Source organism: Streptomyces sp. NPDC057099 (assembly GCF_042671245.1).
Taxonomy (GTDB): Bacteria; Actinomycetota; Actinomycetes; order Streptomycetales; family Streptomycetaceae; genus Streptomyces; species Streptomyces purpurascens.
Genome location: NZ_JBHUTX010000002.1, coordinates 111,572 through 226,914, shown reverse-complemented (window position 1 = coordinate 226,914; position 115,343 = coordinate 111,572). Strand labels below are relative to the sequence as shown.

The following is a 115,343-nucleotide window of genomic DNA, read 5'->3' as shown; positions in this document are numbered from 1 at the left end:
CCGCCCGCTGAAGCGGACCCTCGGGGGTACTCGGCGACCCATGAGCGAGAACCAGCAGGTCAGCAGCTCGTACTGGCTCGATACGGCACCGGACGGCCACCACCCGGCCCTGACGGAGGACGTGGACGTCGACGTGGCGGTGATCGGCGCCGGGATCGCCGGACTGTGCACGGCGTGGGAGCTGACCCGGGCCGGGCGGAGTGTGGCGGTGCTGGAGGCCGGGCGGGTCGCGGCCGGGGTCACCGGGCACACCACCGCCAAGGTCACGGCCCTGCACACGCTCGTCTACGACAAGCTGCGGCGCACCCGTGGCCCCGAGGGCGCGCGGCTCTACGCCCGCTCCCAGTCCGAGGCGATCGAGCGCGCGGCCGGCATCGCCGGGGAACTGGGCATCGACTGCGAGTGGGAGACCCGGAGCGCCTACACGTACGCGCGCGACGCGGGCCGGGTGGACGAACTGCGTGCCGAGGCGCGGGCGGCAGCCGAGGCCGGGCTGCCCGCCTCGTTCGTGACGGAGACCGGGCTGCCCTTCCCGGTGGCGGGCGCGGTCCGGGTCACCGGGCAGGCCCAGTTCCATCCGCGCAAGTACCTGCTGGCGCTCGCCTCCGACCTGGTCGAACGCGGCGGGCACATCTACGAGGACACCGCCGTCCTCGGCATGGACGAGGGCGAGCCGTGCCGGCTGTCGACGACGACCGGGGCGACGGTCAGGGCCCGGGACGTCGTCGTCGCGACGCACTACCCGATCTTCGACCGGGCCCTGCTGTTCGCCCGGCTGTCGCCGCGCCGCGAGTTGGTCGTGGCCGGGACGATCCCCGCGGAGCGGGACCCCGACGGCATGTTCATCACGCCCGACGAGGGCATCCGCTCGGTGCGCACGGCACCGCACGGGGGCGACCGGCGGCTGCTCATCGTCACCGGCGAGCACTTCACACCGGGCACCGGCGATCCGCGGGCGCGCTTCGAACACCTCACCGCCTGGGCCGGGGAGCACTTCCCGGACCTGGACGTCACCCATCGCTGGGCCACGCAGGACACCGACCCCACCGACACCGTGCCGATGGTCGGCCCGCTGCACCCGGGCGCGCGGCACGCGTACGTGGCCACCGGTTTCGGCGGCTGGGGCATGAGCGGCGGCATGATGGCGGGCCGCCTGCTGACCGCGCAGATCACGGGCGAGGAGTGCGCGTGGAGCGGGCTGTACGATCCGCGGCGGCTGCGTCCGGCCGTGCGTGAGGCGCCGTCGTTCCTCAGGACGCAGGCGAAGGTCGCCGGGCATTTCGTGGGCGACCGGCTGCGGCCCGTGCCGCCCGTGGAGGCCCTGCCGCCGGGCGAGGGCGCCGTGGTCCGCGCCGACGGCCACCGCCTCGCGGTCTACCGGGACGACGACGGTTCCCTGCACGCCGTCTCCGCCCGCTGCACCCACCTGGGCTGCCTGGTCGCCTTCAACGGCGCCGAGCGTGCCTGGGAGTGCCCCTGCCACGGCTCCCGCTTCGACACGGACGGCAAGGTGATCCAGGGCCCGGCGACCAAGCCGCTGGAGCGGCGGGACATCTGACGGCCGGGTGACAGCCGAAGCCGCGGCGCATAAGAGGGCGATTCCATTCATATCTTCATACAGTGATCACCCTTTTCCGCCGTGTCACCGTCGCATGCGCCCTGTGCACGGCCCTCGCCGCCTGCGGCACCACCCACCCCCCGCGGGCGGACCCTCCACCGGTGCCGGCACCACCGCCGGGACCACCGACCCTCGCCCCCGGTCCGGCCGGCCTCACCCCCGTCTTCGAGCACGGCCCCCGCACCCGCGGCCGGACCGTCGCCCTGACCTTCGACGCCGACATGACCGCCGGGCAGGGGGCGCGGGCGGCGGCCGGTGAGCGGTTCGACCATCCGCGGCTGATCTCGACGCTGCGCGCGCTGAACGTCCGGGCCACCGTGTTCATGACCGGCCGGTGGGCCGAGGAGTACCCGGACCAGGCCCGCTCCATCGGCCGGGACCCGCTCTTCGAGGTCGCCAACCACTCCTACAGCCACTACGCCTACACCCAGGACTGCTACGGCCTGCCGACCGTGCCCGAGGAGCGGGAACGGTCGGACGTGGAGCGGGCGTACGCCGCGTTGCGGAAGGCCGGCGTACGGGATCCGATGCCGTACTTCCGCTTCCCCGGCGGCTGTTACGACCGCCCGGCCCTGAAGGCCCTGGCCCCGACCGGGGTGACCGCCGTGCAGTGGGACGTGGTCGGCGGCGACGCGTTCGAAACGGACCCGGACGTGGTCGCCCGGCAGGTGCTGGACGAGGTGCGGCCCGGGTCGGTGGTCGTCCTGCACTGCACCCGCAGCGCCGCCCCGGCGACCGAACGGGCCGTACGGACGATCGTGCCCGAGCTGCGCCGCAGGGGCTACCGGTTCGTCAAGGTATCCGAGCTGATCGGAGCCGTGGGCAGCCGTCCCTGACCGGCCTACGCTGGACGTATGAGCGAGGACGACTACTGCCTGATCGCCCCGGCCAGGCCACCCCGGGCGGACGGCCCGCCGTACGCCATGGGGGTCCCCCCGCTCGAGCGCAGTCGAGAGTGGGGGAGCGTGCTGTGCCGGAAGCCCACGGAGTACCCGGAGTCGTACAAGGGCATCACGCTCTGCCCGGTCTGCGAGTGGCAGGAGGCGCAGCGCACGGCCTGCTCGGGGTGATCTGCACGATCTTGCGGCTGGCACACTGGGCTTCGTGAGCGAAGACCCGACGCCCGTGAGCGACAGCCCCTTCCGATCCGAGCCCTCGGTGCGCGACGCGGCGCCGCAGTTCGTGCTGCCGCTGGTCGTGCGGATCGAGCGGGCGGACCCGCCGGTGCGTACGGACGCGCTGGAGACGGCCGCGCGGGCGGTGCTGACGATTCTGGGCGACGAGCGGTCGGCCGGGGACGGCGAGTGGGCGCAGGCCATGCGGGACTGGCAGGACGCCCGGATCCGCAAGGTGGTGCGGCGGGCGCGCGGCGCCGAGTGGCGGCGGGCCGAGGCGCTGCCCGGCATCACCGTCACCGGCAAGTCCGCCGAGGTGCGGGTCTTCCCGCCCGTCCCGCTGGACGGCTGGCCCAAGGACCTGGCCCGGCTCCAGGTCTCCGGCACCGACCTGGACGACCCGGAGCCGCCGGTGGACGCGGACCCGGCCGCCCCCGTCCTGTGGGTGAACCCGGACCTGGGCATGACGGCCGGCAAGGCCATGGCCCAGGCGGGCCACGCCGCCCAACTGGCCTGGTGGGAGCTGACCGACGAGGAGCGGGCCGCCTGGCACGACGCGGGCTTCCCGCTCGCCGTACGGACGGCCGCCCCGGCCCGCTGGCCGGAACTGACGAACAGCGGACTGCCGGTGGTCCGGGACGCGGGGTTCACGGAGATCGCCCCCGGCGAGACCTTCGCGGTGGAGGGGGTCGACCGTGTCCGTGCCCTCGCGCGCGGGGGACGGCCGTAGGACGGCGCGTCAGGTCGTGATGGTGGCGACGGCGTCGACGCCGTAGGTGCGCGCGTAGCCGTTCTCGGTGCCGACGAGGAGGTCGACGACCTCGAAATAGCGGTCCCAGAAGGGGGTTTCCCGCAGGGCGTCGACGAGGAGCTGGTAGGCGTGATGGTCGTCCGCCTCCCAGACCCAGACGTCGGTGACGCGCGCGGAGTAGAACTCCGTGTCGTAGAAGCGTGACCGGACGCCGGTGGTCTTGGCCTTGATCGCGGGGACGACCTCGGTGGCGAAGGCGTTCACTCGCTCCCGGGGGGTCATGGCGAGCCATTCGGGTGTGGTCTTGACGAGCATGAACGCCGTGACGGACGCGTGTGTCTCCTCGGTGGTCATGGTGGCTCCTTCGGGTCAGTTCCGGACGGCGGGCTCGAGGGTCTCGGCGCACCACCGCGCGAAGGTGGTGGGGGTCGCGGTGGCCGGGGTGCGGGTGACCCCGGCGTCGAGGCCGTCGTCCTTGGCCCGCTTCATGTCGGCGACGCCCTGGACGAACGCCTCGTCGAGGCCGTACCCGGCGAGGGTGGCCCGCAGGTCGTCGAGCGACTGGCGTTCGTAGCGGACGGGGCGGCCCAGCCGCTCGCTCATGACGCGGGCGAGATCGTCGGGAGAGACGTCCTCGGGGCCGAGCACCGGGACGCTGTCCGTGCCGGTCCAGGAGCGGTCCAGCAGCAGGCGGGCGGCGACGGCGGCGATGTCGGCGACCGCGACGAAGGGGGCCTTGCGGTCGGCGGCGACGGTATCGGTGAAGACGCCCTTCTCGCGGATCGCGTCGGCTTCCTCCAGGAGGTTCTCGAAGAACGACGGACTGGCCAGGGCCCGGTAGGCGACGCCGGTGCCCGCGATGAGGTCGTCCATGGCGAGGGAGGCGGTGACGAGTCCGGCGCGGTCGGCGACCGGGGTGCCGCGGCCGAGCGCGGAGACGCCGACGACGTGGCCGACGCGGTGGGCGGCGAGCGCCTTCGTGGCGGGGAGGGTGAAGCCGGAGTAGGCGTCGTGCGGGGGCAGCGAGGAGTCCGGGGGCACGAGCCAGAAGACGGCGTCCGCGCCCTCGAAGGCCCGGTCGACGACCTCGGCGTCGCCGTGCGAGCCGGTGATCACCTCGACGCGGTCGCGCACGGTGTCGGGAAGCCGGGCGGGGTCGCGTACGACCACGCGCAGTTCCTCGCCCCGGGCGGGGGCGGAGTCCAGGAGCAGCGGCAGCAGGTGGCGGCCGATGTTCCCGGTGGGAGCGGTGATGACGATCATGGAGAACCTCACGGATCGGGTGCCGGATCGGTGGTCCTCATCCTCCGGAGCCCAACACCGTTGCCACAATGGGAACTTCAGCAAGGGATCATTGCCCGGAATGGAATCACTCTGGTGAACAGCCCGGATCCGTCCATCGACGCGAATCTCGCCGTGGCACTGCACGCCCTGCTCACCGAGCAGAGCGTCACCCGCGCCGCCGCACGCCTGCACACCTCCCCCGCGGCCATGAGCCGCACCCTCGCCCGCCTGCGCCGCCTCCTCCAGGACCCCCTGCTGGTCCGGGCGGGGCAGGTCATGGTCCCCACTCCCCGTGCCCAGGCGCTGCGTGACGAGGCCGCGGCGGTGGTGCACCGCCTCGGGGCGCTGCTCGGCCCCGGCTCCGAGACCGACCCGGCCACGCTGCGCGGCACGTTCACCCTCCAGGCCTCCGACCTGGTCGCCGCGGCGCTGGCCCCCGGGCTGCTGGGCCTGGCCCGGGAGGAGGCACCGGGCATCTCGTTGCGGCTGCGGGCCGAGGAACTGGAGGCCGGGCCGGCCCTCCGCGACGGCCGGATCGACCTGGAGATCGGATCGATCGACCACGTCGATCCCGAGACCCGGGTCGAGGAACTGGTCACGCTGCGGATGGTCGCCGCGGTCCGGGACGGTCATCCCCTCACCCGCGAAACCCTGACCCCGGAACGGCTCGCCGCCGCCGAGCACGTCGTGGTCAGCCGCCGCGGCCGGTTCACCGGGCCCCTCGACACCGCCCTGGCCGAGCGGAACCTCCGCCGACGGGTCACCGCCGTCCTCCCCAGCCACCTGGCCGCGCTGCACCTCGCCGCCCGCAGCGACGTCGTCTGCCTCGTGCCCGCCGCACTCCCCGGCGCCCCGCTGTCACCCCTGACCGAGGCCGCCACCACGCTCGGCCTCGGCCTGCTCGACATCCCCGTGCCGCTGCCGCCCCTGGCCATCGGCATCGCCTGGCACCCCCGCCACGCCGCCGACGGCGCGCACCGCTGGCTCCGGGACGCGGTCCGCCGGACCCTTCGGCCGAGTCCCTGACGTCCCTGACGGAGCCGCGGTCGTCCACCCGTTCGGCGCAGCCGCGGGCGCGCCGGGCGTGGGTGGGTGCTCCAGTGGGGTTACCAGGCATCCGACCCAGGAGGCAGCCATGACCAGTGCCGCGCCCCCTCCCCCCGCTCCGCCCGCCCCCGACAGCGCGCCCGGCGACCGGGGCGGTGCCGACGACCCGTTGGCGGCCGGTGGCCTCACGCTCGGCGGCACCCTGATGGTCGTCTACGGGCTCTTCGCGGTGCTCCAGGGCATCGCCGCGATCGCGAACGACGAGGTGTACACGAGCTTCGGCGAGTACGTCTTCGCGTTCGACCTGACCGCGTGGGGCTGGATCCACCTGGTCGTCGGGGTGCTCGTGGTGGTGGCCGGGTTCGGTCTGTTCACCGGCGCCCTGTGGGCGCGGGTCGCCGGCGCGTGCGTGGTCGGGCTGGCGCTGATCGCGAACTTCATCTGGCTGCCGTACCAGCCGTTCTGGTCGATCATCATGATCGTGACCGGTCTGTTCGTCCTGTGGTCGGTGTTCAACTACCGCTCCTCCCGCCCGGCGTAGCCGCCGCCCCGGGTCAGGACGGCGGCGGACGCCGGTCGCGTGCGGCGACGACCGTGTGCAGATGGCGGGTCAGCGCGGTGGCCGCCGCCGTGAGGAAGACGAACGTGTACAGGATCTGGACGACCGCCACCATGCGGGCCTCCTGCCCGCTCGGGGTGATGTCGCCGTAGCCGACGGTCGCGAGCGTGACGACGGTGAAGTACAGCGCGTCGACCCGGGTGCGCAGGCCGGTGAACTGGCCCGGCTGCTGGGCGAGTGCGTAGTAGCCGGACGAGAAGACCAGCACGGCCAGGCACATCAGCAGCGAGATCACGAGGCCCGACCGGGTGTGCGGCTTCTCCAGCACGATGTCGCGTACCTGGCGCAGCAGCAGCGCGGCCACCAGTCCCAGGCACAGGACGAACAGCGGCCAGCCCAGCCAGGGGCGGTCGGCGGCGAGGCCCTCCAGCGGGAGCAGGAAGTAGGCCGTGCCCCCGGCCAGGACCAGGGCCCCGGAACCGGCCCACAGCCACCGGACCACGGCCGGATGCCCCGGGTCCCGTCCGGGCTTCCGCGCGGGGTGGTGCGCCTGCTCGCTGCCGTCGCGCATAGGTCCGGTCTACGACGCATCAGGGGGTGGCGCGAGCCTGGTGCCTCCGTCGGTGAACCTCAAATATTCCTCTGAAGGCGTCGGTGGCAGGGTTCGGGGCCGGGCGGCTGGGCCATACCCCCCTCACGTTCGAGGATCGGGCCGTGCGGAGGAGGGGGACGAATGGAGCGACTGGGGACGGGCATCGGGTGGCGACCGGAGATCGCGGACGCCGTGGAGCGCATGCCGGGGATCGACTGGGTCGAGGCCGTGGCCGAGAACGTCTGCCCCGGGCACCTGCCCGAGTCGCTGGAGCGGCTGCGCGAGCGTGGCGTCACCGTGGTGCCGCACGGCGTCTCGCTGGGCCTCGGGGGCGCGGACCGGCCCGACGCAGACCGGCTGGCCGCGCTGGCCGAGCGGGTGGAGGCGCTCGGCTCGCCGCTGGTCACCGAGCACATCGCGTTCGTACGGGCGGGCGGTGCGCTGACGGCTTCCCCCCGCCTGGAGGCGGGCCATCTGCTGCCCGTGCCCCGGACCCGGGACGCCCTCGACGTCCTCTGCGAGAACGTCCGTATCGCGCAGGAGTCGCTGCCGGTGCCGCTGGCCGTCGAGAACATCGCCGCGCTGATCTCCTGGCCGGGCGAGGAGATGACGGAGGGCCAGTTCCTGTACGAGCTGGCCGACCGTACGGGGGTCCGTCTCCTCATCGACGTGGCCAACCTGCACACCAACCACGTCAACCGCGGCGAGGACCCGGCCAAGGCCCTCGCCGAGCTGCCCCTGGAGGCCATCGCCTACGTCCATGTCGCGGGCGGCTTCGAACGCGACGGCGTCTGGCACGACAGCCACGCCCACCCCGTCCCCCGGCCGGTCCTCGACATCCTGACCGACCTCGCCTCCCGCGTCTCCCCTCCGGGCGTCCTCCTGGAACGCGACGAGAACTTCCCTGAGCCGGCGGAGCTGGAGCGCGAGCTGGGCTCGATCCGACGCGCCCTGGAGACGGGTGCGGTCGAACGCGTGAAGACACAGCTCCTGGAGGCGGGCAGCGCGGCCACGCGCCGGGCGGGGGCGGTCGGGCCCGGGAACGGCGACGCGATGCTCGGGGAAGAGGCCCGGGGCACCGAGGGCGAGCTGCTTGAGGGGATCGGCACCCGGCAACGGGGCGAAGAGCGCGGGGTGGCCGAAGGCGGCACACTCGCAGCTTCCGGTACCGGGCAGCCGGGCCAAGGGCCTCGGAACACCGAGGCGACCCTCACGGCTGCCGGTGCCGAGCAACCGGCCCGAGCGGCCCACGCCACCGCAGGCCGGACACCTGCGGGTGCCGCTGCCGCGCGGCCGGCAGAAGAGGGCCGGGCCTCCGAGGGGCGGATTGTCGTGGCCGCCGGTGACGGGGCGCGGGGCACAGAGACCGGGGCGGTCGGGGCGACACGGGGCGCCTTCGACCTGCCCCACCCCGGTGAGGGCCGGGCCGCTCGTCAGCGGCTGGGGCTCGCGCAGGCCGCGTTGCTGTCCGCGCTGGTCGCGGGGACGCCCGTGCCCGAGGGGTTCGACCGGGTGCGGGTCGGCGTACAGGCACGGGCGCTCGCCGCGAAGCGGGCGGACGTCGTGGGGAAGGTCGCGCCCGAACTGCCGGTGATCCTCGGAGAGGACTACCGCACCGCCTTCCTCGGCTACGCCCAGACCCACCCGATGACCGACGGCTACCGACGCGACGCCCTCACCTTCGCCGAGCACCTGCTGTCCGCCGGGCGGCCCGGGGACGCGCAGGCGCGGCGGGAACTACGGGAGTGGTGGCTGGAGCGGTCGGGACCGAGTCCGCGCTCCCGGCGCCCCGGCCACCGACTCGCTCGCGCCACACGCAGGGTCCTGCTGCGGCGCTGAGGGGAGCCAGGAGCCCCCTACTTCTTGAGCGACTTCTCCGGTACCGCATCGCCCGCCAGGGCGTCGCCCCGGCCGTAGTGGTGCGTCGTGAACATGTAGATCAGGCCGGTCCCCACCACCACGCCACCGCACAGCAGGACGATCCAGTTCTCCCACCAGGACTTCTCCGGGGAGCGGGCCCAGCAGATGTTGATGATGGCGAGGATGCCGTAGGCCAGCGCGGCGATGTTCACCGTGAGGCCCCAGCGGCCCAGGGTGAACTCCCCCGCCGGTTTCCAGCCCTTGAGCCGGGCGCGCAGCGCGGCCAGGACCACCATCTGGAACGAGCCGTAGATGCCGAGGATCGCGAACGAGACGATGTTGGTGAGGGCGTCCTCGGAGAGCAGTGAGGCGAAGGCGATGAGCAGCGGCACCGCCGCGGACACGAACAGCGCCCAGCTCGGCACCGCACGGGCGTGGACGAACCGCCGCAGCAGCCGGTGCCCGACGATCATCTCGTCACGGGCGTAGGAGTAGATGAGCCGCCCGGCCGCGGCCTGGAGGCTGATCGTGCAGGACAGGAAGGAGATCAGCACCACGGCCATCACCATCCGCGCCCCGGTCTCGCCCATGGCGTCGTACAGCACGTCCACCACCGGGTCGGCCTGCTCGCCCGAGATGATCGCGTTGAAGTCCGTGACCGACAGCAGCAGCGACATACAGGTGAACGTGGCCGCCGCGCCGCCGATGTAGATGGTGCGGCGCATCGCGCGGGGGATGACCCGGCCCGGGTGGGCGACCTCCTCGGCGGTGTCGCCGCACGCCTCGAAGCCGTAGTACTGGTAGAGGCCGATGATGCCGGCTGCCAGGAACGCCGGCAGGTAGGAGCCGTCTCCCTCGACGCCGTAGGTGTCGAAGATGACGCCGAGGCTCTGGTGGCGGTGGGTGGACAGCAGGTAGACGCCGACGACGAGGGCGCCGATGAGCTCGCCGGCGAAACCGATGAGCGCCGCCGTCGACAGTGCCTTGGTGCCCATGTAGTTGACGAGGATGGCGACGACGATGAGCACGGCGGTGCACAGCACGGTGGTGTGCACGGTGGCTCTGAAGCCGAAGAGGATGGCGATGTAGGGGCCGGCGCCGTACGCGACGGAGGTGATGGTCACCAGCAGCGCCCACATGTACACCCAGCCGGTCATCCACGCCCAGCGTGTGCCCCACAGCCGCCGGGCCCAGGGGTAGACACCGCCCGCGATCGGGTACTGGGCGACGACCTCCCCGAAGATCAGCGCGACGAGGAACTGGCCGCAGCCGGCGAACAGGAACGCCCAGATCATCGGCGGTCCGCCGTCGGCGATCGCGATGCCGAAGAGGGTGTAGGTGCCCACCACCGGGGAGAGGTAGGTGAAGCCGAGGGCGAAGTTGGCCCAGGGGCTCATGTCCTTGCGGAACTCCGAGCCGGGCTCCCCTCCCGGGGTGCCGGCGGCCGGTGCGGGAGGCGGTGCGGTGGTCACTGTCCGGCCCTCCGTTCCGCGGCCGGGGTGCGGCCGCTGATCAGGTCGGCGGCGCGTTCGGCGGTGAGCAGGACGGTCACCATGGGGTTGATCGTGGGCATCGTCGGGAACACCGACGCGTCGACGATCCGCACACCCTCGAAGCCGCGCAGTCTCAACTCGGGGTCGCAGACGGCCAGCGGATCGTCCGGGGCGCCCATGCGGCAGGTGCCCGCGGGGTGGTACACGGTGTGTGCCACGCGGCGGCCGTACTCCGACAGGTCGGCGTCGGAGACGACGTCCGGGCCGGGCGCGACCTCCCGGACGAGCCAGTCGCTCAGCGGTGCGGTGGCGGCGACCTCGCGGGCGATCTTCAGACCGTCCACGATGGTGCGCTCGTCGTGACCCTCCGGGTCGGTGAAGTACCGGAAGTCCAGGGCGGGATGCTCTGCGGGGTCGGCGCTGCGCAGCCACATGCGTCCGGTGGACCGGGCACGCGGCACGTTCGGCGTCATGCAGACGCCGTGCTGCGGCACGGGGTAGCCCAGGCGTTCGGTGTTGACGGTGAACGGCACCTGGTAGAAGTGGAACATCAGGTCGGGGCGGGGCCCGCTCTTGTCGCGGCGCAGGAACAGTCCGGCGTCGGAGTCCATCGCGGAGTTGGGCGGCAGCGGGCCGTCGGTCTCCCAGACGATCACGGACTCGGGGTGGTCGAGCAGGTTCTCGCCGACGCCGGGCAGGTCGGCCCGTACGTCGATGCCCAGCGCGCGCAGGTCGTCTGCCGGGCCGACGCCGGAGAGCATCAGCAGGCGGGGGGTGTCGACGGCTCCGGCGCACAGCAGGAGTTCGCGTTCGGCGCGCACGCTGGCGGGCTGCCCGTCGGCGCCGCGGACGGCGACCCGGGTCAGCCGCCCCGCGTCGTCGGTGAGCAGCCGGTGCGCCCAGGTCTCCAGGAGGAGCGTGAGGTTGGGCCGGTCCATGATCGGGTGGAGGTAGGCGACGGACGCGGAGGAGCGCAGATTGCCCTCCGGCTGGTAGGCCAGCGAGAAGAAGCCGGCGCCGTCGGCGAAGGGTTCGGCGTTGAAGTCGTCGACGACGGGAACGCCGAGGGCGCGGGTGGCCGCGGTGACGAAGTCCTTGGCGATGGGATTGCGGTCGGCCTCGGCCACCGGGACGATGTGGGTGCGCAGCCGGTCCCGGTAGGGGAGGATCGCCGCCGGGTCCCAGCCGCGACAGCCCCGGGCCACCCAGTCGTCGAGGTCCTGCGGCAGCGGCAGGAAGCTGATCAGCGTGTTGTGGGAGGAGCAGCCGCCGAGCACGCGGGCCCGTGAGTGCAGGATGTGGGAGTTGCCGCGCGGCTGTTCGACGGTGGTGTAGCCGTAGTCGTACTCCGAGTCGAGCAGGTTGATCCAGTTGCGCAGGCGCAGGATGCGCTCGTCGCCGACATCGCTGGGGCCGCCCTCGATGACGCAGACGCGGCAGTCGGGGTCCTCGCTCAGCCGGGCGGCGAGCACGCAGCCGGCGGTGCCGCCGCCGACGATGACGTAGTCGTAGGCGGACTCGGCGCCGTGCGCGGTGGTGGGGGCCATGCGGTGCCTTTCTTCGGTGGCCTTCGCGCCACGGGCGGGCGTGCGGCCGGTCTTCGGTGGTCGTGGCGCCACGGGCGGGCGCTGTGCTGCCGGAAGGTCAGCCCTTGAACCAGCCGGAGGGGGCGGGGGCGAGGTTCTGGTAGATGTGCTTGGCTTCCTGGTACTCGCGCAGCCCGGTGGGGCCGAGTTCGCGGCCCACGCCGGAGCGGCCGAAGCCGCCCCACTCGGCCTGCGGCACATAGGGGTGGAAGTCGTTGATCCAGACCGTGCCGTGCCGCAGCCGCTGCGCGACGCGCTGGGCGCGGCTCGCGTCGGAGGTCCACACGCCGCCGGCCAGGCCGTAGCGGGTGTCGTTGGCGAGTTCCACGGCCTCGTCCTCGGTGCGGAAGCGCTCGACGGTGACCACCGGGCCGAAGACCTCCTCCTGGACGATGCGCATGGACCGGTCGCAGTCGGCGAAGATCGTCGGCAGCAGGAAGAAGCCGCGGCTCAGGGCGGGGTCGTCGGGGCGGGTGCCGCCGGTGACGAGCCGGGCGCCCTCCTCCCGCCCGACGGCGATGTAGCCCTCGACCTTCTCGCGGTGCTCGGCGGAGCTGAGCGGGCCGCTCTCGGTGCCCTCCTCCAGGCCGCTGCCGAGCCGGATCGCCCGTGCGCGGTCGGCGTAGGCCTCGACGAACCGGTCGTGCAGGGAGTCCTCGACGAGCAGGCGCGAACCGGCCGAGCAGACCTGCCCGGAGTGCAGGAACGCGGCGTCGAGCGCGTAGTCCACGGCGGCGTCGAAGTCGGCGTCCGCGAAGACGATGTTGGGGTTCTTGCCGCCCAGTTCCAGGGCGATGTTCCGCGGCCCCTCGGCGGCGCTGGCCATGATGGACCGTCCGGTGTTGAGGCCGCCGGTGAAGGACACCAGGTCGACGTCGGGGTGGCTGGTCAGGGCCGCGCCGACGGTCGCCCCGGAGCCCAGCACCAGGTTGGCGACGCCGGGCGGGGCGCCGGCCTCCTCGATGAGCCGCACCATGTGGATCGTGGTGAGCGGTGTGACCTCGCTGGGCTTGAGGACGAAGGTGTTGCCCGCGGCGAGCGCCGGGGCCACCTTCCAGGAGGCCTGGAGCAGCGGGTAGTTCCAGGGGGCGATGAGCGCGCACACGCCGATCGGCTGGTAGACGACGCGGCTGAGCACGTCCGGGCCGACGTCCACGACCCGGCCGCCGTCCTTGCCCGCGAGTTCGGCGAAGTAGCGGAAGGCGTTGGCCACGTCCTCCACGTCGATGCGGGCCTCGGCCAGCGTCTTGCCGGTGTCGAGGGTCTCGGTGCGGGCGATGTCCTCCCGGTCGCGCAGCAGCAGGTCGTGGACGCGCAGCAGCAGGTCGGCGCGCTGGCGGGAGGGGGCGTTCGCCCAGTCCTCCTCGGCGAAGGCGCGCCGGGCGGCGCGTACGGCGCGGTCGACGTCACCGGCGTCGGCCTCGTCGACGGTGGTGACGACCGAGGCGTCGTAGGGGTTGACCACCTCCCGACGCCCACCGGCCGCGGCCTGTGTCCACTCGCCGTCGATGTACAGCTCACCCACCGCGGGGCCTCCTTCGCATCCGGCCGGTGCCGATCGGCTCGACGGTCAGCAACATGGCCCATCGGAGGGTCGGCGGCCACGGGGCACACCGCCGCGACGGCGTCCGGGCGGCCCAGAGGACCCGGGTGGGCTAGTCGCCTCCGGTCCGCGCGTGCGCGCCCGAGTGTGCCGGGACTAACACCCGGGTGGCCTCCGCCGAAGCCCCGAGGACGGTATGGACCCGTTTGCATGGATAGGCCCCTCGACGCACCTCCCCCGATCGCCCCGTCCCATCCCCGATGCAACCATTCGCCCCTGTACGGCGGTTGGCGTAGACCCCGCCGTACCATGGCGATTCCGCACCCGAAGCGCACTAGCGTGCGGTGCCGCACCAGGAGGCACCACCATGCGACCCCGACCCCCCGTCAAGGGCCGAGGCATCGTCAGCGGCACCGGGCTCATCGTCATGTGCCTCGCGGCGACGCTCACCGCGCTGGTCTTCTCGCTCTGGCCGTACGACGGCCGGCCGGAGACGGCGCCGGGCGCGCTGAGCGCGCAGACGCTACGGACGAGCTACGGTCCGCTGTCCGCCCTCGACCAGGAGTTCCTCGTCAAGGTCCGGCGGGCCGGGCTGTGGGAGCCGGCCGCGGGGCGGCAGGCGCGGGCGAAGGGGACCACCCCGGCCGTGCGGACGGCCGGCCGGCGTCTCGTCGAGGGGCACCGGTTCCTGGACGAGCGGGTCCGCGGTGCCGCCGCCCAGCTGAACGTCACCCTGCCGGACGCGCCCGGCGACCGGCAGAAGCAGTGGCTGGCCACCCTGGACGAGGCGCGGGGCGCGGAGTACGACCGGCGGTTCGCCACCGTCCTGCGGCTGTCCCAGGGGCAGGTGTTCCCGGTCGTCGCCCAGGTCCGCGCGAGCACCCGCAACTCCCTGGTGCGCGCCCTCGCCGACGACGCCACCACGACGGTCCTCGACCACATCAAGGCCCTGGAGGCGACGGGCGACGTCGACTACGACACCGTGGCCCGAGACATGGCCACCGGCGACACTCCCCTGACCCGACCCTCAGCCCCGACCTCGGCACCGGCCTCGGCCCCGCCCGAGTCGCTCCCGCCGCCCGCCTTCCGCCCGCCGCCGGGGCAGTGAAACGGAACGTCACATACCGACAACACTCCGTCCGGATCGTGAACGAGGCATGGTGCTTTCGGGACCGTGTCACATACAAACAACATATGCTCTGGGCTTTTTTCCTGCTGGCGGCCTGGGCCGTGGCGGGCACCGCGTGCACACGGCTGTGCCTGGCCGCCGTGCGCGCCGCGGCCGGTGACACGGACACCGGCCGGGTCCATGAACTGACCCTGTACGAGGCCGCGTTCCTCTCCGGCGGACCCCGGCGGGTCGCCGACGTGACCCTCGTCGCCATGGCGCGTCAGCGGCGTCTGCTGCTGGCCCACACGGGCTGGGCGACGGTCGTCGATCCGCGCGGGCGGGACGCGATGGAGCGGTCGGTGATAGGGGCCATCGGCCCCGAGGGCCAGTCCCGGATCGCACCGGTGCGGGCCACCGCAGCCGCGGCGGAGGCGGTGCGCGGGATCGCCGACGGGCTGGTGCGCGCGGGCCTGGCGGTGCCCGACAGTGCCCGCACGACGGTCGCGGCGGGGGTCCGGCAGGTGCGCGCGGCGGCGGTCGCCGTGCTCGGTCTCGGCGTCGCCGCGCTGCTGACGCCGCCCCCGCCGGACATGCCGCGCCATCTGGTCGCCCTGTGGTTCGCGCTGCCGCTCACCCTGACCCTGAGCTGCCTCGCCGTCGCACGGGTCGAGATCCACCCGTACTCGCGCTGGGCCTCCCCGGCGGGTCAGCGGCTGCTCGGCGCACTGGCCCGGAACGCGGACGACGCCGCCGACGACCGTACGTACCTCACCTCCGTGGCCGTACGCGGGGTCCGCGCGATCGGCGAACCGGAGCTGCGCGCCGCCTTCGCGCACCGCGAGGCACACGGCCGACAGGCCGGGGGCGCACGGGAGCATTGACGCCGACACCGGCGGACGGTGCTTGCCTTCCTCGAACGCCGCACCAAACATCCCTTTTGTCGCCACCGTGCATCGAAGGGATAAGCGATGAGAGCCGCCCTCCTCTACTCGGCAGCGGGGTCCTTGCTGTTGAGCGCCCTGACCGCGGCCCCGGACGTCGAGGGCCGGTCCGCGGCGCCCGAGTCGCAGGGCACCGCGGTGGCCGCCGCGCGCGCGAAGGCGGCCGGCATCCGGTTCGGGCCGTGCGACGACGCGCAGGACCTGCCGGGCGGCATGCGGTGCGGCACGGTGACCGTCCCGCTGGACTACGCCCGGCCGAACGGCCGGCAGATCCGACTCGCCGTCAGCCGGACCCGGGCCACGCAGAAGGACCCGCACAACAGCAAGCGCAAGGTCCCCCGGCAGGGCGCCCTGGTCTACAACCCCGGCGGGCCCGGTGCCACCGGCTTGTACTTCCCGATCGTCGGGCTGCTCCCCGAGTGGAAGCGGCTCGCGGCCGCCTACGACCTCATCGGTTACGCCCCGCGCGGTGTCGGCCGGTCCGCGCCGCTGTCCTGCCAGGACCCCGCGCGGTTCTTCAAGGCGCCCACACAGGCGCAGACGCACCCCTCGACGGCGTTCAAGAAGGAACGCATCGCGCAGGCCAAGGCGTACGCGCGCGGCTGCGCCGAACGGGCCGGCGACACACTGCGGCACTACCACTCGCTGAACAACGCCCGCGACCTGGACGTACTGCGCGCCGCGCTCGGCGAGACGCGGCTGACGTTCCTGGGCTCGTCGTACGGCACCTACCTCGGCGCCCTGTACGCGACGCTGTTCCCCGCGCACGTACGGCGGATGGTGTTCGACTCGGTGGTCGATCCCGACCCGGCGGAGATCTGGTACCGCAACAACCTCGCCCAGTCGGCGGCGTTCGAGGGCCGATGGCGGGACTTCCGGAGGTGGATCGCCCGGCACGACGGCGTGTACGGGCTGGGCGGGAGCGCGCGGGAGGTACAGCGCCGCTACGCGCGTGCGCACGCGCGGCTGACCGCCGAGCCGGCCGGCGGGAAGGTCGGGCCGGGGCAGTTGCAGGAAGCGTTCCTGCAGGCCGGATACTACGACGACCAGTGGCCGCTCCTGGCGCACGCGCTCTCGGCGTACCTCAAGGGCGATCCCAAGCCGCTGGTCGAGCAGGCGAGCCGGTATCCGGAGGCGGCCGCCGAGGCGGAGAACACCCACGCGGTGTATCTGGCCGTCGAGTGCAACGACGCCCCCTGGCCGACGGACTGGAGGGTGTGGGACCGGGACAACACCCGGCTCGCGCGGACGGCGCCGTTCGAGACCTGGGACAACGTGTGGACGAATCTGCCCTGCGCCTACTGGCGGGGGCCGCGGCAACGGCCGCTCGACGTCGGCACCGCGCCGGGCGAGCTGCCGCCGACGCTGATCCTGGCCGCCGAGCGGGACGCCGCCACGCCGTACGACGGCGCCCTGGAACTCCGCCGCCGTCTCGCGGGCTCGGTCCTGGTGACGGAGCGCAACGCGGGCGCGCACGGCCTGGCCGGCGGGCCGAACGCCTGCGTCAACGGCCACCTGGAGGCGTATCTGCTGGACGGCCGGCTGCCGGGGCGGCACGCGCAGTGCCAGCCGCACGCCGAACCCGAGCCGCGGTCGACGGCCCCGGAGAAGCCCGGGGCCGAGCGACGGCTCCGCTGATCAGGCCAGACCGGCGACCAGTTCGGCGACCTCCTTGCGGCGGCCCGTGTAGAAGGGGACCTCCTCGCGGACGTGCATACGGGCCTCGGAGGCACGCAGGTGACGCATGAGGTCGACGATGCGGTACAGCTCGTCGGCCTCGAAGGCGAGGAGCCACTCGTAGTCGCCGAGGGAGAACGAGGCGACGGTGTTGGCGCGCACGTCCGGGTAGCCGCGGGCCATCTTGCCGTGGTCGGCGAGCATGCGGCGGCGGTCCTCGTCGGGCAGCAGGTACCAGTCGTAGGAGCGCACGAACGGGTAGACGCTCACGTAATTGCGGGGCGTCTCGTCGGCGAGGAACGCCGGGATGTGCGAGCGGTTGAACTCGGCGGGGCGGTGCAGCGCCATGTTCGACCACACCGGCGTGAGCGCCCGGCCCAGCTTCGTGCGGCGGAAGAGGTTGTACGCCTCCTGCAGCGCGTCGCTGGTCTCCGCGTGCCACCAGATCATGACGTCGGCGTCGGCGCGCAGGCCCGAGACGTCGTACGTGCCGCGGATCGTCACGTCCTTCGCGGCGAGCTGGTCGAACAGCTCCTGGACCTCGTCGGCGTACCCGGCGCGGTCCTCGGGGAGCACGTCCTTCAGCTTGAAGACGGACCAGAGCGTGTAGCGGATGACCTCGTTGAGGTCCTTGGCCAGCTTGCCCTTGTTCGGGATCCTGCCGGTCTCGGGGGTGGAGGCGTCGTTGCTCATGTCCTCATTCTCCTGCTCCGCCGTGCAGGCTCTGCACCGGGTGGGCGGTGAGCTCCTCCACACCCCGCAGGTCACCCTGGATCTGGTCGACGGCGGCGTGGGCGCTCGCGATGCACGCCGGGATGCCGACGCCGTCGTACGGGGCGCCGCACACGGCGAGCCCGGGCAGTCCGGCGATGTGCTCGCGGACGCGGGCCACGCGCGCGTGGTGGCCGACCGGGTACTGGGGCAGGCCGTCGTCCCAGCGGGTGACGCGGGTGGCGACGGGTGTGGCGTCCAGGCCGGTCGCCGCCTTCAGGTCGTGCCGGGAGACGTCCACGAGCCCGGTGTCGTCGCGGTCGAGGATCTCCGTCTCGCCGTACCGCCCGACGGAGGTGCGCAGGACGAGCAGGTCGGGGTTCTCGTCGGCGATCCAGCCCCATTTGCGCGAGGCGAAGGTGGAGGCCTTGATGGTGCGTCCGTCGACGGGCGGCACCAGGAAGCCGCTGCCGTCGGGCAGGGCCGTCTCGGCACGGCGGTAGGCGAGGGTGACCAGGGCCATGGAGGCGTACTCGACGGCGCCGAGCTCGGCGGCGGCGCCGGGGCTCTCGGTGCGCAGGAGGCCGGCGGCGGCCGGGGCGGGGACGGCGACGACCACCGCGTCCGCGTGCCACACGCGCACCCCGGAGACGACCCGCCACCCGCCGTCCGCCGGGGTGCGGCGCAGCTCCGTCACCGGCGTCCCGGTCAGGATCTCGCCGCCGCGGGCCCGGACGGACTCGGCGACCGCGAGGGGCAGGGTGCCGACGCCGCCCTGGAGGCCCATGAACACCGGGCCGGTCTGCTGGGCTGCGGCGGCCTTCGCCTGGATCTCGCGGACGCCCTCCGTGAGGGAGGTGTGGCCCCGGGCGGCCTGGAAGAGCTGGGGGACGGCCGAGCGCATCGAGATGCGGTAGGCGTCGCCCGCGTACACGCCGCCCAGCAGGGGTTCCACCAGGCGGTCGACGACCTCGCGGCCCAGTCGCTCCGCCACGTACTCCCCGACGGCCACGTCGTCCCCGACCTCGGTGCGGGGCAGCTCGGCGTCGCGCCCGATGCGGGCGAGGCCTTCGTCGGACAGCAGGCCGGACAGGGCGGCGGCGGTGCCGGGGACGCCCATCACATGCCCCTTGGGCATCGGGCGCAGTGCGCCCCGGGTCCAGATCGAGGCCGTGGCGGTGGCCGGGGGCTGGAGGCGGTCGGTGAGGCCCACCTCGCGCGCGAGCGCCACCGCCTCGGGTCGGCGGGCCAGCATCGACTCGGCGCCGAGGTCCACGCGCGCGCCCGCGATCTCGCCGGGCAGCAGCTTGCCTCCGACCCGGTCGGAGGCCTCCAGCACCGTCACCCGCGCCCCGCGCTCCAGCAGCCGGTGCGCGGCGGCCAGGCCCGCGATACCCGCCCCGATGACGATGACCTGTCCCGTGCCCGCACGGGCTTGAACTTCGCGCATGTCTCCAGCCTCTCAGACCCCGCTGACAGTGCCGCCGTGCCCCGGTGTCCCGGACGAGTCCCGACCGTGACCGCATCGGAACCGTCCCGGGCCAAACGTCCGGCGCCGCCCGGGCGTCGAAGAAGCGTCAGCGGAATCGATCCCCGGGGGAATCCCACATGCGCACACGACGACCCGCACGCCACCCCGCCCCGACTCTGGCGGCGCTGCTGCTGGCCGCGGCACTCGCACTCACCGGATGCAGCGGTGCCGGCGACGACTCCGGCGGGAGCGCGGCCGCCGACAACGGCGCCGCCTCCCGGGCGCAGGACAAGGCCGGCGCGCAGGAGGCCGCCCCCGGCGGCGCCGGAAACGGAGCCCGGGCGACCGCCCCGCCGAAGCTCACCGAGAACCACATCATCCGCACGGCCTCGCTGACCGTGCGGGTCAAGGACGTCCCGAAGGCCCTGGACGAGGCCCGCACCGACGCCGAGAACGCGGGCGGCTATGTCGGCAACGAGACCACCACCCGGGACGGGGAGGGCCACGAGCGGACCCGGGTCGTGCTGCGCGTGCCCGTCGAGAAGTACGACGAGGTCCTCGCCGAGCTGGAGGGCGCCGGAAAGCTCCTCGAGCGCAGCGCCAAGGCCGAGGACGTCACCGACCAGGTCGTGGACGTGGAGAGCCGGATCAAGTCGCAGCGTGCCAGCGTGGCCCGGATCCGCGAGCTGATGGACCAGGCCACCAAGCTGAGCGACGTGGTGACCCTGGAGGGCGAGCTGAGCACCCGCCAGGCCGATCTGGAGGCGCTGCTCGCCCGGCAGACGTCCCTGAAGGACCGCACGAGCCTGGCCACCATCACCCTCTCGCTTTCCGAGACCCTGGTGAAGAAGAAGGAGGCGAAGGACGACGACCCGGGCTTCGTGGACGCGCTCGCGGGCGGCTGGAACGCGTTCGTGACGATGCTGCGCTGGCTCGCGGTGGCCCTGGGCGCGATCCTGCCGTTCGCCGCGGTGGCGGCCCTGATCACCCTGCTGTGGGTGCGTGTCGTACGCCCCCGCCTGCCGCGCCGCCCGCGGCCCGCGTCGCCCGCGACGAGCGCGCTGGGCCCGCTGCCGACGGCCCGCCCGGCCCCGGAGTCCGCGCGGCCGCGCACGCCCGGCGAGCAGGACTGAAATGCCCTGCTCCCGTAGCGTGTTCGCATGAGCATGAGCCGTACGCGGGGTACACGGGAGCGACTGGTCGTGATCGGCGGTGACGCCGCGGGGATGTCCGCGGCGTCACAGGCACGCCGGCTGAACAAGCCCGACGAGCTGGAGATCGTGGCGTTCGAGCGCGGCACCTTCACGTCGTACTCGGCGTGCGGCATCCCCTACTGGGTGGGCGGCGACGTCCCCGACCGGGACCGGCTCATCGCCCGCACCCCCGAGGAACACCGCGCGCGGGACATCGATCTGCGGCTGCGCACCGAGGTCACCGAGATCGACCCCGACGGGCAGCGGGTACGCGCGCGTGACCTCGGCTCCGGCGCCGAGTCCTGGACGTCGTACGACAAGCTCGTGATCGCGACCGGTGCCCGGCCGATCCGGCCCGGGCTGCCCGGGGTGGACGCGCCCGGGGTGCACGGGGTGCAGACGCTCGACGACGGCCAGGCGCTGCTGGACACGCTGGCACGCACGCGTGGCCGTCGCGCGGTGGTCGTGGGGGCCGGGTACATCGGCGTGGAGATGGCCGAGGCGCTCATCAACCGCGGTTACGAGGTGACGGTCGTCAACCGCGGCAGCGAGCCCATGTCGACCCTCGACCCCGACATGGGCCGCCTGGTGCACGAGGCCATGGAGGGCCTGGGCATCACGATGGTGAACGACGCCGAGGTCACCGGGGTCCTGACGGGTGACGACGGACGGGTACGCGCGGTGGCCACGGAGGACCGCGAGTTCCCGGCGGACGTCGTCGTGCTCGGCATCGGCGTACGCCCCGAGACGACGCTCGCGCGGGCGGCCGGACTCCCGCTCGGCACGCACCGGGGTCTGCTCACGGACCGCTCGATGCGGGTGCGCGGGTACGAGAACATCTGGGCCGGCGGCGACTGCGTCGAGGTCCTCGACCTGGTCTCCGGCCAGCAGCGGCACATCCCGCTCGGCACCCACGCCAACAAGCACGGCCAGGTCATCGGCACCAACGCGGGCGGCGGCTACGCCACCTTCCCCGGTGTGGTCGGCACGGCCGTCAGCAAGGTCTGCGACCTGGAGATCGCGCGCACGGGACTGCGCGAGAAGGACGCCCACCGTGTGGGCCTGCGCTTCGAGACGGTCACCATCGAGTCGACCAGCCGCGCCGGTTACTACCCGAACTCCTCCCCCATGACGGTCAAGATGCTCGCCGAACACCGCACGGGCCGCCTCCTCGGCGTCCAGATCGTGGGCAGGGAGGGCGCGGGCAAACGCGTCGACATCGCCGCGGTCGCCCTCACCGCGGGCATGACGGCCGAACAGATGACGACCCTCGACCTCGGCTACGCCCCACCCTTCTCCCCCGTCTGGGACCCGATCCTGGTAGCGGCCCGCAAGGCGGCGGCTAAGACGCGCGGTTCCTTGTAAGGGGGACCCCTACGCGGTCCCGGCCGTCCCGTTGATCCGATCGATCGCCTGCCGCGCCTGCTCCGCCGGCGGCCGGGACGGCAAGGACGAGACCGACGCCGAAGGAGCGACAGCCGGCGGCTGCTCCCCCGCCGGCTTCGCATGCGCGGCCGCCCGCGACGAACGCAGCCGATGGCTCACCGCCTCCTCCAGCGTCACGGGCCGCCGCATCTGGGACGCCAGCCGCCCGGCCTCCTGGCCGAGGCGGGCCACGTCCTCCCAGGGCAGCCGCACCACCAGCGTGAGCTCCGCCTCGCCGTCGGGCAGTGCGTGCATCGCGGGAGTAACTCGGTCGTTCATCGCCTGTTCCTCACGTCGGCCCCGCGACCCGCCTTCCCCGCGCCGCGGGCGGTTGCCGACACATACGCACGCCCCCGGGGCAGCGTTCACCGGGCTCAGCGATTCACGGGCAGCAGCAGGACGTAGCGAAGCTCCTGCCGGTACGCGGGAAGCAGCACCTGCGAGGTGACGGTGAGGGGCTCCGGACAGATGTGGGGCAGGCGCAGTTCGTAGCGGTGGCCGTGCCGATAGGCGAGCACCTTGGGGCTCCGGTCCCAGAGGTCGCGGCACACACGGTCGTCGAGGACGGCGTCGCGCAGGGCGCCGAGGTCGGTGTCGTCGGGGCGCGTCACCAGCGCGAAGCGCAGCAGCGCGAGGTACTGCGCGGCGTGCCGGGGCCAGTCCACGATCTGCTCGCGGGCCTCGGTCGTGGTCAGTGCCCAGCGCATCAGGTTGGCACCGGGCTCCAGGACCCAGGGGAACCAGCGGGCCATGGCCGCGTTGTGGTCGAGGAGGTTCCACGCCTGGTCGGTGAGGTAGGTGGGGAAGTCGGTCTGCGCCGAGGCGAGTTCGGCGAGGGCGTCGGTGACGTCGTCCGGGGCTGCGTTCCCGGCGTCCTCGGCCTGCTGCCCTCCGGCACCGCCGAGGGCGTGCCCGTACAGAGCCATGCGTTCGTCGGGGCCGAGCAGCAGGGCCCGGGAAAGGCGCTCGAGTATTTCTCCGGAAAGCGGGGCGTGCAGCCCGGTTTCGAGATTCCGATACCAGCGCTCACTGACGCCCATCCGGTCCGCAACTTCTTTTTGAGGTAACTGTCTTCCTCTGTTCATTTTGTTTCCCGCGTCGACGCGCCACGCGCGCAGCAGATCGGGCAGCGAGGAAACTGACTGGACATGACGTGACACCGCTCGGAAACACTCCCTCTGCGTATCGCCTGGGAAACCCACCGTAACAAGAGCAGGAGTGGCATGCGACGCGTCCGGCAAAAAGCTGCCGGTTGACGCATCTTGTCGACCGCTGACAGCATCGCCGACGTAGCCACTCACGCATTCCCCACGGAATGCATCCGAGTGTTATTCGGCCCATCAATCCATTCGCATTCCACACCCATGCGCGCGCGTTCGCGCAGCATTTTTCCCGCTATCCGAACGCAAGGAGTACGCATGACCGTCTCCACCGTCTCCACCGCCGAAACCGGCACGCTCACCGGCTCTCTCCTCCTCGGCGACAGCCACGGCCTGCACCGCGTGGCCGAGGACCTCGCCCGCGGCACGAGGGTGGCCCAGTCCTTACGGGACACCCTCGCCAACCGGGAACTGGCGCAGGCCCTTTCGTCGTGGAACTCCGCTCCGGAACATCCCGACGCGTTCGTCGCCTCCCTCTTCCCCGAGCCGCCGCCGGCGTCGAACGTCCCCTTCCTGCCGAAGGAACGGCTGCTGTCGCCGCGGGAGAAGAGCGCCGCCGCCGACGCCTTCGCACAGGTGCTGGAGAGCTGCGAGTTCACGAGCGGCCCCGCCGTCACGGCCTTCGAGGACGCCCTCGCCGACTACGCCGGGCTGTCCTGCGCCGTCGCGACCGGCAGCGGCACGGACGCGCTCGCCATCGCGCTGCGTGCCGTGGGCGTCGAGCCGGGCGACGAGGTGATCCTGCCGGCCAACAGCTTCGCCGCCACCGAGAACGCGGTGTTCGCCTGCGGTGCCGTACCCGTCCTCGCCGATGTGACCACGCCGGACGGCAACCTGGACCCCGAGTCGGTGGCGGAGCGGATCACCCCGCGCACCGTGGCACTGCTCCCCGTCCATCTGTACGGCAAGCTCGCCGACATGGCCGGACTGCGGGCCGTCGCCGACCGGCACGGGCTGCGGATCGTCGAGGACGCCTGCCAGGCGATCGGGGTGACCGGTGTCGGGCGGTACTCCGACGCGGCGGCCCTCAGCTTCAACCCGTACAAGAACGTCGGACTGTGCGGGAAGGCCGGTGCCGTGGTCACCGGCTCGGCCGCGATCGCCGAGCGGTGCCGGGTGCTCGGCTACCACGGCTTCGAGCCGGGCCGGAAGAACGTCAAGTGCGAGGCGTTCGGGCTCAACGCGCGCATCGACAACACCATGGCCGCGATCGGTCTGGCCCTGCTGCCCTGGACGAGTCTGCGCGGGCTGCGGCGTACGTATCTGGCCCGGCGCTACGTCGAGGCGCTGCGGCCGCTGGCCGAGGAGGGCGTGATCGAGACGCCCGCCTTCGCTCCCGACCACTCCTGGCATCTGTTCCCCGTCCTCGCGGCCGGCGGCGCGGCGGCCCGTGACACGCTGCTGGAGCGGCTGGCGCGGACGAGCCGGGTGGAAGCGGACGTCTACTACCCCGTCCTGACGCACCGGCAGGAGACCCCGGTGCGCGAGCGGTTCTTCGGGAAGGCGCACCTGCCGCGCACCGAGTGGCTGCACGACCGGGTGCTGCATCTGCCGCTGCACGCGGGGCTGTCCCTCGGCGAGCAGGACCGCGTGGTCGAGGCCCTGTACGCGGCGACGCGCCGGGCGGCGGCATGACCGACACCCTGCCGTTCGAGGCCGGCGGCGGCCCGGACCTCGGTCCGCCGCCTCATCTGCGCCTGCCGGACCCGGTGGGCTGGGCCGCGTTCTCCGACTTCGACGAGACCTACCTCGCCCATGCCGCGACCCCTGAACAACGCGCCCACCTCGCCGCGCTGGAGGAGTTCCTGCTGAGCGAGGCCGTCGAACACGGCCTGCTCTTCGGCTGGGTCACCGGCAGCTCGCCGGCCTCCGTACGGGAGAAGATGGCGCGCTGCGGCGCCCGCGTCCTGCCGCACTTCGTGGCCGGCTCGCTCGGTACCGAGCTGACGTTCTTCCCCGACGGCGTCGCCCGCCCCGACCCCGAGTGGGGGCAACTGCTGCGGGACAGCGGCTTCGACCGGGACCGGGTGCGGACGGCCGTGGAGCGTCTCGCCCGGTACGGGGTCGAGCTGTTCCCGCAGCACGACCCGCACACCGGGAACCCCACCGAGTTCCTGGTCAACTACTACTTCCGCTCCCTCGGCGACCCACGACGCGACGAGCAGAGCCTCGGCCTCGTGCGCGACTTCGCCCGCGAGCAGGGCCTCGGGCTCAACATCAGCCGCTGCAACCCCGCCACCGGGGACCCCGCCGACTGCTACGACGTCGACTTCATCCCGGCGGTGTGCGGCAAGCGCAACGTCGTCCGGCACCTGTGTGCCCGCTTCGGCGTCGCAGCGGAGCGGACCCTCGCGTTCGGCGACAGCGGCAACGACCTGGAGATGCTGGACGCCGTGCGCCACGGCTACCTCGTCGCCAACTGCACCCCCGAGGCCAGGAGCCGCTTCGCGCGGGTGTCGCCGCACCCGCACGCCCAGGCCCTCCTCACCGCCTTCCGTCTCCACCTCGGCCACTGAACCGCGCCTCCGGTCCGGTGATCCCGGGCCGGAGGACCGTCCCTGAAAGAGGCAGACCATGCAGACAGGAATCATCGGCGCCGGCGGCATCGCCCTCGCCCACCTGCGCGCCGCCGAGACCGTCCCCGGCGTCGTGGCGGCCGGCGTGTACGACGTGCTGCCCGAGAAGGCGGCGGAGCTGGCGGAGCGTTTCGGCTGCCCCGTCTTCTCCTCCACGACCGAGCTGTACCGGCATGTCGACGCGGTCGTCATCGCCTCGCCGAACCACACCCACGCCGACTACGCCGAGGAGGCCGTCCGGCACGGCAGGCACGTGCTGTGCGAGAAGCCGATGACGACGACGGTCGCGGAGGCCGAGCGCATCACCGCGCTGGCCGAGGAGAGCGGCCTGGTGTGCGCCATGGGCTTCAACTACCGCTATCTGGAGGCCATCGGCGAGATCAGGAACCTGGTGCGGAGCGGGGAGCTGGGCTCCATCCTCTTCGCGGAGGCCGGCTTCCGGCGCGGCAGCGCCCTGACCCGCTCCCGCTTCACCTGGCGGGACAGCGCGCTGGGCCGCTCCACCAGCGGCTCCCTGGGCGACCTGGGCGTGCATCTGGTGGACATGCTCGACCGGCTCTTCGACAGCCCGGTCGACAGCACGAGCTGCCGCACCAAGCTCCAGGTCAACGTGCCGCAGAAGGAGGGCCAGGACGTCCAGGTCGACGACTACGCCTTCGTCAGCGGCCGTCTGGAGAACGGCACCTTCTTCAACCTGGTCACCTCGAAGTCCTCGCTGCCGGAGGAGCTCGGCTTCTCGCTGAAGATCATCGGCGACCGCAAGGAGCTGTACTACCACTCCAAGGACGACACGACGTACTTCCTGAAGTCCCGTGTCACCTGGGAGCAGGGCACGTTCGCCCGCGAGGAGACGCTGGCCTCGCCGCCCGGCGAGGTGCCCGGGTGGAGCGACACGTTCCGGCACCAGCTGCGGGAGTGGCGCGACGCGGTCTCCGCACAGGACACCACCGGCGCGCGCAGTGCCGACAGCGCACTGGCCCGCTTCGGCGACGGGCTGCGCAGCCAGCGGGTGCTGGAGCGCCTGCTGGCGGGCGACGAGCAGGACGCGCTCGCCGCGGCGGTGCCCTCGTGACACCGCGCGACGCACAGGGCAGGGGCACCGGCATCGGCATCGCGGGGAAGAGGAACGTCTCTTGACCGGGACCTCGGCGCGGGCCGCGCCGCACGACACCGCTGTGGCGCGGCCCCTGTTCAGTCCGTTCGCCGTCGTCGCCTCGTGCGTGGGCTTCGCCCTGATCGGGGCCCTGCAGGCGCTGTACGGTCCGGCGATCCCCGCGTTCCGCGCGGAGTTCGGCCTGTCACCGGCCGCCGCCGGGCTGAGCCTGAGCGCTCACTTCGTCGGCGGCGTCGCCGGTGTGCTGCTGCTCAACCGGGTGCACGGGCGGCTGGGCAACAGAACCCTGCTGTCCGCCTCGTACGCGCTGATGGCACTCGGCGGGACCGGCTTCGCGCTGGCCTCCGCCTGGCCGTGGGCGCTGGCCTGCGCGCTGCTGACCGGGGTGGGCTTCGGCGGCATCGACTACGGACTCAACCAGCTGTTCTCGGTGGGGTTCGGCCGTCGCAGCCCGGCGATGCTCAACATCATCGGCGCGGCCTACGGTCTCGGTGCCGTGGGCGGTCCCGCGCTTCTGGGGCTGCTGGGCCCGGGCGAGTACCCGGCCGTCTTCGCCGGGTTCGCCGCGCTGTCCGCCGTACTGGTGCTGGCTCAGCGCGGCGTCCGCGAGGGCGGGGAGACGCCGGTCCCGACGGCGCCCGAAGAAGAGGACGAGAAGGGGACGCCCGGACTGCGGGCCTCGGCGGCCCTGGTCGTCACGGTCTTCATCGCGCTGTACGTCCTGATGGTGGCGGTGGAGACCGGGGTCGGCGGCTGGGAGCCGACGCATCTGGAGTCCGTCGGGCACGACGCGGCGACCGCGGCCACGGCGACCTCCGCCTTCTGGCTGATGGTGACCGTGGGACGGCTGCTGGTCGCACCGCTGACGCTGCGCTGGTCGGTGCAGACGATCATGGTGGTCAGCTCCGTCGGCATGGTCGCCTGCCTCCTGCTGGCCCTCGTCCCGGCGGCGGCCCCGTACGCGTACGCCGGTGTCGGCCTCTTCCACGCGCCGATCTTCCCCACGGGCCTGCCGTGGCTGTCCCGGGCGGTGCCGCGGGCGCGACGGGCGGGGGCCTATGTGATCGCCGCCTCGATGATCGGCGGGGTCGCGGCCGGGCCGGTGCTGGGCAAGGGCATCGAACTGGCCGGTGTCCAGGCCGTACCGCTGCTGCTGGCCCTGCCCGCGGCCGGGTGCCTGGCGGCCACCTGGTGGCTGATCCGGGCGACGCGGGAGGGCCCGTCGTCCTGAGGGCCCGTCAGCGGGCGCTGTGCGTGTGGACGTACTCCACGAGCCGCGTCAGCGCGTCCGGGTCGGTGGACGGCATGACGCCGTGGCCCAGGTTGAAGATGTGGCCCTCCAGGTCCGTCGCGCTGTCCAGGACCTCCCGGGTCTTCGCCTCGACGGCCTCCGTCGAGGCGAACAGCACGGTCGGGTCGAGGTTGCCCTGGAGCGCCTTGCCGGGGCCGACACGGCGGACGGCCTCGTCCAGCGGGACGCGCCAGTCGACGCCGACGACGTCCGCGCCGGCCTCGCCCATGAGGCCCAGCAGTTCGCCGGTGCCGACTCCGAAGTGGATGCGCGGGACGCCGTAGCCGGCCACGGCGTCGAAGACCTTCGCCGAGGCGGGGAGCACCGAACGCCGGTAGTCGACGGGGGCCAGGGCACCGGCCCAGGAGTCGAAGAGCTGGACCGCGGAGGCGCCCGCCTCGATCTGCACCTTCAGGAAGGCGGTCGTGATGTCCGCGAGACGGTCGAGCAGGTCGGCCCACAGCTCGGGGTCGCCGTACATCATCGCCTTGGCGTTCTCGTACGTGCGGGACGGGCCGCCCTCGACGAGATAGCTGGCGAGGGTGAACGGGGCGCCGGCGAAGCCGATGAGGGGCGTGGCGCCGAGCTCGCGCGTCAGCAGGCCGATGGCCTCGGTGACGTAGGAGACGTCCTCGGGGGTCAGGTCGCGCAGCTGCGCGAGGTCCGCGCGGGTGCGGATCGGGCGCTCGACGACCGGGCCGACGCCGGGCTTGATGTCGAGGTCGATACCGATGGCCTTGAGCGGCACCACGATGTCGCTGAAGTAGATCGCCGCGTCCACGTCGTGCCGGCGCACCGGCTGGAGCGTGATCTCGGTGACCAGCTCGGGCCGCATGCAGGACTCGAGCATCGGAATGCCCTCGCGCACCTTGCGGTACTCCGGCAGTGAGCGCCCGGCCTGCCGCATGAACCACACCGGGGTGTGCGGCACGGGCTCGCGCCGGCAGGCCTTGAGGAAGGCTGAGTCGTACGTGACGGACGGCTGCTGGGCCCGGGGGGCGTCGTTGGCACTCACGGGGCCAAGTTTCGCACGCCGTCAAGGAGCGCGATTCAGCCCCTGGAGAGGCGCGGGGTGTCTAGCCCGGCACCCGGGGCCCGGTCCCCGTAATCTTCCCGCATGGCTGCGGCTCAGGGACGACTGTCGGACGGCGCTGGCGGAATGGACGAAGCGAAGGACACCGAGAACGACCGGAGGGAGGCGGACACCGCCCCGCTGCCCTTCCGGTCCGCCGTCGACGCGCTCAGGACGGCGCGGCTGCGGCCCCAGATCGAGATCGAGCCGACGCGCCCGCCGCAGCGGCTCGCCCCCTACACCTACGCGCTGGAGGCGGCGGTCGTCGACGGCGACCAGGACCTGGCCGACGGCCGGCTGGTGCTGCTGCACGACCCGGCGGGCCACGAGGCCTGGCGGGGCACGTTCCGGCTGGTGACGCTGGTGCGCGCGGAGCTGGAGCCGGAGATGGCGGCGGACCCGCTGCTGCCGGAGGTGTGCTGGGACTGGCTGACCGGCGCGCTGCAGGCGCGCGGGCTGACGTGCGGGGAGCCGAGCGGAACCGTCACGCGCGCGAGTTCGCACTACTTCGGCGGTCTGTCCGCGCGCCCGGCCGCCTCGCAGATCGAGATCCGCGCGTCGTGGACGCCGCGCGAGGGTCTGGGCGGGGTTCCGGACACGGCCGGGCACCTGGCGGCCTGGTGCGATCTGCTCGCCCAGGTCGCGGGGCTGCCGCCGGCCGGGCCGGGCGACGCCTCGGTGGTGACCCTGCCGCAGCGGCGGGGACCCCAGTCCCGCTGACACCGGTCCCTCCTGATCGAACCCTGACCGCCCCGCACTGATCGACCTTGTGCGGGGCGGTCAACCATGTCCGGTCGACGATCACACTCGCGTCCCCCTCTTGGCCGAATCACTTTGTCGATACGGCCACTTTCGACCGTGTACCGACGCAGAGCGAAACCGTTCGACCTTCGAATGATCGACCGCGTGTCCGAATTGCACGGATTGTTATCACCGAATCGTGATCATTCTCTAAAGGCGGACGGGTTCGGTGCCGAAGACGACTGTGACCTTGAAAGCACGGTTCGTCCCGGCTTCATCCCCACGAGCCGGCCCCGTCCCGCACCCCAGGAGGCCTGGTGTCCGTTCTCCTCGAGCAGCCCGCAAGCCTGGTCGCCTACCGCCCGAACAAGCCGACCGCCATGGTGGTCGTGGCCGACCCGCGCGTCCGCTCCACCGTCACCCGCCACCTGTGGGCGCTCGGTGTGCGCGACGTCATCGAGGCCTCGTCCATCGCGGAGGCTCGTCCCCGCATCGGCAACCCCCGCGACATCTGCGTCGCCGACGTCCACCTGCCGGACGGCTCCGGCCTCACCCTGCTGTCGGAGACCCGCGCCGCGGGCTGGCCCAACGGCCTCGCCCTCTCCGCCGCCGACGACATCGCCGCCGTGCGCAACGCGCTCGCCGGCGGTGTGAAGGGCTACGTCGTCACCGGCACCCGCACCAACGTCGGGCTCCCCACCCGGCCGGGCGCCGCCCCCATCGGCGCCGCCGCCGCGCGTCTGCACCGCCGCCCCCCGGGTGCCCCGAGTCACCCGGGCGGCTACCGCGAACTGTCCGGCCGCGAGGTCGAGGTGCTGCGGCTGGTCGCGGAGGGCCAGTCGAACAAGGCGATCGGCGTCTCGATGGGCCTGTCCGCACTGACCGTCAAGAGCCACCTCGCCCGCATCGCCCGCAAGCTCGGCACGGGCGACCGCGCCGGCATGGTGGCGGTGGCGCTGCGGACCGGGATCATCCACTGATCCGTTCCGCCATGACCCTTTGTGATCATTCACTCACGTGAACGGGATCGGTAGCCGAATCCCCTTCACCTCACACGTGGCTCGCGAACCCCGTACTTCCCCGACGTGACTGGTTTGCGACCCTCGGGCGCCCGCCGACGGAACGTTCCGTCGGCGGGCGCTGTCCATACATGGATACCCTTGACATGTGACCGACGCCCACGACACCGCAGCAGACAGCTCACTGCGAACCACCGGAGGCGCCCCTCCGGACGACGGCGGATCTTCTGCTACGGAGGCGCCGACCCCCTTGCTGGAGCCGCGCGAGGGCATTCCGCCCGTGATCGCGGACGAGACCGCCCTGGCCCGGGTGATCGCCGCCTTCCAGGCGGGCACCGGCCCCGTCGCCGTCGACGCCGAGCGGGCGTCCGGCTACCGCTACGGCCAGCGCGCCTACCTGGTGCAGCTGCGCCGCGAGGGCGCCGGCTCGGCTCTGATCGACCCCGTGGCCTGCCCCGACCTGTCCGCCTTGGGCGAGGCCCTCTCCGGCGTCGAGTGGGTGCTGCACGCCGCCACCCAGGACCTGCCCTGCCTGCGCGAGATAGGCATGGTGCCGACGCGGCTGTTCGACACCGAGCTGGCCGGGCGGCTCGCCGGGTTCCCCCGGGTCGGCCTCGGCGCGATGGTCGAGGGCGTGCTCGGTTTCGTCCTGGAGAAGGGACACTCCGCGGTCGACTGGTCCACCCGGCCGCTGCCCGAGCCCTGGCTGCGGTACGCGGCGCTGGACGTCGAGCTGCTCGTCGACCTGCGCGACGCGCTGGAGAAGGAGCTGGACCGGCAGGGCAAGCTGGAGTGGGCCCGCCAGGAGTTCGACGCGATCGCCTCGGCCCCGCCGCCCGAGCCCCGCAAGGATCCCTGGCGGCGTACGTCCGGCATGCACAAGGTGCGCAGGCGGCGGCAGCTGGCCGTCGTACGGGAGCTGTGGCAGACCCGGGACCGGATCGCGCAGCGGCGGGACGTCTCGCCCGGCAAGGTGCTCGGGGACGCGGCCATCGTGGAGGCCGCGCTGGCACTTCCGGCCAACGTGCACGCGCTCGCCGCGCTGAACGGTTTCGGACACCGGACGGGCAAGCGGCAGCTGGAGCAGTGGCAGGCGGCCGTGGACCGGGCGAAGGCGATGACCGAGGCGCAGTTGCCGCAGCCGGGGCAGCCGGTCGCCGGGCCGCCGCCGCCGCGGGCCTGGGCCGACAAGGATCCTGTCGCCGCGGCGCGGTTGTCCGCGGCCCGGGCGGGGGTTTCGGCGCTGGCCGAGCAGATCAACATGCCGCAGGAGAATCTGATCACGCCGGACACGGTGCGGCGGGTGTGCTGGGAGCCGCCGGGTGTGGTGGACGCGGAGTCCGTGAGCGCGGCCCTCGATGGGTACGGGGCTCGGGCCTGGCAGGTGGAGCTGGTGACGCCGGTGCTGGTGGAGGCGCTGTCCGCGAAGGAGGCCTAGCCGCCGCCTCATCACTTGGTCGCTCCCCTGGTGAAGCCGTTGTAGATGAACCTCTGCAGCAGCAGGAAGACGATCAGTGTCGGGGCGATGACCAGGATCGCGCCTGCCGAGATGGTCTCCCAGTGGGCGCCGAAGGGGCCCTTGAAGCGGAACAGGGACGTCGATATCACGCCAAGATCTTCGGAGGGCATGTAGAGGAAGGGGATGTAGAAGTCGTTGTAGACGTTGATCCCCTTCACGATCACGACGGTCGCGATCGCCGGTTTCAGGAGCGGGAAGATGATCTTCCGGTAGATCGTGAAGGCGTTGGCCCCGTCGAGGCGGGCCGACTCGTCGAGCGAGACCGGGATCGATCGTACGAACTGCAGGAAGATGTAGATCGAGACGATGTCCGTGCCCATGTAGAGCGCGATCGGGGCCCAGAGGCTGTCGAACATGCCGACGCTGTTGACGATCTGGAAGGTGGCCACCTGGGTGGTCACCCCGGGGACCAGCGCGGCGACCAGGAACAGGGCCAGGACCAGCTTCCGGAATCGGAACCGGAAGCGGTCGATGGCGTACGCCGTCATCGAGCCGATCAGGATCGTGCCCCCGATGGCGACCACCAGGATGATCGCCGTGTTGGCGAACGCCGAGAGCATCCGGCCGTCCTGGAACGCCGTCACGTAGTTGGAGAAGTTGAGCGGGTCGTCGGGCAGCGTGAGCGCGCCACTGTCGTCCGCCATCTCCCCGGAGGTCTTGAGCGAGGTCAGGAAGACCACGGCCAGCGGCAGGAACACGACCAGGGTCGCGAGGACCAGGGACAGATACACGAGGGCCCGGGCCACCGTACGGCGCGTCATACGAGGTCCACCTTGTCGTCCGGGACGAGGCGCCGCTGCACCCAGGTCACCGCCAGGATGATCAGCAGCAGTACGACGGCCGCCGCCGAGGCGAGGCCCGTCTTGTTGAACTGGAAGGCCAGCTTCACGGTCTGGATCACGAAGGTCTCGGTGCCGGTCGCGCCGCCGGTCATGATGTACGGGATCTCGAAGACCGACAGCGAACCGGAGACGGACAGGATCACCGAGAGGCTCAGCACGGGCCGGATGCCGGGCGCGATGATGTGGCGGAACTGCTGCCAGCGGTTCGCCCCGTCGATCTCGGCCGCCTCGTACAGCTCCCCCGGGATGGACTGGATCGCCCCGAGGAAGAGGACGAAGTTCAGGCCCATGTAGCGCCAGACCGAGACGCCGGCGAGGGAGACGTTGGCCGAGGTGGGCGTACCGAGCCAGGCGCGGTCGCCGTCGTAGCCGACGAGGCCCAGGATCGCGTCCAGGGTGCCGCCGTCCTGGAAGAAGTACAGGAAGACGAAGCCGATCGCGACGCCGTTGATCAGGTACGGGAAGAAGAGCACGCCCTTGAAGAAGTTGCGGAAGCGGACGTTGAAGCTCAGGACGGTGGCGAAGTAGAGCGCGGCGGCGATCTGCACCACGGACGCGGCGAGGTAGTACCCGCTGACGAAGAACACCTCGAACAGCTCGGAGCGGGTGAAGAGTTCGGCGTAGTTCTCGGTGCCCGTGTAGTGCAGTTCGGGGCTGACGCCGTCCCAGTCGGTGAAGCTGTACGCGACCATGTTGACGATCGGCGCGTAGGTGAAGGTGATCAGCAGGACGAGCGGGGCGAGGAGGAACAGCCAGGGCGTCACGCCCCGCCACCGCCGGGTGGGCCGGGCCATCAGGACCCCAGGTTCCGCTGCGCCTCGGTCCACTTGTCGCCGAGTCCGGCGAGGAAGTCGTCCAGGCCGCCCTTGCGCGCACCGCGGGCGAGATCGACGAGGTCCTGACGGTAGTCGGGCTTGTAGATGCCGACCTCGGACTGGTTGTCGATGGACTTGACCTCGGCGCCCTTGGTGTCGTCGATGTCGAGGAGCTTCACGCCCGCCTCCTCGTAGGGCTTCAGGATGTCGGGCAGCGGGGCGTCCTTGAGGGGCGAGAGGGCGAGGTTGGCGTCCGCGTAGCCGGACTTGTCGGTGAACCAGTCGATCCAGGCGCGGGCGGCGGCCTTGTGGTCGGAGTGGACGTTGACGGCCTGCTGGTAGTCGGGGGACGTCACCGCGCAGAACGCGCCGTCCTTCTGGGCGGGGAAGGGCATGAAGCCGATGTCGGCCGGATCGGTACCGGCCTGCTTCGCGGCATCCTGCATCTGAACGACCGCCCAGGAGCCGAGCCACATCGTGGCGATCTCGCCCTTGGCCAGCTTGGGCTTGGAGGCTTCCCAGTTGGTCGTTGTCGGGTCCTTCTCGACGAGGCCCGACTTCACGATGTCGTGGAGCAGCGTGTCACCGACGCGCAGATCGGCGCCGTCGGCCCACGGGTCGCCCTCGGCGAGACGCGTGGTGGCGCCGGTGTCGCAGCCGACCGAGCCGTTGACGCTCGTCCACTGGGTCAGCGGCCACATGTCCTTGAAGTTGGTGTAGTACGGGACCGCCTCGGACTTGGCCTTGATCGCCTTGAGGTCGTCGAGGAACTCGGCCGGGGTGGTGGGCCAGTCGGTGACGCCGGCCGCGTTCCAGACCTTCTTGTTGTAGACGAAGCCGGGGACCACGCCGATCGGGCTCTGCCCGTAGACCTTGCCCTGGACGGTGGAGTAGTCGGTGAAGCGGTACTTCTTGCCCCGCTCCGCCCGGGTGCCCAGCGAGGCGAAGAACTTCGGGTAGTCCTTCTTCTCGATCACGGCCGGGATCATGAGGACGTCGCCGTAGTTCTCCGTGTTCATCCGGATCTTGACCTCGCCCTCGTAGTCGGTGAGGCCCTCGAACTCGACCTTCACCTTCGGGTAGGTCTTGCCGAACTCGGCGGCGTACTTCTTCATCGTCCCGTCCTGCACGAGGTCGGTCCGGTGGGTGAGGACGGTGATGGTCCCGGTCACCTTGGCGGGATCGTCGGGTGCCTCGGCATCCGCACCCTTGGAGGTGCCTCCGGTACCGGTGCAGCCCGAGGCGAGCAGGGCGGCGCCCACGGCGAGGGCGAGGACGGTACGGCGGTTCATGTGCATCAGCTCCGTTCGCGGAGAGGAACTCGGGACGGAAGAGCACGTGCGGTATGGCTGGTTCGGCACTCTGACAGCGCTTTCCTCAACCGGTAAAGTCCCATTCCCGCCAACGATGCGAAACCTGGACACGACTCTTCACTGGACCGGTTAAGGGAGTGCGCATGCTGGAGGCCACAGCGCTCGGCGACGGATGGATCCTGCGGCACGAGTCGGACGCGCTGCCGGCCTCCGTGCCGGGCTGTGTGCACACCGACCTGATGGCGGCCGGGGTGATCCCGGATCCGTTCCTGGGCCAGGGCGAGTCCGAGGTGGCGTGGGTGGGGCGCCGGGACTGGACGTACGAGCGGGAGCTGGAGGTCCCCGGCGCGCAGGAGCAGACCGACCTGGTCTTCGACGGGCTCGACACCGTCGCCGAGATCTCCCTGGACGGACGGCCGTTGGGCACGGTGCGGAACATGCACCGCTCGTACCGCTTCGATGTGACGGGGCTGTCCGGGCTGCTGTCCGTGCGGTTCGTCTCCGCCTACGCCGAGGCCGAGGCCGTGCGGGGACGGCTGGGCGAGCGGCCCGCCGCCTACGCCGAGCCCTACCAGTACGTGCGCAAGATGGCCTGCTCCTTCGGCTGGGACTGGGGGCCGACCCTGGTGACGGCCGGGATCTGGCGGCCGGTGCGCCTGGAGCGCTGGTCGACGGCCCGGATCGCCCGGGTGCGTCCGCTGGTCGGCGTCGAGGAGGGCGTGGGGGTCGTCGAGCTGGCCGTCGACGTCGAGCGGACCCGGGTGGAGGTGCCGCTGGCCGTGGAGGCGACGGTGGGCGGGGTACGGGCCCGCGCGGAGCTGGACGGGGCGCACGGGGTGGTGCGGCTGCGGGTGCCGGACGCGCAGCTGTGGTGGCCGCGCGGGTACGGCGAACAGCAGCTGTACGACGTTGAGTTGAGGTTGCTGAGCGAGGGCGGCGACCTGGACGTGTGGCGGCGACGGATCGGCTTCCGGACGGTGGAGCTGGACCAGCGGCCCGACGCGCACGGCACCGGGTTCACTCTCGTCGTCAACGGTGAGCGGCTCTTCGCGCGCGGCGTCAACTGGATCCCCGACGACGTCTTCCCGTCCCGCGTCACCCGAGAGCGCTACCGGGAGCGGCTGGAGCAGGCCGCCGGGGCGGGTGTGGACCTCGTACGGATCTGGGGCGGCGGGCTCTACGAGAGTGAGGACTTCTACGACGCCTGCGACGAACTCGGGCTGGTGGTCTGGCAGGATTTCCCGTTCGCGTGCGCGGCCTACCCGGAGGAGCAGCCGCTGCGGGGCGAGGTGGAGGCCGAGGCGCGGGAGAATGTCGTACGGCTGATGCCGCATCCGTCGCTGGTGCTGTGGAACGGCAACAACGAGAACCTGTGGGGCTTCAGGGACTGGGAGTGGGAGCCGAGGCTGGCCGGGGACTCCTGGGGCGAGGGCTACTACCTGGGTGTGCTGCCGCGTGTGGTGGCCGAGTTGGATCCGACCCGGCCGTACACGGCGGGCAGTCCCTGGTCGGGGTCCTGGCGGCACCATCCGAACGACCCGGCGCACGGCACGCACCACTCGTGGGAGGTGTGGAACCGGGAGGACTACGCCGACTACCGGCTGAGCGTGCCGCGGTTCGTCGCCGAGTTCGGCTGGCAGGCGCCGCCCGCGTACGCCACCCTGCGCCGGGCGCTGCCCGGGGAGGCGCTCGCGCCGGACTCCCCCGGCATGCTGCAGCACCAGAAGGCCGACGACGGCAACGGCAAGCTGGAACGCGGACTGGCCCGGCATTTCGCCGTACCGGACGGGGACTTCGACCGCTGGCACTACCTGACGCAGGTCAACCAGGCGCGTGCGGTCGCCGCCGGGATCGAGCACTGGCGCTCGCACTGGCCGGTGTGCGCGGGCACGGTCGTCTGGCAGCTCAACGACTGCTGGCCGGTGACCTCTTGGGCCGCGGTCGACGGGGACGGGCGCGAGAAGCCGCTGTACCACGAGCTGAAGCGGCTGTACGCGGACCGGTTGCTGACGCTCCGCGAGGAGGACGGCGCACTGGTGCTGGCCGCCGTGAACCAGGGCGCGGAGGACTGGACCGGGACCCTGACGCTGCGGCGGATGTCCGTCGAGGGCGAGATGCTGGGGCAGACGGATGTGGAGTTCGCGGCCGGGAGGCGAACCGTGGCCCGCATCGGTGTCCCGCCCGAGCTGACGCCCGCCGGGCCGAAGGAGTTCCTGGTCGCGGACGCGGATTCCGACGCTGACGGCCTGCGGGCGCTGCACTTCCCGATGCCGGACCGCGAAGTCCCTTATCCCGCACCGCGGTTCGAGGTCGCGCTCGCCCCGGGCGGCATCACCGTGACCGCCCGCACCCTGGTCCGGGACCTGCTCCTCCAGGCCGACCGGCTGGACCCGGAGGCCCGGGCCGACCGGGGGCTGGTCACGCTGCTGCCGGGCGAAGAGGTGACCATCGGGGTGCGCGGCTGGAAGACTCCGGACGCTCAGAGTGCTCGTTCGGCCCTGTACTGCGTGGAGCCCACCCGATGACGGCAACGCCGACCCCCCGCGTCACCATCAAGGACGTCGCCGCGCGTGCCGGTGTCTCCAAGGGTGCCGTGTCGCTCGCCTTCAACCACAAGCCGGGCCTGTCGGAGGCGACCCGGGACCGGATCTTCAGGGCGGCGCGGGAACTGGGCTGGGCCCCGAACCTCACCGCGCGGACGCTGGCCGGTTCACGCGTGGACGTGGTGGGTCTCGCGGTGTGCAGGCCGGCCCGGATGCTGGGGCTGGAGCCCTGGTACATGGACTTCGTCTCGGGCGTCGAGAGCGTACTGGCCGAGCACTCCTGCTCCCTGCTGCTGAGGCTCGTACGGAATATGGACGAGGAGATCGGGGTCCAGGAGGCGTGGTGGCGGGGGCGGCAGATCGGCGGGTCGATCCTCGTCGACTTCCGCGCCGACGACCCCCGGGTGGGCCTGGTGGAGCGGCTCGGGCTGCCGGTGGTCGCGGTCGGGCATCCCTCGCTGACCGGGGGCCTCACCTCGGTGTGGACGGACGACGCCACGGCCGTGAGGGAGGCTGTGCGGTATCTGGCCGCGCTCGGGCACCGGCGGATCGCCCGCGTCGGCGGGGCGGCGGCCCTCGGGCACACGGCCATCCGGACGGCGGCGTTCGACGAGGCGGCGGGGGCGCTGGCCGGGGCGCGGCAGGTCGCGACGGACTTCTCCGGCGACGCGGGGGCGCGGGCGACACGGTCCCTGCTGACCGCTTCGGCGCCGGACCGGCCGACCGCGATCGTGTACGACAACGACATCATGGCGGTGGCGGGGTTGTCGGTCGCGGCGGAGATGGGGCTGCGGGTGCCGGACGATGTGTCGCTGCTGGCGTGGGACGACTCGCAGCTGTGCCGGCTGACGCATCCGACGCTGTCCGCGATGAGTCATGACGTGCACGGGTTCGGGGCGGAGGTGGCCCGGACACTGTTCGGCGTGATCACCGGGGACGCGGCGGCCGGATCGCATCCCGTACCCACGCCGGTGCTGACGCCCCGGGGCTCCACGGCACCCCCGAAGGTGTGACCTTCACCGCTCCGCCTGTCAGGACTGTGCAGCTACGTTACCCATAAGTAGCATGGGCCTGAGCGCGCGCTCAGCGCATCTCGCAGCAGCAATGCAGTTCCGGACCCTGGAGGAGAGCCATCGTGCCTCGTACCGTCAGGGACGTCGTCTTCGTCGACGGCGTCCGCACCCCGTTCGGCAAGGCGGGACCGAAGGGCATCTACCACGAGACCCGTGCCGACGACCTCGTCGTGAAGGCGATCCGGGAGCTGCTGCGCCGCAACCCCGGTCTCGACCCGAAGAAGATCGACGAGGTCGCCATCGCCGCGACCACGCAGATCGGCGACCAGGGCCTGACCATCGGCCGTACGGCCGGGATCCTCGCCGGTCTCCCGCAGTCCGTCCCGGGCTACTCGATCGACCGCATGTGCGCCGGCGCCCTGACGGCCGTGACCGCGGTCGCCGGTTCCGTCGCCTTCGGCGCCTACGACGTCGCCATCGCCGGCGGTGTCGAGCACATGGGCCGCCACCCCATGGGCGAGGGCGTCGACCCGAACCCTCGGTTCGTGAGCGAGAAGCTGGTCGACGAGTCGGCCCTGTTCATGGGCATGACCGCGGAGAACCTGCACGACCGTTACCCGCAGATCACCAAGCAGCGCGCCGACGAGTACGCCGTGCGCTCCCAGGAGAAGGCCGCCAAGGCGTACGCCGACGGCAAGATCCAGGCCGACCTGGTGCCGATCTCCGTACGCCGTACCTCCCCCGAGGCCGGCGAGACGGGCTGGGGCCTGGTCACCGCCGACGAGCCGATGCGCCCGGGCACGACCCTGGAGAACCTCTCCGGCCTGAAGACCCCGTTCCGGGTGCACGGCCGGGTCACCGCCGGTAACGCGGCCGGTCTGAACGACGGCGCCACCGCCTCGGTCATCGCCTCCGAGGACTTCGCGCGGGAGCACGACCTCCCCGTCAAGATGCGCCTGGTCTCCTACTCCTTCGTGGGTGTCGAGCCGGAGGTCATGGGCTACGGCCCGATCCCGGCCACGGAGAAGGCGCTGGCCCAGGCGGGCCTGTCGATCTCCGACATCGGCCTGTTCGAGGTCAACGAGGCCTTCGCCGTCCAGGTCCTGGCCTTCCTCGACCACTACGGCATCGCCGACGACGACCCGCGCGTCAACCAGTACGGCGGCGCCATCGCCTTCGGCCACCCGCTGGCCTCCTCCGGCGTCCGTCTGATGACGCAGCTGGCCCGCCAGTTCGAGGAGCAGCCGCACGTCCGCTACGGCCTGACCACCATGTGCGTCGGCTTCGGCATGGGCGCGACGGTCATCTGGGAGAACCCGCACTTCGAGGGGGACAAGTGAGCACCACCGCCGAGCTTCTGAAGCAGGCTTCCGAGTTGTTCCCGGACGAGGTCGTCACGAGTGCGCACGTACGCCACTTCGACCTGCCGCTGGGTGCGGGCCGCTTCGCCCTGATCACCCTGGACAACGGCCACGACCACACCAAGCCGACCACCTTCGGCCCGGCCTCGCTGGCGAACCTGAACGCCGCGATCGACCAGGTCGAGAAGGAGGCGGCGGACGGCGAGATCGTCGGCGTCGGTATCACCGGCAAGCCGTTCATCTTCGCGGTCGGCGCCGACCTCAAGGGCGTGGAGATCCTCAAGGAGTACGAGCACGCGCTCGCCATCGGCAAGGGCGGCCACGAGGTCTTCAAGCGGCTGTCCGAGCTGGCCGTCCCGACCTTCGCGTACTACAACGGCGCCGCGATGGGCGGCGGTGTCGAGGTCGGTCTGCACTGCACCTACCGCACCGTCTCCGCGGCCCTCCCGGCGTTCTCGCTCCCCGAGGTCTTCCTCGGTCTGGTTCCCGGCTGGGGCGGCTGCGCCCTGCTGCCGAACCTGGTCGGCCCGGAGAAGGCCGTCTCGGTGATCATCGAGAACAGCCTCAACCAGAACAAGCAGCTCAAGGGCAAGCAGGTCTACGAGCTGGGGATCGCCGACGCCCTGTTCGAGGGCGCGGACTTCCTGGAGCAGTCGCTGATCTGGACCGCGACGGTCCTCAAGGGCGAGATCCGGATCGAGCGCCCGGCGATCGACCGCGGCGAGGCCTGGGACCAGGCCGTCGCCAAGGGCCGTTTCATCGCGGACTCCAAGGTGCACGGCGCCGCCCCGGCCGCCTACCGCGCCCTGGACATCATCGCCGCCGCCAAGAACGGCGACCTCCAGCAGGGCTACGACGCCGAGGACAAGGCGCTCGCCGACCTGATCATGGGCGGTGAACTGCGCTCCGGCATCTACGCCTTCAACCTGGTGCAGAAGCGCGGCAAGCGCCCGGCCGGTGCCCCGGACAAGAACCTGGCCCGCCCGGTCACCAAGGTCGGTGTCGTCGGCGCCGGCCTGATGGCCAGCCAGCTCGCGCTGCTGTTCCTGCGCCGCCTCGAGGTGCCGGTCGTCCTGACCGACATCGACCAGGAGCGCGTCGACAAGGGTGTGGGCTACGTCCACGCCGAGATCGACAAGCTGCTCGGCAAGGGCCGTGTCAACCAGGACAAGGCCAACCGCCTCAAGGCGCTGGTGTCCGGTGTGCTGGACAAGGCCGAGGGCTTCGCGGACGCGGACTTCATCATCGAGGCCGTGTTCGAGGAGATCGGCGTCAAGCAGCAGGTGTTCGCGGAGGTCGAGGCGGTCGCCCCGGCGCACGCGATCTTCGCGACCAACACCTCCTCGCTGTCGGTCTCCGAGATGGCGTCGAAGCTCAAGAACCCCGAGCGGGTCGTGGGCTTCCACTTCTTCAACCCGGTCGCGGTCCTCCCGCTGCTGGAGATCGTGCGCGGCGAGAAGACCGACGACGCCTCCCTGGCCACGGCGTTCGCCGTCGCCAAGAAGCTGAAGAAGACCGCGGTCCTCACCAAGGACGCCCCGGCGTTCGTCGTGAACCGCATCCTGACGCGCTTCATGGGCGAGATCCAGAACGTCATCGACGAGGGCACCCCCGTCGAGGTCGCCGAGAAGGCCGTCGAGCCGCTCGGTCTGCCGATGTCGCCGCTGGTCCTGCTGGAGCTGGTCGGCCCGGCGATCGGTCTGCACGTCTCGGAGACGCTCAACAGGGCGTTCCCGGAGCGCTTCACGGTCTCCCCGAACCTCGCGGCCGTCGTCAAGGCGGGCAAGCGCGGCTTCTACGTCTACGACTCCGGCAAGCCGGAGCTGGACCCCGAGGTCGCGGCGCTGCTGAAGCAGGGCGACTCCGTCCTGACCGAGGAGCAGGTCCGCGACCGCGTCCTGGACGCGGTGGCGCAGGAGATCGGCATCATGCTCGACGAGGGCGTCGTCGCCGAGGCCCAGGACATCGACCTGTGCCTCATCACGGGCGCCGGCTGGCCGTTCCACCTGGGCGGCATCACGCCGTACCTGGACCGCGAGGGCGTCTCCGAGCGGGTCAACGGCAAGAGGTTCCTCGCGCAGGGCGTGGCGAGCGTGCCCGCGTAACGCGTAACCCCTGAGGGGGGTGGGGCGTACGGTAACAATCCGTGCACCCGCCCCCCTTTTTGCATGCGCCCATAGATAGGATCCTCACACAATCCGACCATTGTTTACCTGACTCTGACGGTCTCCACCCCAGACCGCCGGGTGTCCTCGAAGGAGTCCTGCGTGGCGTCCCCTCGTCGCCGAACACCCCGACGCCGGGTTTGGCCCAAGATCAGACTCCTGCTCCTCGTGGCGGTCGTCGCCGCCGGCGGCACGGCCCTCTATCCCGTCTGGAAGGCGGCGAACCCGGATCCGCCCGAGCTGAAGGTCCGCTACCGGACCGACACCCCGGCGACCGCGACGGCCGCCAAGCCGTCGCTGGAGGTCTTCAACGACGCGGAGAAGCCAATGCCGTTGAGCGATGTGACGCTCCGGTACTGGTTCACCGCCGACGGCGGCGCCTCGTACGCCTTCAACTGCGTCAACGCCGTCTTCGGCTGCTCGAACGTCGCCGGACGGGTCGTCGCGATGGACAAGGCCACCGACACCGCCGACCACTACCTGGAGATCAGGTTCACGGACAGCGCGGGCAGCCTGAAGCCCGGCGCCAACAGCAAGGGCATCGACCTCCAGCTCTTCCGCACCGACCACAAGAAGCTGAAGCAGTCCGACGACCGCTCCTTCGACGCCGAGATGACGAGCTACAAGGAGGCGGAGAACGTCACCGCGTACAAGCGGGGCGTCCTCGTCTGGGGCGAGGAGCCGGACGGCACCAAGGCGAGCGACGAGAAGAAGGACTCGGCGAAGGCCACCGCGCCCGACCCGGTGCCCGCTCCCCCGGCCGGGGTGCTCTTCGACGACTTCACCTACCAGGGCCCCAAGGACCCGGCCCTGTTCAAGCACGGCTGGCTGGTCCGCACCAGCAAGGGCGGCCCCGGCGTCGAGAACACCTGGTCGGCCGACGGCGTCACCTTCCCCACCGCCAAGGGCTCGCTGGCCGACGGTCAGGTACTCAACCTGCGCGCCAGCACGGACGGCACCAAGGCCGGGACGAAGCAGGCGAGCCTCGGCACGGCCGCGAGCAAGTTCCGCGACGGCACCTACGCGGCCCGGATCCACTTCAGCGACGGGCCGACCGCCGGAGACGCCGGCGACCACGTCAACCAGACCTTCTACACCATCGGCGGCAAGGGCTCGAAGTACAGCGAGCTGGACAACGAGTACATGCCCAACGGCGGCTGGGGCCGGCCCGGCCCCAAGCTCGACACCGTCACCTGGTACGACCACAAGACGAACGACCGTGTCTACAAGACCACGAAGAAGAGCCTCGACGCCTGGCACACCATGCTGATCAGGGTGAAGGACGGCGTGGTCGCGTACTGGATGGACGGCGAGAAGCTCTTCCTCAGCAACGGGAAGTACGTCCCGCGCGCCGACATGTCGGTGAACTTCAACCACTGGTTCATCGACCTGCCGTTCAAGGGCGAGCGTGCGTGGGACATGAAGGTCGACTGGCTCTACTACAACGCGAACGACACCCTGTCGGTGAACGAAGTCCAGTCCGCGGTCGAGGGCTTCACCGACAAGGGAATGAACTACTTCGACACGGTTCGGGAGTCCCGGTGAGGAAAAGGCGGTCCAACGCCCACAGGCACGCTGCGGCGGAGGCGGAGAAGAAGCCGGTGGTGAGCCGGCGTTCCGCGCTGCTGATGGGCGGTACGGGAGGCGTCGCCATGGCCGGCGGCGGCGCGTGGCTGGGGAAGGTGGTGGCACAGCCCGCCGCCGCGCCGGCCGCCGAAGGCGCCATCGGAGGCCTCACCACGCCGCCGCTCTACGCCCCCTCCGGCCGCCGCCCCAAGTACCGCCGGGCGAGCTGGTCCCAGCAGTTCCAGGCCTCCCACGGCTGGACCCCCGGCGGCGCGGGCACCACGTCGGCCGAGGCGAACGACAAGTCGCAGTACGTACGGGGCACCCAGTCGGTCCGGGTCACCACCAACGGCACCGGCAAGCAGTCGTACGTCCGCAAGACCGGTCTGTCCGCGATGAGCCTGACCGGCAAGATGATCCGGCTCGTCTTCCGCGTCGACGACGTGACGAACCTGGCCAAGATGGTCTTCTACCTGGGCAGCGGCTCCCTCGCGAACCACTTCGCCTGGACGATCCACTCCCACTCCAAGACGGCGGCCAACTACGTCCAGTCCGGCGAGTGGGTGACGGTCCACCTCCAGTGGGCGGACGTCAACGCGGCGGCCGGCACGTACTCCATCGGCGCCGACGGCAAGCCGTCCACGAAGACCGGCTTCACCGACATGTCGTTCGCGGTGTACGACAACGCGGGCGGCCCGGTCACCTACCGGCTCCAGGCGATCGAGCTGATACCGGACACGGTCTCCGTCTTCCCCAAGGGCGTCGTCTCCATCACCTTCGACGACTCCCACAAGTCGATCCACGACCTGGCCCGGCCGGTCATGGACGGCTACGGCTTCCCCGGCACGGTCTACAACATCGCCGACGCCATCGGCACCGGCAGCTTCCTGACGCTGAACCAGATGAAGTCGATGCAGGACTTCTCCGGCTGGGAGATGGCGGGCCACTCGTACGCGAACGCCGTCCACACGGCCAGCTATCCCAAGCTCACCGCCGAGCAGGCCGACGACGACTTCCGCAAGCTGCGCGAGTGGCTGGTGTCCAACGGCTTCACCAGCGAGCACTTCGCCTATCCGCACGGCGCGTTCCAGAAGACGTCCGACGGCGTCCCCGTCGACCAGATCGCCGGCCGGCACTTCACCACGGCCCGGTCGATCATCTCCGAGACGATCGAGTCGTTCGCCCCGGCGATGCCGTACCGCCTCAAGGCGCTGACCGGCATCAACGACGGCAACGGCATCGGCGGTACGGCGCTGTCGAAGCTGACCGCGGCGGGCGGCCGGCTCGACCGGTGCGTGAACAGCGGTGACTGGCTGATCCTCTGTCTGCACAAGGTCACCGAGGGCCCGCCCGCGACCAGCACCGAGATCGGCAAGGCCGGTCTGGAGACCCTGATGAAGGCGATCGAGGACCGGGACATCCCGGTGCTGACGGTCGAGGAGGCGATGGCCTCGTACACCTGAGGCCCGGACAGGAGAGAGGGGCGGCCCCCCGGCCGCCCCTCTCTCCTGTCGGCTCCTACGGCCTACCAGCCGCCCTGGCCGTTCCCCTGCTGCCCTTGCTGCCCTTGCTGCTGCCAGGAGGGGTCCTGGTACGGATAGCCGCCCTGCTGCTGAGGGTGGCCCTGCCCCTGATACTGCTGGTAGGGGTCGGGGGACCCGTGCTGCCCCTCGTACGCGCCCTGCCACTGCTGCTGCCCGGCCGGTTCCGGCGTTCCCCAGCTCACCCGCTGCTGCGGGACGGCCGCGTGCTGCTCCTCGTGGTAGCCGGGGATCGGCTGCGGCTGGGCCGGGATCCCGCCGCTGGGGCGGGGCGTGGTGCGCAGGGCCACGCCCTCCAGCCGCATCAGCTGGAGCGTCTCGGTGACCTTCTTGTCGGAGTACGGGTCCTCTTCCTCGAAGATCTCCGTCACATCGGCCTCGTGGTCACCGGCCACGGACACCTCGACGCCGCCCTGGCGGGTGCCCCAGCTCCCCTTGTGCAGGGTGAACAGGGCGTAGAAGCGCAGCGGCGTCAGCAGGGTCAGCTGGATCACGCCGTAGAGCGGCGCGAGCAGGAACATGCCGAACCGCTTGATGAAGCCCATCCCCCGGCGCGGGAAGTCGAGGTAGCGCACATTGCGCAGATAGCCCATCAGCACCATGAAGATCAGGTAGTCGCCGATGTGGTGGACGAACTGCTGGGGCTTGATGATGGGCAGGATGACCATCGAGTAGAACATCGCCGAGCCGAAGACCAGCCACAGCGCGAGTTCCATACAGGTCAGCCAGAAGGCCGGCCGGTACTTCTTCTGGTGCCGGAAGGCCCACAGCGACTCGCGGAAGAAGGACTTGTTCCAGCGGACCTGCTGGCGCAGGAAGTGCGGCAGCTTCTCGGGGACGGCGGTGTAGCCGACGGCCGTCTCCTGGAAGACGACCTGGCCCTCCATCAGACAGTAGTTGGTCATCCGCCGGTCGTCGCCGAAGACGGCCGGCTTGCCCAGGAACTGCTGGTTGAGGAAGTCCGGCAGATACTTGCGCACCAGCGTGCCGCGGTACGCCGACAGGGCGCCGCAGCAGCACAGCACCGACTTCAGCCGGGAGTAGGCGGCCCGCTCGAAGAGGAACGAGTTGCCGTAGCGCAGGTCCTGGAGGCGGGTGAAGATGTTGCTGTCGTGGTTGAGCGCCAGCACCATGCCGGTGGAGGCCATGATCTTCTCGTCGGCCAGCGGCAGCAGCAGTTCGCGCACGGTGTCCCGGGACAGCACGGTGTCCGAGTCGACGCAGAGGAAGATGTCGGAGTACGGGGCGGCCTCGAAGCCCAGCGCCAGTGCCTCGCGCTTGCCCTTGTTCTCGGGCTGCACGCTGACGGTGTACTTGACGCCCCTGGCCTCGAACTCGCGGCGCATCTTCTTCGCGGCCCTGATGCCGGAGTCGGTGGCGCTGGCGTCGTCGATGATGTGGATCTCGTTCGGCAGGCGGCTCTGCGCGAGGAGGCTGCGCATGCCCTGCTCGAACATCACCGGGTCCTCGTTGTAGATCGGGATGACCGCGGTGACCCAGGCGTCCTCCAGGTACTCCAGCTCCTCCCGCCCGGCCTTGGCCGGACGGTAGAAGAGCGCGCCGAACATCTTCAGCGTCAGCAGGCCCATGGCACCCATGGAGTACAGGTGCAGGGAACCGGCGTCGAGCCGGGTGGCGATCAGCGCGGCCAGGCCCAGGAAGACGAAGTACGAGACCTTCAGGTGCCGCCGCTTCCGGTGCGCTCGACGCCCACCGGAGTCGACGGCCCCGGGTATGTACGTATCTTCGGAAGTCACAGCTTGACCACCCGCGGGTGGTCGGCGGATTTGCCCCGGGTGTCGAACAGCGCCCGGGCGCGGTCGGCGAGTTCGTCGAGGTCGATCTCGCGGTGCGGCTGGAGCAGGATGGTCAGGTCGGCGGTCTCGGCGGCGGCGAGGTAGTCACCGGCCCGCTCGACCGGCACCCCGCCGACGCGCCAGTCCTCGACCCGGGGGTCGAAGTAGACGAGCTCGGCACCGCGCGCGCGGAGGGTCTCCGCGACGGCCAGGGCGGGGCTCTCCCGCTGGTCGGAGATGTCCGGCTTGTAGGTCACGCCGAGCAGCAGCACCCGGGAGCCGCGCACGGCCTTGCCCTGGTCGTTGAGCAGATCGGCCGCGCGGTTGACGACGTGCACGGGCATCCGCTGGTTGATCTCCTGCGCCAGCTCCACGAACCGGAACGGGATGCCCAGCGAACGCACCTTGTACGAGAGGTAGTTGGGGTCGATCGGAATGCAGTGCCCGCCGACGCCCGGACCGGGGTAGAAGGGCGCGAACCCGAACGGCTTCGTGGACGCGCACCGGATCGCGTCCCAGAGGTCGACGCCGATCTCCCGGCAGAACATCGACATCTCGTTGACGAGCGCGATGTTGACGTGCCGGTAGGTGTTCTCCAGCAGCTTGGCCATCTCGGCCTCGCGGGTGCCCTTGGCCTCGACGACCCGGTTCACGAAACGCTCGTAGAGGGCACGGGCCGCCTTGGTGCAGTCGGCCGTGATGCCGCCGACGACCTTGGGCGTGTTCTCCAGCCCGAAGGAGGGATTCCCCGGGTCGATGCGCTCCGGGGAGAAGGCGAGATGGAAGTCGGCCCCGACGCGCAGTCCCCCGGCCTCCAGCCGCGGCCTGACGACCTCGTCGGTGGTCCCCGGGTAGGTCGTCGACTCCAGCACCACGAGCGTGCCGGCCCGCAGATGGGCGGCGATGTCGTCCACGGCGGCGTGCACCGCGCCGAGGTCGGGAGCACCGTGGTCGGTGAGCGGCGTCGGCACACACACCACGACGGCGGCGGCGTCCGCGATGACCTCGGCCGCGTCGGTGGCCTCGAAGCCCCGCTCCAGCATGGTGCGCACATCGGAGTCGGTGATGTCGTCCACATGCGAACAGCCGGCGTTCAGCCCGTCGACCACCCTGCGGCTGCGGTCGAGACCGACCACCTTCAGTCCCGCGGCGGCCGCGGACCTGGCCAACGGCAGCCCCACGTAACCGAGTCCGACAACGACAAGATCCACCGTGGAGGATCTGCTCACGACATCATTCCCCAACCCCGTTGCCACGGCCCCGGCCAGGCGCACAGCAACCGGCCCCCCGAGCAAAATCGAACAAGTGCGAAGAGGTTAACAAGACCTTCACTTTTTGACCACGTTCACCCGAGGTGCGCCTTGTCACGCACACATCCGTACAACCCTTGACACATCTGGTGTGTCTGGAGCGACGGGAGCCACAAAAGGAAGGGCCCTGCCGGGGTGTCAGACCTCCCGCCAGGCCTCCAGCGCGAGCCCGGGTTCGTCCTTGCGGCGGGTGAGACGCAGCGTCCCGGTCGAGGGCGAGAGGGAAGCCGCCACGACCTCGTCCTGCTCGTCGAGCGCCACCGCCACCACGGCGTCGGAGGGCAACTGGGGGCCGGACTCGGTCCACCAGGCACCGGCCGACTCCTGTTCGGTCGGATAGGCGGCGAAGGCGACCCGGCCGCTCGCCGACCGCTGGGCGAGCACGGTGCAGTCGTGCCCCTCGATGTCACAGCGCACGGCGGACACCGGCCCGGGCCCGGCGGAGGCGATGAGCGTCACCGGCTTCTCGCCCGGCCGCCAGGCGCAGACGTCGCCCGAGGTGTCCGTGAAGAAGAGGGTGGTGTGCTCGGCGGACGTGGCGAGCGCGCACAGCGTCCCCGGCCGGACGGGCACATCGACGCCCTCCGTCCGCACCGGCGTCCTGCCCGGCTCCTCCTGCCGCCAGTGCAGCACCCCGCCGGGCACCGAGGCGTACACCTCCACGAGCCCCGACTCCCCCGTCACGGCGGCCGGCTCGCCCTGCACGTCATGCCCTTCGAGGTTCTGCCAGGGACCCCAGCCGCCCTTCTCCTTCTGGTTGCGCAGGCTCACCCCTCCGCCCTGGTTGCGGACGAAGACATAGCCACGCCCCGCCGAGTCGACGGCGACGGCCGGCGAGCCCGTCCGGTCGCCCTTCTTGTCCGGGTGCCCGATCGAGACCCAGTCCAGGGGCGCGAGCCGGGGCCGGAAGTGCGTCGAATGCACGAGCCCCGACTCGCCGGGCACGGTGGGCCGCCAGGCGGCCAGATGGGTGTACCCGTCGGCACCCTGGCCGATCGCCGGGCCCGGGTGCAGCTTCTGGCCGCCGCCGACGGTGCGGGCAGCGTCCCAGGAGCCGGCGGGGCCGCGTTCCGCACGGCACAGGACGGCGTCGCCGGAGGGGAGATAGACGGTGAGGCGGCCGTCGCGGCCGCGGATGAGCCAGTCGCCGTTCACCAGTTCACTTTATGCGGGCGGGCCGGCTCCGTGCGCGGCCCGGCCCCTGCCTGGCCGACAACCGCCGTGCGACCCTGGCCGCATGAACGACAACACGCCCCTCCTCGTCGTCGTCGACGCCGCGAACGTCGTCGGGTCGGTACCGGACGGCTGGTGGCGGGACCGACGGGGTGCCGCGGAGCGGCTGCGGGACCGGTTGGCGTCGGACGGGGTGCCGGGGGTTTCCGGGGCGGTGGAGGTCCTGCTCGTGGTGGAGGGGGCCGCTCGGGGGGTGGAGTCGGTGCCGGGGGTGCGGGTGGAGTCGGCGTCGGGCAGCGGTGACGATCACATCGTGGATGTGGTCGCGGGGGCCGGCGAGCGGTCCGTACTGGTCGTCACGGCGGACCGGGAGCTGCGGCGACGGGTCGGCGAGCTGGGGGCGGAGGTGGCGGGGCCGCGTACGGTGCGGCCGTAGGGGCCCGGCGTCGGTGCCGGGGCCGGGTGGGCAGCCCGGTGTAGCGGGGTGCCGCTGCGCCGGGCCGCGGACCCGCAGCCGGTGGCTACGGCGTGTTCTCGGCCTTCGGTTCCTCTCCCGTCGCGAGGCGGCTGTGCGTGCGGCCGTAGAGGAAGTACACGATGAACCCGGCGGCCATCCAGAATCCGAACCGCACCCACGTCTCGGCGGGCAGGTTGATCATCAGCCACAGCGAGGCGCACACCGACAGGATCGGGATGACCGGCACCCACGGGGTCCGGAAGGACCGCGGCAGGTCGGGGCGCGTCCTGCGGAGGATGATCACGCCGATGGCGACGACCACGAAGGCGAACAGCGTGCCGATGTTCACCAGCGCGGCGAGTTCGGTCAGCGGCGTGAAGCCCGCCAGCACCGCGATGATCACGCCGAGCAGGATCGTCGGCCGGTGCGGGGTCTTGAACCGCGGGTGGACGTGCGAGAAGAACCGCGGCAGCAGCCCGTCGCGGCTCATCGCGAAGAACACCCGGGTCTGGCCGAGCAGCAGGATCATGCACACCGTCGTCAGGCCGACCGCGGCCCCGAAGCTGATGAAGCCCGCGAACCACGGGTGCCCGGTCGCCTTGAACGCGTCGGCGAGCGGCGCGTCGACCGACAGATCGCTGTAGTGCTGCATGCCGGTGACGACGATCGACACGAGGACGTACAGCGTCGTGCAGATCACGAGGGAGCCGAGGATGCCGCGCGGCATGTCGCGCTGCGGGTTCTTGGTCTCCTCCGCGGCCGTGGCCACGACGTCGAAGCCGATGAAGGCGAAGAACACGACCGAGGCGGCGGTGAAGATGCCCATCACGCCGAAGTTGGAGGGCGCCCAGCCGAACATGAGCTGGATCAGCGGGGAGTCGAGGCTGGAGCCGGCCGGTACCGGCTTCTCCTTCGGGATGAAGGGGTCGTAGTTGTCGGTGTTGATGAGGAACGCGCCCGCGATGATCACGACGAGGACGACCGTCACCTTGATGGCGACGACGACCGAGGTGATCCGCGCGGAAAGCTTCATGCCGACGACGAGGATGCCGGTGAGGACGAGGACCAGCGCGGCGGCGAGGATGTCGAAGCCGAAGGCGTCGGCGCCCTCCCGGCTGCCCAGGACCTCGGGCATCGTCCAGCCCGCGTTCTCCATCAGCGACTGGATGTAGCCCGACCAGCCGACGGCCACCACCGCCGTTCCGAGCGCGAACTCCAGAACCAGGTCCCAGCCGATGATCCAGGCGGGCAGTTCGCCGATGGACGCGTACGAGAACGTGTAGGCGGACCCGGCGACCGGGACCGTGGACGCGAACTCGGCGTAACAGAGTGCGGCCAGGGCGCAGGCGACGCCGGCCGCGACGAACGCCAGGGCCGTGGCGGGCCCGGCGTTGTCCTTGGCGACGGTGCCGGTGAGTACGAAGATGCCGGTGCCGATGATCACGCCGACGCCGAAGACGGTCAGATCCAGCGCGGACAAGGACTTCTTGAGCGCGTGCTCTGGCTCCTCGGTGTCGAGGATGGACTGCTCGACCTTCTTCGTCCGGAAGAGGGTGCTGCTCACGGGATACCTCCCACGTTTGTCGTCCTCGACATGATCGAGAGGTGGCACCATCCGTATGCCCCGGCACGGACGCATTCACGCCAATGGGCCGGTTTCTCCACCCTCATGGTGGGGAAACCGGCCCATCCGAACCCGTTCGGCCGTGTCAGTCGCGCACGGATTCCACGGACTCCACGGCACCGCTCTCGTACCGCCCGTCCAGCTTGGCGACCAGCCCGGTCACCTGCCGGGCGATGTCCGGCGCGGTGAGGCCGATCTCGGCGAGGATCTCGGCACGCGTGGCGTGGTCGAGGAAGCGCGGCGGGATGCCGAAGTCACGCAGCGGCACATCCACGCCCGCGTCGCGCAGGGCCTGCGCGATCGCCGATCCCACACCGCCGACGCGGCTGTTGTCCTCGACGGTGACGACCACGCGGTGCCGCTCGGCGAGCGGGGCCATGGCCTCGTCGACGGGCTTGACCCAGCGCGGGTCGACGACGGTGGCGGAGATGCCCTGCTTGTCGAGGAGCGCGGCGATCTCCAGGCACATCGGGGCTAGGGCTCCGACGGAGACCAGCAGGACGTCGGGCCGGTCGGTGCCGGGCTCGCGCAGCACGTCCATGCCGCCGACGCGGCCGACGGCGGGTACGGCGGGGCCGACGGCGCCCTTGGAGAAGCGGACCACGGTCGGCGCGTCGTCGACCGCGACGGCCTCGCGCAGCTGCGCGCGGACCTGGTCGGCGTCACGCGGCGCGGCCAGCCGCAGCCCCGGCACGACCTGGAGGATCGACATGTCCCACATGCCGTTGTGTGAGGCCCCGTCGGTGCCGGTGACACCGGCCCGGTCCAGCACGAAGGTGACTCCGCACTTGTGCAGGGCCACGTCCATCAGCACCTGGTCGAAGGCGCGGTTGAGGAAGGTGGCGTACACGGCGAACACCGGGTGCACTCCGCCCGTCGCCAGGCCGGCCGCCGACACGGCGCCGTGCTGCTCGGCGATGCCGACGTCGTAGACCCGGTCGGGGAAGCGCTTGGCGAACTTCTCCAGGCCCACCGGCTGGAGCATCGCGGCCGTGATGGCGACGACGTCCTCGCGCTCCTTGCCGAGCTCGACCATCTCGTCGCCGAAGACGGAGGTCCAGTCGGCGCCGGAGCTCTTGATCGGCAGGCCGGTGTCGGGGTGGATCTTGCCGACGGCGTGGAAGCGGTCGGCCTCGTCCTGGAGGGCGGGCTGGTAGCCGCGGCCCTTCTCGGTGAGGCAGTGCACGATGACCGGGCCGCCGAACCGCTTGGCCTTGGCGAGTGCGGACTCCAGGGCCTCGAGGTCGTGCCCGTCGATCGGGCCGACGTATTTCAGGCCGAGGTCCTCGAACATGCCCTGCGGGGCGATGAAGTCCTTGAGGCCCTTCTTGGCGCCGTGCAGGGTGTCGTAGAGCGCCTGGCCGACGACGGGGGTGCGCTCCAGGACCTCCTTGGTGCGGGCGAGGAAGCGCTCGTAGCCGTCCGTCGTCCGCAGCGTCGCGAGGTGGTTGGCGAGACCGCCGATGGTCGGCGCGTAGGACCGCTCGTTGTCGTTCACGACGATGACGAGGGGCCGGTCCTTGGCGTCGGCGATGTTGTTCAGCGCCTCCCAGGCCATGCCGCCGGTCAGGGCGCCGTCACCGATCACGGCGACCACGTGGTCGTCGCGGTCCATGATCTGGTTGGCCTTGGCGATGCCGTCGGCCCAGCCGAGGACGGTCGAGGCGTGCGAGTTCTCGATGACGTCGTGCTCGGACTCGGCCTGCGAGGGGTAGCCGGACAGGCCGCCCTTCATCTTGAGCTTGGAGAAGTCCTGACGGCCGGTGAGCAGCTTGTGGACGTAGGACTGATGGCCGGTGTCCCAGAGGACCTTGTCCCTGGGCGAGTCGAAGACCCGGTGCAGGGCGATGGTGAGCTCCACCACGCCGAGATTGGGGCCGAGGTGACCGCCGGTCTTGGAGACCGCTTCGACGAGGAAGCTCCGGATCTCCTCCGCCAGCTGGTTCAGCTCCTCCAGGTTGAGCCGGTCCAGATCGCGCGGTCCCCTGATACGGGTCAGCAGCGGCACCCGTGCCTCCTTGCAGTAGAGCTGATCGAGCTGTTGCCGGGCGTGTCGAGTCTAATGTTCCGCTCCTGAGGACTGCGCCGAGGCCTTGGGGCATACATCACGCTTTCGGCTGTACCCAAGTTGTGCCACACCTACGACACAACTGTGCCCGGCACCTCTCGATGCCGGGCACAGGGGGTCGGTCGGCGCTATGCGCGGCCCGCGGTCTTCTGCGTCTTGCGCGTCACCGCGTCGATCACGACCGTGGCCAAGAGCACACCACCGGTGATCATGTACTGCACCGGAGAGGCGATGCCCTCCAGCGCGAGCCCGTACTGGATCGACACGATCACCAGCACGCCGAGCAGCGCGTTCCAGGTCCGGCCGCGACCGCCGAACAGCGACGTACCGCCGATGACCGCGGCGGCGATCGCGTTCATCAGCAGGTCACCGCCGCCCGCGCCCTGGTTCGCCGCGGCGATCTTCGACGCGATGAACAGACCGCCCACCGCGGCGAACGTCCCGGAGATCGCGAACACCGAGATCCGGACCAGCTCCACGTTGATGCCGGCCCGTCGCGACGCCTCGACGCTGCCGCCGAGCGCGAACACCTTCCGCCCGTACGCCGTACGCCGCAGCACGAAGTCCGTGACCAGGAGCACCACGATGAAGATCACCACGGCCAGGGGCAGGCCCTTGTACTGGTTGAAGACGATCGCGACGGCGAAGGCCAGGACCGCGAGCAGTACCGTCCGCACCACCGTCTCGCTCAGCGGCTGCGACGGCACGCCCGCGGCCTCGCGCCGCCGGTTGCCGAGGAAGGAGCTGAGGAAGTACCCGGCGGTCACCACCGCGGCCAGACCGTAGGCGGCGGCCACGTCGGAGAAGTAGTAGCTGGTCAGCTGGGCCACGACCCCGTCCGGGTCGAGGTTGATCGTGCCGTTGTCGCCCAGGATCTGGAGCATGAAGCCGTTCCAGAACAGCAGGCCGGCCAGCGTGACGGCGAAGGCGGGGACGCCGATCTTCGCGAAGAAGAAGCCGTGCAGCGCGCCGGCGACCGTGCCGGTGACGATGGACAGCGCGAAGGCCAGCCACTCGTTCATGCCGTTGGAGACGTTGAGCACGGCGAAGCTCGCACCCGCCACACCGCTGACCGAGCCGACCGACAGGTCGATCTCGCCGAGCAGCAGCACGAACACGATGCCGACGGCGATCATGCCGGTGCCGACCATGGCGACCGACATGTCGGACAGGTTGCCCGCGGTGAGGAAGTTGGAGTTCAGGCTCTGGAAGATGATCCAGATGATGGCCAGGCCGACGACCACCGGGATGGAACCCAGGTCGCCGGACTTCATCTTCCGCTTGAACTCGGTGAGGTAGCCCGCGAAGCCCTGCTCGCGCACGAGCAGCCGGGGGTCGACGACCGTGACGGCGGCCTTGGCCGCCTCGGGGTTCGCCACGACGTGGTCTTCGGGGGCTCCCGGAGCCGCTGAGGTCTTGTCGATGCTCACTTGGAAGCCTCCCCGTTCGTGCGCGCCGCACGGCGGGTCACGGCGTTGTCGGTGGCGCCGGTGATGGCGGAGATGATCTCTTCCTGCGAGGTCGACTTGACCTCGAAGATGCCGTTGTTGCGCCCGAGGCGCAGCACGGCGACCTTGTCCGCGACGGCCTTGACGTCGGCCATGTTGTGGCTGATGAGGATGACGGCGTGGCCGCGCTCGCGCAGCCGCTCGACGAGGTCGAGGACCTGGGCGGTCTGCTCGACGCCGAGGGCGGCGGTGGGCTCGTCGAGGATGACCAGCTTCGGCTCGCCGAGCATGGACCGGGCGATGGCCACGGTCTGGCGCTGGCCGCCGGAGAGCGAGGCGATCGGGATGCGCACGCTGGGGATGCGGATCGACAGCGTGTGGAGGAGCTCGCGGGAGCGGCGCTCCATCTCCACCTCGTCCAGGACGCCGCGCTTGCGGATCTCCCGGCCCAGGTAGAGGTTGCCGACGACGTCGATGTTGTCGCACAGCGCGAGGTCCTGGTAGACGGTCGCGATGCCCAGGTTCTGGGCGTCGTGCGGCTTGTTGATCTGGACGGACCTGCCGTCCCATTCGATGACGCCCTCATCGATGGGGTGCACGCCGGCGATCGTCTTGACCAGCGTGGACTTTCCGGCGCCGTTGTCGCCGACCAGGGCGACCACCTCACCGGCGTGGACCTCAAGCTCTACGTCGGTGAGCGCCTGTACGGCACCGAACCGCTTGGAGACCCCGCGCAACGCCAGCACGGGCGTAGCGGACACGTGAACCATCTCCTTCGCCGCCTGACCGGCGGGAGGTTGTGCAGAAAGTGTGGGAGGAGTGATCACTCCGGCGCCCCGCGTAGCTTTGCGGGGCTGGTGTGCGGGGCGCCGGAGGAACTCGGGGTGACTACTCGAGGCCGATCTTGTCGCACGCGGCCTTGTACTTGCCGGTGCAGATCTCGCTCACGGTGTAGATGCCGTCCTTGATGACGGTGTCCTTGATGTTGTCCTTCGTCAGCGAGACGACCGGGACGAGGACGGAGGGGACGGCCTTGGTGGTCGGGCTGTCGACCTTGTCCTTGGCGATGGAGTCGAGCGACTTGCCCTGGGCGAGCGCGACGGCCATCTCCGCGGCGACGTCGGCCTCCTGCGGGTAGGGCTTGTAGACGCTCATGTACTGCTCACCGGTCACGATGCGCTGCACACCGGCGAGTTCGGCGTCCTGGCCGGTGACCGGGACGTCGGCGATGCCGGCGGCCTTCAGGGCCGTGATGATGCCGCCCGCCATGCCGTCGTTGGCGGAGTAGACGCCGACGATCTTGTCCTTGCCGAGGGCGGAGATGGCGCCCTCCATGTTGGCGTTGGCGTTCTCCGGCTTCCACTCCTTGGTGTCGTACTCGCGGCCGACCTTCACCTTGCCGTCGAGGACGGAGTGCGCGCCCTTCTTGAACAGGGCGGCGTTGGGGTCGGTGGACGACCCGTTCATCATGACGATCTGGCCGTCCTCGGCCTTGTCGCCCAGCGCCTTCAGCAGGGCCTCGCCCTGGGTCTTGCCGACGGTGACGTTGTCGAACGAGGTGTAGGCGTCGATCGGGCCCTCGGCCAGGCGGTCGTAGGCGACGACCGGGATGTCGGCGTCCTTGGCCTTCTTCACCGAGCCGGCGATGGCCTTGGAGTCCACCGCGTCCACGATCAGCACGTCGACCTTGTTGGACACCATGGTGTCGACCTGCTGGTTCTGCTTGGCCGCGTCCTGGTTGGCGTTGGCGTAGACGACCTCGCCCTTGCCGCCCGTGAGTTCCTTGACCTTCTTCTCGATGAGCACCCGGTCGAACTTCTCGTAGCGGGCGGTCGCGTTCTCCGGAAGGAGCAGACCGACCTTGATGTCGTCGCCCTTCTTGGCGGACCCGGAACCACTGGAATCGGCGTTGTCGCCGGACTCCTTGGCGCTGCCACAGGCAGCAAGCGAAACGGCCATCGCACCGGCGGCAATCGCAATGGCGGCGCGACGCATACGCGTGTTCACTTCAGAAACCTCCCTGACGAGGCCGCGACATTGCGGCCGAGGTGGCTGGAAGTCAACTCGGCCACACGTGCGACGTCAAGAAGTAAATCCTTAACGAGATGGCAACGGTGCCATCCGTTCTCTAAGTGAAGGCGGGCGCGGCAGCCTGCAGGACCCCAGGGGCAGTTCCGTCCAAAAGGGTCGAATCACCCATCTCGCTGAGGGCGAGAGCGAGCGCTCCGAGGACCTCCGCACGGCCTCCGAGGGCCCCCGGAAGCACGGACAACTGCCGGGCCGCGCTGGGGATCGCGTAGCGCCCCACGGACTCCCGGATGGGCCCCAGCACCAGCTCACCGGCCTCGGCGAGATCACCGCCGAGGACCACGCGGCTCGGGTTCAGCAGATTGCAGAGGTTGGCCACGCCGCTGCCGATGTGGCGGCCGACGTCGGCGACCACCCGACGGCAGCCCGGGTCCCCGTCCCGTGCGAGGCGCACGACGCCTTCCATGGTCAAGTCGGTGCCGTGGCTGGACTGCAGGAGCGGGAGCACATAGCGCGCGGCAGCGAAGGTCTCCAGGCAGCCGCGGTTTCCGCAGCGGCAGACGGGCCCGGATTCATCGAGAGTGATGTGTCCGATTTCCCCGGCGGTGCCGCCGGGCCCCCGGTAGATCTTCCCGTTGATCACCAGACCGGCGCCGACACCGCTGGCGACCTTGATGTACGCCAGGTCGCGCACCCCGCGGCCGCTGCCCCAGACCATCTCGCCGAGGGCGCCGAGGTTGGCGTCGTTGTCCACGTGCACCGGCACGCCGAGCCGCCCCCGCAGCTCCTCGGCGGGCTTGGTGCCGGTCCAGCCGGGCAGGATGGCGGTCGAGCCGAGGGTCCCCGACTCTACGTCGATGGGGCCGGGCACACCGAGGCCCACCCCGGCGATCTTGGACCGGTCGACCCCGGTGGCCTCGATCAGCCGGCTGACCAGTTGTTCCGCCCGGTCGAAGCCCTGCGTCGAGGAGGCGTCCACGTCCAGCGGCTCGGACTCCTCGGCGAGCACCTGGTGGGCGAGGTTCCCGACCGCGACGCGCAGGTGGGTGTGCCCGAAGTCGACTCCTATGACGATCCCGGCGTCCCCGCTCAGCGACACGCTGCGGGCCCGGCGCCCCCCTGCGGACGTGGGCGTGACCTCGACGGTGCCGCCGTCCTTCAACTCCCGGACGATGTTGGAGACCGTCGCCGCGGACAGACCCGTCGTCCGCGCGATCTCGGCCTGGGTGAGGGAGCCCGCCAGACGCACGGCTCGTACGACCCGCTCCAGGTTGGCTCGGTGCAGCGACGACTGCGACCCCGGAGTCTCCACGACGACCTCCTGCGCGCGGGGCCGCTTCGATGAGACCCCGTCCATGTCCAACTAGTGAACTCTAAGCTGAGCCGTTCGGGTCGCCTCCCGTCAAGAGGTTGAACCGTTTCCGGGTCCATGGACACACGCCTGCACGCCGCCCCCGCAAACGGGAGCGGCGTGTACGCGAGCGAACGCGCAGGGTTATTTGAGCGCGCCGGCCGTCAGCCCCTGCACCACCTGCCGCTGGAAGACGATGTACGCGGCGAGCACCGGCAGCATCGCCATCACCAGGCCCGCGAAGAGACCCGACCAGTCGCCCTTGTAGCCCTGGCTGACCGCCAGCTGCACGAGGCCCTGGGTGAGGACGCGCTTGTCCGGGTCCGTGTTGAGGACCGTGGGCAGCATGTACTGGTTCCACTGGCCCAGGAAGTTGAAGATGCCGACACTGATCAGGCCCGGCTTGGCCATGGGCAGCATGATCTGGAAGAACGTACGGCTGTGGGAGGCACCGTCGACGAAGGCCGCCTCCGCGATGGACGTCGGCAGGGTCCGGAAGAACGCCGTCAGGAAGAACACCGTGAACGGCAGCGAGTAGGCGATGTAGACCAGGATCAGCCCGTGGATGGTGTTCAGCAGGCCCATGTTGTTCACGACGTAGAAGAGCGGGACCAGCGCGAGCATGATCGGGAAGCTCATGCCGCCGATGAACAGGAAGTAGATGAAGCGGTTGCCCGGGAAGTCGAAGCGGGCCAGGACGTAGGCCGCCATCGAGCCGAGCACCAGGGTCCCGACGAGCGAACCGCCCACCACCAGGACGGTGTTGAGGAAGTAGTCGCTCATGTTGGCCTCGGTCCACGCCCGCGACCAGTTGTCGAAGTGCAGCGTGTCCGGCAGCGACCAGGGCGAGGAGAAGATGGACCGGTCGTCCTTGAAGGACGTCATCACCGCCCAGAGCAGCGGCATCACCACCATGAACGCCCAGATGACGAGGACGCCGTGGGAGAAGACGTTGAGGACCGTGCCTTCCTTCTTCGCCTTCGGCGGCGGGCCGGGCGGGATGTCCTCCTTGGTGACGGGCGCGCCGGACTCGGCCGGCACGGGCGCGGGGGTCTGCGTCGTCTTCATCAGTACTCCAGCCGCTCGCGACGGCCCAGCCGCATCACCACGGCGGCGAAGGCCAGCGTGACGACGAGCAGGGCGACACCGATGGTGGTGGCGTAGGCGGCCTGCCCGTCACGGAACGCCTTCTGGTACACGTACAGGACCATGACGGTGGTCGAGTAGTCGGGACCGCCCGGCCCGGTCGTCATGATCTGCACGACCGCGAAGGACTCGGCGCCCAGGGCGAGGATGCCCATGTAGACCCAGCCGGACTGCACGGTGTCCCACAGCAGCGGCAGGGTGACGCGGAAGAAGGTCGTGGCGCGGCCCGCCCCGTCCAGCAGGGCCGCCTCGTACATCTCCGCCGGGATGGAGGCCATGCCGGCGGAGAAGAGCACCACGAAGAAGCCGACCGTGGACCAGACGAGCACCGCCATCACGGCCCACAGCGCGAGGTCGGGGTCGCCGAGCCACAGCGGCTGGACGTCGTCGAGGCCGATTCCGCGCAGGATCGAGTTGATCGCGCCGCTGTCCGGGTTGTACGCGAACGCGAACAGCAGCGCGACGATGGCGATGGACAGCACCTGCGGAAAGAAATAGACGATCTTGTAGAACGAGGAGCCCCGGACGCCGGTGACCACCGGTCCGTTCCTCCTCTTCCGACCGCCGACATTGATCATGAAGGCGAAGAACAGCGCCAGGCTGATCGTCACGACCGGCAGCAGCAGCGCGAACAGCAGACTGTGCTGCAACGACTTCCAGAAGATCTCGTCGTCGAGCAGCCGGCTGTAGTTGTCGAAGCCGACCATCTTGAATTCGGGGCTCAGGCCGGTCCAGTCCGTGAACGAGTAATAGATGGACTGGATGAACGGCCAGACCACGAAGAGCGCGTACAGGCCGAGGGGCAGCGCGAGGAAGCCCACGATGAACCGGTACTTGCCGTGCTGCATCGCCACTCCGGTGCCGTTGCGGAAATGAGTTTCCGGTGCCGTTACTGGTGCTTGTAGTGCTTGATCGAGTCGTCCTTGGCGGCCTCGTCGGCGAAGCCCTGGATCTTCTTGATGGCCTCGGCCGGGGTGAGACGGCCGGCCATCATCTCGCCCAGGCCGGACACGCCGATCTTCTCCTTCTGCAACTGCACGTACCAGTCCTGGAGACGGGGATTCACCACGTTGTCGCCGGCCTTGTCCAGGGCCGCGACGCCCGACTTCAGACCCGGGGTGAGGGCGATGCCGTCGGTGCCGCCGTTGTAGGCGGTCAGCGACTTCACCTTGCTCGTGAAGTTCTTCGAGGACGCCTCGCTGAGCATGATGCGCAGCTGCTCCATGCCGCCCTCGGCGTTCTTCGCCTTGGACGGGACGATGAAGGGCTCGCCGCCGGAGGCCCAGATGGTGCCGAAGGGCAGCTTGTCGGAGGAGTCGATTCCGGTGGGCGCGGAGACGGAGAGGGCGAAGTCCTTCGGGATGACGTTGGCGGACTCGTTCTCCACCCAGGAGCCGTTCGGGATGAACAGCGCCTTGCCCTGGGCCCAGGCGGTCTGCGACTGGATGTGGTCCAGACCGGGGGTGCCCTTGAGGATGTAGCCCTTCTTGAAGAGCTCGTAGTAGGCCTCGAAGCAGGCCTTGACGGCCGGGTGCTTCCAGGCGTTCGGCTCCAGGTTGTCGATGGCGTCGAGGACCTCGGCGCCGCCGACCTTGCCGATCATCGGGTAGAGCGAGAAGGGCAGGTAGTACGGGTACTTGCCCGCGTACGTCCAGCCCGCCATGCCCTTCTTCTTGGCCTTCTCGCAGACCGCGAGCATCTGGTCCCAGGTCTCGGGGTACTGCTCGTCGAGCGAGTCCAGGGCCTTCTGGGAGTACCAGACGCCGTAGACCGTGTAGGCGTAGTAGAAGATCCAGACCTTCTCGCCGTCGAACTGGCCCATCTCGACGATGCCGGGGCGCAGGGTGTCCCGGACCTTCTTGTTCGGATCGTCGTAGGAGGGCGCGTCAAGCAGCGGGGTGAGGTCGGTGAGCTGGTCCTTGCCGACCAGGACGCCCATGTCCATCTGCTCGGCGCCGGAGTTGTCGATGAGGTCCGGCGGGGTGCCCTGGTTGAAGCGGGGCTGGAGCGTGGACTGGATCTTCTGGGTGGCGGAGAACTTCACCTTCACCTCGGGGAAGTTCTTCTCGTAGATCTTCACCGCGTCCTCGGCGTACTCCTTGCCGAAGCCTCCGTCGAACAGGACGAATTCCATGCCCGCGGTGTCGTTGACACCGAGCGGGTTCTTCGCGGTCTTCTTGCCGGCCTTGGCCTTGTCGCCGCTGTCGTCGCCGCCGCTGCTGGCGCAGGCGGACAGGAAGCTCATCGTCGGTACGGAGATCAGCCCGAGCGCTGCGGACCTCTTGATCAGATCACGGCGGCCGACACCCTCGGTGCCGTGGTTCTCGGCGGAAGTGGATCCCATGCTCAAGTCCTCGCCTTCTCCAGGACTCAGGCGGTGAACCGGATCCTCCCCGGCACCGCGATCGGGTCACGCTGGGTCGTGCAGGAAGTGCGGGTGATGACGTGCGGATGGTGTGAAGCGCCCGACAGGTATAGTCCACTTCCCGCCGGCGGATCAAGATCGAACACAAGGTTGGCCGTGGGTCTTATCCGAGTTGAGACCTCACGGAAAGTCGAGCGGTCCGTGTGCTCCTCGGCGGAAATATCCCGGTCGTCGTCTCCGAATGCCACAACCAACACCCTTGACACTCCCTGGCACTTGGGCAACTACTGGTCCTTGCGCATCGAAGCTGACAACGTTGTCCACTGCGCAGGGAGGGTACCCGTTGATGCAGCGGAAAGCTCGGCACAGATGGGGTTCGGCGGTCGTGTCGGCGACCGCCTTCACTTTGGCCCTGAGCTCACAGGGCGTTGCGGTCGCACTGCCCCAGGCCCCCGAGACCCCCGATCGGAGGTTCGCCTCCTCCTTCGAGCCGGACGACCCGGTTCCGGACTGGTTGAACACCGTCGACACGGCGCCCGACGGCAGCAAGAGGGCCTCGGGCGTCGACGGCGGCTACAGCAGCGGCATACCGGGCAATGTGACCGACCATGTCACCGACGTCCGGGCCAGTGACGAGAACACGGGCGGGGGTGAGGTGAAGGAGAACCTCGTCGACGGCGAGCCGAGCACCAAGTGGCTCACCTTCGAGCCCACCGGCTGGGCCGAGTTCGACCTGGACAAACCAGTCAAACTGGTACGTTACGCACTGACATCGGCCAACGACCACGACGAGCGCGACCCGAAGGCCTGGACCCTGAAGGGCTCCGCCGACGGCAAGGACTGGAAGACCCTCGACTCCCGCTCCGGCGAGTCCTTCTCCGAGCGCTTCCAGACGAAGACGTACGACATCGCGGAGCCCGCCTCGGCCGAGTACCGGCACTTCCGGCTCGACATCACCGGCAACAACGGCGGCGGCATCCTCCAGCTCGCCGACCTCCAGCTGTCCACGGGCGGCGGCGAAGGACCCGTCCCGCAGGACATGCTCTCCCTCGTCGACCGCGGCCCGAGCGGCTCCCCCACCGCCAAGGCGGGCGCCGGGTTCACCGGGAAACGGGCCCTGCGCTACGCCGGCCGGCACACCGCCGAGGGGCGGGCCTACTCGTACAACAAGGTCTTCGACGTGAACGTGGCCGTCGGCCGGAACACGGAGCTGTCCTACCGGATCTTCCCGTCGATGGCGGACGGCGACCTCGACTACGACGCGACGAACGTCTCCGTCGACCTCGCCTTCACCGACGGCACCCGGCTGAGCGAGCTGCGCGCCACCGACCGGCACGGCTTCCCGCTGACGCCGCGGGGGCAGGGCGAGGCGAAGATCCTCTACGTCAACCAGTGGAACGACGTGGCCTCGCGGATCGGGTCGGTGGCGGCCGGGAAGACCGTGGACCGGATCCTGGTGGCGTACGACTCCCCCAAGGGCCCGGCGAAGTTCCGGGGCTGGCTGGACGACGTGACCCTCGACTCCGTCGCCCCCGAGCGCCCGAAGGCGCATCTGTCGGACTACGCGGTGACGACGCGCGGCACCAACTCCAGCGGCGGCTTCTCGCGGGGCAACAACTTCCCGGCGACGGCGGTGCCGCACGGCTTCAACTTCTGGACGCCGGTGACCAACGCGGGCTCGCTGAGCTGGCTGTACGACTACGCACGCGCGAACAACGCGGACAACCTGCCGACGATCCAGGCGTTCAGCGCGAGCCACGAGCCGAGCCCCTGGATGGGCGACCGGCAGACCTTCCAGGTGATGCCGTCCCTCGCCACCGGCACCCCGGACCTCGGCCGGGAGGCCCGGGAGCTGGCCTTCCGGCACGAGAACGAGACGGCACGGCCGTACTACTACGGGGTGCGGTTCGAGAACGGCCTGAAGGCCGAGATGGCGCCGACCGACCATGCTGCGGCCCTGCGCTTCACCTACCCCGGTGACGACGCGAGCGTCCTCTTCGACAACGTCACCGACCAGGCGGGCCTGACCCTCGACAAGGAGAACGGGATCGTCACCGGCTACTCGGACGTGAAGTCCGGGCTGTCGACGGGGGCGACCCGGCTGTTCGTCTACGGCACGTTCGACAAGCCGGTGACCGAGGGCTCGTCGTCCGGCGTGAAGGGCCATCTGCGCTTCAAGGCCGACGACCGGACCGTCACCCTGCGCCTGGCGACCTCGCTGATCAGCGTCGACCAGGCGAAGGACAACCTCCGCCAGGAGATCCCCGAGGGCACGTCCTTCGAGGCCGTCAAGAAGAGCGCCCAGCGGCAGTGGGACCGGCTGCTCGGCAAGGTGGAGGTCGAGGGCGCGACACCGGACCAGCTGACGACGCTGTACTCCAGCCTCTACCGGCTGTACCTGTACCCGAACTCCGGTTTCGAGAAGGTCGGCGGGAAACACCAGTACGCCTCGCCCTTCTCCCCCATGCCGAACCCGGACACCCCGACCCACACCGGCGCGAAGATCGTCGACGGCGAGGTGTACGTCAACAACGGCTTCTGGGACACCTACCGGACGACCTGGCCGGCGTACTCGTTCCTGACTCCGTCGCGGGCCGGTGAGCTGGTCGACGGGTTCGTGCAGCAGTACAAGGACGGCGGCTGGACCTCGCGCTGGTCCTCCCCCGGCTACGCGGACCTCATGACGGGCACGTCCTCGGACGTGGCGTTCGCGGACGCGTACGTCAAGGGCGTCGACTTCGACGCGAAGGCGGCCTATGACGCGGCCGTGAAGAACGCGACGGTCGTCCCGCCGAACCCGGGCGTCGGCCGCAAGGGCATGACCACCTCCCCCTTCCTCGGCTACACGAGCACCGAGACCCACGAGGGCCTGTCGTGGGCGCTGGAGGGCTACCTCAACGACTACGGCATCTCCCGTATGGGCCGGAAGCTCTACGAGGAGACCGGCGAGCGGCGCTACAAGGAGGAGTCGGAGTACTTCCTGAACCGCGCCCAGGACTATGTGAACCTCTTCGATTCGAAGGCCGGCTTCTTCCAGGGCCGGGACGCCAAGGGCGACTGGCGGGTCGAGTCCTCGAAGTACGACCCGCGGGTCTGGGGCCACGACTACACCGAGACGAATGGGTACGGATACGCATTTACCGCCCCACAAGACAGCCGGGGCCTGGCGAACCTGTACGGCGGCCGGAAGGGGTTGGGAGACAAGCTCGACGCCTACTTCTCCACGCCCGAGACGGCCTCCCCCGAGTTCGTCGGCTCCTACGGCGGTGTCATCCACGAGATGACCGAGGCGCGGGACGTGCGGATGGGCATGTACGGGCACTCCAACCAGGTCGCCCACCACGCGATCTACATGTACGACGCGGCCGGGCAGCCCTGGAAGGCGCAGAAGAACGTCCGCGAGGTGCTGTCGCGCCTGTACACGGGCAGTGAGATCGGCCAGGGCTACCACGGCGACGAGGACAACGGCGAGCAGTCGGCCTGGTACCTGTTCTCCGCGCTCGGCTTCTACCCGCTGGTGATGGGCAGCGGCGCGTACGCGATCGGCTCACCGCTGTTCAAGAAGGCGACGGTGCACCTGGAGAACGGGCGCGAGCTGGTGGTGAAGGCGCCCCGGAACAGCGCGAGGAACGTGTATGTGCAGGGGCTGGAGGTCAACGGCCGGACCTGGTCCAAGACCTCCCTGCCGCACTCGGTCGTCGCCAAGGGCGGTGTCCTTGAGTTCGACATGGGCCCGCGGCCGTCGTCCTGGGGCACGGGCAAGCACGCCGCACCCGTGTCGATCACCCGGGACGACGAGGTGCCGACGCCCCGCGCGGACGTGCTGAAGGGCGAGGGTGCCCTGTTCGACGACACGTCGGCGACGGACGCGGCGGTGACGTCCGTGGATCTTCCGGTCCCGGAGGGCGCCGAGGCGGTCCAGTACACGCTGACGTCGGCGGCGGACCGGGCGAAGGCGCCAACCGGCTGGACGCTCCAGGGTTCCTCCGACGGTGAGACCTGGCGGACGCTGGACCGGCGCTCCGACGAGTCCTTCGCCTGGGACAGGCAGACCCGCGCGTTCACGGTGAGGTCACCGGGTACGTACGAGAAATACCGCCTGGTCCTCGACGGTGAGGGCACCCTGGCGGAGGTCGAACTGCTCTCCTGAGCAATCGAGTTGGGGGTCTCATGCCGCTTCCCGTGCCCGTCCTGCCCGAGGGTGTCGACCCGGCCTGGCTGCCGCCCGCCGCCTTCCGGGCGGTCGGCGCCCGGCGGACGCTGATCCGTGGGTCGGGCCCGCTGGTGGAGACGGTGCACGGGGAGGTGGCGGAGGCCTGCCGGCGGTTCGGGGGCCGGGTCGTGCGCGATGCCGAGCCGGAGGGCGGCGCGCACGACCTGGTCCTCGACCTCGGCGTCCATGACCTCGATGACGAGGACTTCACTCTCGCCCGGGAGGCCGGCACGACGACCGTCACCGCCTCCGGCGGCCGCGGGCTGCTGTACGGCCTGTTCCACGTCGTACGGCTCGGGGAGGCGGCGTTCTCCGGCGAGCGGGCGCGGGAGAGACATCACCCCGCTCTCGCCCTGCGCATGCTCGACCACTGGGACAACGTCGCCGTGCACCCGGTCATGGGCCAGGTGGAGCGCGGGTACGCGGGCGGCTCGCTGTTCTGGGAGGACGGCCGGGCGCGCGGGGACCTGGAGCGGGTGCGGGCGTACGGGCGACTGCTGGCGGCGTGCGGGATCAACGCGGTCGCCGTCAACAACGTCAATGTGCACCAGACCGAGGCGCGTCTGCTGACCGACCGGATCGGCGAGGTCGCCGCGATCGCCGAGGCGCTGCGGCCCTACGGGATCCGCACCCACCTGTCCGTGTCCTTCGCCGCGCCGGTGGTGCTCGGCGGGCTGCCCACGGCCGACCCACTGGACGAGGGCGTGCGCGGCTGGTGGGCCGAGGCCACGGGAGCGGTGTACGAGACGATCCCCGACTTCGGCGGGTACGTGGTGAAGGCCGACTCGGAGGGTCAGCCGGGGCCGTTCGCCTACGGCCGCAGCCACGCCGACGGGGCCAACCTGCTGGCGGCCGCGCTGGAGCCGTACGGCGGCACCGTGCACTGGAGGGCGTTCGTCTACGACCACTGCCAGGACTGGCGGGACCGGGGGACGGACCGGGCCCGGGCCGCGTACGACCACTTCGTGCCGCTGGACGGGGCGTTCGCGACCAACGCCGTGCTCCAGGTGAAGCACGGGCCGATCGACTTCCAGGTGCGCGAGCCGGTCTCGCCGCTGATCGGGGCGATGCCAGGCACCCGGCTGGCCGTGGAGCTGCAGGTCACCCAGGAGTACACCGGGCAGCAGCGGCATGTGTGCTGGCTGGGGCCGATGTGGAGCGAGGTGCTGCGCTTCCCGGCTGAACAGGGGTCTTCTGTCGGCGAGTCGGCGCGGGGCGGTCTGATCGCCGTGTCCAATGCCGGCGACGACCCGTTCTGGACCGGGCATCCCCTCGCCCAGGCGAACCTCTACACCTTCGGGCGGCTGGCCTGGCGGCCGGACGCCGAGCCGGGCGAGGTGCTCGACGAGTGGATCGGGCTCACCTTCGGGCCGGGGCCCGAGGCCGGGCTGCACGCCGTGCTCGACGGCTCGTGGCGGACGTACGAGAAGTACACCGCTCCCCTCGGCGTGGGCTTCATGGTGCAGCCGGGCCACCACTACGGGCCGAGCGTGGACGGCTACGAGTACAGCCCCTGGGGGACGTACCACTTCGCCGACCGGGACGGCATCGGCGTCGACCGCAGCGTGGCGACCGGCACCGGCTACGCCGGGCAGTACGCCAAGCCGTGGGCCGAGCTGTACGAGTCGCCGGACACCTGCCCCGACGAGCTGCTGCTGTTCTTCCACCACGTGTCGTACGGGCACACCCTGCACAGCGGCAAGACGGTGATCCAGCACATCTACGACACGCACTTCGAGGGCGTGGCGGAGGTCGAGGAGGCCCGGGAGGTGTGGGCCTCGCTGGCCGGGCTGGTGGATCCGGTGCGCCACGCGCGGGTGGCGGAGCGGTACGAGGAGCAGCTCCGCGGCGCCCGCGAGTGGCGCGACCAGATCAACAGCTACTTCCTGCGCAAGTCCGGGGTGCCGGACGAGCGGGGGCGGCGGATCTACTGAAGGATCGCCACGCCCAAGGGGTCGAGGACCAGGGGTTCGCCCTGGTCCACCCGCTTGCCGGTGAGCAGGTCGGTGGCGGTGGTGTGGGCGGTGAGACGGGCCGGTTCGGGGGCGTGGTTGAGGAGGAAGAGCAGGCGGGTGCCGTCGGGGGCGACGCGGGTGGCCGTCTCGACCGCCGGGTGGGCGGCGTAGGGGCCGAGCAGGTCGTGGCGGGTCAGGATCCGGCGGACGACGGCGTCGACGCCCGGCTGGTCCAGGGCGGTGGCGACGTACCAGCCCTCGCCGTCGCCGTAGGGGTGGCGGGTGACCGCGGGGGTGCCCGCGTAGAAGTCGGTGCCGTAGGTGGCGATCGGTTCGGCGCCGCGCGGCAGCACGATCTCGAAGACGAGCCGGGCCTCGGCCGACAGCTCGGGGACGGTCTGGGTGAACTCCGGCGGCCGGGCGTCCCATTCGTCGACGCGGACGCCCATGAGGGGTGCGAGCGGGCCGGGGACGTCGGTGAGGAAGACGCGGTCGTGTGCGTCGACGCGGCCGGAGAGGCAGGTGGCCAGGACCGTGCCGCCGCGTGCCGCCACGGCATCGAGGCGGGCCGCCAGGTCGCCCTTGATCATGTACAGGGCGGGCGCGAGGACCACGTCGTAGGGCGTGAGGTCGGCGGTCTGCGGGATGACGTCCACGTCGGCGCCGGCCTCGCGGGCGGCCCGGTAGTAGGCGTGGACCACGTCCGGGTACTTGACCAGCCGGGACGGGCCGTCGGAGATCTCCAGGGCCCACCAGCTGTCCCAGTCGAAGAGCAGGGCGGTGCGGGCCGGGGTGCGGGCGCCGAGGGTGCGGTCGCCCAGGATCTCCAACTCCCTTCCCAGTTCGGCGACCTCATGGAAGACGCGGGTGTCGTCGCGGCCCGCGTGGCCGATGACCGCCCCGTGGTACTTCTCGCAGGCGCCGCGTGAGGCGCGCATCTGGAAGTAGAGGGCGGCGTCGGCGCCGTGGGCGAGGGCCTGGAAGGTGGCGAGGCGCAGCTCGCCGGGGCGCCGGAGCGGGTTGACGTCACGGCAGGCGGTGGTGGACGGCGTGTGCTCCATCAGCCAGAAGGATGCGCCGTCCTTCAGGCCGCGCATCAGGTCGTGGGCGAGGGCGGGCCGGGTCGGCGGGGCGTCGAGCGGGGGGTAGCTGTCCCAGGAGGCGAAGTCGAGGTGGGGCGCCCAGCGGTGGTAGTCGAGGGGGCGAAAGGTGCCCATGAAGTTGGTGGTGACGGGCGTGTCGGGGTCGTGGGCGCGGATCACCTCCTTCTCGGCCAGGAAGCAGCCGAGGAGGGCGTCGGTGGTGAAGCGGAAGTAGTCGAGGGTGATGCCCTGGAAGGCGGTGTGGTCGGGGCCGCGCCAGTGCTCGGTGAGGGCGTTGGGCGGCTCGATCTGGTCCCAGTCGGTGTAGCGGTGCGACCAGAAGGTGGTCCACCAGGCGTCGTTGAGGGCGTCGAGGGTGCCGTGCCGTTCGCGCAGCCACTCCCGGAACGCCTCGGCGCACAGCTCGCAGTAACAGACGCCGCCGTACTCGTTGTTGATGTGCCAGGCGAGCAGGGCCGGGTGGTGCGCGTACCGTTCGGCGAGGCGCGCGGCCATCGCGGTGGCGTGCTCGCGGTACGCCGGTGAGCTGGGGCAGAAGTTGTGGCGCTGGCCGTAGCGGTGGCGGCGGCCCTCGAAGTCGGTGCGGTTGACCTCGGGGTGCCGCTTGGCGAGCCAGGGCGGGAGGGCGGCGGTGCCGGTGGCCAGGCAGATCCGGCGGCCCTCGGCGGCGGCCCGGTCCAGGACGCGGTCCAGGACCGTGAAGTCGTAGCTGTCCGGGGCCGGCTGGGTGAGGGACCAGGTGAAGACGCCGACGGTGAGCGTGTCGATGCCGGCCCGGGTGAACAGGCGGTGGTCGTCGTCCCAGACGTCCTCGGGCCACTGCTCGGGGTTGTAGTCGCCGCCGTAGGGGATCTTCGGGGTGCGGGGCGCGGTCATGCCGTGAACTCCTCCTGGGTCTGGGTGATCACCGTGCGGCTGCCGTGCAGCAGGGACAGCAGCAGCGGGGCGGCCAGCAGGGCGGGCAGGGCCTCGGTCAGCCACGCGGTCAGCGCGGCCGTCAGGATCAGCAGGGAGGCGGCGGCGAGGGTGGCGCGGCCGTGCCGGAACAGGAAGTACCCGGCGAGGCGGGCGGTGTCCCGGGCGCGGAAGGTGAACAGCGAGGTGAGGACGAGGGCGTGCGCGCCCCAGAGGAGGGCGCCCGCGCCGATCGCCGCGAGCAGCAGCGCCCACCGGCCGGGCAGGCCGGTGGCGGAGAAGTGGGTGAGAGTGAAGGCGATGACCGTCAGCCAGGCCAGCAGGGGTGTCCACAGCTTCAGCGCCGGTACGGCGTTCAGCCGCCAGCCGCGCAGGAAGGCGCGGGCCGGACGCAGTTCGGTGAGGTCGCGGCTGCGGTGGTGGAGGGCGTAGAGCGCGGCGGACAGGGCCGGGCCGAGGGGCAGCAGGCACAGGGCCGCGAGCGGGAGGCCCGCCGGGTCGGGGCCGAGCAGGAGCAGGCCCGCCAGGCCCGGGGAGGCGGTGAGGAGCAGCAGCGCCTCGACGGTCAGGAGGGTGTGGATCAGGGCGGCGGCTCTGGAGAGGGCGCCGGTGCCGAAGTCGGAGGTGCGGACGGTGCTCATGCCGTCGCCTCCCGGCCGAGCAGGCGCCGCTCGTCCCACCAGGGCGGCGTCTCGTCGACGACGGGTGTGAGCTCGACGAGGGTGATCTCGTGGCGGCTCAGGGTGAGGGGGAGGTCGACGCGGCCGTCCTCGACGGTCAGCCGGCGGTGGGTGCGCGCGGGCTCGGCGGCCTCGTGCAAGATGTCGAGCTGACCGGGTTTCGGTGAGGCCGGGCTGCCCATGTGCCGCCAGGCCGTGTACGCGTTGCCCCGCTCCTCGTCCACGGAGGAACGGCGCACGAACACCTCGTCTCCGGGCACCGGCAGGGACAGGCGCAGGGTGTGCCGGTCGGGGCCGGGGGTCTCGCCGGTCGGGTCGACGGGTGCCCAGGCGAGGACGGTGACCCGGCCGTCGGCATGCCGGGTGACCAGGTGGTCGTCGCCGCGCGCGAGCACGTCGGATCCCATCCGGGCCATGAACGCGTAGAGGTGGTACGTCGGCTTGCGCACCTGCCGGTGGGTGAGGAGCCCGAACCCGCCGTGGAACAGGGCGGTCGGCACCCCGGCCTCCTCGAAGACGTCGCTGAACGTCCAGTACGAGAAGGAGTCGGCGTGCTCGCCGCCGCTCGCCACGACCGGGGCGAGGTAGGCGGCGTGGAAGGCGGTGTCGTGCACCTGGTTGTCGGGCCGGTAGGAGGAGTTGAACTCGGTGATGTGCACCGGGAGTCCGGCGTACCGGGTCCCCGCCAGCTGCCGTCTCGGCGTGGCGAACTGGTCGAGCAGCCCGGACGCCGGTCCCAGGGTCTGGTGGACGCCGAACGGCACGTGCTGGGCGGGGCCGGAGCTGTAGGCGTGCCGGGAGACGAAGTCCAGCGGCACGTCGTGGCGGTCGGTGAACTCGGCGAACCGCTCCAGCCACTCGTCCGCGCCGGGCGAGATCGCCGGCCCGCCGACCTGGATCCCGGCGTCCACCTCCTTCACGACGTGCGCGGTCACCTCGTACAGCCGGTGATAGGCCTTCTCGTCGGCGTCCTGCCAGAAGTCGTGCAGGTTGGGCTCGTTCCACACCTCGACGGGCCAGGTGCGGACCTCGTCGAGGCCGTAGCGGTCGACGAGATGCGTGAGGAGGGCGCGGACCAGGTCGGCCCACTCCCGGTGGGAGCGGGGCGGGGTGACGTTGCCGCGCCACCAGAACACCGTCTGCTCGCCCGAGGCCAGCTCGCCCGGCATGAAGCCGAGTTCGAGGAAGGGACGGATGCCGAGGCCGAGGTAGGCGTCGAGGGCCTGGTCGACGTGGGTGAAGGAGTGCCGGACGTGCCGGCGGCCCTGCCACTCGTAGGGCCGGTGCACCGCCATGCCGTCGCTGAGCAGCCCGTGGCCCCGGATGTACCGGAAGCCGATGTCACGCCGCAGGACCTTCAACGACTCCTGGTAGTCGTTGCGCAGGGCGAGTTCGAGACGGCCGGTGCCGACGCACTGCCGCCAGGCGTCGGTGAGCCGGCCGCTCGGCGCATCGGGGACGCGGAGGATCACCCGTTCTCCTTCTTGAACCGCTCGTACGCCTTGTTGTGCAGGTCGACGAGCTGCTGCATGTTCTTCGACTTCAGCTCGGAGAGGTAGGCGTTCCACTGGGACATGGGGCGCTTGCCGAGGACGAACTGGAGGGTGTTCTGGATGACGGTGTCCTTGAGCGGGGTGTCCCAGAGGGTCGCCTGTTCCTGCTCGAAGGACTGGAGCGGGTGGGCCGGGTCGATGGGCAGTTGCTCGCGCTGGGCCATGGCGTCCTGGAACTTCTTCTCGTCCGGGCTGAACGAGGAGGAGACCAGGTCCCAGCTGCCGCCGTAGGTGAAGACACCGTTGAAGAAGCCGTAGTCCTTCTGGAGGTCCTTCGGGGCGTCCGGGTCGGAGCCCATGAGGGAGATGCCGGGCTTCAGCTCGTAGCCGCCGCCGGAGCCGGTGTAGGTGACGCCCTCGACGCCCCACTTGCAGAACTTCTGGCCCTCGTCCGAGTACCAGAGCCAGTCGAGGAACTGCATCATCGCGACGAAGCTGTCGCTCTTGAGGGCCTTGCTGGAGACCATCACCCCGTTCTCCAGGCGGCTGCCGCCCAGCACCACGGGACCGGCGGGCCCGAGAGGCACCGGGACCATCTCGATCTTCGCGCCCTTGACCTGCTTCTCCAGGTTGTAGCGGTAGTTCTGCACCAGCTCCTGGGGGTTGGCGCTCATCACGTAGGTCTTCTCGGCGAGGAGCTTCTGCACCGCCTGGTCGTCGGTCTGACTGAAGCTCTCGGGATCCATGAGCTTCTCGGCGACGAGCTTGCGCAGATACTCGACCATCTGGCGGTAGGAGTCCTGGGCGCCGGTGAAGACGTACTTCTTCGCCTTGTGGTCGAAGCTGATGTTGTCGTACGTCCAGCCGGCTCTGACGCCGAAGGCCTGGCCCAGATAGCTGAACAGGGCGCCGCACGGGAACGGGGTGTTGGTGCTCCAGCGGTCGGAGAAGGGGTACTTGCCGGGGTACTCCTCCTTGAGCGCCTTGAGGACGTCGTACACCTCGTCCCAGGTGGTGGGCAGGCTCAGCCCGTGCTTGTCGAGGACGTCCGTGCGGAAGGACAGCGAGTAGCCGGACTTGGCCTTCTCGTGCAGGCCGGGCAGCAGGTAGTACTTGCCGTCGGACTGGCGGATCGAGTCGAGCTCGGGCTCCAGCTTCCACTTGCGCACCTTGTCGCGGAAGTTGGGCATCAGATCGACGTACTCACTGACCGCGAGGATCGCGCCCGAGGAGACGAAGGCGACCTCCGAGGGGTGGTACGTCTTCGGGATCAGGAACGGGGCGTCTCCGGCCCCGATGAGGACACTGCGCTTCTTCTCGTAGTCGGCCAGCGGGACGTCGACCGGCTTGAGGGTGACCCCGGTGCGCTTGGTGAGTTCCTTCCAGAACAGCCAGCCGTCCTTCATCGGGTAGACGGGGTTGTTGTTGTGCAGCATCGAGAAGGACAGCGGCTTGGCCGCCTTGAACTGCTGCCCGGCCCGGTAGTCCTTCATCGCGCCGTTCCGCTTCTTGGACAGGTCCTTGGAGTCGCCCCCGTCGTCGCCGCTGCCGCAGCCGGTGACCGTGGCGAGCCCGATGAAGCCGGCAGCGGCGAGGATCTGGCGCCGCGAGAGCTGTCCTGCGTTCTGCACGGAGACTCCTTTGTTCCGTAAGCGAGTTGAGGAGAAGGCGGCGTCAGCCCTTGACCGCGCCGAGCATCACGCCCGAGACGAAGTAGCGCTGGACGAAGGGGTACAGGCAGAGGATCGGCAGGGCGGTGAGGACGATGGTCACCGACTGGATGTTCGCGGCGACCTGGCTGAGCTGCTCGGTGCCCGCGCCCGCGTTGCCGCCGCCCGTGGCGCCCTGGATGAGGTTGCGGAGGTAGACGGTGACCGGCATCAGATCGGTCCGGTCCATATAGAGGAAGGCGCTGAACCAGGAGTTCCAGAAGGACACCGAGTAGAAGAGCACCATCGTCGCCACGACCGCCTTGGACAGCGGCAGGACGATCCTGAGCAGAATGCCGTACGTGCTCAGGCCGTCGATCTGCGCGGCCTCCTCCAGCTCGGTCGGCAGATTCTCGAAGAAGGCCTTCATCACCAGCAGGTTGAAGACGCTGATCGCGTTCGGCAGGGCGATCGCCCAGACGCTGTTCTTCAGGCCGAGGCTGGTGACCAGGAGGTAGTTCGGGATCAGGCCGCCGGTGAAGAACATGGTGAACACGGCGACACCGACGAGCACGCCCCGGCCCTTGAGGTTCCTCTTCGACAGCACATAGGCGTAACACGTCGTCAGCACCATGGCCACGGCCGTCGCGACGACCGTGTACAGCACGGTGTTGCCGTAGTTCCGCCAGAACATCTCGTCCTGGAACACGATCTTGTACGTGGTGAGGTTGAACCCCTTGGGCAGCAGGGTCACCTCGCCGGCCCGGATCTGCCGCTCCCCGCTGAAGGACCGCGCGAGGATGTTGACGAACGGGTAGAGCGTCACCAGCACCACGAGGGTGAGGACCACCCCGTTGACACCCTGGAAGACCCGGTAGGAACGACTCGGCTTCACCACAGGCTCGTCCCCACCGTGCGACGCGAGAGCTGGTTGGCGGACGTGATGAGGACCAGGCCGATGATCGCCTCGAACAGCCCGATGGCGGCGGCGTAACTGAAGCTGTTGGACTCCACACCGGCCCGGTAGACATACGTCGAGATCACGTCGGCGGTCGGATACGTCAGCGGGTTGTACAGCAGCAGCACCTTCTCGAAGCCGACCACCATGAACGTGCCGATGTTGAGGATCAGCAGCGTGACCATGGTGGGCCGGATGCCGGGCAGGGTGACGTGCCAGATCTGCTGCCAGCGGTTGGCACCGTCGATGCGCGCCGCCTCGTACAGGTCCTCGTCGATGGTGGTGAGCGCGGCGAGGTAGAGGATCGTGCCCCAGCCGGCGGTCTGCCAGATCTCCGAGCCGACGTAGATGGTGCGGAACCACTCGGGTTCCTGGATGAAGCGGATCGGGTCGTGGCCGAGCCAGCCGAGGACGTGGTTGACGGGGCCGTCGCTGGCCAGCATCTGCATCGTGATGCCCGCGACGATCACGATCGACAGGAAGTGCGGGAGGTACGACACCGACTGCACGAACCGCTTCAGGGAGCGCCGGCGCACCTCGTTGAGCAGCAGCGCCAGCACGATCGGGACCGGGAAGCAGAACAGCAGCGTGAGCCCGCCCATCCACAGCGTGTTCCGGAACACCTGCCAGAAGGTGGGGTCGCTGAGGAACATCTCCACATAGCGCAGCCCCACCCACTCCTCGCCGAAGATCGACCCCCCGGGCTCGAAGCGGCGGAAGGCGATCACGTTGCCGATCATCGGCAGATAGCGGAAGACCAGGAAGAACAGCAGCGGCAGGACCGCCAGCGAGTACAACTGCCAGTCACGGCGCAGCGCCCGCCGCCAGCCGGTACGGGCGGGTGCTCGTCTACGGCGGCGGGGTGCGGCTCTGGCCGGAGGCGCATCCTCGGTGCCCGGCGGGGCCGATGTGGTGGACGTGCTCATTGCTCGGGCCTCCCGTGGGCAAGGGACGCGGAACCGAAACTTTCGAGCTCTTACCGGTAACTTCGCGGCAACCTAAGGGCAGCAGAAAGCGCTGTCAATGGGTGCTGCGGCAGTCAGGTGGGGCGTCTGCGCCGCGTTGGAACCCCGTCGAACCTGGGTAGACCCCAGGGACTACCGCCCGTTGTCCGTCGCAAGTTTCTGGATGACCACCGACTCCTGCGAGGTGCCCGCCGTGCCCGCGTTCGACCTGCCGCTGACGGAATTGGAGCGCCACCGCCCGGACTTGGAGGAGCCCGCCGATTTCGACGCGTTCTGGCTCAGCACGCTGAAGGAGGCCGGGCAGACGGATCCGCTGGTGTCGGTGCGGCCGGTGGAGACGGGGCTGCGGCTGACCCGGACCTGGGACGTGACGTTCCGGGGTTTCGCGGGCGACCCGGTGCGGGCGTGGTTCAGCCGCCCCGCCGGGGTCGACGAACCCCTGCCCGCCGTGGTCGAGTTCGCCGGGTACGGGCGCGGGCGCGGGCTTCCGCATGAGCGTCTGACGTGGGTGAACGCCGGGTACGCGCATCTGCTCATGGACAACCGCGGCCAGGGCGACCAGTACGGGTGCGGTGGCGACACCCCGGATCCGCACACCGGGGCGCCGGGCGGGCCCGGGCCGGCCGTGCGCGGGCTGCTCACGCCCGAGGACTATCACTACCGGCGTCTGATCACCGACGCCGTGCGGGCGGTCTCGGCGGTCCGGGCGCTGCCCGGCGTGGACACCGGGCGGATCGTCGCGGCCGGCAACAGCCAGGGGGGCGGGGTGGCGCTGGCCGTCGCGGGGCTCGTCCCTGACCTGGCGGCGCTACTGGTCACGGCTCCCCTGCTGTGCGGGATCCGGCGGGCGCTCGACCTCACGGATGCGGGGCCCTACGGGGAGATCGCCGCGTATCTGTCCGTCCATCGGGGCGCCGAGCGCGAGGCGTATCGCACGTTGTCGTACGTGGAGGGCATCTCCTTCGCCCGCCGGGCCTCGGCCGCCGCCCACTTCGGGGTGGGGTTGCGGGACACGGTGTGTCCGCCGAGTGGGGCGTACGGGGCGTTCCATCGGTATGGGGAGTTGGCCGGAGCGGAGGTGCCCACGGAGATCCACGCGTACCCGTTCAACGGGCATGAGGGTGGGGATGCCGTGCATGTGCGGCGTCAGCTGGGGTGGGTCGCGGGGGTGGTTGGGCGCGTGGCGTAGGGGGCGGTGTCGGGTTGGGGGCGCCTCGCGGCTTGGGGTGGGCGGCATGCCGGGCAGTGGCTGCCAGTCAGTCCTGCGGTCCGCGGTCCAGGATGCGGCGGGCCGCTTCGGCCTCCGCTGCCGGCGGTGACAGCTCGTCGAGGGTGTCGAGCTCGTCATCCACTTCCAGTTCCCGTTCCCAGGCCTCCGCAAGGCGCTCTTGCTCCTGGCGCGGCTTGGCGCCGATGGCCTCGCGGTGCTCTGGGTCCAGGGCCGCCAGGAATCGTCCGACCGGGTCCGTGGGCATACGGTGCTCCTTGCCGCGAGAAGGGGTGACGCCTTGCCCCCAGCATGGCTCAACGCTCCCCCGCCGGCCGCCCGACCGTGCCGGGGAACACCCCGTTGGCCTCGCCGAACGAGCTACGCGCCCTCGTCGTCACCGCGCAGGGAATGGATCATGCCCTGGAGGATCCGGAACGCCTCCGACTGCTCGGTCCCGGTCAGACCGGCCAGCATTCTGGCCTCGACGGACCGAACGGCCGCACTCGCCTTCTCGAGGCTTCGTCGGCCGCGAGGCGTGAGCCGCGCGGGAAGCGCCTTCCCGACGGGTGCCTCCGCGGGCCTGGTCACGTAGCCGTCTCGCTCCAGGGCCTGGAGCAGCACGTTCATCGTCTGCCGTGTCACGAACGCGCCCCGCGCGAGCTCGGAGTTCGACAAGCCCGGTCGTTGCGCCAGCAGCTCGAGGCAGGAGTAGTGCGTCACGCTCATCCCGAGCGGCCGCAGCACTTCCTCCATGGCCGCGCGGAGGGCGCTCGACGCCTCTTTCAGCAGGTAGCCCAGTGACGTCTCCAGGTCGACGCCGACACCTTCTTGACTCATGTCAGCATTCTGACATAGGTTCCCGCATGTCAGAAAACTGACATGAAAGAAGGAGTGTCATCATGCCCGCCACCGGCCCCGACTTCATCTCGCTCCAAGTGCGCGACCTCGACACTTCGCGGGCGTTCTACGAGCAGTACCTGGGCCTCGTCCGCTCGCCGGCCGGGCCTCCGCACGCCGTCGTCTTCGAGACGAAGCCGATCGCGTTCGCACTCCGCGACATCATTCCCGGCACCGACCTCGCATCCGTCGCTCAGCCCGGCATCGGTACCGCGATCTGGCTCCACGCCACCGATGTCCAGGCCATCCACGACGCGCTCGTCGCCGACGGCCACACCATCGCCTCCGCACCGATCGACGGCCCCTTCGGCCGGACCTTCACCTTCGCCGACCCCGACGGCTACCAGGTCACGCTCCACGACCGCGCTTGACCGGCCAAGCGCGTGCGTGACGCTCCGTTACAAGGTTCTGCCGACTGGACGACCTCGGCCCGGAGGCTTCTCTACATGCGCTTCAGAACCCAGGTCAGTGCGAGCCAGGGCGTGGAGGCCGCCGCGAGGGCGAGCAGCCAGCCTGCCCACGTGGAGGTGCAGAAGAAGGCGCCAGGGAGGAGAAGGGCGACGCCCAGGCACAGGACCAGTGCCGCTGGGCCGTGGACGTCCGTACGGAACCTGCGAGCGGAGTGGACCTCGTCGCGGCTCATAGCGAAGACGCCGGCGGCGAAGACGCCCACGAAGAAGGTCGCGGCCCAGATCCAGATGAGCGCGAAGCCGCTGGAGAAGAACCCGCTGTCGTGGTGACGCACGCCCAACCGGGGGCGGCCGGGGGCGTACATGACTGCCACCGTGTCGCCCTTGACCGGCTTGCCTACGGTCTTCGCGCCGTGGACGGTGACGCTGCGGGCGCCGGCGTCGAACTGCAAAGTCACGGTGACATCCGCGGCGTACTCGTCCACGTCGTTGATGTTGACCCCGGTCGGACGCGGTTCGCTGAGCACCTTGTCGATGGGAACTTCGTACGCGCCTCCACCGGCCGCGTAGACCTGTGACACCCAGCGGCCTTGCTCACCGTCCGGGCCAACCGCCTGGACCAGTGCCGCACCGCTCGCCAGCGGGATGGCAAGGGCGAGAAGGACGGGCAGGCTGCGGGACGGGCGGCGCTCTCGCTGCCCGGCCTTGTCGAGGACGACCGCGCCCGTGCGTGGCGAACGGACCGAGGCCGTGATCCACATCAGCACGCACATCAGGGCGCAGCCGATCAGCGCGAGCCGAAGCGCCCGTACGTCTGCGTCCGGCGGCAGCGGCAGGACGCCCACGACCAGAGTGGCGTAGGAGACCAGCATCAACAGCGTGCCGGTCAGCCGGGTCCATGCTGTCGAACGCCGCTGTGGCTGTGTGCGATACACCCCGCGCCCTCCCCTGGCTGATGGTATTCCTCGTCTTGGCCGACCGGTTGCGCGCATCAAGCCACGCCCTTGAGAGGGCGCCCACCCGCGAAGGAGACAGCTGCGTGGACACGCTCTCTGTAGCACTGGTCTCGGCGTTGACCTCCGGCGCCATTTCCATGAGTCTCATATGGCTGACAAGTCAGCAGCAACGGCGAGACGGCAAGCGCGCTCAGCGCGAGACCCACAACATGTCGTACCTCAACCCCCTCAGGTGGCACACGGCTGAAGCACACCACCGACTCTCGCTCTTCGCCACCGCTGTCGACCGGTACGGCTCCTACCGGCCTGCTCAAGTCCTCAATGAACCCGGCGAAATCGATGGCAAGAGCACCGCTTGGTTCGCCGCCAACGGCATCGCACTCGTTTCCAGCCTCTGGATCAGTGCCTGTCTGTTCGCCCAGATGACGCGCGCTCGTCACGACATACCGTTCCTGCGCTTGCCGGGGAAGGACGACACAAGACTGGCCGCGCTGTTGCTGAAGGTCCATGTGGCTTTCGCCGCCTGCGACGTCTACTACGCGACGCAGTCCAGTCTCGGCACAGACGTCATGCTCGAAACCGAAGGACGGCTCAGGAGCTACAGAGAGTTCTGCGACCTCCTTTCGCAACCGGATCGGAGGGTGTGGGCCGACCCGCTCATCTGGTTCCACCTCGCCATAGCGAACGGCGAACGTCGCTCCAACCTCCAGCGCGTCCTGGACGCGCTCCAGGAGCTGTCGACGTTCCTCGACCACAGCCTTGCCGGTGGCGCCTCGCTGCGAGCGCGCTGGGACGCCGAAGCCCCTCCGGCCCCGTAGCGTCCCGGCCGGGCATACGCCGCGTCGAGCTGGTCGGCAGAGGTCGATCGCGCTCAAGTCGTTGATAGCCTCGGGGACATGGCTGCACCTGGAGTGACGTGAGGTATCCGAGCATCCAGCAGTTGCAGCTGTTCCTGCTTCTCTCCGAGGAGTTGCACTTCGGGCGGGCCGCGCGGCGGGCGTTCATGGCGCAGCCGACGTTCTCGCGGCACATCACCGCCCTGGAGGAGCGGTTGGGTGTCGCCGTGGTGGACCGGACCACGCGCAGGGTCGCGTTGAGCGCGGCGGGTGAGGCGCTGGTGGAGCGGGCCCGGAGTGTGGTGGAGGCGGCCGAGGAGCTGCGCCGTGCGGCGGAGAGTCAGGCCAACGCGGCCGCGGGCCGGATCGTGATCGGCTCCTTCGAGGCGATCACCTCGATGGACCCGATCCCGGCCGTCCTGAAGGAACTGCGGGAGAACTTCCCGCAGGTGGAGGTCGACGTCGTACGCATGGGCTTCGACGCCGGTCCGGCGATCCTGCGCGGCGAGGTCGACGCGGCGTTCCTGTTTCTGCCCGTGCCCGACGGCGTCCAGACCCTGGCGCTGGCCGGCGGGCCGCGTTGCGTCGCGATGGCCGGTTGTCACCCCCTTGCCGCCCGGGACGCGCTGACCCTCGCGGACCTCGCCGACCAGCCCCGCATCGGCTGGTCGGAGCAGGTCCCGAAGGTGTTCCGGGACTTCTGGTCCGCCGACCCGCGACCGGACGGCACCCCGGTGCGGTTCAGCCCGCACGCCATCGTCGACTACGAGAGCGCCCTGCCGCTGATCGCCATGGGGCAGGGGATCCAGCTGCCGCCGGACACGACCCGCTGGCTCTATCCGCGCCACGGTGTGTCGTATGTCGACGTCACCGACCTCGAACCCTGGACGGCAGCGCTCGGCTGGCTGCCGAGGCGCCGGGACGAGCCGCCCGTCGCGGCTCTGCGGCAGGCGGCCCAACGCGTCCTGCGCCGGAGCCGGCGGCCATCAGAAGGCCCCTGACCGGCAGTTCGGGTGCGACAACCGTTTACATCCGCGCCCCTCGGCGCTAACTTCCGCAACAGGCGGGGTGGGAGCGCTCCCATAACGGTGGACCGGAACCCGCCCTGAAGTCGCTCCCACCCCGCGCATCCGCACACGCATCCCCACACACGCATCCGCAGGCCCGTATCCCAAGGAACGGATGATGCTGTCATGATCCTGACAAAAGAGCCCGGAAGGCTCTCGATGCGCCGACTGACGCTCCCCACCCGGGCCAGGTCCCTCTTCCTCGTCCTGCTCTCCCTGCTCGTCACGGTCCCGGCCCTCGGTCTGGTCATGACGTCCGGTGGTGAGGCGGAGGCCCACGGCACGCCCATGAAGCCCGGCAGCCGTACCTTCCTGTGCTGGCAGGACGGTCTGACCGACACCGGTGAGATCAAGCCGGTCAACCCGGCCTGCCGGTCCGCCCAGCAGACCAGCGGCACCACGCCGTTCTACAACTGGTTCTCGGTGCTCCGCTCGGACGGCGCCGGCCGCACCCGGGGCTTCGTGCCGGACGGCGAGCTGTGCAGCGGCGGCAACACCAACTTCACCGGGTTCAACACGCCCAGCAAGGACTGGCCGCTCACGCACCTCACCTCGGGCGCGACGGTCGACTTCTCGTACAACGCCTGGGCGGCGCACCCGGGTTGGTTCTACGTGTACATCACCAAGGACGGCTTCGACCCGGCCAAGACGCTCACCTGGAACGACATGGAGGAACGGCCGTTCCTGAGCGTCGACCACCCGCCGCTGAACGGCTCCCCGGGCACGGTCGAGGCCAACTACTCCTGGACCGGCAAGCTCCCCGCCAACAAGTCGGGCCGCCACATCGTCTACATGGTCTGGCAGCGCTCCGACAGCCAGGAGACCTTCTACTCCTGCTCCGACATCGTCTTCGACGGCGGCAACGGCGAGGTGACCGGCATCAAGGAGCCGGGCAACCCGTCCGAGCCGGTGCCCGGCACGTGCACGGCCACCCGCAAGACGACCGGCAGCTGGAACGGCGGCTACCAGTCCGAGGTGACCGTCACCAACACCGGCACCGTCCCGATGCTCGGCTGGATGGTCGACTGGAACCTCCCCGCCGGCCACAAGATCGAGAGCTTGTGGAGCGGCAACGCGACCTACAACGGCCAGTCGGTGATGGTCCACAACGCCGGCTGGAACGGCTCCCTCGCGCCGGGCAGAAGCACCACCTTCGGCTACACCGCCACCGCTCCGGGCGCTGACAGTACGACGAGCCTGCCCTGCCGGGTGGGCTGAACCATCGCTCCGGGCGAGCCCGGTGACCGGTGAGTCTCGGTCGCCGGGCCCGCCACCCGGTGACGGCGTCCGTGACGACATCCGGTGACGGCACCCGTGACGACATCCGGTGACGGCATTCGTAACGGCACCCGGTGGCGCATCCGTGACGTCACCCTGTGGCGGCATCCGCGACGGCACCCGGTGACGGCACCCGGTGACGGCACCCGCCCGGGTCACAGGTGGTCGGCCGTGGCCAGGATGCGCCGCAGAGCGGCCTCGGCCGGTGGGCCCCACGTGGGTTTGCCGCCGGGGCGGCCGTGGACTCCGGCCTCTCCGATGGCCATGCAGACGAGAGCGCGCGCGACGGCCCAGCCTCGGGCGCGGCGCCGGGTCGCGAGGTCCGCGGCCGGGCGGTAGAGGTCGAAGAAGCGGTCGGCGGCGCCGTCCGGCAGCAGGCTCCAGGCGGCGGCGAGATCGCAGGCCGGGTCGCCGGCGCAGAGGTCGCCGAAGTCGATCACACCGCAGAAGGTGCCGTCGGCGGTGAGGACGTTGGCCGCGTGCAGGTCGGCGTGGAGCCAGACCGCCGGGCCCGTCCAGTCGGGCGCGGCCAGGGCGTCGTCCAGGATGGCGCGGACCGGCTCCGGGTCCGGGAGCAGGCCCAGCTCCATGACCATGGCGAGTTGGCGGGCGAAGCCCTCGGCGTACTCGGACAACGGCCCGCCGCGGCCCCGGCCCACGGGTGCGCCCTCGGGGGCGGGGCGGTGCAGAGCCGTCAGGAAGGCGGCCAGGGCCTCGGCCGATTCCGCGGCGCGGGTGGCGGGGGCGCGGTCGGCGGGGGCGCCCTGAACCCAGGTGGTGACGATCCAGGCGTGCGGGAAGCGGTCGGTGGGCTCACCGAGGCGCTGCGGGACCGGCACCTCCAGGGGCAGGGTCGGGGCGAGTACGGGGAGCCAGGTGTGCTCTTTGCGCAGCAGCGCGTCCACGGAACCCGTGGCCCAGGGCAGCCGCACGGCCAGGTCGTCACCGAGGCGCCAGAGCTGGTTGTCCCAGCCGCGCGCGCCGAGCCGCAGGGGGCGATCGGCCAGGTCGGGGTGCTGGTCGAGCAGGAGCTCCCGAATCAGTTCCGGCGTGATCTCGATCTCGGTGTGGGTCATGCGCCGCAACGGTAGCCGGGCGGCGGTACGGGAGGGTGCGAGTGGCCGGAAGTCGCGGGGTGCGCCGACCGGGTCGGGCCGTCTGCCCCATATGTCGCAGTTATCCAGGTATGCGATTCTGTTGTGTGGGTGCCCTGCCGCTCATGCGCGGCGTGGATCCGCCGTGTCGTCGTCGCCTGAGTTCCGGGGACTCCCACCTGCCGGTGGCCGCGGCACGGACGGGAGGTGGATGCGGACATGCCCCATTACGGCGATGCGCGGGCCGCGGTCCCCGGTCTTCGGGCGCCGGGGAGCGGAGGCACCGGTCCGCCTCGTCCCGAGCCGGAGCTCGCCGCGCGGGAGCGGATCCTGGCGTTCGCCGGGGTGGTACTGGCGGCGGTGTACGTACGGAGCGAGGACGGTACGGAACTCCGCTCCGTGGAATCGGCCGGCGCCGAGCCGGAGCGGTTCGGGCTGCCGGGGCGGGTGCCGGTTGCGGAGGGGGGTGGGGGTTCGCAGGCACACGCACAGGCACAGGCACAGGCACAGGCACAGGCACAGGCAACGAGTACCCCACCCGTGCCCTCCCCCGGTGGCGGTGACCCCGCAGGGGCGGAGCACGCAGGGGTGGCCATCGCCGACGCCTTTCGGAGTGGGCGGGCGTTGTGGCTCGGGGGTGCGGTGTTCGCCGGCCGGGAGGAGGACGGAGCCTCCGCCGCGCCGCTCGGGGCGTTGCCGCTGGGGGCCGCGGGTGGGTGGCTGGGGTGTCTCGTCGTGGTGGGAGAGGCCGGGGAGGGCTTCGGGGCCGAGCAGCGGGAGTTTCTGGAGCGGTACGCCGAGGCGGTCGCCGGGCGGCTCCGGGGCGAGGCCGACCGGTGCGCCCCCTCACCCCTGCTGGACTCGGCGCTGCGCGCCATGAGCGTCGGTTCCTTCGCCCTGGCGCCGGGCACCGGCCTGGTCGAGACGGACCAGGCCCTGCTCGAACTCGTCGGCATCCCCGAGAACGGCTTCGACGGCAAGACCGACACCCTGCTCTCGTACAGCGTCCCGGAGGACGTCCCCGCCCTGATGTCGGTGATCGAACCGTCCGCGCAGACCCCTGGACGCCGGGAACTGGAGTTCCGGATCCGCCGGCCCACCGGTGAACTGTGCTGGCTGCGCCTGAACTGCCGCGTGCGGAAGGGGCCCGACGGCGCTCCGGAGCGGGTGCTCGGCGTGGTGACCGCCGCCCCCGTGCTGCGCCGGAGCGCCAGTGACGTCGCCCGGATCCAGTGGCTGACGGCCGCGCTCGACGACGCCGTGACGGTCCGGGACGTCAGCCGCGTGGTGGTCGCCGCGCTGCGCGAGCCGCTGGACGCCGACCGGGTGGCGCTCGCCGAGCTGCTGGAGGACCGGCTGGCGGTCACCGTGCTCGATCCGCCGAGTGCGGCCGCCTGGCCGGACCTGTGGCGTGCCGAGTGGCGCTCGGAGTGGCCCGACGCGCCGGTCGCCGCCCTGCCCACGCTCCAGGCGGCGCTGCGGGACGGGCGGATGAGCCTGTGGCCGGCGGGTGCCGCACTGGAGCCCGGGCTCGAGGGGATCGGCCCCGGCGGTCTCGCGGTCCTGCCGCTGCCGGCCAAGAGCAGGGTGACCGGGGTGTGCCTGGTCGGCTGGGACGCGCCGCACGAGTTCGCCCCCGAGGAGCGGGCCCTGCTGACGGCGACGGCGGGGCTGGTGGGGCAGGCCCTGAAACGGGCGCACGCCTACGACGCCGAGCAGGAGCTCGCGACGATGCTGCAGCGCAGTCTGCTGCCGCGCCGGCTCCCCCGGCTGCCCGGCGGCACCGCCGTGGCCCGCTATCTGCCCGCCCGGCGCGGCCTCCAGGTGGGCGGCGACTGGTACGACGTGATCGCGCTGTCGGAGGGCAAGGTGGCCCTGGTCATCGGTGACGTACAGGGGCACAGCGCCGGGGCCGCGACGATCATGGGCCAGATGCGTACCGCGGTCCGGGCCTACGCCGTGGAGGGCCACCCTCCGGACGTGGTCGTCGGACACGCCAACCGGCTGCTCGTCGGCATGGAGACCGACCTGTTCGCCACCTGCTGCTATGTCGAACTGGACATGGAGGAGGGCAACGCGCTGTTCGTGCGGGCCGGGCATCTGTCGCCGCTGGTGCGTCTTCCCGACGGCGGCACCGAGGAGATCGCGGTGGAGGGCGGGCTCCCGCTGGGCGTGCTCGCGGACGCGGAGTTCCCGCTGACGGCGATCGCCCTGGCCCCGGGCTCGGTGCTCGCGCTGGTGACGGACGGCCTGGTCGAGTCGTCCGATCTGCAGGTGGACGAGGGCATGCGGCTCGTGCGCGAGGCACTCGCCGCGGCCGACCCCTCCGACCCGGGGCGGATGGCCGACGAACTGCTGGGCGACGCCGGCCGCCGTGAGGACGACGTGGCGGTGCTGCTGCTGCGCTACGACGGGATGCGGGTCCGGCCGGTGCGGGCGGGCTGGGTGGTGTGGCGGCTGCCGGACGCGGTCATGCACGCCCGCCGGTTCAGCGCGCGCACGCTGCGCTCGTGGGACATCGTGGCCGAGGCCGACACCGTGCTGCTGGTGGTGTCGGAACTGGTCACCAACGCGCTGGTGCACACCCAGGGCGCGGTCCGTGTGGACCTGACCCTGGCCGCGGACCGGCTGCGGGTGGCTGTGAACGACTCCTCGCCGCGCGCGCCCGCCAAGCCGGTGGTGGTGGACTGGGAGGCGACGGGCGGCCGTGGGCTCTTCCTGGTCGAGGCGATGTCGACGGCCTGGGGTTCGGTGCCGGTCGGCGGCGGCAAGCAGGTGTGGAGCGAGATCGTCGTGTCCCGGCCGGATCCGGAACAGCGAGCGGAACCGGAGCCCGAGCAACCGGCGCGGGCCGAGCCGGAGCGGGTGCCGGAGCCGGGCCGGACCTGGGAACGCGGCTGGGGCCTGGTCCGCGACCGAAGCTGGGGCATGGGCCGAAACCGCGACCGCGACAAGAGCCGCAACCGCACCCCGGACCCGCCCTCGCCCCTCCGATTCCTCGGCCGCAACAGGGACCGGCCCCAAGCCCCGGACCTGGGCCCGGACCGCCGAGACCACGGCCGCGGCAACGGCCGGGACCAGCCCCAGGACCCGAACCCGGACCGGCGAGACCGTAGCCGGAACAGGGACCAGGATCAGGCCCCGGACCCGCCCCCGAGCCGACCCCGCGACCGCCGCCCCGAGCCCGACCCGAACAGGCACAACGACCGGACCCCGGAGCCGACCCCCAGCCGGAACCCGGACCGGAACCCCGACCGAACCCCGGGCCAGGGCCCGACAAGGCCCGACGAAGGAGGTCCGCCGTGAGAGGGCGCGGATGGCGTGTGTTCGTCGCTCTGATGGCCGGTGTCCTGGCCACGTCCCTGGCCGGCTGTACCGAGAACGGCGAGCAGGGCGACGACGGTCTGACCCTCGGCCTGCTGCTGCCGAGCCGCGCGGTGCCCCGCTGGGAGCAGTCGGACAAGCCCCTGATCGAGAAGCGGGTGAAGGAGCTGTGCCCCGAGTGCACGGTGGTGTACGCCAACGCCGAGAACGACGCGGCGAGCCAGCGGCAGCAGATGAACTCCATGATCACCAGGGGCGTCTCGGCCCTGATCCTGGACGTCGTGGATCCCAAGGCGCTGCGCTCCTCGGTCCGGGCGGCGGACCGCGAGGGCATCCCCGTGGTCGCCTACGACCGGCTCGCCGAGGGCCCGATCTCGGGTTTCGTCAGTTTCAACGGCGGTCAGGTCGGCCGGCTCCAGGGCGAGGCGCTCCTGAAGGGCATGGGAGCGAGGGCCGACGGCGGCGGCATCGTCATGATGAACGGCGATCCCTCCAGCCCCAACGCCGCCTGGTACGAGGGCGGGTCCCGGTCCGTCCTCCGGGACAAGGTGCGGATCCTCAAGTCGTACAACACCCTGGGGTGGCGTACGGAGAACGCGCACGACCACATGGCCGCCGCGATCAGCGACCTCGGCCCGAACCAGATCGACGGCGTGCTGGCGGCCAACGACTCGATCGCCGCCGGTGTCATCGCGGCGCTCAAGAGCGCCGGTATCGCGCCGCTGCCCCCGGTCACCGGCCAGGACGCCGATCTCGACGCCGTGCGGCGCATCGTCGAGGGCGAGCAGTACATGACCGTCTACAAGCCCTTCCGGCTGGAGACCGAGGCGGCGGCGGCGATGGCCGTCGCCCTGGCGCGCGACAACGACCTCGACTCCCTCGTCACACGGAGCGTGGACAGCCCGACCACGAAGAACATCCCGGCGGTGCTGCTCACCCCGACCGCGGTGACGGCCGAGACCATCGGGCGGACGCTCGTCCGGGACGGCGTCTACACGATCGACCAGATCTGCACCCCGAAGCTCCGGCCGGCCTGCGACCGGATCGGGCTCACCCGGTGAGGGACGTGATTCCCCGTGGCCCATCCCCCTGTTCTGGCGTTGCGCGGCATCACCAAGCGGTTCGGCGGTGTGCAGGCGCTCGTGGACGTCGACCTTCAGGTCCGGGCCGGTGAGGTCGTGGCCCTGGCGGGAGACAACGGCGCCGGCAAGTCCACGCTGATCAAGGTGATCTCCGGGGTCAGCCCCGCCGACCGGGGCGTCATCGAGTGGGAGGGCCGGGTCGTGCAGATCAAACGCCCGCACGACGCCCACGCCCTGGGCATCGCGACCGTCTACCAGGACCTCGCCATGTGCGACAACCTGGACGTCGTAGGCAATCTCTTCCTCGGCCGTGAGATCGACCGGGTCGGTGTCCTCGACGAGGTGGAGATGGAGCGCCGCTCCCGTGACCTGATGCGCGCCCTGTCGATCCGGATCCCCGATGTGCGGGTGCCGGTCGCGGCGCTGTCCGCCGGTCAGCGGCAGGCCGTCGCGATCTCCCGCTCGCTCATGGGGGCGCCCAAGGTCCTGCTGCTCGACGAGCCCACCGCCGCCCTGGGCGTGGAGCAGACCAGCCATCTGCTCGACCTCATCGAGGAGGTGCGCGACCACGGCATGGCGATCATCCTCATCAGCCACAACATGGGTGACATCAAGGCCGTCGCGGACCGGGTCGCGGTGCTGCGGCTCGGGCGCAACAACGGTCTGTTCGACGTGAGCACCGTGACGCAGGAGCAGATCATCTCCTCCGTCACCGGGGCCGCGGACAACGCCGTGGCGCATCGTTCGAAGGGCGACGAGGAGGCGTGGCCGTGAGCCGGGGCGAGCGGCACCGGGACGGCGGGCCCGGCAGCGCCGGTCCGGTCGCCCCCGACCGCGCGCCGCGCACCCGGGGCTGGTCCGGCAACCTGCGCGAGTACGCCCTGGAGGTGCGCGGCAGTGTGCGGGGCAGCGAGCGCGGGCCGCTGCTGGTCATCGCCGGGCTGATCGTGATCTGGTGCGTCTTCCAGGGGCTGGACGACAAGTTCCTCTCGCCGCGCAACCTGTCCAACCTCGGCGTGGGCATTGTCGGGACCGGTCTGGTCGCCGTCGGAATCGTGTTCGTGCTGCTGATCCGGGAGATCGATCTGTCGGTCGGGTCCGTCAGCGGCCTGGCGGGGGCCTCGTTCGCGGTGCTGAACGTGAACCAGGGGATGCCGGAGTGGCTCGCGGTGATCGTGGCGGTGGCGGTGGGCATGGCCGTGGGTGCCTTCCACGGGTTCTTCTTCGCCTCGCTCGGCGTGCCCGCGTTCGTCGTGACGCTGGCGGGCCTGCTGATCTGGAACGGCCTGACGCTCTACCTGCTGGGCGCGAGCGGCACGATCAACATCGACGAGGAGGGTCTGGTCGCCTCCCTGACCAGCCGCCACTTCGAGAACCCCGCGGCGGCCTACACGGCGGCGGCACTCGGCACGACCGGGTACTTCCTGGCCGCCCGCCGCAAGCGCGCCCGCCACCTGGCCGCCGGGATGCCGCACCCGCCGACGGGTGACATCTGGCTGCGCACCGGTCTTCTCGCGGGGATCACCTTCGCCGCGGCCTACACCCTCAACCGTTTCCAGGGGCTGCCGCTCGCGCTGCTGATCTTCCTGGTGGTCCTGGTCGTCTCGGACTACGTGCTGCGCCGCACCCGCTACGGGCGGCAGGTGTACGCGCTCGGCGGCGGGGTCGAGGCGGCGCGGCGGGCGGGCATCGGCGTGGCCCGGGTGCGGGTCGCGATGTTCATGGTGTCGGGGACGCTGGCCGCGTTCGGCGGGCTGTTCGTGGCCTCGGAGCTGACCTCGGCGAGCCCCACGACGGCCCGTGCCGCCGGTTCCGGGATGCTGCTGATCAACGCGATCGCGGCGGCCGTCATCGGCGGTACGAGTCTGTTCGGCGGGCGCGGCTCGCCCTGGTCGGTGCTGCTCGGGGTGCTGGTCATCCAGTCGATCGCCTCGGGCATGGGGCTGCTGGGGGTCGAGGACGCCGTGCAGTTCATGATCACCGGTGGGGTGCTGCTGGCCGCCGTGGCGGCCGACGCGTTGTCCAGACGCGGGGAACCTCGCCGGGATCGTCCATAAATCATTATTTTTTCGCGTGGGCCTAACCAAGAGAAAGCTGGGTAAGGGCCGAAATGTCATGAAACGCAGCCGCCTCTTCCGGATGGCCATGGCAGGCACGGCCGTCCTCGGCCTGGTTCTCGCCGGGTGCGGTGACAAGGACCCGCCCCGCGGCGAGCAGGCCGACCTCAAGGTGCTCGCGATGGACGCGCCCCAGGTGCAGAACCTCAAGAAGCTCACCAAGGACCACTTCACCGCGGAGACCGGCATCACGGTCGACTACACCCTGCTGCCGGAGAACGAGGCGCGGGAGCGGATGAACCGCGAGTTCGCGACCCAGGCCGGCAACTACGACGTGGCGAGCCTCAGCGCGTACGAGGTGCCGATCTATTCGAACAACGGCTGGCTCGCCCCGCTGGACGCCTATGTGAAGGCGGACGGCGACTTCGACCAGGACGACGTGTTCCCGAACCTGGTGGCATCGCTGACCGGGAAGGACGGCAAGGTCTACGCCCAGCCCTTCTACGGCGAGGGCTCCTTCCTGATGTACCGCAAGGACCTCTTCCGCAAGGAGGGGCTGACCATGCCGCCGAAGCCGACCTGGGAGCAGGTCGCCGACCTCGCGGCCCAGGTCGACGGCACCGACGGCACCAGCGGCATCTGTCTGCGCGGTCTGCCCGGCTGGGGCCAGAACCTCGCCCCGATCAACACGGTCGTCAACACCTTCGGCGGCGCCTGGTACGACATGGACTGGAACGCCCGCCTGACCTCACCCGAGTTCAAGAAGGCCGTCGGGTTCTACGTCGACCTGCTCCGCTCCCACGGCCAGCCCGGCGCCGACCGGATGGGCGTGCTGGAGATCCTGGACAGCTTCGTCGAGGGCAAGTGCGCCATGATGTACGACGCCACGTCGCTGGCCTCGTCGATCGAGGCCGACGGCTCCTCGGTCAAGGGCAAGGTGGGCTACGTCCCCGCCCCGCACGACCGGACCGACAAGGCCGGCTGGCTGTGGACCTGGGCGTGGGGCGTCCAGAAGGCCTCCGACGACAAGGACGCCGCCTGGAAGTTCATCTCCTGGGCCTCCTCCAAGGAGTACCAGGAGCAGGTCGGCCAGGAACTCGGCTGGACGTCGGCGCCCGCCGGGAACCGCAAGTCGCTCTACTCCAACCGCGAGTACCAGCAGGCGGCCGGCGCCTGGTACCGGCAGGAGTACACGGCGGCGACGGACTCCGCCGACCCGAAGAGCCCCGGCGTCGGCCCCCGCCCGTACACCGGCATCGGCTTCCTGGGCATCCCCGAGTTCGCCGTGCTCGGTACGGCGGTCTCCCAGCAGATCGCCTCGGCCATCGCCGGGCAGCAGTCGGTGGACACCGCCCTGGACAAGGCACAGGACCTCGCCCAGGCCGCGGCGGCGAAGTACCGGGGCGAGTGAGCCGCCGGTCAGCGCTGCTCGGGGAACTCCGGCACCTCGGCCTCCGCATCCGGCGCGGGACGCAGCTCCACGGTGAACCCGACGTCCCCCAGCGCACAGCACACCGCCGTCACCGCTGCTCGGAGAGCTCCGGCACCTCGACCGGCAAAGGCAGCTCACCTTCCCTCTCCGGCGCGGGAGGCAGCTCCACGGTGAACTCGGTGTGCCCCGGTGCGCTGCGCACGGTGGTGCGCCCGCCGTGCGCCGACGCGATCGCCTCGACGACGGCCAGGCCGAGGCCGGACCCGGCGTCGCCCGGGCCGCGGCGCGAGCGGGAGGCGTCGGCGCGGGTGAAGCGGTCGAAGACCGAGGCGAGGAGGTGCGGCGGGATGCCGGGGCCGTCGTCGCGGACGCGGACGACGCGTCGCTCGGCGGTGGCCTCCACCGCGGCCACGACCGTGGTGCCGGGCGGGGTGTGCGCGCGGGCGTTGGCGAGCAGGTTCGCCACGGCCTTGCCCAGCCCCGTCTCGTCGCCGACGACCAGCGCCGGCGCGTCGAGGTGCAGCGCCAGTCGCCAGGTGCGGTCCGGGTCCGCCGCCCGTGCCTCCCGGACGGCCTCGGCGACCAGGGCCACCAGGTCCACCTCGGCGGACCGCAGGGGGCGGCCCTCGTCGAGCCGGGCCAGCAGCAGGAGGTCCTCGACCAGGCCCGTCATCCGCGCCGACTCGGCGGAGACCCGGCGCCAGGCCAGCATCGGCTCGACCGGGCCGGTGCCCCGGTTCATGAGTTCGGCGTATCCGACGATCGAGGCGAGGGGGGTGCGGAGTTCATGGCCGGCGTCGGCTAGGAAGCGGCGCATCCGTTCCTCGTCGCGCCGGCGTGCGGCGCGGTCGCTCTCGACCTGGTCGATCATGCGGTTGAGCGCGGCGCCGACCTGCCCGGCCTCGCTGCCGGGGTCGGTGTCCGCCTCGGCCACCCGGGGCAGTCCGGTGGGCCGGTCGTGGCCGAGCGGCGCCCGGGCGAGAGCGGCGGCGGTGGCGGCGACCCGGCCGAGGGGGCGCAGCTGACGCCGGACGACCACGGCGCAGACGCCGCCCGCGACGGCGAGCCCGGCGGCCCCGACGACCGCCTCGACCACGACCAGGCGGTTCAGCACGTCCCGTACGTCGTCCATGGGCAGCCCGGCGAGGATCCGGACCCCGCTCGCGGACAGCCCCGTGACCCGGTAGGTGCCGAGGCCGGGGACGGTCCGGGTGCGGGGTGTGCCGCCGGGGGCGATGCCGCGCAGGGCGGCGCGCTGACCGGCGGTGAGGGTCCGGGGCGTGCCGTCCGGGCCGGTGACCGCCGCGGCGGTGACCGCGCCATGCGCGTCGAGCCGGGCCGCGAGCAGCCCCTCGGGGTGGCCGTTCCCGTCGAGCAACGTCAGGTCCCGGTCGTCGCCGGGCCGGAGCGAGGACCCGGCCAGGCCCTGTTCGGCGGCGTCCATGACGCGGCCGTCGAGATGGTCCAGCAGCAGGGCCCGCTGGGCGAGGACGGCGGCGAGCGCCATCGCGGCGCAGACGGCGACGAGGGCGGCGCCGATGCGGACGAGGAGCCGGGTGCGCAGGGACCCGGGGGTGCCAGACATGTACCGATCCTGTCCCGGTCCGCTGGGGGAACCCTGTGTTCAGGCTGAGCACCGCCGATGTCCCCGTGGGAACGGCGAGGGCCGCGCCCCCGGTCACCCGGGGACGCGGCCCTCGAACTGCCTCGAACCGCCCTACCGGTCCGCTTACTTGCGGATCAGGCTGCGCAGCACGTACTGCAGGATGCCGCCGTTGCGGTAGTAGTCCGCCTCACCGGGGGTGTCGATGCGGACGACCGCGTCGAACTCCACACCGGTGTCGGTGGTGACCTTGACCGTACGGGGGGTGGTGCCGTCGTTCAGCTCGGTGATGCCGGCGATGGAGAAGGACTCCTCGCCGGTCAGGCCGAGGGACTCGGCGGACTGGCCCTCCGGGTACTGCAGCGGGACGACGCCCATGCCGATGAGGTTGGAGCGGTGGATGCGCTCGTAGGACTCGGCGACGACGGCCTTGACGCCGAGGAGGGCGGTGCCCTTGGCGGCCCAGTCACGGGACGAACCGGAGCCGTACTCCTTGCCGGCCAGGATGACCAGCGGGGTGCCCTGCTCGATGTAGTTGCGCGAGGCGTCGTAGATGAAGGCGACCGGGCCGCCGTCCTGCGTGAAGTCCCGGGTGTAGCCGCCCTCCGTGCCCGGCGCGATCTGGTTGCGCAGGCGGATGTTGGCGAAGGTGCCGCGGATCATGACCTCGTGGTTGCCTCGGCGCGAGCCGTAGGAGTTGAAGTCACGCCGCTCGATGCCGTGCTCGGTGAGGTACTTGCCGGCCGGGGTGTCGGCCTTGATGGCACCGGCGGGCGAGATGTGGTCCGTGGTCACCGAGTCGCCGAGCTTGGCGAGCACGCGGGCGCCGGAGATGTCGGAGACCGGGGTGGTCTCCATCGTCATGCCCTCGAAGTACGGGGGCTTGCGGACGTAGGTCGACTCGGCGTCCCACTCGAAGGTGTTGCCGGTCGGGATCGGCAGCGCCTGCCACTGGGCGTCGCCCGCGAAGACGTCCGAGTAGGACTTGGAGAACATGTCCCCGCCGATGGCGTTGGCGACGACGTCGTTCACCTCGGCCTCGGAGGGCCAGATGTCCGCGAGGAAGACCGGCTTGCCGTCCTGGTCGGTGCCCAGGGCGTCACGGGTGATGTCGACCTTCATGGAGCCGGCGATCGCGTAGGCCACGACCAGCGGCGGGGACGCCAGGTAGTTCATCTTGACGTCGGGGTTGATACGGCCCTCGAAGTTCCGGTTGCCGGAGAGGACCGAGGTGACGGCGAGGTCGTGGTCGTTGACGGCCTTGGAGACCTCGTCCGGCAGCGGGCCGGAGTTGCCGATGCAGGTGGTGCAGCCGTAGCCGACGAGGTTGAAGCCGACCTTGTCGAGGTACGGGGTCAGGCCCGACTTCTCGAAGTAGTCGGTGACGACCTTGGAGCCCGGGGCGAGGGTGGTCTTGACCCACGGCTTGCGGGTCAGGCCCTTCTCCACCGCCTTCTTGGCCACCAGGGCGGCGGCGACCATGACGTACGGGTTGGAGGTGTTGGTGCAGGAGGTGATGGCCGCGACCGTCACCGCGCCGTGGTCGATCTCGTACGACGTGCCGTCGGGGGCGGTCACGGTGACCGGGTTGGACGGGGCGCCGTTCGGGGCGACGGCCGGGGAGTCCGAGGCCGGGAAGGATTCCTTGCCGGACTCGTCGACGGTGTCGACGTAGTTGAGGACGTCCTGCTTGAACTGCTCGGCGGCGTTCGCGAGGACGATTCGGTCCTGCGGGCGCTTCGGGCCGGCGATGGAGGGGACGACCGTCGACAGGTCGAGCTCGAGCTTCTCGGAGAAGTCGGGCTCGGCGGCCGGGTCGAGCCAGAGGCCCTGCTCCTTGGCGTACGCCTCGACGAGCGCGACCTGCTGCTCGGAGCGGCCGGTGAGCTTGAGGTAGTTCAGGGTCTCGTCGTCGATCGGGAAGATCGCGGCGGTGGAGCCGAACTCCGGCGACATGTTGCCGATGGTGGCGCGGTTGGCGAGCGACGTGGCGGCCACGCCCTCGCCGTAGAACTCGACGAACTTGCCGACGACGCCGTGCTTGCGCAGCATCTCGGTGATCGTGAGGACCAGGTCGGTGGCGGTGGTGCCGGGCTTCAGCTCGCCGGTCAGCTTGAAGCCGACGACGCGCGGGATGAGCATGGAGACCGGCTGGCCGAGCATGGCGGCCTCGGCCTCGATGCCGCCGACGCCCCAGCCGAGGACGCCCAGGCCGTTGACCATGGTGGTGTGCGAGTCGGTGCCGACGAGGGTGTCGGGGTACGCCTGGCCGCCTCGGACCATGACCGTGCGCGCCAGGTGCTCGATGTTCACCTGGTGGACGATGCCGGTGCCGGGCGGGACGACCTTGAACTCGTCGAACGCGGTCTGGCCCCAGCGCAGGAACTGGTAGCGCTCGCGGTTGCGGCCGTACTCCAGCTCGACGTTCTGCGCGAAGGCGTCGTTGGTGCCGAACTTGTCGGCGATGACGGAGTGGTCGATGACCAGCTCGGCCGGGGCCAAGGGGTTGATCTTCGCCGGGTCGCCGCCCAGCTCCTTGACGGCCTCACGCATGGTCGCGAGGTCCACGACACAGGGAACGCCGGTGAAGTCCTGCATGATCACGCGGGCCGGCGTGAACTGGATCTCCTGGGCCGGCTGGGCCTGCGAGTCCCAGCCACCAAGGGCGCGGATGTGGTCGGCGGTGATGTTCGCGCCGTCCTCGGTGCGGAGGAGGTTCTCCAGCAGCACCTTCAGGCTGTAAGGGAGGCGCGCGGCGCCCTCGACCTTGTCCAGCCGGAAGATCTCGTACGACTCGTCGCCCACCTGCAGCGTGCTGCGGGCGTCGAAGCTGTTCGCCGACACGACAGTCTCCTTCATTGATGTGCGCGTACCACCACGATCCTGCCGCCACGACTACTTGGCCGATCCGCTAAGGTAAGGCTAAGTTAGGTAGCCCTTACCGCCGGACCGATGGTGTCGCGCGGCTGCGGTGTCACCTCGGCAGATATCTCGATGTCGAGATAACTCTAATACACGAGGGCCGGATGGTCATGCCCCGGCACCCGTCACGCGGTCATGCGCGTCCCTTCCCGGGGTATCCGAACCAGGTATCCACGCCACGAACGGAAGGGAGACAGGCATGCCGCTCACGTTCCGCAAGAGTTTCCGGATCCTCCCGGGGGTGCGACTGAACATCAACAAGCGCTCCTGGTCCATCACCACCGGCGGCGGGAAGAACGGCCCGCGGTACACGCGCAGCAGTACGGGACGTCGTACGACATCGATGGATCTGCCCGGACCTTTCGGATGGCGGCGTACCACGAAGGCGCGGCGACACTGAGCCGCCGGGCGGGCCGGGCGGCGGGATTGACGTCCCGTCACCCGGATGGACCCCCCAACCGGTCTCCATCTCATATCTGAGATAACCTCAACCTCATGGCAGACGACTACCTCGTACGCATCGGCAAGCTCATCCGTGACGCCCGGCAGCACCGGGGCTGGACGCAGTCGCAGCTTGCCGAGGCGCTCGGTACCAGCCAGAGCGCCGTCAACCGGATCGAGCGCGGCAACCAGAACATCAGCCTTGAGATGATCGCGCGCATCGGGGAGGCCCTCGACAGCGAGATCGTGTCGCTCGGCTACGCCGGTCCGATGCATCTGCGGGTGGTCGGCGGGCGCCGGCTGTCCGGCGCCATCGACGTGAAGACGAGCAAGAACGCGTGCGTGGCGCTGCTGTGCGCCTCACTGCTCAACGAGGGGCGCACCGTGCTGCGCCGCGTCGCCCGCATCGAGGAGGTCTACCGCCTCCTCGAGGTGCTGGGCTCCATCGGCGTCCGCACCCGGTGGATCAACGACGGCGTCGACCTGGAGATCGTGCCGTCGGCCGAGCTGGACCTGGCGGCGATCGACGCGGACGCGGCCCGCCGCACCCGCTCGATCATCATGTTCCTCGGCCCGCTGCTGCACCGCATGGACCACTTCAAGCTGCCCTACGCCGGCGGCTGCGACCTCGGCACGCGCACGGTCGAGCCGCACATGATCGCGCTGCGCCGGTTCGGTCTCGACATCGCCGCGACCGAGGGCCAGTACCACGGCGTGGTGGACCGCTCGGTCCGCCCCGAGCGTCCGATCGTGCTGACCGAGCGCGGCGACACGGTCACCGAGAACGCGCTGCTCGCCGCCGCCCGGCACGACGGCATCACCGTCATCCGCAACGCCTCCTCCAACTACATGGTCCAGGACCTGTGCTTCTTCCTGGAGGCGCTGGGCGTCAAGGTCGACGGCATCGGCACCACCACGCTCACCGTGCACGGTGTGCCCACCATCGACGTCGACGTGGACTACTCCCCCTCCGAGGACCCGGTCGAGGCGATGAGCCTGGTCGCCGCGGCCGTCGTCACCGAGTCGCATCTGACGGTGCGCCGGGTGCCGATCGAGTTCCTGGAGATCGAGCTGGCGGTGCTCGAGGAGATGGGCCTCGACCACGACCGCACGCCCGAGTACTTCGCCGACAACGGCCGCACCCGGCTGGTGGACCTCACCGTCCGGCCCTCCAAGCTGGAGGCGCCGATCGACAAGATCCACCCCATGCCGTTCCCCGGCCTGAACATCGACAATGTCCCGTTCTTCGCGGCCATCGCGGCGGTCGCCCAGGGCCAGACCCTCATCCACGACTGGGTCTACGACAACCGCGCCATCTACCTGACCGACCTGAACCGCCTCGGCGGCCGGCTGCAACTGCTGGACCCCCACCGCGTCCTGGTCGAGGGCCCGACCCGCTGGCGCGCCGCCGAGATGATGTGCCCGCCCGCCCTGCGCCCCGCCGTGGTCGTCCTCCTGGCGATGATGGCGGCCGAGGGCACGTCGGTGCTGCGCAACGTGTACGTCATCAACCGGGGTTACGAGGACCTGGCGGAGCGGCTGAACTCGATCGGGGCGCAGATCGAGACGTTCCGGGACATCTGAGAGCGCAGGGCGGTCAGTACAGCTTGTTGACGGCCGTGACGGTGGTCTTCTTGAAGTCGGCCACCTGGGCGTGCTGGAAGGTGCCCATCTGGCCCCACAGGACGACCGTCACGGTCCGGCCGTCGCGGCCGACCGAGAACAGGCCGATGTCGGAGGAACCCCATGCCGAGGCGGTGTGGAGGCCGTAGACGTGGGCGCCCTCCTCGACGTTCAGGCGGCCGTAGGACTTCTGGGTCGCCGTCAGGTCGGGGTCCTGCTCCATCAGCTTCTTCGCGCAGCCGGCGATGTCCTTGCGCAGGAGCGCCGCGAAGTCCTCGGCCCGCTGTTCGCTGCGCTCCACGACCGTGATCTGCTGGGCGTTGGTGTCGAACTCCGTCCAGTAGGAGCGGTGGCTCGCGATGGACGGCAGGGCATCGCCCACGCACACCGGCAGCGGGTCCGGCTGACCGGCCGTGACGGGACCGGCGTACCAGGGCGAGGTCGGGTGCGGCGGCAGTTCCGCCGGCGCCAGGAACCGCGGTGTGGCGCCGGCCGGTGCGGCGGCGGCCGGTACGGCGGCTGCGGCGACACCGGCCACGGCCGCCAGCGCGGCCACGGTCGTACGGATGCCTCGGGCGCGAATCTGCATGGTCTCCCCCATGTTTCCCCCTGGTCCTACCTGTCGAATGCGCGGGCTTCAGCCCTTGCACCCCGTACGACCCGCCACCGCCCGCATACGTTGCCCTGTCCGCCTGCTACGGGTCCGTCCCGAATGTCACCGGCGTGCTACGGGGGATCGGCGCCAGGACAGGCCGAGTCCGTCCGTGATCCGCTTCACATCGGTGACCGGACAGGACCGGGCCTTCAGGGCGTAAAGCGACCGAAGAATGGATATGGGCTATACGGCGAAACGCGGGGAGTGTCCGACGTGCCCGGATGCCGGGCGCAGCGGCTTCAGGGGAGGGAGCGCGCATGGACGGCCGGCCCTTGTTTCTCGAACCGCGGCTGGAACCACGGCTCAGGTCGCTCGTGGCGGCGACCGGGACGTTGCACTCGCTCACCGACGCGCTCGGTTCACCGCTGCACGTGGTGGTGCCGGACCAGATCGCCGAGAATCTGGAGCGCTTCCGGTCCGTGTACCGGGCGCATCACCTGTCGGGCCAGGTGTTCTACGCCCACAAGGCCAACCGGTCCAGCGCGCTGCTGCGCCGCCTCGCCGCGACCGACGCGGGCGTGGACGTCGCGTCGCTGGGCGAGTTACAGCACGCGCTCGGTGCCGGTTTCTCCGCCGACCGGATCACCGCCACCGGGCCGAAGAACCCCGAGTTCCTGTGGCTCGCGGCCCGCGCGGGGGTCACGGTCAGCGTCGACGGGGTGGCCGAGCTGGACCAGCTCGGCGCGCTGGTGCGCAAGCACACGCTGGCCCCGGTGCGGGTGCTGCTGCGGCTGTCGGGGTTCGAGACGTCGGGGGTGAGAGTGCTCAGCCGGCTCAGCCGGTTCGGTACGCCCGTACGGGAGTTGGAGGCGCTGCTGGAGGCGGTCGAGCGGCACGGTGACGCGGTGGAGCCGACGGGCGTGGCCTTTCATCTGGACACCACCAGCGTCGCGGAGAAGGCGACCGCCCTCGAAGGGTGCCTGGCGGCTTTGGAGGCGTGCCGGAGCCGGGGGCTCAGGCCCCGGGCCGTGGACGTAGGCGGCGGGTTCGGGGTCAGCTACCTCGCCGAGCGGGAGCAGTGGGAGGCGTACACGACGGCGCTGACGTCCGCCGTCCTGGGTCGGCGCCCACCTCTGACCTGGGGCGGGCACGGCTACGGGCTGCGGAACGAGTCCGGCACCCTGCGCGGCACGCTCGGCCTCTACCCGGCCCACCGGTCCGTCGCCGGGGCGGCCTACCTGGACGAGCTGCTGGCGCAGCCCGCCGTCTCCCTGGGCGGCCGTCCGCTGGCCGGACTGCTGCTGGAGCACCTGTACGACCTGCACACCGAGCCCGGGCGGGCGCTGCTGGACCAGTGCGGGCTGACGCTGGCGAAGGTGCTGGAGGTCCGCGACGGCCAGGAGACCGGCGGGGAACTGCTCGTGCGGCTGGCCGCGAAGGCGGACGACATCGCCCTGGAGGACCACGGAGTGCTGATGGACCCCGTGGTGGTGCCCCGGAGTGGAGCCGGGCCGGGCGAAGGGCCCGTCGCCGTCCACCTCTTCGGCAGCCTCTGCCTGGAGACCGACCTGATCACCCGGCGCACGGTCTTCCTGCCGCGCCGTCCCGTGCCCGGCGACCTGCTGGCGTTCGCCAACACCGCCGGGTACGCCATGGACTTCCACGCCACCCGCGCCCAGCACCAGCCCGCCGCCCGCAAGGTCGCCGCCTGGCAGGACGGCGACGGGTGGCGCTGGTGCCTCGACGACCAGTTCTGGCCGATCACGCCCTCGGGGGGAGCCCAGTGAGGTACGACAGCATCACGGAGGCGATAGGCAACACGCCGCTGGTGCGGCTGGACCCGGCCGTGCACGGGCTGCGGAACATCGACCTGTTCGCCAAGCTGGAGATGCTCAACCCCTGGGGCTCGGTCAAGGACCGGGCGGCCTGGAGCATGGCCCGCCCGCTGCTCTCCGAGGCGGTCGAACACGGCAGCCAGGTCGTGGAGTTGTCCAGCGGCAACACGGCGAAGGCGCTGGCGGTCGTCGCGGGCATGCACGGACTGGGCTTCAAGAGCGTCACCAACCGGATGCGGGTACCGGAGATCAAGGACCTCCTGCTGCTGCTCGGCGCGGAGATCGAGGAGCTGCCGGGGCAGAGCGAGTGTCTGGACCCGACCGCGACGGACGATCCGCTGACCCTCTTCCACCGGACACTGTCCGCCTCCGGCAGCGCCTATCTGCACACCGACCAGTACTTCAACCCGCGCAACACCGAGGCCCATCTGACCGGGACCGGCCCGGAGATCGTCAAGGACCTGGACGGCCGGGTGCCGGACTGGTTCGTCGCCTGCGTGGGAACGGCCGGTTCCTCCACGGGCGTGGCCCGCGCGCTGCGGGAGGAGGACCCCGCGGTGCGGGTGGTCGGACTGGTCGCGGCCAAGTCCGACTTCATCCCCGGCATCCGCACGATCGACGAGGTGCAGGAGGTCGGCCTGTTCGACCCGGAGACCTACGACACGATGGAGTCGGTGAGCGCCGACGAGGCCATCGAGGGGATGCTGACCCTCAACCGCCGCTGCGGCATCATGGGCGGACCCACCGGGGGCGCGGCCTACTTCGGCGCGGTGCGTCATCTGCGCGCCCTCGACGAGGAGTTGAGCGAGCGCCGGACGGCGGTGTTCATCGTCTGCGACCGGGTCGAGAGCTATCTGAGCTACGTCGGTCAGCGGCGGCCCGATCTACTGGGCCGGCCGGCCCGGAGGAACTCGGTGGCCGATCTGACCGAGGCCGAGGTGCGCGGGGCGCCGTCGGTCACCGTGGCCGACGCCCGGCGCTGGATCGACACCGACGGGCCGCTCGTGGTCGACCTGCGCAGCCCGTTCGCGTACGCGGCGCTGCACATCGACGGGTCGGTCAACATCGTCGACGAGCTGTTCGCCGAACTCCTGCGGGGCGGCCTGCCGTTCAGCCGGAGCCGGCCGGTGCTGCTGGCGTGTCCGGTGGGCGAGCAGTCCGCGCGGTACGCGGCGCTGCTGACCCGGATGGGGCATGCCGAGGTGCGCAGCCTGACCGGCGGCATCATCGCCTGGCGGGACGCGGGCGCGCCCCTGGTGCGGGACTGACGGCCATGACCGCACCGATCACCCGCGAGGACCTGCACCAGTGGCAGCAGGCGCTGCGCGCCCAGTTCCCGATCGTCACCGGACACCCGGAGCTGGCGTACCTGGACAGCGCGGCCACGTCCCAGAAGCCGCAGGCCGTCCTGGACGCCGTGCAGACGTACCTCACCACCAGCAACGCCAACTCCGGGCGCGGCACCTACACCTGGGCCAACCGGACCACGGAGCTGGTGGAGCGGACCCGCGAGCGCGTCGCCCGGTTCCTCGGGGACGGCCGGCCGGAGCGGTCGGCCGTTCATTTCACGAGCGGCACGACCGAGGGGCTGCGGACGATCGCCCGCGACTGGCTGCCGGGGTTCCTGCGCGACGGCGACGAGATCGTCGTACCGGACGCCGACCACCAGGCCAACATCACGCCCTGGCTGGAGGCCCAGGGGCTGCTCGCTCGGGAGGGCGTGCACGTCCGGGTGCTGCCGATGCCGTACCAGAGCGGTTCCGGGGACTACGACCACACCGTGCTGGCCGAACGGGCCGGGCCGCGCACCCGGTTCGTCGCCACGACCCATGTGCACCACGTGTACGGCGGCGACATGAATGTGCACCGCATCCGCGAGGCGGTCGGGCCGGACGCGGTCATCTGTCTGGACGCGGCCCAGAGCGTCGGGCATCTGCCGGTGTCCGTGGCCGAGTCGGACGTCGACTTCGTGGTCTTCTCCGGGCACAAGGCGCTGGCCCTGCCGGGGTCGGGGGCGGTGTGGGCCCGGCAGGCGCGCGGCCCGGCGTTCACGCCCGGCGGGTGGAGCGGCACCCCGAACACCGTGGGCATCGCCTCGCTCGAAGCGGCCCTGGACTGGCTGGACGCCGCCGGAGTGGAGCGCATCGAGCGGTGGACCGTCGCCCTGGCGGCCCGGCTCACCGACGGGCTGCGCCGTCTGGACGGCTACGAGATCCTCGGCTGTCCGCTCAGCCTGGCGGCCGACTCGACCGTGCAGCGGCGCCAGAGCATCGTGACCCTGCGGCACCGCGCCATCGACTCGGGTGACCTGGGCTTCATCCTCTTCAGCCACGGTTTCATGGTCCGCTCCGACCACCACTGCCAGGGCGACGCGGGCGAGAAGACCGGTTCGGTGCGGGTGAGTCTGCATGTGTACAACACCGTTGAGGAGATCGACCGGCTGCTGTCCGTCCTTGCGTCACTCCAGTGACTCCGCCAACTATGCGTAATGGGAACCGTTTCCACCTGTAGGCTCGGGCCGGCAGGAGTCAGGTGCGAGACGGCAAGGTGGCGCGTCCGGATGGGGCTGAGTCTGGCGACGGCGGAGCGGTGGGTGGAGCGCTGGGAGCTCCAGCAGCAGCGGTACGCCGTCGACCGCGAGGAGCGGTTCACGGTGATCGCCGATGTCGTCGAGCACGTCACGGCGGGGCGCGGGGTCCGGCCGCTCGTCGTCGATCTGGGCTGCGGGCCCGGCTCCCTGGCGGCGCGGCTGGTCCGGCGGCTGCCGGACGCGGAGATCGTGGCCGTGGACCGGGACCCCGTCCTGCTGGAGCTGGGCCGGACCCACCACCCGGACGCGGCCCGCTATGTCGACGCGGAGATCGGCGCACCCGGCTGGACCGGGACGCTCGGCCTGGACCGGCCCCTGGACGCGGCCGTCTCCACGACGGCCCTGCACTACCTCGACCGTGACACCCTGCTGCGCACCTACCGGCAACTCGCCTCGCTGCTGCGGCCCGGGGGTGTCCTCGTCAACGGCGACCATCTCCCCCAGGACGCCGCGGGCCCGGCCGGGATCGCCGCCCATGTCGGGCGGTGCCGGGCCGACCGGCAGCGGGTGTTCGCCCACGAGGACTGGGGCTCCTGGTGGACCGCCCTCTCCCGCGACCCCGAGCTGACCGACCTCCTCGCGGAACGCCGCCGCCGGGAGGAGCCGCTCGACAGCGGCCGCCCCGCGGAACTGCCCCTCTCGGCCCATCTGGAGCTGCTGCGGCAGGCGGGGTTCGGCACGGCGGGGCCGGTCTGGCAGTACGGGGACAGTTGCGTGGTCGTCGCGGTGCGCTAGGTCGGACACGGCCTGGGGCCCGCATGGCCCCTTCGTGTTCCGTCAGATGGCGGACGGCGGCGAGTGCTCGGACAATGTACGCAGAAATCGTCATATGGTCCTGCCGCCGCACCGGAGCCCCGCCGAAGGGCCAGGGGCCGTAGCGCCCACACCTGAGGAGCCACACCCATGACCACCGCCGAGCACATCACGCACGAGGACCACCCGCACGCCCACGGCGAGGACTGCGGGCATGTCGCCTTCACCCACGGCGACCACACGGACTACGCCCACGACGGCCACATCCACCGGATGCACGAAGGCCACGTCGACGAGTGCGCGAACGGCGGCCACACCGTGCACCAGAACCACGACCACCAGCACGGCGACGACTGCGGCCATCTGGCCGTGCGGCACGGCGACCACACCGACTACGTGCACGACGGCCACCGTCACGCCGGCCACGAGGGGCACTGGGACGATCACTGAACCGTGACCGAACGCCGCATCCCGTAGGCAGGGCGTCTCAGGACAGGCTGTCCCAGTCGACAGTACGGTCACACCAGCGCCCGAGCAGGGTGCGGTCGTGGCCGACGGCCAGCAGGGCGGCGCCGGTCGCGGCCCGGTAGTCCTCGACGGCCGCGACCAGGGCGGCGGCGGTGGAGGCGTCGAGCATGGCGGTCATCTCGTCGCACACCAGCAGGCGCGGGCGCAGCACGAGGGCCCGGGCGAGGCAGGCGCGTTGCAGCTGGCCGTCGCTGACCTCGTGCGGCCGTCGGGCCAGCAGGTCGGGGGTGAGGCCGACGACGGGGACCAACTCGGCCACGCGGTCGGCGATTTCCTTGCTCCGGCCGGTGGCCCGCAGGGGTTCGGCGATCAGGTCGGTGAGCGGCAGCCGGGGATCGGCGGAGAGTCGGGCCTGCTGGAAGACGACCCCGAAGGCGGTGCGCAGGGCGCGCGGAGCGCGGTGGCGCCAGTGCCGTACGGGGGCGCCGTCGAGGACGAGGGTTCCGGAGTCGGGCCGGTGCAGCAGGGCCGCGACCCGCGCCAGGGTGGACTTGCCGCAGCCGCTCGGGCCGAGCAGGCCGACGGACTCGCCCGGTGCCACGGTCAGGGAGACGCCCCGGACCACGGGCGCGTTCCTGGTGTATCCGGCGGTGATGGAACGCAGTTCAAGCACGGGCGTCCTCCGGCAGGTGAGGGTGGTGGCAGGCGACCGTGCCCGGGGGCGGCGGGGCGGCACAGGTGCCGGTGGCCCGGTCGCAGCGGGCGGCGAAGGCGCAGCCGTCGGGGAGGTCGCCGAGTTCGGGCGGCATGCCGGGGACGGGCGTGAACGCGCGGTCGGGGAGGGCCTGGAGCAGGCCGCGGCTGTAGGGGTGGCGGGGCCCGGGTGAGCCGAAGAAGTCCTCGGCGGTGGCCAGTTCGGCGATCCGGCCCGCGTACATCACGGCGACCCGGTCGGCGATGCGCTCGGCGGCGGTCAGGTCATGGGTGATCATCAGCAGGCCCCGTCCCCGGCCGCCGCTCTCCCCCGGCTCGTCGACGTGCCGCCGCAGTTCGTCGACCGTACGGTCCACCAGGTCGCGGTCGAGCCCGGTGGTCGGTTCGTCGGCGAGCAGCAGGGGCGCGTCGCCGACGAGGGCGAGGGCGGTGGCGGCGCGCTGGGCCAGGCCTCCGGAGAGCTGGTGGGGGTGGCGGTCGAGGTGGTCCGCGGGGAACGCGGCCCGTTCGGCGGCGGCCTCGGCGGCGGCGCGCAGGGCGGCGCGTCCCCGGGTCGCGGTCAACGCGGCGACCGTCTCCTCCAGTTGGGAGCGGACGGTGCGCACGGGGGTGAGGTGGGCGGCCGGGCTCTGCGGTACGAGGCCGATGAGCCGGCCCCGTACGGTACGGGCGAGGGTCCGCTCGTCGGCCGCGAGCAGGTCCAGGTCGCCGAGGTGAGCCGCTCCGGCGGTCTGCGCGTTGCCGGGGAGCAGGCCGAGCAGGGCCGAGGCCAGCACGGACTTGCCGCAGCCGCTCTCCCCGATCAGGGCCAGACACTCCCCGGCCGCCACGTCGAACCGGGCATCGGTGACGGCGGCGACACGTCGTCCGCCGGGCATGAGGAACCGCACGGAGAGGCCGCGCACGGACAGCACGGGCTCGTCCCCGACCGGCGCCGCGGCGATGTCACCCGGCCCGGTCTCGACTCCGGTGCTCACAGCATCAGCTCCGATCGGTGGCGGGGATGGATCCGCTCCCGCCAGGCTCCGGCGAGGCCGGCGATCGCGAGGGTGGGGACGATGAGGAACAGGCCCGGGAACAGGGTCGGCCACCACTGTCCGGCGAGCAGGGAGCCGCGGGCCGTCTGGATCAAGGTGCCGAGGCTCGCCGTGTGCGCGGGCAGCCCGAGTCCGAGGAAGGACAGCGCCGACTCGTGCCACATGGCGTGCGGCACCATCAGCACGGCGGCCAGCGCGGCTTGGGGAAGGACGGCGGGCAGCAGATGCCGTACGGTCACCCGCCACCGGGACGCCCCGCCGGAGACGGCGGCGTCGACGTAGGGCCTGGAGCGCAGGGACAGCACCTCGGCGCGGACGATCCGGGCCGTGGACAGCCAGTGGGTCAGCGCCACCGAGATCACCACCGGCCAGACACCGGGGCGGAACATCGCGACGATGAAGATGCCGAGCAGCAGATGCGGCACGGACGAGAACGCGTCGACCACCCGCATCAGGGCACGGTCGGCCCAGCCGCCCAGGGCACCCGCCGCCGCGCCCACGGCCGTGCCGACCACCGTCGCCGTCAGCGCCGCCGCCACTCCGACGAGCAGCGAGACGCGCAGGCCGTAGACGCAGCGCAGCAGCAGGTCGCGGCCGACGTCGTCGGTGCCGAAGGGGTGGGCCCAGGACGGCGGTCGGAGCTTGGCGGCGAGGTCGACGGCCTGCTGGTCGAGCTGGACCAGCGGCGGTACGAGCAGCACGGCGAGGACGGTCGCGCCCACCAGCACGGCGGAGGTGCGCACGCGCAGCATGCGGGTGGAGCGGCGTTTCGGGCCGTGCGAGCGCCACTCGGTCTCGGCCGGTGCCGGTGCGTCACATGTCACTGAGCTTCACCCTCGGGTCGAACAGTCCGTAGAGCAGGTCGGCGAGCAGGTTCCCGGCGAGGACGGCGGCGGTGGCCAGGGTCGTCAGGGCGGCGAGCAGCGGGAAGTCGACGGCGGTGGCCGCCTCGACGGTGGCGGCGGCGATGCCCGGCCAGCTGAAGACGCTCTCCACCAGCAGGGCCCCGGTGATGAGTTCGGGCACGCGGGAGCCGATCAGGGTGAGCACCGGCAGCACTCCGGAGCGCAGGGCGTGGCCGCGCAGGACGGTGCCTTCGCTCAGGCCGCGGGCGCGGGCGCCGCGTACGGGGTCCTCGGCCAGGGCGTCGCCGACGCCCTGGCGGACGTAGAGCGTGAACCAGGGCAGTTGGGAGACCGCGAGGACCCCGGCGGGCAGGACGAGGTGGCTCGCGACCTGTCCCGCCGTGACCTGTTCGCTGGCGGTGTCGGTCAGGCCGCCCGCCGGGAGGACGTCCCACTGGAGGGCGAACAGCCAGACGGCGAGCAGGGCGATCCAGAAGACCGGGGCCGCCTCCAGGGTGTAGGCGAGGGAGGTGACGGTCCGGTCGAGGAGCGAGCCGGGCCGGCGGGCGGCGAGCAGGCCGAGGACCGTGCCCACCAGCACCGCGGCGGCGAAGGCGACCGCGCACAGCAGCGAGGACCACACGAGCCGTTCGCCGATCACCTGGGCGACCGGCTGCCGCAGCACGCTGGAGTCGCCGAGGTCGCCGGTGAGCGCGGAGGTCAGCCACTGCCACCAGCGGGCGGCGAAGGGCCGGTCCGCGCCGAGGTTCTCGCGCAGCCGGTCCAGGGTCTGCTGGTCGGCGCCGAGCGCGGCGGTGCCGGCGTACGCCTTGACGGGGTCGAACGGGGAGGCGGCGGCGATCGCGAACACGCCGAAGGTGACGACGAGCAGGACAGGGACGGCGAACAGCGCCCGCCGCCCCGCCAGCCGTGCCATCGCTCCCCAGGGGAGGCGGTTCACTGCTTCGGCTGCCAGTCCTCGATGTTCCACCAGGGGCCGCTGGCGAAGCCGTGCTCGTGCGGCTCCAACTGGGTGCTCAGGCCGTCCCAGCGGTCGGCCAGGACGTAGAGGTGGTCGATGTGAGTGAGGAAGGTGTATCCGGGGTCCAGCACCAGGGCGCGCTGGAGCTTGTCGTAGGCGGCCTCGCGCTCCGCGGGGTCCTGGCTGCGGCGGCCGTTGTCGAGGGCGCGGTCCACGGCCGGGTTGTCGTAGCGGGCCATGTTGTTGAAGCCGTCGCCGGCGAGGGAGGAGTGCAGCAGGGTGTACAGGCCGAAGTCGGGGTCGCCTGTGCTGCCGAAGCCCGCGAGGACGGCGGTGTCCTTCATGCGCGGCTCGATGACCTCCCAGGTGGCGCTCTCCGCCTTCACCTCGATGCCGGCCTTCTTGGCGTCGGAGGCGTAGGCGAGGGCGTGGTCCTGGCGGACCTTGTCGCCGGAGGGGTACAGCAGCGTGAACGACGCCCGCTGTCCGTCCTTGGCGCGGATGCCGTCCCCGGCGGGCTTCCAGCCGGCCTCGTCCAGGATCTTCCTGGCCTTGCCGAGGTCCTGGTCGCGCTCGACGGCCTTGGTGAAGGCGGGGTCGTCGACGGGCAGCGGCCCGTAGGCCGGGCGGCCGGCGCCGTCGAGGATCTTGTCGACCATGGTCTCGCGGTCCACGGCGGCGTCGAGGGCCTGCCGGATCGCGCGGTCGCCGGTGACCTTGTTCGGGGTGGGGAGGGTGACGGCCCGGAAGTCGTAGGACCTGGCGTCGTAGGTGCGCCTGCCGTCGTCGCTCTTGAACGTGGCGGCGAGGTTGGGCGGGAGGACCGCGCCGTCGAGGTCGCCGGAGCGCAGCCGGGTGGCGCGTACGTCGTCGTCGGCGATGACCGCCATGGTGAAGGTCTTCACCTTCGGCTTGCCGCCCCAGTAGCGGGGGTTGGCCCTGAAGGTGAGCTTCTCGCCCTTGCTCCACTTGGAGAGGACGTACGGGCCGGTGCCGACCGGCCGGGTGTTGAAGGAGCCGGTGTTGGGGTCCTGCTCGCCGGCGATGTGCTCGGGGACGATGGGCAGCACGGTGCGGGCGGCGAAGGCGGCGTAGGGGTACTTGAGGGTGAAGACGACCTTGTCGTCGCCGCTCGCCTCGACCTCCTTGACGGCGTCCAGCTCGCTCTTGAAGGTGTTGTTGGTCTTGGCGTCGAGGGCCGTCCGGTACGTGTAGACGACGTCGGCGGCCGTCAGCGGCTCGCCGTCGCTGAACTCGACCCCGTCGCGCAGCGTGTAGGTGTAGGTGCGGCCGCCGTCGGCGACCTCGGGGAGCGCCGCCGCGAGGGCGGGCTTCAGCTTCAGGTCGGCGTCGTGGGCGAGCAGCCCGTCGAAGATCTTGGAGTTGCCGTCCTTGCCGTAGCCGAGCAGCGGGCTGAGGGTGTCCGGCTCGGAGGCCACCCCGATGACGACGGACCCGGACTTGGCGTCGCCCTCGCCTCCGCCGCTGCCGGGGGCCGAGCAGGCGGTGACCGCCGCGGCCAGTGCCGCCGTGGCGGCGGCTCCTCGTATCCGACGGGTCGACATATGACCTCACCCCGTTGTTGCACTAGTCAGGTTCTTGCACAGACCTCGCAATTAAACAGTCAAGGAGGGCCTCCGCGCACCACCGCGGTGCGGGAGGCCCAGGTCAGGGCTTGTGACGCTCAGGGCCGAGTCAGGGTGATGTCCCGTCCGTGGACCGCGTGGAAGCTGGGCAGCGGCAGGCCGCTGAAGGTGCGCAGTTCCATCAGGGTGGCCTCGACGTGGGCCGCTCCGGGGGCGAGCACGCCCGGCGTGGGCCGGCCCGTGTTCACCCAGCGGTGCTTCACGCCGTCGCACACGGCCCGGGTGCCGCCGATGCCGTAGCGGGTGGTGGAGGCGCCCTGGCTCACGGAGGAGCTGACGAAGACCGGGCCGACGGCGCTCCGGCAGCGATAGGTGCCGGAGAGGGTGACGGTGCCGTCGGCGGTGATCCGGCCCACCGCGTCGACCGTCACGGCCTCGTACGGGGCCGCGGCGGACGCGGTGGCGGGTGCCGCGGTGGCACCGGTGAGCAGGAGCAGCGCGGCACCGGCCGCCGCGCTGAGCAGGGGACGTACACGCATGGGGAAGAACCTCCCGAAAGGAGTGGTTTTTTGTTCCACTCGTACCCGGCGCCCGGGCCCAGGCCCGCGCCCCTCACTCCTTCGGTGGTGAGTCCGCACCGACCGTCGTGGAACGGTCCGGGGAATGTCCGGGGCGTGTCACGCTTCCCGGCGGGCCGTTCCGATGTGCTCGAGTCGGGAGCATGGTCGGTACGTAAGAGTCATACGAATCCTCCGGATGGCCCTACCGACGTGGAGGTGCGCCATGTGTGCCCACCAGACCCAGTGCCCCGCGACCGACTCCGCCGCGGCCCATGTCGTCGCAGCCCACCCCGAGCAGGGCTGGAGCCTGCTGTGCGACGGGGCGATCGTCTTCGACGACACCGGTGAGCTGCTGCCGGACGGACGCGTGGTGCAGCCGCACCGGGCGACGGCACAGCGGCTGGCCGTCGCGGCCTGAGCACGGCCCCCTACGGCAGCACCGCGAAGCCGTCGAGTTCGACCATCGCCTCTTCGTCCCACAGCCGGACGACCTCGACGACGGCCATGGCGGGGTAGTCGCGCCCGGCCGCCTCGCGCCACAGCCGGCCCAGTTCGGGGGCGTGGGCGCGGTACGCGGCGACGTCCGTGGCGTAGACGGTGACGCGGGCGAGGTCGGACGGGGTGCCGCCGGCCGCGGTGAGAGCGGCCAGCAGGTTCGTCAGGGCCTTCGCGAACTGTTCCGGCAGGGTCCGCCCGACCACCTTGCCGTCGGCGTCGAGGGCGGTCTGGCCCGCCAGGAACACCACCCTCGACCCGGAGGCCACGACGGCGTGGGAGAAGCCGGTGGGCGGGGACAGGTCGGGCGGGTTGACGCGCTCGGTGGTCACCGGGCCTCCTGGTGGGCGTACAACTCGGCGTACAACTCCTTGGCGATGATGCCGCGTTGCACCTCGCTGGCTCCCTCGTAGACGCGCGGTGCGCGCACCTCGCGGTAGAGGTGTTCGAGCAGGTGCCCGCGTTGCAGCGCCCGGGCGCCGTGCAGCTGGACGGCGGTGTCGACGACGTACTGCGCGGTCTCGGTGGCGAGCAGTTTCGCCATGGCGGCGCGCTGGGGCACGTCCGGGGCGTCCGCGTCGTGGGCCGTCGCCGCCGCGTAGACCATCAGACGGGCCGCCTCCGTGCGCAGGGCCATCTCGGCGACCTGGTGGGAGACGGCCTGGAGATCCTTCAGCTTGCCGCCGAAGGCGTCCCGCCCGGCGGTGTGGGCGAGGGTCGCGTCGAGGGCGGCCCGGGCCATGCCGACCGCGAAGGCGCCGACGCTGGGGCGGAAGAGGTTGAGGGTGCCCATCGCGACCCTGAAGCCGCGGTCCACATCGCCGAGCACGTCCTCGGACGTCACCGGTACGGCGTCGAAGTGGAGCGCGCCGATGGGGTGCGGGGAGAGCATGTCGAGGCCGGTGCCGGTCAGTCCCGGGCGGTCGGCGGGTACCAGGAAGGCCGTGACGCCCCGGGCACCGGCATCGGGAGCCGTCCGGGCGAAGACGGTGTAGAAGTCGGCCTCGGGGGCGTTGGAGATCCAGCACTTCTCGCCGGTCAGGCGCCAGTGGGCCGGGCCGTCCCGCTCCGCCCGCAGGGCCAGTGCCGTCGCGTCCGATCCCGCCCCGGGCTCGCTCAGCGCGAACGCCGCGACCGCCGTGCCGTCGGCCACCAGGGGGAGCCAGCGGGCGCGCTGGGGCCCGGTGCCGTGGGCGTGGACCGGGTGGGCGCCGAGGCCCTGGAGGGCGAGGGCCGTCTCGGCCTCCGTGCAGCCGTGGGCCAGGGACTCGCGCATCAGGCACAGATCGAGCGCACCGGACGTGAAGAGCCGCTCCAGCAGGCCCAGTCGGCCGAGTTCGGCGACCAGCGCGCGGTTCACATGACCCGGTTCCCCCTTCTCTGCCAGCGGGCGGAGCCGCTCGGCGGCCAGGGCGCGCAGCTCCGCGCACCAGGCGAGTTGTGCCGGTTCGAGCGAGAATGCGGTCATTGCCGGTCCCTTCTCCGCCACCCTGCTTCCCGGCTGGGCCACTCCGAGGCTATCGCGGACCGTTGACTGTCGTCACCAACACGATACGCTCCAGGGGCGAGCCCACCACGCCAAGGGGGCGAACCGTATGAATCCACCGGACACGGCGCACGTCGACACCTTCGCCCGGGACCATCTGCCGCCCCGGGACCACTGGCCCGAGCTCCGTTTCGATCTGCCGGAGCTGCGCTACCCCGAACGGCTCAACTGCGCCGCCGAACTGCTCCACGGCCCTGAGGACGACCGGCCCGCGTTCCTCACCCCCACCGGTGAGCCATGGACGTACGGCGAGCTGCGCGCCCGGGTCGACCGCATCGCGCACGTGCTCACCGGCGATCTGGGCGTCGTCCCCGGCAACCGGGTGCTGCTGCGCGGCCCCACCACACCGTGGCTCGCCGCCTGCTGGCTGGCCGTGCTGAAGGCGGGGGCCGTGGCGGTCACGGTGCTCGCCCAGCAGCGCCCGCACGAGCTGGGCACGATGTGCGAGATCGCCCGGGTCCGGCACGCGCTGTGCGACATCCGGGCCGTCGACGACCTCGCCAAGGCCGAGATCCCGGACCTGCGGATCACGACGTACGGCGGTGACGCCCCGGACGACCTGCTCAACCGCCCGGCGCCCGGCACACCGTACGAGGCCGTTCGGACGGCGGCCGACGACGTGGCGCTGATCGCCTTCACCTCCGGCACCACCGGCCGCCCCAAGGGCTGTATGCACTTCCACCGGGACGTGCTGGCGATCGCCGACACCTTCTCCCGGCATGTGCTCAGGCCCCGCGCCGACGACGTCTTCACCGGCAGTCCGCCCCTGGGCTTCACCTTCGGGCTGGGCGGTCTCGTGGTCTTCCCGCTGCGGGCCGGGGCGAGCGCCCTGCTGCTGGAGCAGGCGGGCCCGAAGCAGTTGCTGCCCGCCATCGCCCGGCACCGGGTCTCCGTCCTGTTCACCGCGCCCACGGCCTACCGCGCGATGCTCGACGAACTCGACGGCCACGACGTCTCGTCCCTGCGCCGCTGCGTCTCGGCCGGCGAGAACCTGCCCGCGGCCACCTGGCGGGCCTGGCACGACCGCACCGGCGTACGCGTCATCAACGGCATCGGCGCCACCGAGCTGCTGCACATCTTCATCTCGGCGGCCGACGAACGGATCAGGCCCGGGGCTACAGGCGTTCCCGTACCGGGCTGGCACGCGCGCGTGCAGGACGCGGACGGCCGGCCGGTGCCCGACGGGCAGCCGGGGCTGCTCGCCGTGCGCGGACCGGTCGGCTGCCGGTATCTCGCCGACCCGCGACAGCGCGAGTACGTGCGCGGCGGCTGGAACATCACGGGCGACACCTACGTCCGCGAACCCGACGGCTACTTCCGGTACGTCGCCCGCGCCGACGACATGATCATCTCGGCCGGGTACAACATCGCCGGACCCGAGGTCGAGGACGCGCTGCTGCGGCACCCGGACGTGCTGGAGGCGGCGGTCGTGGGACGGCCCGACGAGGCGCGCGGGCAGGTCGTGGTGGCCTACGCCGTCCTCAGGGAGGGCGCGAAGCGGGACGCCGGGGCGCTGCGCGACTTCGTGAAGAGCGAGCTGGCGCCGTACAAGTGCCCGCGCGAGATCGTCTTCCCGGACGCGCTGCCGCGCACCGCCACCGGCAAGCTCCAGCGATTCCGGCTGCGCGGCGCGGGAGTCCCGGACGGCGGCACCGCGGGCGACCAGGATTGATCCGTACGACCTAAGATGATCAACGTGTCCGACCAGCATGCACCACGGTCTCTCATCGTCACGCTCTACGGCGCGTACGGCCGCTTCGTACCGGGCCCCGTGCCGGTAGCCGAACTGATCCGGCTGCTGGCCGCGGTCGGTGTGGACGCTCCGTCCGTCCGCTCCTCGGTGTCGCGGCTCAAGAGACGCGGACTGCTCGTGCCCGCCCGCACCGCTCAGGGTGCGGCCGGGTACGAACTCTCACCGGACGCGAAGCAGTTGCTCGACGACGGCGACCGGCGCATCTACGCCACGGCTCCGCCCGAGGACGAGGGCTGGGTGCTCGCCGTGTTCTCCGTGCCGGAGTCGGAGCGGCAGAAGCGGCACGTGCTGCGCTCCCGGCTGGCCGGGCTCGGTTTCGGCACGGCCGCTCCGGGCGTGTGGATCGCGCCCGCGCGGCTGTACGAGGAGTCCCGGCACACCCTCCAGCGGCTGCGGCTCGACGGGTACGTCGACTTCTTCCGGGGCGGCCACCTCGGCTTCGCGCCGACCGCCGAGGCCGTCACCCGCTGGTGGGACCTGGCGGCCATCGCCAAGGAGCACGAGGCGTTCCTCGACCGCCACGCGCCCGTCCTGCACGGCTGGGAGAAGCGCGAGGACACCCCGCCCGAGGAGGCCTACCGCGACTACCTCCTCGCCCTGGACTCCTGGCGCCACCTCCCCTACACCGACCCCGGCCTGCCGTCCGCCCTGCTCCCCCGGGACTGGCCCGGGGAGCGCTCCTCGGCGGTGTTCCGGGGGCTGCACGAGCGGCTGCGGGACGCGGGGGCGGAGTTCGTGGGGCTGTAGATCGCGTCCCGTGGGCCGGCACCGCTCAGCGGCGTATCCGGCCCACGGGGTCGTTCACAGGCTCAGCCGCGGCTTCGGGGCGTCGGTGCGGCCCGTCTGGGGGCGGCGGCTGCCCGCGCGGTACGGGTCCGGCCAGGCGACGCCCGGGCCCGTGTAGCCCTGTTCGGCCGCCGCGTGCAGGGTCCAGTGCGGATCGTAGAGGTGCGGGCGGGCCAGGGCGCACAGGTCCGTGCGGCCCGCCAGGATCAGGGAGTTGACGTCGTCCCAGGAGGAGATCGCG

General features: G+C 71.1%; 95 protein-coding genes and 1 pseudogene (1 of these 96 cut by a window edge). 48 read left to right on the top strand and 48 right to left on the bottom strand.

Features of this window, described 5'->3' with window-relative positions; all coding sequences use genetic code 11:
* The first annotated feature begins 40 nt into the window (after positions 1–40).
* From ACFT4A_RS03445 to ACFT4A_RS03430, 4 genes are all read left to right on the top strand, one after another.
* The gene (locus ACFT4A_RS03445; protein ID WP_382825537.1) at positions 41–1,558 is read left to right on the top strand and encodes an FAD-dependent oxidoreductase; all 1,518 of its coding nucleotides are present in this window, start codon (positions 41–43) and stop codon (positions 1,556–1,558) included.
* A gap of 62 nt (positions 1,559–1,620) precedes the next feature.
* Complete coding sequence (locus tag ACFT4A_RS03440; protein WP_382825536.1) at positions 1,621–2,454, top strand: polysaccharide deacetylase family protein; 834 nt, start codon at positions 1,621–1,623, stop codon at positions 2,452–2,454.
* 18 nt (positions 2,455–2,472) lie between these two features.
* Positions 2,473–2,688, top strand: a complete 216-nt coding sequence (locus tag ACFT4A_RS03435) for a hypothetical protein (RefSeq protein ID WP_382825534.1) — start codon at positions 2,473–2,475, stop codon at positions 2,686–2,688.
* Positions 2,689–2,722: 34 nt separating this feature from the next.
* Positions 2,723–3,463, top strand: a complete 741-nt coding sequence (locus tag ACFT4A_RS03430) for an aminoacyl-tRNA hydrolase (RefSeq protein WP_382825532.1) — start codon at positions 2,723–2,725, stop codon at positions 3,461–3,463.
* A gap of 9 nt (positions 3,464–3,472) precedes the next feature.
* On the opposite strand, the gene ACFT4A_RS03425 is transcribed toward ACFT4A_RS03430, so the two are convergent.
* Complete coding sequence (locus ACFT4A_RS03425; RefSeq protein WP_382825530.1) at positions 3,473–3,838, bottom strand: darcynin family protein; 366 nt, start codon at positions 3,836–3,838, stop codon at positions 3,473–3,475.
* Between the two features lie 15 nt (positions 3,839–3,853).
* On the bottom strand, positions 3,854–4,747 hold the full coding sequence (locus ACFT4A_RS03420; protein ID WP_382825528.1) for an NAD(P)H-binding protein: 894 nt from the start codon (positions 4,745–4,747) through the stop codon (positions 3,854–3,856).
* Positions 4,748–4,861: 114 nt separating this feature from the next.
* On the opposite strand from ACFT4A_RS03420, the gene ACFT4A_RS03415 reads away from it, so the two are divergent.
* Positions 4,862–5,794: a LysR family transcriptional regulator gene (locus tag ACFT4A_RS03415; RefSeq protein ID WP_382825526.1), complete on the top strand. Its 933-nt coding sequence runs from the start codon at positions 4,862–4,864 to the stop codon at positions 5,792–5,794.
* A 109-nt stretch (positions 5,795–5,903) separates the two neighbouring features.
* Entirely contained in the window at positions 5,904–6,356 is a 453-nt protein-coding gene (locus ACFT4A_RS03410) for a hypothetical protein (RefSeq protein WP_382825524.1), read from the top strand.
* Between the two features lie 13 nt (positions 6,357–6,369).
* Here the strand turns inward: ACFT4A_RS03410 and ACFT4A_RS03405 are convergent, their stop codons facing one another.
* Complete coding sequence (locus ACFT4A_RS03405) at positions 6,370–6,945, bottom strand: potassium channel family protein (protein ID WP_382825522.1); 576 nt, start codon at positions 6,943–6,945, stop codon at positions 6,370–6,372.
* 162 nt (positions 6,946–7,107) lie between these two features.
* On the opposite strand from ACFT4A_RS03405, the gene ACFT4A_RS03400 reads away from it, so the two are divergent.
* On the top strand, positions 7,108–8,805 hold the full coding sequence (locus tag ACFT4A_RS03400) for a DUF692 family multinuclear iron-containing protein (protein WP_382825520.1): 1,698 nt from the start codon (positions 7,108–7,110) through the stop codon (positions 8,803–8,805).
* Positions 8,806–8,822: 17 nt separating this feature from the next.
* Here the strand turns inward: ACFT4A_RS03400 and ACFT4A_RS03395 are convergent, their stop codons facing one another.
* The 3 genes from ACFT4A_RS03395 to ACFT4A_RS03385 form a co-directional block, all read right to left on the bottom strand.
* Positions 8,823–10,298: an APC family permease gene (locus tag ACFT4A_RS03395; protein ID WP_382825518.1), complete on the bottom strand. Its 1,476-nt coding sequence runs from the start codon at positions 10,296–10,298 to the stop codon at positions 8,823–8,825.
* Positions 10,295–11,866 carry a GMC family oxidoreductase gene (locus ACFT4A_RS03390; protein WP_382825516.1) on the bottom strand — a complete coding sequence of 524 codons (1,572 nt, stop codon included), beginning with the start codon at positions 11,864–11,866 and terminating at the stop codon, positions 10,295–10,297. The genes ACFT4A_RS03395 and ACFT4A_RS03390 overlap by 4 nt, the downstream gene beginning before the upstream one ends.
* Positions 11,867–11,963: 97 nt before the next feature.
* Complete coding sequence (locus tag ACFT4A_RS03385; RefSeq protein WP_382825514.1) at positions 11,964–13,430, bottom strand: aldehyde dehydrogenase family protein; 1,467 nt, start codon at positions 13,428–13,430, stop codon at positions 11,964–11,966.
* A 385-nt stretch (positions 13,431–13,815) separates the two neighbouring features.
* On the opposite strand from ACFT4A_RS03385, the gene ACFT4A_RS03380 reads away from it, so the two are divergent.
* The 3 genes from ACFT4A_RS03380 (at position 13,816) to ACFT4A_RS03370 (ending at position 17,138) form a co-directional block, all read left to right on the top strand.
* A complete protein-coding gene (locus ACFT4A_RS03380; RefSeq protein ID WP_382825512.1) occupies positions 13,816–14,556 on the top strand; it encodes a DUF4142 domain-containing protein in 741 nt (246 codons plus the stop codon).
* Positions 14,557–14,642: 86 nt separating this feature from the next.
* The gene (locus ACFT4A_RS03375; RefSeq protein WP_382825510.1) at positions 14,643–15,440 is read left to right on the top strand and encodes a TIGR04222 domain-containing membrane protein; all 798 of its coding nucleotides are present in this window, start codon (positions 14,643–14,645) and stop codon (positions 15,438–15,440) included.
* An 87-nt stretch (positions 15,441–15,527) separates the two neighbouring features.
* Complete coding sequence (locus ACFT4A_RS03370; RefSeq protein ID WP_382825508.1) at positions 15,528–17,138, top strand: alpha/beta hydrolase; 1,611 nt, start codon at positions 15,528–15,530, stop codon at positions 17,136–17,138.
* Here the strand turns inward: ACFT4A_RS03370 and hemQ are convergent, their stop codons facing one another.
* Both hemQ and hemG read right to left on the bottom strand, forming a co-directional pair.
* Positions 17,139–17,870, bottom strand: coding sequence for a hydrogen peroxide-dependent heme synthase (gene hemQ / locus ACFT4A_RS03365; RefSeq protein WP_382825506.1), 732 nt, complete (start codon positions 17,868–17,870; stop codon positions 17,139–17,141).
* 4 nt (positions 17,871–17,874) lie between these two features.
* Positions 17,875–19,338: a protoporphyrinogen oxidase gene (gene hemG / locus ACFT4A_RS03360; RefSeq protein ID WP_382825505.1), complete on the bottom strand. Its 1,464-nt coding sequence runs from the start codon at positions 19,336–19,338 to the stop codon at positions 17,875–17,877.
* A gap of 158 nt (positions 19,339–19,496) precedes the next feature.
* On the opposite strand from hemG, the gene ACFT4A_RS03355 reads away from it, so the two are divergent.
* Both ACFT4A_RS03355 and ACFT4A_RS03350 read left to right on the top strand, forming a co-directional pair.
* Positions 19,497–20,492: a DUF4349 domain-containing protein gene (locus tag ACFT4A_RS03355; protein WP_382825503.1), complete on the top strand. Its 996-nt coding sequence runs from the start codon at positions 19,497–19,499 to the stop codon at positions 20,490–20,492.
* Between the two features lie 27 nt (positions 20,493–20,519).
* Entirely contained in the window at positions 20,520–21,917 is a 1,398-nt protein-coding gene (locus tag ACFT4A_RS03350; protein ID WP_382825501.1) for an FAD-dependent oxidoreductase, read from the top strand.
* A gap of 9 nt (positions 21,918–21,926) precedes the next feature.
* On the opposite strand, the gene ACFT4A_RS03345 is transcribed toward ACFT4A_RS03350, so the two are convergent.
* Together ACFT4A_RS03345 and ACFT4A_RS03340 are read right to left on the bottom strand one after the other, a co-directional pair.
* Entirely contained in the window at positions 21,927–22,256 is a 330-nt protein-coding gene (locus ACFT4A_RS03345; protein WP_382825499.1) for a hypothetical protein, read from the bottom strand.
* 95 nt (positions 22,257–22,351) lie between these two features.
* Positions 22,352–23,137, bottom strand: a complete 786-nt coding sequence (locus ACFT4A_RS03340) for a helix-turn-helix domain-containing protein (protein ID WP_382825497.1) — start codon at positions 23,135–23,137, stop codon at positions 22,352–22,354.
* 258 nt (positions 23,138–23,395) lie between these two features.
* Here ACFT4A_RS03340 and ACFT4A_RS03335 point away from each other — a divergent pair, with 258 nt between their 5' ends.
* The 4 genes from ACFT4A_RS03335 to ACFT4A_RS03320 all read left to right on the top strand — a co-directional run bounded on the left by ACFT4A_RS03335 (position 23,396) and on the right by ACFT4A_RS03320 (position 28,058).
* On the top strand, positions 23,396–24,772 hold the full coding sequence (locus ACFT4A_RS03335; protein WP_382825495.1) for a DegT/DnrJ/EryC1/StrS family aminotransferase: 1,377 nt from the start codon (positions 23,396–23,398) through the stop codon (positions 24,770–24,772).
* The gene (locus tag ACFT4A_RS03330; protein WP_382825493.1) at positions 24,769–25,653 is read left to right on the top strand and encodes an HAD-IIB family hydrolase; all 885 of its coding nucleotides are present in this window, start codon (positions 24,769–24,771) and stop codon (positions 25,651–25,653) included. Before ACFT4A_RS03335 ends, ACFT4A_RS03330 begins: the two co-directional genes overlap by 4 nt.
* A gap of 58 nt (positions 25,654–25,711) precedes the next feature.
* Positions 25,712–26,785, top strand: a complete 1,074-nt coding sequence (locus tag ACFT4A_RS03325) for a Gfo/Idh/MocA family protein (protein WP_382825491.1) — start codon at positions 25,712–25,714, stop codon at positions 26,783–26,785.
* A 61-nt stretch (positions 26,786–26,846) separates the two neighbouring features.
* Positions 26,847–28,058 (top strand): MFS transporter, encoded by a 1,212-nt coding sequence (locus ACFT4A_RS03320; RefSeq protein ID WP_382825489.1) that lies wholly within the window; start codon positions 26,847–26,849, stop codon positions 28,056–28,058.
* Between the two features lie 7 nt (positions 28,059–28,065).
* Here the strand turns inward: ACFT4A_RS03320 and hemE are convergent, their stop codons facing one another.
* Positions 28,066–29,133, bottom strand: a complete 1,068-nt coding sequence (gene hemE / locus ACFT4A_RS03315) for a uroporphyrinogen decarboxylase (RefSeq protein WP_382825487.1) — start codon at positions 29,131–29,133, stop codon at positions 28,066–28,068.
* A 102-nt stretch (positions 29,134–29,235) separates the two neighbouring features.
* Between hemE and ACFT4A_RS03310 the strand changes: the two genes are divergently transcribed.
* The 3 genes from ACFT4A_RS03310 (at position 29,236) to ACFT4A_RS03300 (ending at position 32,388) form a co-directional block, all read left to right on the top strand.
* The gene (locus ACFT4A_RS03310; protein WP_382825485.1) at positions 29,236–29,910 is read left to right on the top strand and encodes a DUF3000 domain-containing protein; all 675 of its coding nucleotides are present in this window, start codon (positions 29,236–29,238) and stop codon (positions 29,908–29,910) included.
* Positions 29,911–30,248: 338 nt separating this feature from the next.
* Positions 30,249–30,911 carry a response regulator transcription factor gene (locus tag ACFT4A_RS03305; protein ID WP_184589340.1) on the top strand — a complete coding sequence of 221 codons (663 nt, stop codon included), beginning with the start codon at positions 30,249–30,251 and terminating at the stop codon, positions 30,909–30,911.
* 187 nt (positions 30,912–31,098) lie between these two features.
* On the top strand, positions 31,099–32,388 hold the full coding sequence (locus ACFT4A_RS03300) for a ribonuclease D (RefSeq protein WP_382825483.1): 1,290 nt from the start codon (positions 31,099–31,101) through the stop codon (positions 32,386–32,388).
* 11 nt (positions 32,389–32,399) lie between these two features.
* On the opposite strand, the gene ACFT4A_RS03295 is transcribed toward ACFT4A_RS03300, so the two are convergent.
* From ACFT4A_RS03295 to ACFT4A_RS03285, 3 genes are read right to left on the bottom strand one after another with little or no spacing between them, the layout of a single operon-like run.
* Positions 32,400–33,230: a carbohydrate ABC transporter permease gene (locus ACFT4A_RS03295; RefSeq protein ID WP_382825481.1), complete on the bottom strand. Its 831-nt coding sequence runs from the start codon at positions 33,228–33,230 to the stop codon at positions 32,400–32,402.
* Positions 33,227–34,105, bottom strand: coding sequence for a carbohydrate ABC transporter permease (locus tag ACFT4A_RS03290; RefSeq protein WP_382825479.1), 879 nt, complete (start codon positions 34,103–34,105; stop codon positions 33,227–33,229). The genes ACFT4A_RS03295 and ACFT4A_RS03290 overlap by 4 nt, the downstream gene beginning before the upstream one ends.
* Positions 34,105–35,418: an ABC transporter substrate-binding protein gene (locus ACFT4A_RS03285; protein ID WP_382825477.1), complete on the bottom strand. Its 1,314-nt coding sequence runs from the start codon at positions 35,416–35,418 to the stop codon at positions 34,105–34,107. Before ACFT4A_RS03285 ends, ACFT4A_RS03290 begins: the two co-directional genes overlap by 1 nt.
* Before the next feature lie 164 nt (positions 35,419–35,582).
* Between ACFT4A_RS03285 and ACFT4A_RS03280 the strand changes: the two genes are divergently transcribed.
* From ACFT4A_RS03280 to ACFT4A_RS03255, 6 genes are all read left to right on the top strand, one after another.
* Positions 35,583–37,964: a glycoside hydrolase family 2 protein gene (locus ACFT4A_RS03280; protein WP_382825475.1), complete on the top strand. Its 2,382-nt coding sequence runs from the start codon at positions 35,583–35,585 to the stop codon at positions 37,962–37,964.
* Positions 37,961–38,995: a LacI family DNA-binding transcriptional regulator gene (locus tag ACFT4A_RS03275; protein WP_382825473.1), complete on the top strand. Its 1,035-nt coding sequence runs from the start codon at positions 37,961–37,963 to the stop codon at positions 38,993–38,995. The genes ACFT4A_RS03280 and ACFT4A_RS03275 overlap by 4 nt, the downstream gene beginning before the upstream one ends.
* Positions 38,996–39,117: 122 nt before the next feature.
* Positions 39,118–40,335 carry a thiolase family protein gene (locus tag ACFT4A_RS03270; RefSeq protein ID WP_382825471.1) on the top strand — a complete coding sequence of 406 codons (1,218 nt, stop codon included), beginning with the start codon at positions 39,118–39,120 and terminating at the stop codon, positions 40,333–40,335.
* Positions 40,332–42,461, top strand: coding sequence for a 3-hydroxyacyl-CoA dehydrogenase NAD-binding domain-containing protein (locus ACFT4A_RS03265; protein ID WP_382825469.1), 2,130 nt, complete (start codon positions 40,332–40,334; stop codon positions 42,459–42,461). The genes ACFT4A_RS03270 and ACFT4A_RS03265 overlap by 4 nt, the downstream gene beginning before the upstream one ends.
* A gap of 162 nt (positions 42,462–42,623) precedes the next feature.
* Positions 42,624–44,066, top strand: coding sequence for a cellulose binding domain-containing protein (locus ACFT4A_RS03260; protein WP_382825467.1), 1,443 nt, complete (start codon positions 42,624–42,626; stop codon positions 44,064–44,066).
* Between the two features lie 59 nt (positions 44,067–44,125).
* Positions 44,126–45,550: a polysaccharide deacetylase family protein gene (locus ACFT4A_RS03255; RefSeq protein ID WP_382825465.1), complete on the top strand. Its 1,425-nt coding sequence runs from the start codon at positions 44,126–44,128 to the stop codon at positions 45,548–45,550.
* A gap of 62 nt (positions 45,551–45,612) precedes the next feature.
* On the opposite strand, the gene ACFT4A_RS03250 is transcribed toward ACFT4A_RS03255, so the two are convergent.
* The 3 genes from ACFT4A_RS03250 to ACFT4A_RS03240 all read right to left on the bottom strand — a co-directional run bounded on the left by ACFT4A_RS03250 (position 45,613) and on the right by ACFT4A_RS03240 (position 49,889).
* A complete protein-coding gene (locus ACFT4A_RS03250; protein WP_382825463.1) occupies positions 45,613–47,385 on the bottom strand; it encodes a glycosyltransferase in 1,773 nt (590 codons plus the stop codon).
* Positions 47,382–48,653 carry a nucleotide sugar dehydrogenase gene (locus ACFT4A_RS03245; protein ID WP_382825461.1) on the bottom strand — a complete coding sequence of 424 codons (1,272 nt, stop codon included), beginning with the start codon at positions 48,651–48,653 and terminating at the stop codon, positions 47,382–47,384. The genes ACFT4A_RS03250 and ACFT4A_RS03245 overlap by 4 nt, the downstream gene beginning before the upstream one ends.
* Positions 48,654–48,872: 219 nt before the next feature.
* Positions 48,873–49,889, bottom strand: coding sequence for a hypothetical protein (locus ACFT4A_RS03240; protein WP_382825459.1), 1,017 nt, complete (start codon positions 49,887–49,889; stop codon positions 48,873–48,875).
* Positions 49,890–49,971: 82 nt separating this feature from the next.
* On the opposite strand from ACFT4A_RS03240, the gene ACFT4A_RS03235 reads away from it, so the two are divergent.
* Positions 49,972–50,343 (top strand): NTP pyrophosphohydrolase, encoded by a 372-nt coding sequence (locus ACFT4A_RS03235; RefSeq protein WP_382825457.1) that lies wholly within the window; start codon positions 49,972–49,974, stop codon positions 50,341–50,343.
* Between the two features lie 85 nt (positions 50,344–50,428).
* Here the strand turns inward: ACFT4A_RS03235 and ACFT4A_RS03230 are convergent, their stop codons facing one another.
* The 9 genes from ACFT4A_RS03230 to ngcE all read right to left on the bottom strand — a co-directional run bounded on the left by ACFT4A_RS03230 (position 50,429) and on the right by ngcE (position 62,373).
* On the bottom strand, positions 50,429–51,928 hold the full coding sequence (locus ACFT4A_RS03230) for an amino acid permease (protein WP_382825455.1): 1,500 nt from the start codon (positions 51,926–51,928) through the stop codon (positions 50,429–50,431).
* 145 nt (positions 51,929–52,073) lie between these two features.
* Complete coding sequence (gene dxs, locus ACFT4A_RS03225; RefSeq protein ID WP_382825453.1) at positions 52,074–53,996, bottom strand: 1-deoxy-D-xylulose-5-phosphate synthase; 1,923 nt, start codon at positions 53,994–53,996, stop codon at positions 52,074–52,076.
* A gap of 188 nt (positions 53,997–54,184) precedes the next feature.
* Positions 54,185–55,486 carry a sugar ABC transporter permease gene (locus ACFT4A_RS03220; protein ID WP_382825451.1) on the bottom strand — a complete coding sequence of 434 codons (1,302 nt, stop codon included), beginning with the start codon at positions 55,484–55,486 and terminating at the stop codon, positions 54,185–54,187.
* Positions 55,483–56,274 carry an ATP-binding cassette domain-containing protein gene (locus ACFT4A_RS03215; protein ID WP_215117944.1) on the bottom strand — a complete coding sequence of 264 codons (792 nt, stop codon included), beginning with the start codon at positions 56,272–56,274 and terminating at the stop codon, positions 55,483–55,485. Before ACFT4A_RS03215 ends, ACFT4A_RS03220 begins: the two co-directional genes overlap by 4 nt.
* A 118-nt stretch (positions 56,275–56,392) precedes the next feature.
* Positions 56,393–57,499, bottom strand: coding sequence for a substrate-binding domain-containing protein (locus ACFT4A_RS03210; protein ID WP_382825949.1), 1,107 nt, complete (start codon positions 57,497–57,499; stop codon positions 56,393–56,395).
* 133 nt (positions 57,500–57,632) lie between these two features.
* Positions 57,633–58,844, bottom strand: coding sequence for an ROK family transcriptional regulator (locus tag ACFT4A_RS03205; protein ID WP_215117945.1), 1,212 nt, complete (start codon positions 58,842–58,844; stop codon positions 57,633–57,635).
* A gap of 183 nt (positions 58,845–59,027) precedes the next feature.
* Entirely contained in the window at positions 59,028–59,951 is a 924-nt protein-coding gene (locus tag ACFT4A_RS03200; protein WP_382825449.1) for a carbohydrate ABC transporter permease, read from the bottom strand.
* Positions 59,951–60,877, bottom strand: coding sequence for a carbohydrate ABC transporter permease (locus tag ACFT4A_RS03195; RefSeq protein ID WP_382495966.1), 927 nt, complete (start codon positions 60,875–60,877; stop codon positions 59,951–59,953). Before ACFT4A_RS03195 ends, ACFT4A_RS03200 begins: the two co-directional genes overlap by 1 nt.
* 41 nt (positions 60,878–60,918) lie before the next feature.
* Positions 60,919–62,373: an N-acetylglucosamine/diacetylchitobiose ABC transporter substrate-binding protein gene (ngcE, locus tag ACFT4A_RS03190; RefSeq protein ID WP_382825447.1), complete on the bottom strand. Its 1,455-nt coding sequence runs from the start codon at positions 62,371–62,373 to the stop codon at positions 60,919–60,921.
* 367 nt (positions 62,374–62,740) lie between these two features.
* Between ngcE and ACFT4A_RS03185 the strand changes: the two genes are divergently transcribed.
* On the top strand, positions 62,741–66,544 hold the full coding sequence (locus tag ACFT4A_RS03185) for a GH92 family glycosyl hydrolase (RefSeq protein WP_382825445.1): 3,804 nt from the start codon (positions 62,741–62,743) through the stop codon (positions 66,542–66,544).
* A 20-nt stretch (positions 66,545–66,564) separates the two neighbouring features.
* Entirely contained in the window at positions 66,565–68,541 is a 1,977-nt protein-coding gene (locus tag ACFT4A_RS03180) for an alpha-glucuronidase (RefSeq protein ID WP_382825444.1), read from the top strand.
* On the opposite strand, the gene ACFT4A_RS03175 is transcribed toward ACFT4A_RS03180, so the two are convergent.
* From ACFT4A_RS03175 to ACFT4A_RS03150, 6 genes are read right to left on the bottom strand one after another with little or no spacing between them, the layout of a single operon-like run.
* Positions 68,535–70,541 (bottom strand): beta-galactosidase, encoded by a 2,007-nt coding sequence (locus tag ACFT4A_RS03175; protein WP_382825442.1) that lies wholly within the window; start codon positions 70,539–70,541, stop codon positions 68,535–68,537. The genes ACFT4A_RS03180 and ACFT4A_RS03175 overlap by 7 nt on opposite strands.
* Entirely contained in the window at positions 70,538–71,221 is a 684-nt protein-coding gene (locus ACFT4A_RS03170; RefSeq protein ID WP_382825440.1) for a hypothetical protein, read from the bottom strand. The genes ACFT4A_RS03175 and ACFT4A_RS03170 overlap by 4 nt, the downstream gene beginning before the upstream one ends.
* Positions 71,218–72,729: a xylan 1,4-beta-xylosidase gene (locus tag ACFT4A_RS03165; protein ID WP_382825947.1), complete on the bottom strand. Its 1,512-nt coding sequence runs from the start codon at positions 72,727–72,729 to the stop codon at positions 71,218–71,220. Before ACFT4A_RS03165 ends, ACFT4A_RS03170 begins: the two co-directional genes overlap by 4 nt.
* Entirely contained in the window at positions 72,729–74,384 is a 1,656-nt protein-coding gene (locus ACFT4A_RS03160) for an extracellular solute-binding protein (protein WP_382825438.1), read from the bottom strand. The genes ACFT4A_RS03165 and ACFT4A_RS03160 overlap by 1 nt, the downstream gene beginning before the upstream one ends.
* Before the next feature lie 43 nt (positions 74,385–74,427).
* A complete protein-coding gene (locus ACFT4A_RS03155; protein ID WP_382825436.1) occupies positions 74,428–75,300 on the bottom strand; it encodes a carbohydrate ABC transporter permease in 873 nt (290 codons plus the stop codon).
* Positions 75,294–76,286 (bottom strand): ABC transporter permease, encoded by a 993-nt coding sequence (locus ACFT4A_RS03150; protein ID WP_382825434.1) that lies wholly within the window; start codon positions 76,284–76,286, stop codon positions 75,294–75,296. The genes ACFT4A_RS03155 and ACFT4A_RS03150 overlap by 7 nt, the downstream gene beginning before the upstream one ends.
* A 232-nt stretch (positions 76,287–76,518) precedes the next feature.
* Between ACFT4A_RS03150 and ACFT4A_RS03145 the strand changes: the two genes are divergently transcribed.
* Positions 76,519–77,514 carry an acetylxylan esterase gene (locus ACFT4A_RS03145; RefSeq protein ID WP_382825945.1) on the top strand — a complete coding sequence of 332 codons (996 nt, stop codon included), beginning with the start codon at positions 76,519–76,521 and terminating at the stop codon, positions 77,512–77,514.
* 67 nt (positions 77,515–77,581) lie between these two features.
* Here ACFT4A_RS03145 and ACFT4A_RS03140 read toward each other — a convergent pair whose 3' ends face one another.
* The gene (locus tag ACFT4A_RS03140) at positions 77,582–77,800 is read right to left on the bottom strand and encodes a hypothetical protein (RefSeq protein ID WP_382825432.1); all 219 of its coding nucleotides are present in this window, start codon (positions 77,798–77,800) and stop codon (positions 77,582–77,584) included.
* A gap of 113 nt (positions 77,801–77,913) precedes the next feature.
* Complete coding sequence (locus tag ACFT4A_RS03135; RefSeq protein ID WP_382825430.1) at positions 77,914–78,372, bottom strand: MarR family winged helix-turn-helix transcriptional regulator; 459 nt, start codon at positions 78,370–78,372, stop codon at positions 77,914–77,916.
* A 62-nt stretch (positions 78,373–78,434) separates the two neighbouring features.
* Here ACFT4A_RS03135 and ACFT4A_RS03130 point away from each other — a divergent pair, with 62 nt between their 5' ends.
* On the top strand, positions 78,435–78,803 hold the full coding sequence (locus ACFT4A_RS03130) for a VOC family protein (RefSeq protein WP_382825429.1): 369 nt from the start codon (positions 78,435–78,437) through the stop codon (positions 78,801–78,803).
* 71 nt (positions 78,804–78,874) lie between these two features.
* On the opposite strand, the gene ACFT4A_RS03125 is transcribed toward ACFT4A_RS03130, so the two are convergent.
* Positions 78,875–79,777 carry a hypothetical protein gene (locus ACFT4A_RS03125; protein ID WP_382825427.1) on the bottom strand — a complete coding sequence of 301 codons (903 nt, stop codon included), beginning with the start codon at positions 79,775–79,777 and terminating at the stop codon, positions 78,875–78,877.
* 104 nt (positions 79,778–79,881) lie between these two features.
* On the opposite strand from ACFT4A_RS03125, the gene ACFT4A_RS03120 reads away from it, so the two are divergent.
* The 3 genes from ACFT4A_RS03120 (at position 79,882) to ACFT4A_RS03110 (ending at position 82,919) form a co-directional block, all read left to right on the top strand.
* Positions 79,882–80,616, top strand: coding sequence for a hypothetical protein (locus ACFT4A_RS03120; RefSeq protein ID WP_382825426.1), 735 nt, complete (start codon positions 79,882–79,884; stop codon positions 80,614–80,616).
* A 98-nt stretch (positions 80,617–80,714) separates the two neighbouring features.
* Positions 80,715–81,635, top strand: coding sequence for a LysR family transcriptional regulator (locus ACFT4A_RS03115; RefSeq protein ID WP_382825425.1), 921 nt, complete (start codon positions 80,715–80,717; stop codon positions 81,633–81,635).
* Positions 81,636–81,827: 192 nt separating this feature from the next.
* Positions 81,828–82,919 (top strand): lytic polysaccharide monooxygenase, encoded by a 1,092-nt coding sequence (locus tag ACFT4A_RS03110; protein ID WP_382825424.1) that lies wholly within the window; start codon positions 81,828–81,830, stop codon positions 82,917–82,919.
* 215 nt (positions 82,920–83,134) lie between these two features.
* On the opposite strand, the gene ACFT4A_RS03105 is transcribed toward ACFT4A_RS03110, so the two are convergent.
* Positions 83,135–84,055 (bottom strand): aminoglycoside phosphotransferase family protein, encoded by a 921-nt coding sequence (locus ACFT4A_RS03105; protein WP_382825423.1) that lies wholly within the window; start codon positions 84,053–84,055, stop codon positions 83,135–83,137.
* A gap of 237 nt (positions 84,056–84,292) precedes the next feature.
* On the opposite strand from ACFT4A_RS03105, the pseudogene ACFT4A_RS03100 reads away from it, so the two are divergent.
* The 5 genes and pseudogenes from ACFT4A_RS03100 to ACFT4A_RS03080 all read left to right on the top strand — a co-directional run.
* Positions 84,293–86,908, top strand: a pseudogene (locus tag ACFT4A_RS03100) (SpoIIE family protein phosphatase); the annotation flags it as partial.
* A 467-nt stretch (positions 86,909–87,375) separates the two neighbouring features.
* Positions 87,376–88,458, top strand: coding sequence for a substrate-binding domain-containing protein (locus ACFT4A_RS03095; protein WP_382825422.1), 1,083 nt, complete (start codon positions 87,376–87,378; stop codon positions 88,456–88,458).
* 15 nt (positions 88,459–88,473) lie between these two features.
* Positions 88,474–89,253, top strand: a complete 780-nt coding sequence (locus tag ACFT4A_RS03090; RefSeq protein WP_382825421.1) for an ATP-binding cassette domain-containing protein — start codon at positions 88,474–88,476, stop codon at positions 89,251–89,253.
* The gene (locus ACFT4A_RS03085; protein WP_382825420.1) at positions 89,250–90,536 is read left to right on the top strand and encodes a sugar ABC transporter permease; all 1,287 of its coding nucleotides are present in this window, start codon (positions 89,250–89,252) and stop codon (positions 90,534–90,536) included. The genes ACFT4A_RS03090 and ACFT4A_RS03085 overlap by 4 nt, the downstream gene beginning before the upstream one ends.
* 58 nt (positions 90,537–90,594) lie before the next feature.
* Positions 90,595–91,947, top strand: a complete 1,353-nt coding sequence (locus ACFT4A_RS03080; RefSeq protein ID WP_382825419.1) for an ABC transporter substrate-binding protein — start codon at positions 90,595–90,597, stop codon at positions 91,945–91,947.
* Between the two features lie 109 nt (positions 91,948–92,056).
* Here ACFT4A_RS03080 and ACFT4A_RS03075 read toward each other — a convergent pair whose 3' ends face one another.
* Both ACFT4A_RS03075 and acnA read right to left on the bottom strand, forming a co-directional pair.
* Positions 92,057–93,553, bottom strand: coding sequence for a sensor histidine kinase (locus ACFT4A_RS03075; protein WP_382825418.1), 1,497 nt, complete (start codon positions 93,551–93,553; stop codon positions 92,057–92,059).
* A 144-nt stretch (positions 93,554–93,697) separates the two neighbouring features.
* Entirely contained in the window at positions 93,698–96,415 is a 2,718-nt protein-coding gene (gene acnA / locus ACFT4A_RS03070) for an aconitate hydratase AcnA (protein ID WP_382825417.1), read from the bottom strand.
* A 277-nt stretch (positions 96,416–96,692) separates the two neighbouring features.
* On the opposite strand from acnA, the gene ACFT4A_RS03065 reads away from it, so the two are divergent.
* On the top strand, positions 96,693–96,893 hold the full coding sequence (locus ACFT4A_RS03065; protein WP_033308449.1) for a DUF4236 domain-containing protein: 201 nt from the start codon (positions 96,693–96,695) through the stop codon (positions 96,891–96,893).
* 95 nt (positions 96,894–96,988) lie between these two features.
* Positions 96,989–98,518 carry a helix-turn-helix domain-containing protein gene (locus ACFT4A_RS03060; RefSeq protein ID WP_382825416.1) on the top strand — a complete coding sequence of 510 codons (1,530 nt, stop codon included), beginning with the start codon at positions 96,989–96,991 and terminating at the stop codon, positions 98,516–98,518.
* A 13-nt stretch (positions 98,519–98,531) separates the two neighbouring features.
* Here the strand turns inward: ACFT4A_RS03060 and ACFT4A_RS03055 are convergent, their stop codons facing one another.
* Positions 98,532–99,158, bottom strand: a complete 627-nt coding sequence (locus ACFT4A_RS03055; RefSeq protein ID WP_382825415.1) for a hypothetical protein — start codon at positions 99,156–99,158, stop codon at positions 98,532–98,534.
* 311 nt (positions 99,159–99,469) lie between these two features.
* Here ACFT4A_RS03055 and ACFT4A_RS03050 point away from each other — a divergent pair, with 311 nt between their 5' ends.
* The 5 genes from ACFT4A_RS03050 (at position 99,470) to ACFT4A_RS03030 (ending at position 104,780) form a co-directional block, all read left to right on the top strand.
* Positions 99,470–100,939: a Y4yA family PLP-dependent enzyme gene (locus tag ACFT4A_RS03050; protein WP_382825414.1), complete on the top strand. Its 1,470-nt coding sequence runs from the start codon at positions 99,470–99,472 to the stop codon at positions 100,937–100,939.
* Positions 100,936–102,255: a pyridoxal-phosphate dependent enzyme gene (locus ACFT4A_RS03045; RefSeq protein WP_382825413.1), complete on the top strand. Its 1,320-nt coding sequence runs from the start codon at positions 100,936–100,938 to the stop codon at positions 102,253–102,255. Before ACFT4A_RS03050 ends, ACFT4A_RS03045 begins: the two co-directional genes overlap by 4 nt.
* Before the next feature lie 5 nt (positions 102,256–102,260).
* Positions 102,261–103,457 carry an aminotransferase class V-fold PLP-dependent enzyme gene (locus ACFT4A_RS03040; protein WP_382825411.1) on the top strand — a complete coding sequence of 399 codons (1,197 nt, stop codon included), beginning with the start codon at positions 102,261–102,263 and terminating at the stop codon, positions 103,455–103,457.
* A gap of 90 nt (positions 103,458–103,547) precedes the next feature.
* A complete protein-coding gene (locus ACFT4A_RS03035) occupies positions 103,548–104,312 on the top strand; it encodes a class I SAM-dependent methyltransferase (protein ID WP_382825410.1) in 765 nt (254 codons plus the stop codon).
* A 168-nt stretch (positions 104,313–104,480) separates the two neighbouring features.
* Entirely contained in the window at positions 104,481–104,780 is a 300-nt protein-coding gene (locus ACFT4A_RS03030) for a hypothetical protein (protein WP_382825408.1), read from the top strand.
* A 37-nt stretch (positions 104,781–104,817) separates the two neighbouring features.
* Here ACFT4A_RS03030 and ACFT4A_RS03025 read toward each other — a convergent pair whose 3' ends face one another.
* The 6 genes from ACFT4A_RS03025 to ACFT4A_RS03000 form a co-directional block, all read right to left on the bottom strand.
* Positions 104,818–105,471 (bottom strand): ABC transporter ATP-binding protein, encoded by a 654-nt coding sequence (locus ACFT4A_RS03025; protein ID WP_382825406.1) that lies wholly within the window; start codon positions 105,469–105,471, stop codon positions 104,818–104,820.
* Positions 105,464–106,390 carry an ABC transporter ATP-binding protein gene (locus tag ACFT4A_RS03020; protein ID WP_382825943.1) on the bottom strand — a complete coding sequence of 309 codons (927 nt, stop codon included), beginning with the start codon at positions 106,388–106,390 and terminating at the stop codon, positions 105,464–105,466. The genes ACFT4A_RS03025 and ACFT4A_RS03020 overlap by 8 nt, the downstream gene beginning before the upstream one ends.
* A 95-nt stretch (positions 106,391–106,485) precedes the next feature.
* A complete protein-coding gene (locus ACFT4A_RS03015) occupies positions 106,486–107,373 on the bottom strand; it encodes an ABC transporter permease (RefSeq protein ID WP_382825404.1) in 888 nt (295 codons plus the stop codon).
* The gene (locus ACFT4A_RS03010; RefSeq protein ID WP_382825402.1) at positions 107,363–108,331 is read right to left on the bottom strand and encodes an ABC transporter permease; all 969 of its coding nucleotides are present in this window, start codon (positions 108,329–108,331) and stop codon (positions 107,363–107,365) included. Before ACFT4A_RS03010 ends, ACFT4A_RS03015 begins: the two co-directional genes overlap by 11 nt.
* 20 nt (positions 108,332–108,351) lie before the next feature.
* Positions 108,352–109,941, bottom strand: a complete 1,590-nt coding sequence (locus ACFT4A_RS03005; RefSeq protein ID WP_382825401.1) for an ABC transporter substrate-binding protein — start codon at positions 109,939–109,941, stop codon at positions 108,352–108,354.
* 119 nt (positions 109,942–110,060) lie between these two features.
* Positions 110,061–110,501 carry a DUF6299 family protein gene (locus tag ACFT4A_RS03000; RefSeq protein ID WP_382825399.1) on the bottom strand — a complete coding sequence of 147 codons (441 nt, stop codon included), beginning with the start codon at positions 110,499–110,501 and terminating at the stop codon, positions 110,061–110,063.
* A gap of 244 nt (positions 110,502–110,745) precedes the next feature.
* Between ACFT4A_RS03000 and ACFT4A_RS02995 the strand changes: the two genes are divergently transcribed.
* Positions 110,746–110,940 carry a DUF5999 family protein gene (locus tag ACFT4A_RS02995; protein WP_382825397.1) on the top strand — a complete coding sequence of 65 codons (195 nt, stop codon included), beginning with the start codon at positions 110,746–110,748 and terminating at the stop codon, positions 110,938–110,940.
* A gap of 10 nt (positions 110,941–110,950) precedes the next feature.
* On the opposite strand, the gene ACFT4A_RS02990 is transcribed toward ACFT4A_RS02995, so the two are convergent.
* Complete coding sequence (locus tag ACFT4A_RS02990) at positions 110,951–111,349, bottom strand: RidA family protein (protein ID WP_382825396.1); 399 nt, start codon at positions 111,347–111,349, stop codon at positions 110,951–110,953.
* Complete coding sequence (locus ACFT4A_RS02985; protein ID WP_382825394.1) at positions 111,346–112,485, bottom strand: acyl-CoA dehydrogenase family protein; 1,140 nt, start codon at positions 112,483–112,485, stop codon at positions 111,346–111,348. Before ACFT4A_RS02985 ends, ACFT4A_RS02990 begins: the two co-directional genes overlap by 4 nt.
* 127 nt (positions 112,486–112,612) lie before the next feature.
* Between ACFT4A_RS02985 and ACFT4A_RS02980 the strand changes: the two genes are divergently transcribed.
* On the top strand, positions 112,613–114,235 hold the full coding sequence (locus tag ACFT4A_RS02980) for an AMP-binding protein (RefSeq protein ID WP_382825393.1): 1,623 nt from the start codon (positions 112,613–112,615) through the stop codon (positions 114,233–114,235).
* Between the two features lie 15 nt (positions 114,236–114,250).
* A complete protein-coding gene (locus ACFT4A_RS02975; protein WP_382825391.1) occupies positions 114,251–115,063 on the top strand; it encodes a PaaX family transcriptional regulator C-terminal domain-containing protein in 813 nt (270 codons plus the stop codon).
* Between the two features lie 54 nt (positions 115,064–115,117).
* Here the strand turns inward: ACFT4A_RS02975 and ACFT4A_RS02970 are convergent, their stop codons facing one another.
* Positions 115,118–115,343, bottom strand: the final stretch of a protein-coding gene (locus ACFT4A_RS02970) for a bifunctional salicylyl-CoA 5-hydroxylase/oxidoreductase (RefSeq protein WP_382825389.1). The gene runs 2,150 nt beyond the window's last position; the window shows 226 of its 2,376 coding nt (coding positions 2,151–2,376); the start codon falls outside the window, past its right edge; it ends in the stop codon at positions 115,118–115,120.

What these genes read in the sequence shown, in the direction of transcription:
- ACFT4A_RS03210 (WP_382825949.1), bottom strand. Translation starts at nt 57,499, where the DNA reads ATGCGTCGCGCCGCCATTGCGATTGCCGCCGGTGCGATGGCCGTTTCG.
- ACFT4A_RS03235 (WP_382825457.1), top strand. Translation starts at nt 49,972, where the DNA reads ATGAACGACAACACGCCCCTCCTCGTCGTCGTCGACGCCGCGAACGTC.
- ACFT4A_RS03060 (WP_382825416.1), top strand. Translation starts at nt 96,989, where the DNA reads ATGGCAGACGACTACCTCGTACGCATCGGCAAGCTCATCCGTGACGCC.
- ACFT4A_RS03010 (WP_382825402.1), bottom strand. Translation starts at nt 108,331, where the DNA reads ATGGCACGGCTGGCGGGGCGGCGGGCGCTGTTCGCCGTCCCTGTCCTG.
- ACFT4A_RS03005 (WP_382825401.1), bottom strand. Translation starts at nt 109,941, where the DNA reads ATGTCGACCCGTCGGATACGAGGAGCCGCCGCCACGGCGGCACTGGCC.
- ACFT4A_RS02985 (WP_382825394.1), bottom strand. Translation starts at nt 112,485, where the DNA reads ATGACCGCATTCTCGCTCGAACCGGCACAACTCGCCTGGTGCGCGGAG.
- ACFT4A_RS03075 (WP_382825418.1), bottom strand. Translation starts at nt 93,553, where the DNA reads ATGTCTGGCACCCCCGGGTCCCTGCGCACCCGGCTCCTCGTCCGCATC.
- ACFT4A_RS03180 (WP_382825444.1), top strand. Translation starts at nt 66,565, where the DNA reads ATGCCGCTTCCCGTGCCCGTCCTGCCCGAGGGTGTCGACCCGGCCTGG.
- ACFT4A_RS03030 (WP_382825408.1), top strand. Translation starts at nt 104,481, where the DNA reads ATGACCACCGCCGAGCACATCACGCACGAGGACCACCCGCACGCCCAC.
- ACFT4A_RS03065 (WP_033308449.1), top strand. Translation starts at nt 96,693, where the DNA reads ATGCCGCTCACGTTCCGCAAGAGTTTCCGGATCCTCCCGGGGGTGCGA.
- ACFT4A_RS03285 (WP_382825477.1), bottom strand. Translation starts at nt 35,418, where the DNA reads ATGAACCGCCGTACCGTCCTCGCCCTCGCCGTGGGCGCCGCCCTGCTC.
- ACFT4A_RS03410 (WP_382825524.1), top strand. Translation starts at nt 5,904, where the DNA reads ATGACCAGTGCCGCGCCCCCTCCCCCCGCTCCGCCCGCCCCCGACAGC.
- ACFT4A_RS03035 (WP_382825410.1), top strand. Translation starts at nt 103,548, where the DNA reads ATGGGGCTGAGTCTGGCGACGGCGGAGCGGTGGGTGGAGCGCTGGGAG.
- ACFT4A_RS03020 (WP_382825943.1), bottom strand. Translation starts at nt 106,390, where the DNA reads ATGCCCGGCGGACGACGTGTCGCCGCCGTCACCGATGCCCGGTTCGAC.
- ACFT4A_RS03375 (WP_382825510.1), top strand. Translation starts at nt 14,643, where the DNA reads ATGCTCTGGGCTTTTTTCCTGCTGGCGGCCTGGGCCGTGGCGGGCACC.
- ACFT4A_RS02995 (WP_382825397.1), top strand. Translation starts at nt 110,746, where the DNA reads ATGTGTGCCCACCAGACCCAGTGCCCCGCGACCGACTCCGCCGCGGCC.
- hemG (WP_382825505.1), bottom strand. Translation starts at nt 19,338, where the DNA reads ATGCGCGAAGTTCAAGCCCGTGCGGGCACGGGACAGGTCATCGTCATC.
- ACFT4A_RS03335 (WP_382825495.1), top strand. Translation starts at nt 23,396, where the DNA reads ATGACCGTCTCCACCGTCTCCACCGCCGAAACCGGCACGCTCACCGGC.
- ACFT4A_RS03400 (WP_382825520.1), top strand. Translation starts at nt 7,108, where the DNA reads ATGGAGCGACTGGGGACGGGCATCGGGTGGCGACCGGAGATCGCGGAC.
- ACFT4A_RS03420 (WP_382825528.1), bottom strand. Translation starts at nt 4,747, where the DNA reads ATGATCGTCATCACCGCTCCCACCGGGAACATCGGCCGCCACCTGCTG.
- ACFT4A_RS03445 (WP_382825537.1), top strand. Translation starts at nt 41, where the DNA reads ATGAGCGAGAACCAGCAGGTCAGCAGCTCGTACTGGCTCGATACGGCA.
- ACFT4A_RS03405 (WP_382825522.1), bottom strand. Translation starts at nt 6,945, where the DNA reads ATGCGCGACGGCAGCGAGCAGGCGCACCACCCCGCGCGGAAGCCCGGA.
- ACFT4A_RS03150 (WP_382825434.1), bottom strand. Translation starts at nt 76,286, where the DNA reads ATGAGCACGTCCACCACATCGGCCCCGCCGGGCACCGAGGATGCGCCT.
- ACFT4A_RS03275 (WP_382825473.1), top strand. Translation starts at nt 37,961, where the DNA reads ATGACGGCAACGCCGACCCCCCGCGTCACCATCAAGGACGTCGCCGCG.
- ACFT4A_RS03195 (WP_382495966.1), bottom strand. Translation starts at nt 60,877, where the DNA reads ATGCAGCACGGCAAGTACCGGTTCATCGTGGGCTTCCTCGCGCTGCCC.
- ACFT4A_RS03110 (WP_382825424.1), top strand. Translation starts at nt 81,828, where the DNA reads ATGATCCTGACAAAAGAGCCCGGAAGGCTCTCGATGCGCCGACTGACG.
- ACFT4A_RS03140 (WP_382825432.1), bottom strand. Translation starts at nt 77,800, where the DNA reads ATGCCCACGGACCCGGTCGGACGATTCCTGGCGGCCCTGGACCCAGAG.
- ACFT4A_RS03310 (WP_382825485.1), top strand. Translation starts at nt 29,236, where the DNA reads ATGGCTGCGGCTCAGGGACGACTGTCGGACGGCGCTGGCGGAATGGAC.
- ACFT4A_RS03055 (WP_382825415.1), bottom strand. Translation starts at nt 99,158, where the DNA reads ATGGGGGAGACCATGCAGATTCGCGCCCGAGGCATCCGTACGACCGTG.
- ACFT4A_RS03135 (WP_382825430.1), bottom strand. Translation starts at nt 78,372, where the DNA reads ATGAGTCAAGAAGGTGTCGGCGTCGACCTGGAGACGTCACTGGGCTAC.
- ACFT4A_RS03345 (WP_382825499.1), bottom strand. Translation starts at nt 22,256, where the DNA reads ATGAACGACCGAGTTACTCCCGCGATGCACGCACTGCCCGACGGCGAG.
- ACFT4A_RS03105 (WP_382825423.1), bottom strand. Translation starts at nt 84,055, where the DNA reads ATGACCCACACCGAGATCGAGATCACGCCGGAACTGATTCGGGAGCTC.
- ACFT4A_RS02980 (WP_382825393.1), top strand. Translation starts at nt 112,613, where the DNA reads ATGAATCCACCGGACACGGCGCACGTCGACACCTTCGCCCGGGACCAT.
- ngcE (WP_382825447.1), bottom strand. Translation starts at nt 62,373, where the DNA reads ATGGGATCCACTTCCGCCGAGAACCACGGCACCGAGGGTGTCGGCCGC.
- ACFT4A_RS03215 (WP_215117944.1), bottom strand. Translation starts at nt 56,274, where the DNA reads ATGGTTCACGTGTCCGCTACGCCCGTGCTGGCGTTGCGCGGGGTCTCC.
- ACFT4A_RS03370 (WP_382825508.1), top strand. Translation starts at nt 15,528, where the DNA reads ATGAGAGCCGCCCTCCTCTACTCGGCAGCGGGGTCCTTGCTGTTGAGC.
- ACFT4A_RS03425 (WP_382825530.1), bottom strand. Translation starts at nt 3,838, where the DNA reads ATGACCACCGAGGAGACACACGCGTCCGTCACGGCGTTCATGCTCGTC.
- ACFT4A_RS03325 (WP_382825491.1), top strand. Translation starts at nt 25,712, where the DNA reads ATGCAGACAGGAATCATCGGCGCCGGCGGCATCGCCCTCGCCCACCTG.
- ACFT4A_RS03185 (WP_382825445.1), top strand. Translation starts at nt 62,741, where the DNA reads ATGCAGCGGAAAGCTCGGCACAGATGGGGTTCGGCGGTCGTGTCGGCG.
- ACFT4A_RS03380 (WP_382825512.1), top strand. Translation starts at nt 13,816, where the DNA reads ATGCGACCCCGACCCCCCGTCAAGGGCCGAGGCATCGTCAGCGGCACC.
- hemQ (WP_382825506.1), bottom strand. Translation starts at nt 17,870, where the DNA reads ATGAGCAACGACGCCTCCACCCCCGAGACCGGCAGGATCCCGAACAAG.
- ACFT4A_RS03080 (WP_382825419.1), top strand. Translation starts at nt 90,595, where the DNA reads ATGAAACGCAGCCGCCTCTTCCGGATGGCCATGGCAGGCACGGCCGTC.
- ACFT4A_RS03175 (WP_382825442.1), bottom strand. Translation starts at nt 70,541, where the DNA reads ATGACCGCGCCCCGCACCCCGAAGATCCCCTACGGCGGCGACTACAAC.
- ACFT4A_RS03040 (WP_382825411.1), top strand. Translation starts at nt 102,261, where the DNA reads ATGACCGCACCGATCACCCGCGAGGACCTGCACCAGTGGCAGCAGGCG.
- ACFT4A_RS03350 (WP_382825501.1), top strand. Translation starts at nt 20,520, where the DNA reads ATGAGCATGAGCCGTACGCGGGGTACACGGGAGCGACTGGTCGTGATC.
- ACFT4A_RS03295 (WP_382825481.1), bottom strand. Translation starts at nt 33,230, where the DNA reads ATGACGCGCCGTACGGTGGCCCGGGCCCTCGTGTATCTGTCCCTGGTC.
- ACFT4A_RS03355 (WP_382825503.1), top strand. Translation starts at nt 19,497, where the DNA reads ATGCGCACACGACGACCCGCACGCCACCCCGCCCCGACTCTGGCGGCG.
- ACFT4A_RS03000 (WP_382825399.1), bottom strand. Translation starts at nt 110,501, where the DNA reads ATGCGTGTACGTCCCCTGCTCAGCGCGGCGGCCGGTGCCGCGCTGCTC.
- ACFT4A_RS03130 (WP_382825429.1), top strand. Translation starts at nt 78,435, where the DNA reads ATGCCCGCCACCGGCCCCGACTTCATCTCGCTCCAAGTGCGCGACCTC.
- ACFT4A_RS03290 (WP_382825479.1), bottom strand. Translation starts at nt 34,105, where the DNA reads ATGGCCCGGCCCACCCGGCGGTGGCGGGGCGTGACGCCCTGGCTGTTC.
- ACFT4A_RS03050 (WP_382825414.1), top strand. Translation starts at nt 99,470, where the DNA reads ATGGACGGCCGGCCCTTGTTTCTCGAACCGCGGCTGGAACCACGGCTC.
- ACFT4A_RS03330 (WP_382825493.1), top strand. Translation starts at nt 24,769, where the DNA reads ATGACCGACACCCTGCCGTTCGAGGCCGGCGGCGGCCCGGACCTCGGT.
- ACFT4A_RS02975 (WP_382825391.1), top strand. Translation starts at nt 114,251, where the DNA reads ATGATCAACGTGTCCGACCAGCATGCACCACGGTCTCTCATCGTCACG.
- ACFT4A_RS03280 (WP_382825475.1), top strand. Translation starts at nt 35,583, where the DNA reads ATGCTGGAGGCCACAGCGCTCGGCGACGGATGGATCCTGCGGCACGAG.
- ACFT4A_RS03200 (WP_382825449.1), bottom strand. Translation starts at nt 59,951, where the DNA reads ATGAAGACGACGCAGACCCCCGCGCCCGTGCCGGCCGAGTCCGGCGCG.
- ACFT4A_RS03170 (WP_382825440.1), bottom strand. Translation starts at nt 71,221, where the DNA reads ATGAGCACCGTCCGCACCTCCGACTTCGGCACCGGCGCCCTCTCCAGA.
- ACFT4A_RS03390 (WP_382825516.1), bottom strand. Translation starts at nt 11,866, where the DNA reads ATGGCCCCCACCACCGCGCACGGCGCCGAGTCCGCCTACGACTACGTC.
- ACFT4A_RS03435 (WP_382825534.1), top strand. Translation starts at nt 2,473, where the DNA reads ATGAGCGAGGACGACTACTGCCTGATCGCCCCGGCCAGGCCACCCCGG.